The sequence below is a fragment of the Trichococcus sp. ES5 genome (assembly GCF_900067165.1).
In the GTDB taxonomy this organism is placed as follows: Bacteria; Bacillota; Bacilli; order Lactobacillales; family Aerococcaceae; genus Trichococcus; species Trichococcus flocculiformis.
On record NZ_FJND01000001.1, the window covers coordinates 1 to 115343 of the forward strand.

Consider the following 115343-nt stretch of genomic DNA (forward strand, 5'->3'; position numbering starts at 1 on the left):
GTGGTCTGGCATGATCTCCATTTCCTGAATTTCGACGGATAGACCGGTGCACGTTTCTACAATGAGCTCCTTTAAGCGTGCCGCTACTGGTCCGACAAGGACCTTTCGCCGATATTTTGGACACCAGACAACATGGTAGGTACAAGAATAAGTGATGTTATGATTTGATTTATATTTTTTATTTTCCATACATTGATTATACAGCGAATTCCCACATAACACAACTGAGTGCACGTCTTATATCCCCATAGCTAAAGCAAGGGGCTTTACGACGATCTTTCGGTAATTATCAAAAAGCCGGAAGGTCATCAAACGACTTTCCGGCTTCTTTTACTTTATCCAGTGGATTGACTCTTCAACCGCAACTTCCCCTTGCACTTCCCGCACACATACTTCTTCAGATCTATCCTTCTTTTCCGCGGATACATCTGTCCGCAGGCACTGCAACTGTACAACCATTTTGGCGGCGTAACTATTCCAGCCTGGCGCAGGTCCTTTACGAACCGGCTCCCCCCGCTCGCCTTCAGCAAGTTCCGGAAATCGGCATCCCGATGCTGGTAGCCCCGGCCTTCCAGATGCAAGTGGTAATGGCAGAGTTCATGCTTCACAACTTTTTCCAGTTCCTCTGCCCCATGAAGTTCCAACACTAATGGGTTGAAATCCAAATCGTGGCTTCCCAGGTGGTAGCGTCCGCCTGTCGTCTTGAGGCGGCGGTTAAAACTGGCGCGGTGGCGGAACGGTTTCCGGAAAACGGTACTCGAAATGTGCTCCACCAACCTTTGCAGTTCTTGTTCGTTCATCAATTGTTCCTCATTATTTTTGCGGCAGCATCGTCAAGGCAACCCGGCCTTTGTTCGTGTCGACATGATCGACCCAAACGGTCACGATATCGCCGACTGCGACCACATCGGAGGGGTGCTTGACGAAGCGGTTGCTGAGTTTGGAGATGTGGACCATGCCGTCCTGTTTGACCCCGATGTCGACAAAGGCGCCGAAGTCCACAACGTTGCGGACGGTCCCTTGCAGTTCCATCCCTGGCTTCAAGTCCTCCATTGAGAGCACATCTTGGCGCAGCAAAGGTTGGGCGATGTCGTCGCGCGGATCGCGGCCCGGTTTCGTTAGACCGGCGATGATATCCTGCAACGTTTCCTTACCGAGACCGGTTGCTTCGCGGGCTTTGGTGCGATCCAACGCTCCCAGCGCTTCACGGGCTTGTTCGGTTCCGATGTCCTTCAGGCTAAGCCCAGCCAGTACCAGCACTTCTTTGGCGGCCGGATAGGATTCGGGATGGATATCGGTGTTGTCAAGGATGTTCTTGCCCCCAGCGATGCGCATGAAGCCGACCGATTGTTCGAAAGCCTTCGGGCCGAGACGCGGCACTTTCTTCAATTGTTGGCGGCTGTCGAAGGCGCCATTTTCTTCACGGAAAGTGACAATGTTATTGGCAATCGTTTTGTTCAGGCCGGCAACGTGCTGCAGCAATGGCGCACTGGCCGTGTTCAGGTTGACGCCGACTTGGTTCACGGCGGTTTCGACGACGAAGTCCAAGCGTTCGCCCAACTGTTTTTGGGAAACGTCATGCTGATACTGGCCGACACCAACCGATTTCGGATCGATCTTCACCAATTCGGCAAGCGGATCCTGCAGACGGCGCGCGATGCTGACGGCACTGCGTTCTTCGACCTGGAAATCAGGGAATTCCTCACGAGCGATATCGCTGGCGGAATAAACCGAAGCGCCCGCTTCATTGACGATAGCGTAGTAGACCGTATTCAGCACTTGCTTAATCTGCTCGGATACGAATAGCTCGGACTCGCGGCTAGCGGTTCCGTTCCCGATGGCGACCATTTCGACTTTGTAGTCCTGAAGCATTTTGCGGAAAGCCGGACCGGCAGCAGCGCGTTTTTCCTGGTTGGCTGGTTTGTGCGGATAAATAACGCTCTTCGCCAATACTTTACCGGTCGCATCGACGATCGCCAACTTGCAGCCGGTACGGTAAGCCGGATCCAAACCAAGCACCACTTTGCCTTTCAAAGGCGGCTGCAGCAACAGGTTGCGCAGGTTGTCGCCGAAGACGTCGATCGCTTGCGCATCGGCGGCTTCGGTCAATTCGTTGCGCAGTTCGCGTTCGATGGCCGGTCCAATGAAACGGCGGTAGCTGTCTTCATAGGCGGCCTTCACGTACGGCGCAGCGATACTGTTCGGATTCTTCAGAACTTTCTTCGACAAATACGCGAAGATTTTCTCCTCATCGACCGCGATCGCAACCTTCAGGATGCCGGTTTTTTCGCCGCGGTTCATAGCCAGGATGCGGTGCGGTACGGCCGTGGCCACACCTTGGGAAAAATCGTAGTACATCTCGAAGACGCCCTTTTCGTCGCTCTCGGCATCCTTCACCGTGCTGACGACCTGGCCGTTTTTGCGCGTGAACTCGCGGATATGTTCGCGGTAAGCCGGTTCATCGCTGACGATTTCGGCTATGATTTCATGGGCCCCAGCCAAAACGTCTTCTATAGTAGAAAGTTCCATTTCCTCATTCAGGAATTCCTTGGCCTTCGCCTCTACTGATAAGGATCCGCTCGTCGGTCCGTTCATCAGCCACTCGGCAAACGGAGCCAAGCCTTTTTCGCGGGCGATTGCGGCTTTCGTGCGGCGTTTTTGTTTGTAGGGACGGTATAGGTCTTCAACGCGTTGCATCTTTTCGGCGCGTTCGATATCCGCTTTGAGCTTTGGCGTCAGTTTGCCTTGCTCTTCGATGATGCGGATGACTTCTTCCTTGCGCTTGTACAGGTTCGTCGCGTATTGGTGGCGCTCTTCTATTTCGCGGATCTCGACCTCATCAAGCGATCCGGTCGCTTCCTTCCGGTAGCGCGCGATGAAAGGGACGGTATTACCCTCTTCCAATAGCTGCAGTACTTTTTCGATTTGTGCGGGTTTGAATTGGCTTAGCTCTGCTTTCACCAAGTCCATAACGATTTGTTGAGCTGTTTCTGTCATAGTGTTATTTATTCCTGCCTTTCAAAACAAAAATGCCGTTTCGGCACCTTCATCATTTCTGTATTATATGGTCCGCTTTCAGACCGGTTTTGTCAAATACGACGCCGTGCAGCGATCCGCCGTAGACGGCTCCGCCATCGATACCGATCTTATCGTCCGAGATCCAAAGGTCCGATCGATCGTTGTCGCCGTGGAGATAAAAAGTTGGAGTATGCCCGAACACGATTGTTTTGCCGCTGCGGTTCTTCTTTTTGTGGAACGGTTCGCGGATCCAGAGGAAGTCCTCTTCGGAGCTGTCGTGCCAATCTTTCTTCCCCAAATCTACACCGGCATGGACGAACACGTATTGTTCCCATTCATAGTACAAAGGAAGCTCAGCCAAAAAAGCGAGCAGATCCTTGTAGTAATGTTTCATCATCAGGGCGATTTCAGTAGGCGAATACTCTTCATCGATGCGCTCATGCAGAAAACTTTCCAAGGAACCCAAACCGCCGTTCAGAAAATAATTGCCTGCGTATTCCTCCGGCTTCGCGATGAAATTCATCAGGATAGCCTCGTGGTTGCCCTTCAGATAAATAGCACCGTACTTCTCCACCAGTTCCTTCGCCAGCAGAAAACAGGCTTTCGAGTTTTCGCCGCGGTCCCCTAGATCGCCGATAAAAATCAGCTGCTGCTTCTCGCGGTCCCACTTTTCCAATAATTTCTTCAGTAAGGTGATTTCCCCATGGACATCGCCCACCACAAATACTTCTTCTTTCATGCTCTGCACCTTCTTTCGTCCAGACTGCTTCGGTACTTCTCATTTTAGCATATCACCCGCTTTCCTGCTCAGGCATATTTACCGAAAAGATCCTATTTTCCTGAAATGCCAACGTTAAGAAGTAATAGCAGCGCTTTTGAACCGCTTTCATTACTGGGTCAGGCAAATCACGAACATTAAACTAACAAATTGATTAAATCATTCACTTATTTATTGCAAGCCTTAGGGTGATTGGTTATAATAGTCGAGTGGCAAGCAAGGAATGCATTTGAAATCATTTATTGTATCTGTTTCCTGTCGCTGCCGAAAAAAATTCAGATGGGAGATCTTTTCAAAATGGAAAATTTCTTTAAACTCAAAGAGCACGGAACAACAGTTTCCAAAGAAGTCGTTGCAGGGATCACAACTTTCTTCGCAATGTCTTATATCATCTTCGTCAATCCAGCAATCCTTTCTTTATCTGGGATGCCTAGCCAAGCAGTCTTCTTGGCAACAATCATTTCCGCTGCAGTCAGCACTTTGGTGATGGGCCTTTTCGCCAACGTACCTTATGCTTTGGCACCGGGTATGGGCTTGAACGCCTTCTTCACTTTCACTGTCGTCTTCTCACTTGGTTTCACTTGGCAACAAGCTTTGGCCATGGTATTCATCTGTGGGATGGTCAACGTTCTGATCACTGTAACCAAAATCAGAAAAATGATCATCAAATCGATCCCTGAAAGCCTGCAGCACGCAATCAGCGGCGGGATCGGCATCTTCATCGCTTATATCGGAATCAAAAACGCCGGCTTCCTTGAATTCACTTCCGATGCTGGCTCCATCACAGCGATCAATGGCGCTCCTTACGACGCAACGGCTGAGACTTTCACTGGCGGAGTAGGATCAGTCGTAACTGGCGGCGGCATCGTCCCTGCTTTAGTTAATTTCACACAAATGCCTGCTTTATTGGCTTTGATTGGTTTGGTCATTACGGCTGTACTGATGGTCAAAAATGTCCGCGGCGCAATCCTTATCGGTATCGTTGCGACCACTTTGTTGGGTATCCCGATGGGTGTTGTTGATATTTCAACAGCAAGCCTGCAAGCAAACTCGCTTGCAACAGCTATTTCCGAATTAGATGTGACATTCGGTGCTGCATTCGGTTCAGAAGGTCTTTTGTCCTTGTTCTCCGATGTTTCCCAACTGCCTTTAGTCTTGATGACCATCTTCGCATTCAGCCTTTCCGATACTTTCGACACAATCGGTACATTCATCGGAACTGGCCGTCGTACTGGTATCTTCTCTGCAGAAGATGAAAAAGCGCTTGAGGAAGGATCCGGATTCAGTTCGAAGATGGATAAAGCTTTGTTCGCCGATTCAGTCGGTACGGTAATCGGTTCGATCTTCGGCACTTCAAATACGACTACTTACGTTGAAAGTGCTGCCGGTATCGGTGCTGGCGGACGTACTGGTTTGACTGCAGTTGTAGTTGCCGGCATGTTCATCATCAGTGCATTCTTCGCACCGCTGATTGGTGTTGTTCCCGCAGCTGCAACAGCTCCTGCTTTGATCCTTGTCGGTATTTTGATGATGGGATCATTCACGGAAATCAACTGGCATGATCTGGAAGATGCAATCCCTGCTTTCTTCGCATCCATCTTCATGGGTCTTTCTTACAGCATTTCCTACGGTATCGCAGCCGGCTTCTTCTTCTACTGCATCGTGAAAGTCGTAAAAGGAAAATCGTACGAAATCCACCCGATCGTGTGGTTCTCTTCGGCTTTGTTCTTGGCCAACTTCATCATTTTGGCATTGCTTTAATATGACTGGGCGCATTTCCGATTGATCGGAAATGTGTCCATTTTTTTAATTGTTTTCGTTTTCGGTAATAAATTGTTGCGATTCCTTGCTTTTGTCGATATAATTAATCCGAGTGTTAAACTGAATATCTCCATAGGGGAGTAACTAGCAGTACAAGGCTGTGGTAATGTCAACAATAAGTAGAGTAATCCTATCTTCTGGTGTTACCTTAAATAGTGAGACTTATGCATACAGTGTTGTCTGATGGACAATTTTATGCATAGGTCTCTTTTCATTTTAACACTACTACATTCAGGTTAAGAGAGGGGAAATACTGTGTCAAAAGAACAACTGAATAAAGCGTTCTTCGCGCAAACGGAAGAGGAAGTCTTAGCTGAACTTAACTCGACTAGAGATGGCCTTACCAAAGAGGAAGCCGCGAAGAGATTGGCTGAGTATGGAGAGAACGTACTAGAAGCAGGTGAAAAACGCACCACTTTGCAAAAATTCTTGGATCAATTCAAGGATTTCATGATTCTCGTTCTATTAGCTGCAGCGATCATTTCTGGTACTATCGGTCATGAAATCGCTGATGCCATCATCATCTTAGCTGTTGTTATCATAAACGCATTCTTAGGTGTATTCCAAGAGAACAAAGCCGAAGAAGCAATCGAAGCTTTGAAGAAAATGGCTTCACCGCTTGCCAACGTAAAACGTGACGGAGAAGTTGTCCAAGTCAAGTCAGAATTGCTTGTGCCTGGTGACATCATCATTTTGGAAGCCGGAGATGTTGTTCCTGCAGATATCCGCCTTTACGATGTCAATTCCCTTAAAGTCGAAGAAGCTGCTTTGACTGGTGAGTCTGTACCGGTCGAAAAAGACTTGCGTGACGTTGAAACCGACGCTGCTTTAGGTGACCGCAAGAACATGGCGTTCTCAAGCACAAACGTTACTTATGGCCGTGCGGAAGGTGTCGTCGTCCTTACAGGGATGAACACCGAAGTTGGACATATCGCGAACATGCTGCAGAACGCTGAAGAGAAGAAAACACCATTACAGATCAACCAAGATCAAATGGGTAAATCTTTGACTGTTCTGATTCTGGTAATCGCTGTATTGATGTTCATCATCGGATTCGGATTCAACGGCCGTCCTTGGTTGGATATGTTGATGGTTTCGATTTCCGTAGCTGTTGCGGCTATTCCTGAAGGTTTGCCTGCCATCACGACAATCATCTTGGCATTGGGTACGCAAAAAATGGCGAGCAGAAATGCGCTTGTCCGCAAATTGCCTGCTGTTGAAACATTGGGTGGTACTGAAGTTATCTGTTCCGACAAAACCGGTACATTGACTCAAAACAAAATGACGATCGAAAAGGTATACTACGATGGCCAAGTCCACGATGCTAACGAAAATATCGATTTGGAATTGCCTGTTATGAAGATCATGAACTTGGCAAATGACACAAAAATCGCCAACGATAAATCGTTGATCGGTGACCCTACCGAAACAGCAATGGTGCAATACGGTTTGGAAAAAGGTTTTGACCTTTCCGCTAAATTGGTTGACATGCCGCGTGTTGGTGAAGTTCCTTTTGAATCGGACCGCAAATTGATGTCCACGATCCACCCGGAAGGCAACCAATTCTTGGTCGCTACCAAAGGGGCTCCTGATGAGTTGTTGAAACGCTGCACGCACATCATCAAAGCTGGCGTCATTTCACCGATCACAGATGCTGACAGAAACGCAATCCTGGACACAAATCACAGCTTGGCTATCCAAGCATTGCGTGTATTGGCGATGGCATTCAAAAACGTCGCTGCTGTACCTGCTAAAATGACGACTGAAGCAGTCGAAACGGAATTGGTGTTTGCAGGTCTGATCGGTATGATCGACCCTGAGCGTCCGGAAGCGAAACAAGCGATCGCTCAAGCACAAAAAGCTGGTATCCGTACGGTCATGATCACGGGTGACCATAGAGATACTGCTTCTGCAATCGCAACGCGTTTAGGTATTTTGGATGAAAACACTTCTGCTGGCTCAGTCATTACCGGAGCTGAATTGAATGATATCTCTGATGATGATTTCTTGCGCACGGTTCAGAACTACTCAGTCTATGCCCGTGTTTCTCCTGAACATAAAGTACGTATCGTTAAAGCTTGGCAAGATAACGGCAAAGTGGTCGCCATGACTGGTGACGGCGTGAACGATGCCCCTTCATTGAAACAAGCTGACATCGGTATCGGTATGGGTATCACAGGTACGGAAGTTTCTAAAGGTGCTTCCGACATGGTATTGGCTGATGATAACTTTGCAACAATCGTTCATGCGGTTGAAGAAGGACGTAAGGTTTTCGCAAACATTCAAAAAGCGGTTCAATACTTGCTTTCTGCTAACTTGGGTGAAGTATTGACCTTGTTCATCGCTACTGTTTTGGGATGGCAGATCCTTGAACCAATCCACTTGCTGTGGATCAACTTGGTTACGGACGTATTCCCTGCTATTGCTTTAGGTTTGGAAGAAGCTGAGAAAGATGTTATGGAACAAGCGCCTCGTGGTCGTTCTTCCAACTTCTTCTCTAACGGCGTATTCCCTAGCATGATTTACCAAGGTATCTACGAAGGTGGAATCACCCTGTTCGTATTCTGGTTGGCGACTATCTACTACGGATATGAACTGCACATTGGTGAAGCAATGGCCTTCTTAACATTAGGATTTATCCAGTTGTCGCATGCCTTCAACTGTAAATCCGTCTTCAAATCATTGTTCTCTGTCAACCCGTTCGGCAACAAAATGTTCAACTACGCAGTCTTGCTGTCGTTGTCATTGATGCTGATGGTGGCATTCGTTCCAGGATTAAACACAATTTTCGGAATCTATGACATGACTGGTCAACAATGGATGATCGTTATTGCAGCTGCTTTGTCGGTAATCCCATTCGTAGAGATCATGAAAGCTATCTTGCGCGGTATCGGATACGACAAAAAAGTGAACCAGATCAAAGAATAATACATGAATATTTAAAAACCCCATCGCGACTTATGGTCGTGATGGGGTTTTCTTTTGCGGTTTGGGTTGAAGGCCTGGATTTTGGATTGAGATTCCCCGCCAAAACCATTTTGGCGGGGAATCTCGCGGTGTCAGCGGGAGATTTAGCCCGCCGAAGTAGTTTTGGCGGGTTTTCGTGTAGTATTCGTGACTGATTTTCCCCGCCAACTTTATTTTGGCGGGTTATTTTTGAACCCAAACTCAATTCCTAGACAGAATTAATGCAAGGATTTGCCCATAAAGTAGTTATATGAATCACGTTATCCCCTCTATATAAATTTTGCCCGCAATATTATTCGTAATAGCGCGCATTCCCGCTTCCTTTAGAAGTATATTCCTCCCTCAAAACCCGAAAAATTCGGTCCCTTCTTCCTATTCCGCACCAATCCGTCATATGAGCTGAGGTCACTGGTTCATTCGGGAACAACAAGCGGAAGTCCTCAATGCTGTTTTTGATTGCCTTTTTGACATTTACTTTCTTTCCGCAGTTCCCGCATGTTTGACGATGGCCGCTGAATGTTCCTAAAAGAGCGCCACAGGCAGTGCAAGGGATTCCTTTTCTTAACTGGTTGTAACGATATTTCGGCATTTTGCTTGGATAATCAGGCTTGTGGAGTTTTACAAGTGCATCCGCCAATTTTTTCTGTTCAGCAGTCGGTTTAGCGCCTGTATGCAGATTTTCAAAATATCCAGAAATCTGGCTCGGCAGTAACAACTGCTCATCAGCAGGCGCACCCAGAAGAGTAAACTCAGGATTAACGTAGACGACAAAGGCATCTACTTCCATCTTGCAGCCCAACTCCAGAAGAAGCAATTCCAGCCGAACTCGTGTCTTCTGCAATTGCAAATCAGGATTCTCCATAATGACTCCGTTGAGTTTGGTGAATTTATCTTTTCCCCAATAATGTACTCCTTCATAGTTTTTTATTTCGCATATTATTATTTTGCCGAAAAAAATCAGCACGGTATCGATTTGGAAAGAAGATCGCCTGATTTCCAATTGTAGATCATTAAGAATCAAGCAATACTCTTTCAGTTTTTCGATTAATTCATCGAAGCGCATCTCCCCTTCGAATCCTTTTATTAAATTGAGATAATAATAGTAGTCATCGCTTGATAAATGCATGCGTGAAGACAATATTTGATAAATGTTCAAAAGCTTCGACTTTTTCCGTTCCTTATACGCGATAGTGATCACCCCTATATTTGTTGTCAAATACAGTATGCGCGGAGTCTATGGGATTGCTCTTCACATTTTTGCATTTTTATCGAATCATGAGATGGTTCGCATTATCCGTTTGGTCGAATTATCACGTCATTTACCCCGCCAAAATTGATTTGGCGGGGTAAAAAACCTCGGCATCGTCTGAAATAGCCCGCCAAAACGCGTTTGGCGGGCTATTTCACGGTGAAGTCTATTCAGTTTGCCCGCCAAAAAGGTTTTGAAGGGTTATCTCGCACGCTTGGTCGCTTGCGACCAAGCGTGCATCTCGTTCTACCGCATAGTCACAAACTCTTCCGCGCCAGTGGGATGGATGGCTACGGTATTATCGAAGTCGGCTTTGGTGGCGCCCATTTTGATGGCTACTGCGAAGCCTTGTATCATTTCATCGACACCGTAGCCGATGCCGTGGAGACCAACGACTTGCTCGTTCTCTCCTGCGCAGACCAGTTTCATTTTGACTAGCTGTCGATGAGCCGTAACGGCTGTGTACATCGACGCAAAGCTAGACTTGTACACTTTTACCTGATCCGCGCCAAACTTCGCTACGGCGTCTTTTTCGCTCAATCCGATGCTGCCGATTGGCGGGTGACTGAAGATTACAGTCGGGATGTTGTCGTAGTCCAGTTTTTCATTCGGTTTGTTGTTAAACAGGCGTTCCGACAATCTGCGCCCGGCTGCAATCGCAACAGGCGTCAGCATGTTCTTGCCGGTTACGTCTCCGACTGCGTAGATGCCGTCGACGGAACTGTTCTCGTATTCGTCGACGATGATGAATTTTTTGTCGCTGACTTTCACATCGGTCGCTTCGATGTTTAGACCGTCAATGTTGGCGGTCCGTCCGATCGCCCAGATGATTTTGTCGAAGACTTCCGATCTGCCGTCCTCTAGGTGCAGCGTCAAAGTGCCGTCTGCATTCTTTTCGACAGCTTTCGATACGGCATGCGTATGTAATGTCGGACCATCCTTTTCGATTTCCTCCATCAGTCCTTCGATGATGCTGTCATCGTATTTGCGCAACGGCTTATCATAGCGGACATAAAGATGCGTATCCACTCCCAAATTGTGCAGCACGCCGGCCAATTCGATGGCGATGTAGCCGGCTCCCACGACTGCGACTTTCTCGGGCAGTTCGGTCCATTCGAAGAATGTATCGGAAACGTCGCCTAGCTTTGCGCCAGGAATCCGTGGACGGATCGGTTTTGCACCAGTCGCAATCAAGATATGTTTGGAACAGATCAGCTCGCCGTTCACCTCAACAGTATGGTTATCGACGAATTTGGCAAAGCCTTCAATCACATCGACATTGCGGCGTTCGAAGCCCGCTTGATAGGAGTTGCGGGAACGCTCTACATAGGCGTCCCGGTTCTTCAGCAAGGTCGGAAAGTCGATTTTGTGTGCACCTGTATCAAACCCATAATCTGGTCCGTATTTGTGGATTGCTTCCGATATTTGGGATGCATACCACATGATTTTTTTCGGTACGCACCCGATGTTCACGCACGTTCCACCCAATAAATTTCCTTCGATAACAGCAGTTTTAGCACCGTATTCTGACGCACGGTTCATCGTCGCAATGCCGCCGCTGCCACCTCCGATGGCGATAAAATCATATTGCCTCATTTTGTTCCTCCGTTACTATCTATAGTATTCTCAATTATTTTTTCTTTCTTCCAACCAAACACAACCAATCGTCTGCGATGCCGGCAAAATGGCCTGGTAGCGGCCGTGGTTATCATACGCTTTATAGAAAAGCTTGCCGTCCTCGTTGTAGCCATAAGCATAGACGACTACCCAATGGTTTTTGTACTTGCTGTTGAAAAGTCGCGTCGTTCCGACGATGACCGGTACCGGATTCGGACGGTCCAACAAGGCCGGCACGATTTTTTCCGTGATGAGTCCCGATTTTACGGACCAATCCGGAATGTCCATAAGCAAAGCCTTCAGTCCGTGCTGCACGTCCCAGAAGAAAGTTCCCTTGTAGGGCAGAAATTCATCAACGACCGTCAGCAAGCCCGCCAACAGTGTATCTTTATCCAACGACTTCTTGTATTTCTGCAGAACCGCATCATGCACCAGCACAGCGCTGCAATAAGTGCCACAGATGCCTGGGGTGCCGCTGTTGATCCAGCTGCGGTATTTCGCGAATCGCGCAGGCTTCAACCCCTGCCACTTTTTCGGCATATTCTTTTTTGCTTGAATCTCTTTAGCTGCCTGATTTGACATCATGACAAGTTCCTTTCTTGACGAAGTGAATGTGCTATTCTTTTATTATACACCCGATCAGCTGATTAAATGGAAAAGGATGCTTACGGCACCAGAAACAAGTATCAGCCAAATAGAGTCGATTTTTGTAGTCCGGAGCGCATACAATGCCGCAATAAAGATTCCAACCGCAAGGAAATTGACGGTGATTCCGCCGATTAGCGTTCCGCCGGATTGGAACAGAGCAGCCACAAAAAGCGCCAATCCTGCCGCGGCAATCAGAGCTACGACTGCCGGTCGCAGCCCACCAAGGATGCCTTGCATGATTTTGATATCGCGGTACTTATAGTAAGCCCATGCCAAAATCAATGAGAGGATGATTGAAGGCGTGACTGTACCAAGAGTCGCAACAATTGCCCCTGCAAAACCGCCCACTTTGGTTCCGACGAAGGTAGCCGAATTGATGGCGATCGGTCCCGGCGTGATCTGCGAAATCGTGATGATGTCCGTGTATTCCTGCATTGTTAGCCAGCCATGATTCACGACGATTTCATTCCGGATCAGCGGTAAGGACGCGTAGCCACCGCCAATCGTGAACAGACCGATTTGGAAGAAGGACCAGAATAATTGCAAATAAATCATTTGATCGCCCCTTTCTTCTCTTGATAGCTCAGATTGACAAAACCGATCAATCCCGCCAAGAAAATGATCAGGACGACGTGAACATCAAAGAAATAGGAAGCGATGAACGCCACCAACAGTAATAGAATATTCACAATGTCGCGCTGCTTGACGACCCCGCTGACCATGCCGATGACGACATTGACGATGACTGCAGCCACACCCGCTTGCATCCCGATCATCAAAGCATCCACAATCGGATTTTCACGAAAATTCATGTAAAAATAGGAAACAATCGTGATGATGATAAGCGGGGGCGCAACCGTACCGAATACAGTCACCAAAGCTCCCAGAAAACCCGCCACACGATAGCCGACCAGAATGGATGTATTGACGGCAATCGCACCAGGCGCGGACTGCCCCAAAGCAACCAAATCCAACATTTCATCTGAATCAATCCATTTCAGTTGTTCCACGAATTTTTTTTGCATCAACGGTACGATCACATAGCCTCCACCAAAAGTGAATGCACTCAGCACAAAAGTTGATTTGAACAATAGCCAAAACAACCGAACTGACTTTTCTTGATTTGCCAAAGAATCTCCCCACCTCTTCATTATTTTAAACTCATATATCTTTGATTCTACCAAAGTTGGTTAGTGATGTAAAAAGAACGATCTACCAGAGGGCAGTAGCAAAAGATTGCAGAAGTGTTATTGACATTTTTCCAGTTATAGGATTTTCTTAAGAATGTTCAAAATAAATCGAAAATCTTCTTCCACCGATCCCTTCTGAAGTCATCCTGACTTTCGGCGGAAGATGGCTTTTCTTGTTTTTTGATGGATATATCGTATACTTATAGTAAGAAAGCAAAGTTGGATAGGCAGTTTCCCCGCCTGGTCATTTGCAGTTACTTTGTATGGAAAGAAAGGGATTAAATCATGAAACTCACTTTTACCGATTCCGCCATTACGGAAATCCAAAAACGTTACGAACTCAAGGACATCAGCCTCTTCTATGCGGTCGGCGATGATTGCGGCTGCCCGAGCACCGGCATCTTCATGTTGAAGGCGCATGATGCCGGAATGGCTGAATACGATACCATAATCGAAACGAACATCGGACCTGTACCTGCTCAAAAATGGGCTCTGGTTTTTCTCGACAGCGACAACGTCATCGATTTCAATGCCGGTCAGCATGCCTTCCAATTGAAAAGCGAACGCGGTTTCCTGAACATGAACCTGTTGCTGGAGCAGACTGTCGCACAGTAAAGTCAAATACACAAAAAGAACAGCCCCCACTTTTCCATTAAAACGGATTGTCGGGAGCTTTTCTTTTTTTGGCATCAAATCAGTATTTCACTTTGATCACTCTGGCGGCGCGCACTTCATCCAGTCGTCTGACCGATGTATGAAGCGGTGCTTGTGTGACGGTTTCCGGCGTTTCTGCTGCTTCGCGGGCGATTGCGATCAGCGCGTCCGCAAAGTCGTCGAGCGTTTCCTTGCTTTCGGTTTCCGTCGGTTCGATCATCAAAGCTTCCTCGACAATCAACGGAAAATAGACAGTCGGCGCGTAATAGCCGTAATCCAGCAAGCGCTTGGCCATGTCCAAAGTCCGCACACCGCCCTTCTTCTGACGGTTGCCGGAAAGGACGAATTCGTGCTTGCAGATGACCGGATACGGCGTGTCGAAATCATTTTCGAGAAGCTTACGCAGATAATTGGCATGCAGCACGGCGCTCTCCGATACTTTGCGCAAACCGACTGGTCCCATTGTGCGGATGTAGGTGTAGGCCCGGACAAGGACGCCGAAGTTCCCGTAATAACCTTTGACCGGACCGATTGAAGCGGGATGATCGCTGTTCAGCACATAGCCTTCTTCTGTCTTCTCCACTCGCGGAATCGGCAGAAACCCTTTCAGATTTGCCTTTACGCCTACTGGACCGGCTCCCGGTCCGCCGCCGCCATGCGGCGTACTGAATGTCTTGTGCAGGTTCAAATGAACGATATCGAAGCCCATCGTGCCTGGCGTCGTTTTGCTGAGGATGGCGTTCAGGTTCGCACCGTCGTAATAAAGCAATCCGCCGGCACCGTGGATGATTTCGGCAATCTGCACGATGTCGCGCTCAAACAGCCCCAGCGTATTCGGATTCGTCAGCATCAAAGCGGCAGTCTTGTCATCGACTGCCTTGCGCAAAGCTTCGAGATCGACCAAACCTTCAGCGGTCGACGGGATGCTTACGACATCGAAGCCCGCGATATGGGCACTCGATGGATTGGTTCCATGGGCGCTGTCCGGCACGAAAACCTTCGTGCGCTGGAGATCGCCATTCTTTTCATGGTAGGCTCGTACCATCATCAAACCGGTCCATTCGCCGTGCGCTCCGGCTGCCGGCTGCAAAGAAACACCGTCCATGCCGGTGATGACTTCCAAGTCTTCCTGCAGTTCATGCATCAACTGCAGCGCGCCTTGGACGGTTTCCACTGGTTGATAAGGGTGGATATTGGCGAAGCCGTCCAAACGGGCGGTCACCTCGTTGATTTTCGGGTTGTATTTCATTGTGCAGGACCCCAGCGGATAAAAGCCGTTTTCTATGCCAAAGTTGTCCTGGGAAAGGTTGGTGTAATGGCGCATCAACTGCAGCTCGCTGATTTCCGGCAATTCGGCCGGCTGTTTGCGGACAAGATGCTCCGGCAGTTTGGCTTTGAAATCCGCTTTTGGGACATCACTCTTCGGCAGGCTGTAGCCGACGCGCCCTGGACGGCTTAATTCAAAAATCACATTTTTTGTTTTACGCATGCTTCATCCCCTCCAATACCGCAATGAATCGGTCGATTTCTTCCTTCGTGCGTTTTTCGGTGGCACAAACCAGCAACTGATTCGGTTTTTTATAGGTTTTGGCCAAGCTGTAGCCACCGATGATGCCCGCCTCCAGCAAAGCCTTATTCGCTTCTTCAGCAGGGAAAGGCAGATCGATAACGAACTCGTTGAAGAACGGCGACTGATTCAGGATCGCGAAGCCTTTATCCTGCAAAGCTTGGGCAAAATAAGCTGCTTTGTCGACGTTCAGCTGCGCCATTTCCTGGACGCCATGTTTGCCGAGGGCCGCCATGCAGACCGCTGAAGCCAACGCGTTCAAGGCTTGGTTCGAACTCATGTAGGAAGTCGCTTTTTCGCGGCGGATATGCTGCTCTCGGCTTTGAAGCGTCAGCACAAAAGCGCGTTCTCCCTCGGCATCAACAGTTTCCCCGACAATCCGTCCGGGAACTTTACGGATATGCTTTTGATTCACGGAGAAGTAACCGCAATGCGGACCGCCGAATGACATCGGCAAACCGAACGGCTGCGTATCTCCGACAACGATATCCGCCCCCAACTTACCGGGCGCTTCCAATATTCCAAGCGCCAACGGATTGGCCATCACGATCAACAGCGCCCCTTTATCTTCCGCAATCTTTTTGACGACAGCCAAATCTTCGACCGAGCCGAAGAAATTCGGGTACTGGACTACGATTGCGGCGGTATCCGGTGTGGTCAGGCATCGCGTGACACCGAAGTTGGTGACGTCTTTTTCCATCAACACTTCGATGACTTCGAGGCCACGACCTTTTGCGGCAGTGTGGACGACGGCACGAGCATTCGGATGGACCGCTTGTGAAAGAACGATTTCCTTGCGTTTCGTAACGGCCGCTGCCAAACCAACAGCTTCGCTCAAGGAAGCAAAACCATCATATAAGGAAGAGTTTGTGGCTTCCATCCCGGTCAATTCGCTGATCATCGATTGAAACTCAAAAATCGCCTGCAGCTCTCCTTGACTGGCTTCCGCCTGATAAGGGGTATAGGCCGTATAAAATTCAGAGCGCGAAATCACTGCATCCACAACGCTTGGAATATAATGATCATACGTACCGGCGCCCATGAAAATCGGCATCTGTCCGGCACTGACGTTTTTCTCGGCCAAATCTTTCATTTGTTTCAATAGTTCCGATTCGGAAACGGCAGCCGGAATCGCCAACGCTTCCTTCAAACGGATTTCGTCAGGGATATCCGTGAACAGGTCCTCCATGCTTTCGACCCCGATGACAGCCAATATTTCTTTTTCGTCTTCGGCCGTATCCGGTAAATAACGGAATCTCTCCTCAGTCATTTTACGCTTCCTCCTCGGCCACGAATGCTGCATATTCATCGTAGCTCAACAATTCATCCAATTCATTGATATCGCTCAGGCTCATTTCGTACATCCAGCCGCCTGCAAACGGTTCTGCATTGACGATTTCAGGGGAATCAGCTAAAGCTTCGTTTTGTTTCGTCACTGTTCCAGAGACAGGCGCATACACTTCCGAGACGGATTTTACGGATTCTACCGTCACAGACTCGTCCCCCTTTGCCAATTCAGCATCCATATCAGCCACGAAATCCACGAACACGATATCGCCAAGTTGTTCTGCTGCATGCTCTGTGATGCCGATGCGTACTATTTCATCCGTAATCTTTTCTACCCATTCGTGCTCTTTTGTGTAATAAAAATTTTTGTAGTCTGCCATTTTGATCATCCTTTCGCGCACGGCGCTGGTTTATTTTTGTTTTTCATTAGTATACGTGCCTAAAATTATTTTTTTCTTTTGTAGAATGGTTTCGGAACAATCCGAGCTTGGATACGTTTGTTGCGTATTTCAATTTGGATTTCTGTTCCGAGGGCGGCTGCTTCCGACTTCACTAAGGCCATTCCGATACTTTTCTTCAAAGTCGGCGACTGCGTACCGGATGTGACGACCCCGACCTCCGCTCCGTCCGAGGAAAAGACTTTATAGCCTTCGCGTGGAATCCCTCTTTCGATGGCTTCGAAACCGACGATCTTTTCTTTTGGTCCGTCTTCGCGAATTGCCGTCAAGGATGCTTTACCGATAAAATCACTCGCTTTTTTCGTCTTGACTGCAAATCCCAACCCAGCAGCCAGTGGGGTGATTTCCTCAGATAATTCATGTCCATACAGTGGCATCCCGGACTCCAATCGAAGCGTGTCCCGCGAACCGAGTCCACAAGGCAAAGCACCATAGGCTTCTCCGACTGCCAGCAGTTTTTCCCACAGCAACGCGGTCTGCTCACCCGCCAGATATAATTCAACCCCGTCTTCACCGGTATAACCCGTCCTCGAAATCAAGACATGCGGAATGCCCGCCACTTCCTGTTCCGCGATGAAATGGTAATTTCCGATGGCATCCAGATCAGCGTCCGTCAGTTCCTTCAGAATTTTGATGGCGGCCGGTCCTTGCAGAGCGAGCAGACCGATACTGTCGGAAATATTGCTGATACTCGCTTCTGACTTGTTGTTCTCCTGCATCCATGCAAATACTTTATCCGTGTTGGATGCATTGCAGACCAGCAGGTAGCGCGCTTCGTCCATTTTGAAAAGGATGACGTCATCGACTGCCCCGCCATCCGGGTAACACATAATATTGTATTGAGCCTGGCCGATTGTCATCACGCTGATATCATTCGTCAGCAGTCCATTCAGGTAGTCTTTTGCTTTATCGCCGGATATTTCGATCTCTCCCATATGCGAACAATCGAACAATCCCGCGCGCTCACGAACGGCCTCATGTTCGGAAAGAATGCCGGAAAATTGGATCGGCATCTCCCAACCCCCGAAATCAATCAGCTTCACGTCATTCGCTTTATAATATTCAAATAATGGCGTGTGTTTGCCTGTTGTTGGTTCACTCACGTTTAAATCCCCCTTTTCTTTACTGGATTCCCCATTTTTGCGACTATTTTTCGATTACCGTCGCATTAACGTGTAACCGCTTCACTTCCCTTTGTTATCTATTTTAGCACAGAAAATGAGCAAAAACCTCTCATGAAAGATTGTTCGTATTAAGCGCGAAATCAATCTCATAATAGCAAGTAATAATTTTAATTAAGAAAAATACACTTATCTTATTGATGTTATTTTGAATAATCGTTCGTGTTTTGTCCAAAAACAGCATTTCCGCCAATTATTAATGGATTCTTAAAAAGGTAGTTGTAAACAAGCTAAATAATGTGTAAAATGAATAATTAAAAAGATATAATTGATTTCTCTCGCCAAATTTTCATATTCGGCAGAAATCACGAATCATTTTTAATCATTGTATAAGAAATTTTCCTGAATTTTAATAAATTAGCGAGGTGGAAATATTGAAAAAAGTTTTAGTTGCAAATCGTGGCGAAATCGCGATACGTGTATTTCGTGCACTGACTGAACTGGGAATCCCTACTGTGGGCGTATATGCGCAAGAGGATGAAGGTTCTGTGCACCGTTTTAAAGCAGATGAAGCCTATTTGGTCGGAAAAGGCAAAAAGCCTATCGACGCCTATCTGGACATCGAAGACCTGATCCGCATCGCTAAAGATTCCGGTGCAGACGGCATTCATCCTGGATATGGTTTCTTATCTGAAAATATCGACTTCGCTAGACGCTGCCAAGAAGAAGGCATCAAATTCATCGGTCCTTCTTTGGAGCATTTGGACATTTTTGGCGATAAAATCAAAGCAAAAGTTGCCGCTGTGGAAGCTGGCATTCAATCAATCCCTGGTTCGGACGGTCCTGTCGCGAACGTCGATGAAGTTATTGCGTTTGCGGAAGCCTACAACTACCCGATCATGATCAAAGCGGCTTTAGGCGGCGGCGGACGCGGTATGCGGATGGCCTTCAACGAACAAGAAGCTCGCGAAGGTTTCGAAAGAGCCCGCAGTGAAGCTTTGTCCGCGTTCGGCAACGATGAAATTTATGTCGAAAAGTACATCCAAGATCCTAAACATATCGAAATTCAAATTTTAGGGGATGAGCACGGTAACATTGTTCACCTCTACGAGCGTGACTGCTCTGTGCAACGTCGTCACCAAAAAGTAGTCGAAGTGGCACCTTGCGTTTCCATGTCGGATGAGGTCCGTCACGAAATCTGTAACGCTGCTCTTCAATTGATGAAACACGTTGGCTATGTAAATGCCGGAACCGTTGAATTCCTATTGGAAGGCGATCAATTCTACTTCATCGAAGTGAATCCGCGTGTCCAAGTGGAGCACACAATCACAGAATTGATTACAGGAATCGATGTCGTCCAATCACAGATCCTGATCGCTCAAGGACAAGATCTGCATAAAGAAATCGGTATCCCGCAACAGGAAAATATCCCGTTGATCGGTGCTGCTATCCAATGCCGGATCACGACGGAAGATCCGTTGAATAACTTCTTCCCTGATACCGGAAAAATCAATACGTACCGTTCTCCAGGCGGTTTCGGTATCCGATTGGATGCTGGTAACGGATTCCAAGGTACGGTCGTAACACCGTTCTTTGACTCTTTACTAGTTAAATTATGCGTTCATGCTTCGACATTCGATCAAGCTGTCCGCAAAACGGAGCGTTCGCTGATCGAATTCCGAATCCGTGGCGTAAAAACGAACATTCCATTCATGTTCAACGTCATCACGCACCCGATCTTTGTATCAGGCGATGCGAAAACGACATTCATCGATACGACGCCGGAATTGTTCGAATTCCCTAAAACGCGTGACCGTGGTAACAAAACGATGCAGTACATCGGAAACATTACCGTTAATGGCTTCCCGGGCATCCAAAAAGGCCACAAGAAGTTCTACGATAAGCCTCGGATTCCGACTGACATCGTTGTTCCGGAACAAAAAATCATTACCGCCAAAAATATCTTGGATGAAAAAGGCCCTACAGCAGTGAGCGAATGGATCAAAGACCAAAACCGCGTTCTCTTGACGGATACAACTTTCCGTGATGCGCACCAAAGTTTGCTGGCTACCCGTATCCGCACAAATGAGATGCAAGCCATCGCAGCCGAAACGCGAGCGGCCATTCCGCAATTTTTCTCTTCGGAAATGTGGGGAGGAGCTACCTTCGATGTTGCCTACCGCTTCTTGAGCGAAGATCCTTGGAAACGATTGAAGAAACTGCGCTCGCAAATGCCGGATACTTTATTGCAGATGCTTTTCCGTGGATCCAATGCCGTCGGATACCAAAACTATCCGGACAACGGTTTAGAAGAGTTCATCAGACTTGCCGCTAAAAACGGAATCGATGTTTTCCGTATCTTCGACAGTTTGAACTGGACGAAACAAATGGAGAAGAGCATCCAGTATGTGCGCGACAATGATAAGATTGCTGAAGCAGCCATCTGCTACACTGGCGATATCAATGATCCGACACAAACAAAATACACCATCCAATACTACAAAGAGATGGCCAAAGAGCTTGAATCACTGGGTGCACACATCATCGCAATCAAGGATATGGCTGGCCTTTTGAAACCGCAAGCGGCTTACCGTCTGATCAGCGAATTGAAAGATACCGTCAATCTGCCGATCCATCTGCATACACATGACACAAGCGGTAACGGCATCTACACATACTCAGAAGCAATCAAAGCTGGCGTAGACATCGTAGATGTGGCCATGAGTGCCATGAGCGGCACGACCAGCCAACCAAGCATCAGCAGCTTGTACTATGCCCTGGAAGGTTCTGAACACGCGCCGGAAATCAATATCCATAACGTACACAAAATCAACCGTTATTGGGAAGATATCCGTGATTACTATGAAGAATTCGAAGGCGGCATCCAGACGACTTCAACAGAAGTCTACAATCACCAAATGCCGGGCGGACAATACACGAACCTGCAACAACAGGCGAATGCGGTCGGCTTGAACGACGAGTGGGATAAAGTCAAAGAAATGTATGCTGACGTGAATAAAATGTTCGGCGATATCGTTAAAGTGACCCCTTCCTCAAAAGTTGTCGGCGACATGGCTCTCTTCATGGTCCAAAACAAATTGAATGAAGAAGATATCTACGCTAAAGGCGATACCATCGACTTCCCTGAATCCGTCATCAGCTTCTTCAAAGGTGACTTGGGCCAACCGACAGGCGGATTCCCCGAGAGATTGCAGGAAATCATCCTGAAAGGCAAAAAAGCCATCACAGAACGACCAGGCAGCCTGCGTGAGCCAATCGACTTCGTGGCTTTGAAAGCCGAACTGGAGGAAAAAATCCAGCGTCCAGCCAGCGATGAGGATGTCATCAGCTACCTGATGTACCCGCAAATCTTCCTGGATTACGTGGCCGTCTACGATAAGTTCGGCGATGTCACAAAACTTGACACCCCTACTTTCTTCCACGGCATGCGTATGGGCGAACAGATCGAAGTTCAGATCGAAAAAGGTAAAACTTTGATCATTAAATTGAACTCGATCGGTGAACCTGATTCGGACGGAATGCGTATCCTCTACTTCGACCTGAATGGCCAAGGCCGTGAGATTGAAGTCAAAGATATGTCCATCACCAGCACGAAAGCGATCCGCAAAAAAGCGGAACCTACCAACAAAGAACACGTCGGCGCAACAATGCCGGGTTCTGTATTGGAAGTTCTCGTCAAACGCGGCGACCGCGTTTCTCAAGGCGATCCAGTCGTGATCACTGAAGCGATGAAGATGGAAACGATGATCCGTTCAACAATCAGCGGTGTCGTCGATCAGATCTATGTTATCGACGGCGATCAGATCGAAGCCGGAGATCTGCTAATCGAGATCGAAGCAAAATAAAAATATAGAAAAGCGGAGCGGGTTCGTTCAGCCCTGAAAGAATTTTAGGAAATCTTACCGACTGAGCATCGTAGAGCGCAACAGGTACGATTTATCTAAATTCCGAAGGGCTTACCCGTGTAGCTGGACAACTTATTATAAGCACAAGAAGGGGAGGCTCCAAAGGAGACCTCCCTTTCTTGCCGCTTTCCCTAGAGCTACATCTGTAAATGTCCGATAACTGCGCTGTATCGGACAACCAGTAACCTACCAGCAAGAAAAAAGGCAGTTCATTAGGGATAAGTCTTTCATATTCCTAATGAACTGCCGCAAGGAGGAACTTTTTTGAAAAATGAATTGAAACCCTATATCCACGTCGCCCAATACTATGAAACAGATCAGATGAAAATCATCCACCATTCGAATTACATCCGTTGGTTCGAGGAAGCCCGCATCGACTTCCTTGATCAGGTCGGTGCAAATTACGCGAAACTCGAAGCGAACGGCATCGTCAGCCCAGTACTGACAGTCGAGGCCCAATATAAGTCGATGGTCCGCTATGGCGATTCCGTCTACGTCCTGCCTGAAATCGAGTCGTACAACGGCGTCAAATTGAGTCTTGCCTATCGCGTCATCGATGTCGCGACCGGCCAGCTGCGCACGACCGGAAAAAGCCAGCATTGCTTCCTGAACGAGGCTGGACGCCCTGTTTCGTTGAAGAAAGTCCAACCAAGCGTGCATGAAAGCTTCGAAAAATATCGCGCGCATATTTTCAGCATCTGAGGTGCCCCTGCTTATTTATTCCCAAATCAATATCTTACTTTCGGCTTTAAGAACGTCCAATAATGCCGAAAAGTCGACAGTTCGGACCACTTTGGGTGATTGGTATACTGTCCTGGGCGTTCACCCGACAGAGGAGCATTCTGTCGGGTGTTTTGCGGTTTTCGGTGATCATTCTGTCGAGAGATTTGCGCACTCTCGGTTCTTCGGTATACCGTTCTGGACTGATGCCCGACAAACGGGCGATCCTTCCGGTATTTAGTAGTTTCCGGTAGTTATTCACCTGACAGAAGTTTTAACTCTCGACTATCCGCACCGGCAGAGCACCGAGAAGGCAGATAACTGCGAATTATGCGCCAATAAGCATGAAGAGGCCGGCTCTTAGCGAGCCGGCCTCTTCATGCTTATTTTGATGATTGCTTGTTTTGTTCCAGTATGCTGACGAAGCGGTCGGTGAGGTTCGCGGTATATCCCCACAGTCGATGATGCTCAAGATGGTAGAAAGGCACACAGTGGACACCGACCTTAAATTTGTAGTCTTTCCCGTTTGGAATCAGTTCAAACGGAAAATCATCGGGATGCTCCAGCCGGACCGTCGAAGAATAATAGGTAGGCCGATTGTCCATGAAATACTGAAGCGGCACCGTGAAGATTTCCTGTACCTCTTTATTGAAATGGATATCATCCTTTTCAACACCGGTGATTTCCCCGACGAAGCAATGAATGATTGCGCGATCATTCATGATATAGTCCATCTCCCCCAAAATTTTTATGTTTTCGCTCTTTAGGTTCAACTCTTCCATGGTTTCCCGGATTGCCGCCGCTTCAAAGCTTTCTCCCGGCTCCACTGCACCACCCGGGAAGGAAGTATCCCCAGGTTGGGATATATGCGCTCCCCGTACTTCATAAAGAACATGAAGCGCTCCGTCCACTCTTATCAAAGGGATCAGAACGGAAAAATTGCGCTGTTCCCCGATCGGCTCCGGCTTATGTTCCGCAATTATTTTTTTGATATCCTCCAGCATTGTGCATTCACCTACCGCTTGTTTTAATTTCATTATACAGGTTTTTATCTCGAATTCGAAACAACATGCTCAAGCTGCACATCAAACATTTATCCAGCGATGATCTTCACGTGAAATTTACGGTTACGCGGTCCATCATAGTCCCAGAAATAGATGCTTTGCCAAGTCCCCAACAGCATCCGTCCTTCCGTCACAATGATCGTTTCGCTGACACCCGTCAGAGAGGATTTGATGTGGGCGTCGGAGTTGCCTTCGCTATGTCTGTAGCTTCCCTTATTCGGAAAGGTGTCCGTATAGCCCCAATTCATGTCCTTCTGCACATCCGGATCCGCGTTCTCGTTGATCGTGATGGCAGCTGTCGTATGCGGACAGAAGACAACCAAGATGCCGTCCTTCACGCCGCTTTTTGTCAATGCGTCCTCGAGATAGACATCAATGTTCGTCAATGATTGCTTTCCGCTCGTCTGGATACGGTAAGTGAACAAATTTTGACTCATTTCCTTTCCCTCCCACTCTTTCAAATGTTCAACGTACTACTTCGATGCCGGAAACATTTCCGACATCGTGGTAAATTTTTCCAGTTTTCTGATCGGTGAAATCGACTGTAACGATGCCGGAAAGCCCTTCTTTGATCAACTTGTCCATACCCTGCCTGGTCGGCGCCATCAACGCCCCGCCGTGGAGCACCTCCGCACAAATGGTGAGGGATGCGGATGCATGTGAAACTTCGATCTCGATGCGATCATCGGTCAACAAACCTAAAGTGAATTTGCTGCGGTTATAGGTCGCAAAACGATATTCGATCCCATCCACGATAAAGTTGCAAATGAACCCTTCAAACGAGGATCCCCGATAAGGAATTTTCGCCACCGAGAAGAAGAGGCTCGTCCCCTCATCCCGGAAATGGTTGCACTGGATCCAGACATACTCCTCCGGAAAAGACGTTCCCCAGTCCTTTTCAAGGTAGCCTTTTCCGCCTGTAAAATCACAAGCTTTGGTTCCGAAAGCCACTGTTCCGTCAACGGCATGATTCATGCTGATAACGCCGTGATAGCATTCCATGTTCGGGATATAGGCAAAGAAACCCATAATGGATGGCGATAGCGGTGTCCGTTTGATTGCCTGGAACGGCCCTAATTTCAGGATGCCTTCCATCCGGAAATCGTCCTCTTCCAGATGGACGCTGACGAGCGTTTCCGAAAAGACGCTATTTCCAACTTTAAGCACAAATGGCGTTTGGTTGTATTGAAACGCAGACAAGAGGTAGCGGATGTAGCCGGTCCGCAACTCTTTTCCGGGCGCTTCTCCGACGTGGACATAGGAATATTGGATGAAACAATGTGGATCTTCAGCGGTAAGGGATATTCCCGGAATCAGACTGAGGACGGTTTTTTCATCAGCCGAAACACTCTTGAAATACCACCCTTCAAAATAGGGTACTTGCTTTTTCAGATCGCCTTGAAACAGTATTGGATGGGTCACTTTGTTTGCCATAGCGCAGCGCTTCCTTTCGCATGCATTCTTATCTTTACTATGCAACAACAGCCCTTGTTCCGTCAATTTTTTGCATTTCCGGTACAACAAAAAAGAGCCCACCTTCAAACGAGGCAGACCCTTCTTCCAATTTGTTATTGTTTGATGATGGATACGACGCGGGCGCCGTCTACTTCTATTGTCACGCTGTCGCCGGCTTTGATGAACGGCAACTGCTTGTCGATGGATACTTTAGCTATATAGATGGTTTCTGCATCGCCCTCCAGCGTGAAGTAATAGGTCGTTTCGCCGTCGATGACGACTGATTCCATTGCAGTGATGGCACCGCTGATGGTTTCCGTCTCGACGACCTCTTCCGATTCCTCATCCGCGTCGTCCGTTGCGCTCACGACGCCACCGGTATAGGCGCTCCATGCGGCAGCCAACGAATTACCGGTCCCGACTTTCTGGTAGTTGGTCGCATTCACAAAGGCGTACATTTTGATCAAGCCGGCATCATCTTTCAAGGATAACTGATAGACTGGCTTGTTTTCCATATTGAACAAAAGCGGGAATGTGCTGATGTAGCCTTTTTCCTGCACGGATCCCTGGGCGCTCTCCATGGCACTCCATTCGGTCGCTGTGCTGATGTTGTAGCGTTTCGATTCCTTGGTCCTGGAATTGACCAGCACAAAGCCGATATTTGATTCATCCGCCGCCACGGAAGTCAACCCCGTGTACAGGTACAGATCGTCATTGAGCACGATGTAGTTGTAGCCATTCGCATTTTGGATGACACCCTTCTTGCTGATGACGCTGTTCAGGAAACCGCCTTGGTATTGCCCGTTGTAATTGATCTGCGTCATCACCATATTCGCCGGGAACACGCGATCTACCCAATCCGGCACATCTGCGACGCTGTAGCGCGTGATGTCACCAGAGGAAGCATCCACGACGAACACGCCGACGACTTCTTTGGGTCCCATGAAGCTGAATTTCTTTTCAACGATGGGCGCGATGTAATACGGGTTGCCCTCTTCATCCAATTCAAAGACCGGGTTTTCGAACATCACGGTCGGATAGTTGAAAAAGATATGTCGGGTGATGTCATCCCCGAAAAAGCCGGAATGGGAATAATGGATGGTCTTTTCCAGATCCACCAAATCAGAATCTCCCGTCACCATATCGACGGTCACATAATGTGGAATGCCGTCTGCGCGGTTGTTCAACCAACGGAAAAAACTGACATATTCCAATGGCGAAACACGGACCGAATCGCCTTTATAAGCGATCTGTGTGTATTCCGTGCTGACGTCGAATTGCGAAACCAAGTTGAGGACTTCGCCAAGCTTACGGCTTCCCAGACGCTCCGCCATATCGCGGTCGATCGTCGGGATCTGCGAAGGATCCGTGATGGTCAGGTCCTCCTCAAAATTGCCATCCGTATGCGTAATCAGGCTGGCGTAATCTTTGGCCCTGAAAATTTGGGAACCAAAAAGCATCCCGCCAATGATGAAAACAACGCTGATTCCGATGATGGCTCCAGAAATTTTATTGACTTTATCGGCTTTCGACCGATCCAAGACGTTCATCAATGCTGCACTTGCGACCAAATACAAAAACATATTCGTCCAAAACTCCGGCGACTGGATCGACACCGGGGTCAACGCCGAATACCAATATCCTAGAAGAACGACTGCGGGTAGGCCATAGGCAATCGCCACACTTTTCCAATTTTTCACAACTTGACACCCTTTCTTTTCCTGCAAATTTTTCCCTCTTAGATTACTTAAGGATTTGTTGTTATTATACCATTTTTTTGAGTTATATTTCGGAATTCAATATATGGAATTATGCGGGCCGCCCCAACAGTTTTAGGCTCCTGTTCGAGTTTGCGTTCGAATGTGGCTTCGCCGGAGGACAGCACTCCGGGAAGGCGTCAACTCCTGCAAGCGTTGGCTGGCCGGAGTTGACGGCATTATTCTTGGTCTTTCTCCGGCGAAGGCGGGTTCGCCGGAGTTGGCAACTATTTTTCTTTTTTCATCTCCGGGTACAGCACCCTCGCCGGAGCAAGGCACACAACTCTCCCGCTGTACCAAATCCGCAAAAAAACCGAAGCAACGATTCCCCGTTGCTTCGGTTTTTCCAACTAATATCAATAGATGGCTGTGTCGCCTGACAAGAAACGGTCCACTTCGCCTGCGGCTAGTTTCCCTTCTTGCAAAGCCCAGACAACTAAGCTTTGTCCTCGGCGCATGTCACCACATGTAAAGACTTTTTCCACGTTCGTTTTGTAGTCGGTCTCTGCTGCTTGGATATTGCTGCGCAGATCGCGTTTCAAAGTCAACTCATCCGGAATCGTATCTTCAGGACCGGTGAAGCCCATCGCCAACAAGACTAAGTCCGCTTTCCAGACTTTTTCTGTTCCTTCGACGGGTACTGGATTCATTCTGCCTAAAGCATCACGTTTCCATTCGATCTGGACAGTATGGACAGCCGTAACTTCGCCGGCTTCATTCTTTTCGATTTTGGTCGTATTGATCTCATAGTTGCGCGGATCGGAGCCGGTCAAATAGATTGCTTCTTCTTGGCCGTAATCTGTTTTCAGCTTTTTAGGCCATTCTGGCCATGGGTTCGTGTTTGCATCACGTTTGTCCGGAGCTTGCGGCATAATTTCGAATTGATGCACGCTCTTCGCGCCGTGACGGATGGACGTACCGACACAGTCGGTCCCGGTATCCCCGCCACCGATAACGATGACGTGTTTGTCTTTGGCGGTGATTTTGCTTTCCTGCGGTTCGCCTGCAAGGATATTTTGTGTGTTCGCGGTCAGGAAGTCCATGGCCATGTGTACGCCTTTTGCATCATTGCCTTCGACATTGATGCCGCGCGCGCGGGTTGCACCGCCGCAAAGAACGACTGCATCATAGGTATCAACCAATTCCTGAGCTGCGATGTCTTTGCCGATTTCAGTGTTGCAGACAAACGTAACGCCAGCTTCTTCCAGGATGTCCAATCTTCTTTGGATGATATCCTTGTCCAATTTCATGTTCGGGATACCGTACATCAACAAACCACCCGGACGGTCGCTTCTTTCGAAGACAGTGACCGCATGGCCGACTGAAGTCAAGTAGTGCGCAGTCGCAAGGCCGGCAGGACCTGAGCCGACAACCGCAACGCGTTTGCCGGTAGCCGGAGCTTTAGCCGGTTTTACCCAACCATTCTGGAAAGCATGTTCGATGATTTCGTATTCGATGCTGCTGATCGTGACGGGTTCACCGATTAGCCCGACTGTACAAGATCCTTCGCAAGGAGCAGGACAGACACGTCCTGTAAATTCCGGAAATGGATTGGTCAAGGATAAACGTTCGTAAGCTTCTTGCCATTGACCGCGATACACCATGTCATTCCACTCGGGGATGAGATTGTGCAGCGGGCAACCGGAAGCACCGTTCGGCAGCATGATGCCTGCCGAACAGAAGGGAATGCCACAACTCATACAACGGGCCGCTTGTGTGCGAATTTTTTCTTCGGATGTTTCTTCACGCATTTCGCCCCAATTTTTGATACGGACTTCCGGAGAAATCTTTTCATAATTGGAACGGCTATATTCCTTAAATCCAGTAATTTTTCCCATCTTATCCCTCCTCCTTAGTTTGTCGTCACTGGTTTATAGCGCTCATCAAAGGCATAACGCATTGCGTCTTCACCGGTGATGCCCCTCTGGTTGGCTATTTCGATGTTCTCCAGGATGAACTTGTAGTCGTTGGAGATGACCTTCGTGAAGCGGGATTTCATTTGATCCCAGTTAGCCAAAATATTTTGGGCTTTAGGACTTCCCGTAAAGATCATATGCTCCTGCAGCATGCGCTTGATTGTGTCATGCTCTGTATCATTCAAATCTGTCGTTGCGCTGACCATTTCCATATTCAGGTTGTTTTCATCGAAATCAAGGATATAAGCTACCCCGCCGGACATTCCGGCAGCGAAGTTGCGTCCGGTTTTACCGATGATCAGAACCGTTCCGCCGGTCATGTATTCACACCCGTGGTCGCCGATCCCTTCAACGACTGCATCCACTCCGCTGTTCCGGACACAGAACCGTTCTCCAGCAATGCCGTTGATGAATGCTTTACCGCTGGTTGCGCCATAGAAAGCAACGTTACCAGTGATGATGTTCTCTTCAGGTGCGTAGGTAGCCTCATTCGGTACGCGTACGATGATTTTACCACCGGATAAGCCTTTACCGATATAGTCGTTCGAATCGCCTTCCAGCGTCAATGTCATCCCTTTCGGAATGAATGCGCCGAAACTTTGTCCTGCCGATCCCACGAATGTCAATTGGATCGTATCTTCCGGTAAGCCTTCAGCACCGTATTTTTTCGATATTTCGCTGCCGATGATGGTTCCGACAACACGGTCGATGTTTTTGATGGCTGATTTCGCAACGATGCGTTTCTTAGCATCAATTGCCGGTTTCACGATTCTCAACAGGCGGCGCATATCCAGTGTTTTCTCCAGCTCATGGTCTTGCTCCGTCATGTTGTATCTGCCGACATTCGGTGCTGCATAGGGTTGGTACAATATGCTGGACAGATCGACTGTTTTCGCTTTCCAATGCTTGACATTTTCTTTCATCTTCAGCTTATCGCTGCGTCCAACCATTTCATTGATCGTACGGAAGCCTAATTTCGCCATGATTTCACGCAATTCTTCGGCAACGAACATCATGAAATTCACGACGTATTCCGGTTTGCCTTGGAAGTTTTTGCGCAATGTTTCATCCTGCGTTGCGATACCCACTGGACATGTATTCAGGTGGCAGACGCGCATCATGATGCAGCCGATAGCCACTAGCGGTGTCGTCGCAAAGCCGAATTCTTCGGCACCCAACATACACGCGATAGCAACATCGCGACCAGTCAATAATTTACCATCCGTTTCGACGCGGACACGGTCACGCAACTTGTTCAACACCAATGTTTGGTGCGCTTCAGCCAAGCCCAGTTCCCACGGCAAGCCGGTATTACGGATGCTGGTTCTTGGTGCTGCACCTGTACCGCCATCATACCCGCTGATCAGGATCGTATCGGCATTTGCTTTCGCAACACCGGCAGCGATCGTACCGACGCCGGCTTCAGAAACCAATTTCACGTTGATGCGCGCATCACGATTGGCATTTTTCAAGTCAAAAATCAATTCTTTCAAGTCTTCGATAGAGTAGATATCATGATGCGGAGGCGGTGAAATCAAGCCTACACCTGCGATGGAACCACGTGTTTTGGCGATTTCAGGATAAACTTTCGGTCCTGGCAATTGTCCACCTTCACCCGGTTTTGCACCTTGGGCCATCTTGATCTGAATTTCCTTCGCATTCACCAAGTAGTGGCTCGTAACGCCGAAACGTCCGGAAGCAACTTGCTTGATGGCACTGTTGCGGGAATCTCCGTTTTCATCCAATTCGAAACGGCGCGGATCTTCTCCACCCTCACCAGAATTGCTCATCCCGCCGAGACGGTTCATAGCGATCGCTAAGGTTTGGTGCGCTTCGATACTGATCGAACCGTAAGACATCGCTCCGGTCTTGAAGCGTTTCACGATGCTTTCAGCCGATTCGACTTCTTCGATCGGAATCGCATCTTGAGCATTCGGCTTGAATTGCATCAGTTGACGCAGCGTGTAGGCGTTCGTGTCCGCATTGATTTCGCGGGAGAACTCTTTGTATTGCTCATAGTCTCCTTGACGAGTCGCCTGCTGCAGACGGTAGATTGTGCTCGGATTGTACAAGTGTTCTTCACCCATGGCCGAGTATTGGAAATGACCGCCCACTCCCAACGTTTCGCTGTAAGGCGCTGTAGCTTTATAAGCACTGCCATGACGCATTCTGTTTTCAGTGGCGATTTCCTGCAGTCCGATACCTTCAATACGGGTCGGCGTGCCTGTGAAATATTTAGCGACAACTTCGCTGTTGACTCCCAGTGCTTCAAAAATTTGTGCACCGTGATAACTGCGCATTGTTGAAATACCCATTTTCGTCAGTACTTTGGACATACCATGGACAGCCGCGTGGATGTAATTCGCTTCCGCTGCTTCAGCATCCAGTCCGTCCAGCAGATCTTCTTCAGCAAGATCGCGGATGGTCGCGTAAGTCAAGTATGGATTGACCGCATTACAGCCGTATCCGACCAATGTACAGAAGTGATGCACTTCTCTTGGTTCTCCGGATTCCAGCACAAGGCCGACGTTCGTGCGTGTCTCTTCGCGGACCAAATGATGATGCAGGCCGGAAACAGCCAATAAAGCCGGAATGGCAGCCCATTCAGCGTTCACACCACGGTCGGAAAGGACCAGAATGTTGGCGCCGGAAGCAATGGCTTTGTCCGCTGCACTGAACAGACGTTCCAAAGCTTTTTCCATCCCCTTCGCATCGTCTTCGACACGATATAAAAGAGAAAGCGTGACAGTTTTGAATTTATCGTCCTGCAGCGCTTTGATTTTCGCCAGTTCGGAGTCCGTCAAAATCGGGCTATCCAAGTAGATGGCATGCGTGTCTGCATTATCCGGATCCAATAAATTCCCGCAATTTCCGACAAGCATGGTATCGGAAGTAACGATTTCCTCGCGGATACCGTCAATCGGAGGATTCGTAACTTGCGCAAATAACTGTTTGAAGTATAGATACAGCATCTGCGGTCTGTCTGATAAGACTGCCAACGGAGAATCGATCCCCATGGCGCCGACTGAATCAGTTCCCGTAACAGCCATCGGTTTGATCAATAATTGGATATCCTCAAACGTATAACCGAAAGCTTTCTGCTGGTGCAGCAATTCTTCAGGCTCGACAATTTCGTTCAATGGAGCAGGCGCAAGGTCCTTCATTTTGGAAATGTGCTTTTCAGCCCATTCTCCATAAGGTTGTTTAGCCGCGACCGTTTCTTTGATTTCCTCATCCGAGATGATGCGTTTCTGCTTCGTATCGATCAACAGCATCTTACCTGGTTCCAGACGGCCCTTATAGGCGACATCTTCCGGACGCACATCTACGACACCCACTTCGGATGAAAGGATGACGCGATCATCTTTCGTCACATAGTAACGGGACGGACGCAAACCGTTTCTGTCCAATACCGCTCCGACGATTTCCCCATCCGTGAAGCCCATTGCTGCAGGTCCATCCCATGGTTCCATCAAAAAGTTGTTGAATTTATAAAAATCTTTTTTGGATTTAGACATTGTTTTGTTCTTTTCCCAAGGCTCAGGAACCATCATCATGACGGCTTCCGGCAATGAGCGGCCGTTCAGATACAAGAATTCCAGATTGTTGTCGAATTGGGAAGAATCACTCCCTGTTTCATCAACGATCGGGTAGATTTTTTCACTGGCATCCAGCAAATCCTGGGACATGCTGCCTTGACGGGCACGCATCCAGTTTATGTTGCCGCGGATTGTGTTGATTTCGCCATTATGGATCAAGTACCGGTTGGGATGGGCTCTTTCCCAGCTCGGAAAGGTATTCGTACTGAAACGGGAATGGACCATCGCCAAAGCGGATGTGAAGTCCAGATCCGTAAGATCAAGATAGAAACTGCGTAATTGTTCTGCAGTCAACATCCCTTTGTAGACGATCGTTTTCGAAGATAAACTGGCAAAATAGAACGATCCGCCTCTTTTTTCGCTCATCGGAACGATTTGTTTTTCGGATAGTTTGCGGATGATGAATAATTTGCGTTCGAAATCCATTTCCGTCATTTGAGGTTCTCCTTTACCGATGAAGACCTGGATAAACCTCGGAATGGCAGCTTTAGCAGTCGCACCGATTTCCGAACTGTCGATCGGAACCTCACGCCAGCCCAGCACTTTTTGGCCTTCGGAAGTAATGATCTCTTCCACCATTCTCATTTGTTCGTGACGCAAATCTTCATACTTATGGGCAAAGAGCATCCCTACACCATAGTCGCCTTTTTTAGGCAAATGGATTCCGAGGACGTCGCACTCCCTGCTGAAAAAATGATGTGGAATCTGCACCATGATACCTGCTCCGTCACCTGTTTTGGCATCAGCGCCGGAAGCACCTCTATGCTCCATGTTTTCCAATAAATCCAACGCGTCAGAGACTAATTTATAAGAACCCTTACCATTGATGTCAACGACAAATCCCATACCGCATGCATCATGCTCGTAGGCGGGATCATACATTCCTTGCTTTTTTGGAGGAGTGTAACTATTCATTTCGGCGTCCCTACTTTCTATTTTGTTATTCTGATATTATAATCAAACTCTCATTTAATTACAATCCATTTTCATTCATTTTTTCACAATTAGTTGCATATTTTTTTTGATAGTAACAATATTAACTTCTAGAAAAACATTCGCTATAACAGGATTTCACTAGCATAAGGATATGAAAAGTTAGTGATACTTTTCCTTACATACCTACGTGAGATTCGGGAATTTTCATTACAATTTAATGTAAATATTTTCATTCGGAAATCAGGGCAAATAAAAGACCTTGGTTATGTCCAAGGTCCAATAATCGATTCTTTTATTTAGTAAGCGTCAAAAGCATTTCTCTGACAGTCTTGCAGGCCATAGCAGTAGAAGCGCCTGAAGGATCGTATTGCGGTGAAAGTTCGACGACGTCGGCTGCAACGATCTGATTCAAGTCCTGCAAAGCAGCGATACCCGCCAACAATTCCTTGTAGGTGATGCCGCCTGGCTCAGGTGTGCCGGTTCCCGGGAAAGTACCAGGATCCAAAACGTCCAGATCGATTGTCACATAAACGGGAACATCCTTCAATTGCTGCACGATCTGCGGCAACGTATCGATGGTGAATTTCTCCATATAAGTATGCTCTTTCGCCCATTCGAACTCTTCCTTCAAACCGGAGCGGATACCGAATTGGAAAATGCGGCCGTCTCCCAGGAAATCGAAGCAACGGCGGATGACCGAAGCATGCGAAAACGGTTCGCCCATGTAGTCTTCACGCAGATCTGTATGGGCATCGATATGGATGACATGCAGATCCGGATATTTTTCATAAGCAGCCTCGATGGTGGGCAGGCTGACGAGGTGCTCGCCGCCGACCATCAAAAATTTCTTGCCATTATCCAATACTTCTTTTGTGTAGGTTGCGATATCACTCAAGACGCGCTCTGTGTTGCCGAAAGGTAGATCCAGATCTCCGCCATCATGGATGGCCTCTTCTTCAAGATCGCGATCCAAATAAGGAGAATAACTTTCCAAGCCAAATGAATCTTGGCGGATCGCCTGCATCGCAAAGCGCGTGCCTGGCCTGAAACTGGTCGTTCCGTCGAATGGAATCCCGAATAATACGGTGGATGCTTCTTCAAAAGAAGATTCGCAGCCGATAAAAGTCTGGATGTTCATATTATTTCTCACTGTCTGCCGTCCTCCAACTGTATGCTATTTGATGGTTGATTTGATTGTTTAATCTTTCAGGACTTTGATCTGATGAGGCATTTTTTCCTCGGTCAGAACGTTGCCCAGTGTCTCATTATAGTAGTGGTAGTGTTGCACGACCGCTTCGGAGATCACTTCACCAGGGATGATCAACGGAATTCCTGGCGGGTAGATCATGATCGAGTCGGCACTGATGCGGCCGATCGCGTCGTCGATGCCGACCACTTCATTGTCGGCATAAAAGGCATCACGCGGACTGCATGCCAATGCGTTGATACTGCACGTCATCACGTGTGCATCGAAATGTTGACTCGCTTTTTTGTAGCGCCTGCGGATGTCCATCAAGGCATCAACCAGACGTCCGATTGATTCCCGCGTATCGGCCGTGCTGATGACAGCCATCACGACATAGCCTTCAGCCAACTCCATTTGGATGCCGTACTCTTGCTTCAAGATCGTGTAGACTTCAAAGCCTGTCAGTCCGATGTCATTGACACGGATCACCAATTTGGTCCAGTCATACGTTTGGTCGAATTTGTCTTTGATGTAGTCGGATTTCAATACTTCATAGTCGCCGAATGCTTCGATTGCTTCAATCGCTTCACTGACGATCGGACGCAGTTTTTTGTAGCGGTCTTTTCCGTACATCGCCAATTCGCTGCGTGCGGCATCGATGGAACTCATCAACAAGTAGTTCGCGCTGGTCGATTGCAGCATGTTCAGCACTTTTTGTAATTTTGTTGCGGAAATGCGGTCCCCTTGCATCACCATTAAGGAACTCTGCGTCAAGGATCCGCCAGTTTTATGCATGGAATACGTCACCGCATCGGCTCCGGCTTTCATTGGATCCTTCATTTTTCCGGGCATGAACGGCAAATGCGCGCCGTGCGCGCTGTCGACGATGACCACAACACCGCGTTCATGTGCGATATCACAGATCGTCTCCAGATCGTTCAAAGATCCGAAATAAGTCGGATAAGTGACCAAAAGAGCTTTCGCTTTAGGATTTTCATCCAAGCCTTTGATGATGCGTTCCACGGAGATACCGTGTGAAATTCCGAAGGCCAAATCCATTTCGGGCTGGATGAAGATTGGCTTTGCGCCGCTCAAAATCAACCCGCTCATCACTGACTTATGGCAGTTGCGGGGAACCAAGATCGAATCGTTCGGCCCCACTACGCTCATGATCATCGCTTGGATGCCTACAGTCGTACCGTTAACCAAGAAAAAGGCCTGATCGGCATTGTATGCTTTTGCAGCCAATTCCTGTGCTTCTTTTATGACGGATTGCGGATGGCTCAACAAGTCCAATTCTTTCATGGAGTTGACATCCATCTGCATTGTCATATCACCGACCGCCATTTTGAATGGTGTCATCTGCGCACCCATTTTATGTCCAGGGACATCGAAAGGTGTAACGTCCTGTTTCGCATATTTAACAAGCGCTTCGAAAAGCGGCATTTTGATATGTGTAATATTTTTTGCTTTAACGTTAGAAATTTGGTAAGTAATTTTGTCGGAATGACCGTCCAAATAAGTGTCTGAATTGAATAAAACCTTTTCAGCCAAATAGATTTCCCCCTTTGATATAAAAAATGGGCATAAAAAAAGCTCTCCAACCAAAGGAAAGCTTCGATATCTATCAGCTGCTTTTCCTCTTATTGCTCATAGGACTTGGATAATCCTACGCTCAGGTTGGGCACCCAATATCAATCCTTGAAAATAAAATTAGATTGATTGGTTTGCCACCGTATCTTCGACCCCTCGTCTCAACGGCTATTAATAAGAGATATTCAATTTATGCAAGCTAAATTCTATACAAATACAACGTATATGTCAATGATTTTGGAAAGAAAACTAAAATTTTTTTCAGTTGGTATTTCCGAACAATGATTTGACAGTTGTTCACGATCATCCACAAAAAAGCTGAAATTCTTCAGATCCAGAGTTTAGTTTATTCGGATAGGTTGAAATTAAGATTACATCCCCTTCTCCGGTGAACGGGTGCTTAGTCGGAGTTCAGGATGAATTTGCCGTCACGCTCCGGCGAGGGCCAGCTTGCCGGAGTTGCGTTAACATTTCGCGCTGTCCTCCGCTGAACATCCGGTTCACCGGAGGACAGGCTTGAATATTGGGTCATGCCTTCGCCCGATAGTCAAGCGCATCAAAAAAAACAATCCAAAATGGATTGTTTTTTTTGCTTAGCATGTGTGTTAGGCTTTCGACTGGCTTTTCACCATTTCGAACTCCTCTTCCATCGCAGCGGACGGTTTTTCACCGATCAAGGAGAAAATCACGATCGCCACACAAGAAAGGATGAATGCCGGCAACAGTTCGTAGATGCCGAATACGCCGCCGATTGGTTTAATCAGAAGTTTCCAGATGAAAACAGCGATTCCGCCTGTTAACATCCCAGCGATAGCGCCTTGACGTGTTGTTTTTTTCCAGAACAAGGAGAACAGCATCAACGGTCCGAATGTCGCACCGAAGCCCGCCCAGGCGAAGGATACGATTGTGAAGATGACAGAGTTCTCATCCAAAGCGATGATGATTCCGACGATCGCCAATACGATCAAAATCATCCGCGTCATCGCCATGATTTGCTGATCGGAAGCATCCTTGCGCAGAACGCCTTTGTAGATATTTTTCGAAAAAGCACTTGCGGCAATCAGCAGATAAGAATCCGCGGAACTGATCGTCGCAGCCAAAATGCCAGACATGACGATTCCGGCCAATAGCGGCGGGAATAACAGTGTCGCCATTTCGATAAAAATCGTTTCCGAAGTTGATGCTGTCGTCAACGCCATCGGGAACATCGCGCGCCCGATCAGACCGATCAGGACCGCAGCTGTTAATGAAAGGGTCGACCAAATGATACCAATGCGGCGTGATTGTTTGATATCTTCAGCAGAACGGATAGCCATAAAGCGCAACAGCACTTGCGGCATACCAAAATAGCCGAGACCCCAAGCCATGCTGGATGCGATTGTGATCAGCCCATATTTCCCGGCCGGACCAAAGTCAGCCATCGCGCCGTCAGCCTGTTGCACGCCATCGACCAGTGTCGGTGTAGCGATACCGAAGAAATCCAAAAACCCGGGGATGCCTCTCAGATTATCGATGACCGCTCCTGGACCCCCGGCATGCACGACGCCTCCGACCAAAACAACAGCCAAAGCCGCAATCATGATGATGCCCTGCATGAAGTCGGAAACACTCTCCGCCAAAAATCCGCCGATGAACGTGTAGAACACGACGAACACCGCTCCGGCAATCATCACAGGGATGTAAGGCACTTCGAACAAGGTTGCGAAGAGCCTGCCTACCGTCACAAAACAGCTGGCTGCATAGACGGAAAAGAAGACGAAAATGAACGTCGATGATACCGTCAAAATAACGCGCTTGTCCTCATGGAATCGATTGCTGAAGAATTCCGGCAGCGTGATTGCCCGCGCTGATTCGGAATAGTGCCGCAAACGTTTCGAGACGATGATCCAGTTCAACGCTGTCCCAGCCGCCAAACCGATGGCTGTCCAGAATGCATCGGACAAACCTGACCAATAAGCCACACCCGGAAGCCCCATCAAGAGCCAACCGCTCATGTCCGAAGCTCCCGCACTGATTGCGGCGACCCAAGGACCCAGACTGCGTCCCCCCAGGAAGAAATTATCCGAGCTTTCGTTCGATCGCTTGTAGTAATAGAAGCCGATGCCGATGATGATCGACATGTAGCCGGCCATCGCCATAAAAATTAATGCTTTATCCATAAGTTACCTCCAAAAATAAATAATGACATGTTTCATCATTCTAATTTAATTAAAATTTAATGAATTCACTACGCCATCATAGCACACGAACAAAATTGTAAGCAACCTTATTTTCAGGATAAGTAGGTAAGCTTCATTCATTTTGCGCAAGTCACACAGCTTGCAGGCGAGCACTAATCCACTCGATTATGTCTTGCGCTACTTCATCTTTGTTCATCTCGTTCAGCAGTTCATGGCGGGCACCCTCATATAGTTTGCAGCTTACATTCAGAAGGCCGGCTTGTTGATAGGTCTTGCATATTTGGACGATGCCTTTTCCGGCCTTGCCTCCAACCGGATCAGCGGTGCCTGAAATGAAGTGCAGCGGCAGGTTCTTCGGTATCGATTGAACATTCGCAGCATCATTCATGGCCAGTAATCCGCTGAAGAAATCATGGAAATAACCGGCCGAACCGATCTTTCCGCGCAAAGGATCCGCCAGAAATTTATCCACTTCTGCCTCGTCCCGGCTGAGCCAGTCCAAATCCGTCCGGGCGGGTTTGAAGCCCCGATTGAAGTTTTGGAAAACCAGTTTATCCAGCAACTGACTTGGATGAGCACGACCGTTCCTTTTGATTTCCAATGCTGCCACGATTGTCCCCAGCTTCAGCACCCCCTTCGAAAACACTCCAGAACCTGACAGAACTGCGCCGGCAAGATCGTCCCCGTACAGCTGGATATAGCGTCTGGTCAACATCGAACCCATGCTGTGACCGAAAAGGAACAGCGGAATGTCGGGGTTTTCTGATTGGATGTTTTCAGTCAGCGCGCGCATATCCGCGACGACCTTATCGAATCCAGCCTCATCCGCAAAACAGATCGCTTCACCAATATTCCCGTTCGTTTTGCCATGGCCGCGGTGATCGTTTCCGTAGACGACGATCCCTGCTTCCGCCAGTTTGCTTGCAAAAACATCATAGCGTCCGATATGTTCTGCGTAACCATGCGCAAGTTGGACGGCGGCTTTCGGTTTCTGAAGAACTTCCGGCGACCATTTCATCGCGAAGATTTCCGTTCCGTCTATTGATTGGAAAGTGAATGATGTTGCTGTCATGAGTGGACCCCTCTTCTGGTATCAAGTTATACAGATGGTTCATAAGCATGGATACCGCTATACTTTTCTCCAATTTAGCGATACCGGTTCAAAATGTCAAGCATCACAACAGCAGGGTAACGAATCGCTTTTATTGGCTCAATCCTTCATGGATCTTTTCTACATTCCATTTCATCATCTCGTAATAGCTGTCGCCGTCTTCTCCTTCTTCCGCAACGGAATCCGTGAACAGATTGCTGTAAACGGGAAGATCCACCTCATTTGCTAATCGTTCCATGCTTCGGGGATCTACGCTCGTCTCCACAAAGAGAACCGGAACTTCAGAATCCCGGACTTTTTCAATGATTTGCTTCATCTGATCAGGCGTCCCTTGACTCTCTGTATTGATTTCCCAAATATAGGCAGCTTGCAGTCCGTAAGCTTTAGAGAAATACTTGAAAGCTCCTTCGCTCGTCACCAACAGTTTCTTTTTCTCGGGGATATCCGCGAATTTTTTTTTCGCTTTGCTGTCCAGTTCCGTCAAATCGGCAATGTAAGCATCCGCGTTTTTTTCATAGGCTGTTTTATTTTCAGGATCTTTCTCGCTCATGACGCGCGTGATTTCGGTGATGTACCGAATGCCATTTGAAATATCCAGCCAGGCATGCGGATCTTGTTGCGAACTGTTTCCCGCCAGATACAGCGGTTCGACATTTTTACTGACAACGAAGTAATCCTCATCTTCCGCCTTGCCAGCGGTTTCCATCAATTTGTCAAACCAGCCATTGCCGGTTTCCAAATTCAATCCGTTGTAGAACACGACATCGGCTTCGCTGGCTTTTCGAATGTCTTCCGGTAAGGGTTCGTATTCGTGCGGATCGGTCCCGACAGGCACGATACTGTGTGCATCGATCAAATTCCCTCCAATTTTTTCTACCATGTCGCCGATAATGGAATTGGTGGAGACCACTTTAAGCTTGGCTTCTGATGTGTCTGTTGCATCCGCACTGCCTTTATCATCATCCGGAAAATTTCCGCATCCTCCCAACATACCTACAAAAAGCACTGCAGCAAGCAGCAATAGTTTATTCTTCATATTATAAATTCTCCTTTCTTAATTGAGCGATAAGGCCTTTTTTTGGTGCAAAAATAAATGCCACAATGAAAAATACAGCTGCTGCCATGACGATCGTCGCCCCGGACGGCAAGTTGTAACTGTAGCTGAAGTAAAGCCCCACGATCGAACTGAGGGTTCCAAATACTGTCGAGAGGACAATCATAACGAGCAATTTATCGGTCAGTTGGTAGGCTGTCGCAGCCGGTGTGATCAGCATTGCGATCACCAGAATCGTCCCGACTGTCTGCAGCGAAGTCACCGCCACAAGTGTCAGCAAAAACATCAACCCATAGTTGATGGCACTGATGTTCCAACCATATGATTTTGCAATCGTCGGCGCAAAAGAAGTCAGTTTGAGTTGTTTATAGAATAGCGGCACTGCTATCAAGACGATGACAAGCACGGCTGCTGTCAACAACATATCCGAATCCCGAACTGCCAGCACATTCCCGAAGAGGATGTGATACAAATCCGTGGAGCTTCTGGCGAAGGAAATCAAGATGATCCCTAGAGCAAAAAAGGCGCTGAATACGATTCCGATTGCCGTATCGTTTTTTAAACGACTGTGTTTCGTGACAAAACCAATGAGAGCAGCTGACGCCATCCCAAAAATCGTGGCCCCGATGATATAGCTGCTCCCCAGCATGTAAGATAGCGCCACTCCCGGTAATACTGCGTGCGAGATGGCGTCCCCCATCAAAGACATTCCCCGCAGGATGATGAAGGAACCGATGATTCCGGCAGATATCCCGACCATGACGGAAGTAATCAAAGCGTTCTGCAGGAATTGGAAATCCAAGAGTCCTTGAATGAATTCATTTAACATTTGTTCCACCTCCTAGACTGATCATTTCGGAAATCGCTTCCCCATAAGCCCTTCCCATATTATTGGCAGTAAATACCTCGGAAACTGTACCAAAGGCAACCACTTCTTTATTGATCAGGACAATATCATCAAAATACGACTGTACTTTATGCAAATCATGATGCACGATCACGATTGATTTGCCTTCATCGCGAAGTTGTTTCAACAGCTCAATGATGATTTTCTCACTGGTGGCATCAATCCCGGCAAAAGGTTCATCAAGCAGCAACCATTCAGCTTCCTGCGCCAACGCTCGCGCAATGAACACGCGCTGCAGCTGTCCACCGGATAATTCACTGATGTGCCGATCTTTAAAAGCTGCCATACCGACTTTCTCTAAAGCCTTCAATGCCAAATCCTTTTCTTTTTGTTTTGGTCTCTGGAAAAAACCTAATTTGGCGTAGGTGCCAAATAGCACGGTTCCGAAAACATCTATCGGAAATGAGAGGTCGATTTCTTGTCTTTGTTCGACATAAGCTATCTTGTTTATCATGTCTTTCAGCGGTTTGCCGTAAAGACTTACGGCTCCAGTATTTAAAGGCGTCAAGCCCATGATCCCTTTCAATAAGGTTGATTTCCCGGCTCCATTTGGTCCTACAATCCCTGTTAATTTGTTCGGCTCAAACGCAAGCGTTGCATTCTTGATTGCAGATTGCCCTTGATAGGCTATGTTCATATTTTGGATTGTTAAATTTTCCATGATGTGTTGTTCCTTTCTCGTTTCATTACTTTATGGTTTCTGAATTTGTGCTGAGCATCCCACAACACATAAGGTTTATTTAAACATATTATTAGGCATGCCTAACTTTTGGTTTAAGTTTAGCTTATTTAATCCAAGTAATCAAGTATTTCTCATTTCCCACATGCCTGTTCTTAAGCTGCTTTCGTATAAATGCAAAAAAAATCACCTTTTTAGGTCATATACATGAATGAAGTTCATTCATATAACAACTTAAAAAGATGATTTGTGTTTTATTACACCATACAGCCCGTCAAATTAATATTTTCAGAGTTCTATATGTGAAAGTTTATTCCCACTCGATGGTCGATGGTGGCTTGCTCGTAATGTCGTACACTATGCGGTTGACGTGCTTCACTTCATTTACGATGCGTCGGGAAATTTTGTCCAGAACATCGTAAGGGATGCGTGCCCAGTCGGACGTCATGCCATCGATGGATGTCACGGCGCGGATACCGATTGTGTAGTCATACGTACGGCCATCGCCCATTACGCCTACGCTGCGGAAGCCTGGCAGGACTGTAAAATATTGCCATACATCGCGGTCCAAACCAGCATTCGCGATTTCTTCGCGCAGGATGTAGTCAGATTCGCGGACGATTTCTAATTTTTCTTCGGTGATTTCGCCGATGACGCGGATACCCAAACCAGGGCCTGGGAAAGGTTGGCGCCAAACGATGCTGTCAGGCATGCCAAGCTGTGTTCCCAATTCGCGGACTTCATCTTTGAACAATGTGTTCAATGGTTCGATCAATTTGAATTGCATATCTTCAGGCAGTCCGCCTACGTTGTGGTGGGACTTGATTGTTTGGGCAGTCTCGGTTCCACTTTCGATCACGTCGGTGTAAAGCGTTCCTTGCGCCAAGAAGTCGATGCCTTGCAATTTCGTCGCTTCATCGTCGAAGACGTAAACGAATTCGTTACCGATGATTTTACGTTTTTGTTCCGGATCGCTGACGCCTGCCAGTTTGTCCATGAAACGTTTTTTCGCATCAACGCGGATGATGTTCAAGCCGAATTTGCCTACAAGGCTTTCCATAACTTGATCGCCTTCGCCTTTGCGCAACAATCCGTGGTCAACAAAAATACAAGTCAATTGCGAGCCGATTGCTTTGTGCAGCAATACGCCGACTACGCTTGAATCAACCCCGCCGGAAAGTCCCAACAAAACTTTTTTGTCGCCGACAGTTTCTCTGATTTTTTTTGTTTCGATTTCGATGAAGTTGGCGATCGACCAGTCTCCTGAGCAACCGCAGACTCCGAAGGCGAAGTTCTTCAACATTTCGTTTCCGTGTACAGAGTGCTGTACTTCCGGGTGAAATTGAACGCCATAGAATTTTTCTGCTGCATTAGCGAAAGCTGCGACCGGACAAGTGTCGTTTTTGGCAATCACTTTGAATCCGGCAGGGATTTCCGTGATTTTGTCACCATGACTCATCCAGACAGACTCGATATCTGCAAGGCCTTTGAACATCGGCGAATCCAAATCAAGGATTTGGATGTCGGAACGTCCGTATTCTCTTTCATCAGCAGGAATGACTTTTCCACCGAAATGATCGGTCATCAGTTGCATGCCGTAGCAAATGCCTAATACCGGAATGCCCATGTCGAAAATGGCTGGATCGACTTTGAAAGCATCGTCTTCATAGACGCTGTTTGGGCCGCCGGAGAAAATGACCCCCTTGACGTTCCCCATCGCTTTGATATCTTCAGCAGTTGTGCGGTGTGAAACCAACTCTGAGAATACGCCGAATTCACGGATGCGTCGTGTAATCAATTGGTTGTATTGACTGCCGAAATCCAGTACGACGATTTTTTCCAACTCGGTAAATTGCTCTATCATCTAATAATCGCTCCAATTTCCTTAATATTTTTTTATGTACAATTCATCAATAAAGTGATTAGTTGTTTTATGAATCACTAAATTTGCCCGTGTGATTGTGGGATAGATATACTCCCGAAGGTTCTTGAGGTTGACTCTTTTCCAGACGCCTCTGGCCATCTCGATTGCGTCTTCCCTTTTGCCGATCGCATAGTTGTAATAATAATTGTCCGGCTGATCGATCGCCAGGTCCATCAGCATTTCGAAACGTTCGATGTACCATTTTTCGATCATTTCTTCTTCAGCATCCACATAAATGGAGAAGTCAAAGAAGTCACTGACATAAATCTGTTGATTGCTGGGCAGCTGCAGCACGTTGATCCCTTCCACAATCAGGATGTCCGGATGATTCACTTCTTCATACTCACCAGCAACAATGTCATAAATACGGTGGGAATAGACTGGAAACCGGACATTCGGCTTGCCTGTCTTCACATCCAACAGGAATTGCACCAAATTCTCCATATCGTAGCTTTCCGGAAATCCTTTGCGATCCATGATGTTGCGTTCCCTCAGTATCCGGTTCGGATACAGAAAACCGTCTGTTGTCATCAATTCGACAGCTTTTGTGGGATAAGCCCGCTTCAAAAGGTTCTGCAGAACACGCGCTGTCGTGCTTTTACCGACTGCAACGCTGCCCGTTACGCCGATAATAAGCGGGGACGGTTCATAGGATCTGCCAAGAAATCTGCTTTTATCCCGCTGAAGATTCCGGTACTGTTGCAAGTAAATATCGAACATATGCACCAATGGCACATAGACATCCTTAACATCTTCCAATGAGAGCCTATCATTCAATGATGTCAATTCCTTCAGTTCCTCTTCCGTGATTGTCGGAATGGAATCTTGATGAAAAGTTTGCCATTCTTCACGATGGATTTCGTAGTAGTTTCTATCTTCTATCATAGCTTTTCCCTTCTGGAAATAATCAAACTTTTGGTAATTGTATCACACTTTTCTGAAAATTTAACCCCCATCAAATACGAACATTTAATTTTAATCGAAACCTAATCTTTGTATTCTGCAATGCGATAGCTTTTTAAGTTTCCATAAAATCCCGAATAATTGATTTACTTTATAATTTTGCTCCGATACAATGAAAACGATAATAGAAAATAGCGGAAAATATGTGCTGAATTTGTCGTCGTTACACATGCGGCACCTTCACAAATCCAAAAGTTTCGACTGAATAATGGCGATTTGCCAAATTCATGTACAGCAAGCATAATAGAAGATGCGTAAGAATCAGTAAAGGACGATACTCTATGACAAACACACGTTGCTCAACCGGAACATCGCACGGCAAAATTATCCTGATGGGTGAACACGCTGTCGTACACGGAGAGCCCTCCATCGCACTACCCTTTCCGGCAGTCGAAATGACCGCGACCGTATGCGAAGCGGAAGGTCCCTTGACCATTGATTGTTCCTATTATAACGGCATCGCTGCAGAAATGCCCGAAATCTTGGAAAGCATGCGGACAGCGATCCAATCGGCATTGGCCGAACTGCATGTTTCGGATGAAAACCTGGCGATTTCGCTCGCGAGCACCATCCCGGCTGAAAGAGGCATGGGTTCCAGCGCTGCCGTGTCAGTGGCCTTGACCCGCGCCCTTTTCGCCTACTTCGATAAGCCGTTGGACGAAGCTACCCTGCTCCGGCTCGTCAATATATCCGAAAAAGTTGCACACGGAAACCCCAGCGGTCTGGATGCCGCCACGGCAAGCGGCGACGCACCGCTCTATTACATAAAAGGTCAGCCTTTCGAAGCTTTCCCTTTGAACCTGAAGGCTTATTTGATAGTCGGCGATACCGGTGTGACCGGCCAAACAAAGGAAGCAGTATCCAGCATCGCAGCGAAACTGAATGGAAAAAATCCGCAACCATACCGGGACGCCATCTCCCGATTGGGCACTTTTGCTCTAACAGCAAAATCCGCGATCGAGGCAAATGATCCGTCACAATTGGGGGAATTGATGAACCAGGCCCATGCAGTCTTGTCTTTTCTGGACGTATCCAGCCCTGATCTGGACAGGCTCGTTTCAGCAGCCCGGTCTTCAGGAGCGCTGGGCGCCAAATTAACAGGCGGCGGCCGCGGCGGTTGCATGATTGCTTTGGCCAGAACGCGCTCAGAAGCGGAAAAAATTGAAGATGCTATCCGTCAAGCCGGTGCGATCCGGACTTGGATCTATCAAATGGGAGGAACTGAAGATGCCTAATCAAGCTTATGTCCGAGCGCACACTAACATCGCGCTGATCAAATATTGGGGGAAGCGGGACGAAACCGACTTTCTGCCTATGAACAGCAGCCTTTCCATGACCTTGGACAAACTATACACGGATACAATGGTCGTCTTCGATGATTCGTTCGCACAGGATTCCTTCTATCTGAACGGCGAGAAGCAAGGCGAAAAAGAAACCAAAAAAATCTCCAAATTCCTTGATCTGTTCCGGCAAGAAAAAAAGACAGCCATGCGTGCGCGCGTTGAAAGCATCAATCACGTCCCTACCGCAGCCGGCTTGGCTTCATCAGCCTCCGCGTTCGCCGCTTTGGCAGGAGCTGCCAACCTGGCACTGGGTCTTGATCTGGTTCCGCAGCGATTGTCGACTTTCGCAAGACGCGGCAGCGGCAGTGCGACCCGCAGCATATTCGGAGGATTTGTGGAGTGGGATATGGGGACTTGTTCCGACGATTCCTTCGCAGTCCCGGTCGACGATGCCAGCTGGGATATCGGCATGGTCATTGTGGCGGTCAACCAGAAAGCGAAAGAAGTCTCCAGCCGCATCGGCATGAAACATACGGTCGAAACTTCGCCCTTCTATCCTGCTTGGGTGGAATCGGCAAAAAAAGATATCCAAGACATCAAAGCAGCCATCGCCGCGAAGGATTTCATCCGCTTGGGCGAAATCACCGAAGCGAACGGCATGAAAATGCATGGAACCATGTTAGGAGCCGAACCGCCATTTTCCTATTGGGAACCTGACAGCATTGTCGCCATCAAGACAGCACAAACTTTGCGCAAACAAGGCATTCCTTGCTATGTCACGATGGATGCCGGTCCGAATGTGAAGGTTCTTTGCCGCCTTTCGCAAGCCGAAACGATAAAAGAAGCGTTGTTGGAACATTTCACAGAGGATAAATTGATCATCACCAAGCCCGGAAAGGGAATCCGGGAATTGACTGCAACCGAACGCGCTGTCTACAATTGGAACGACTAACAGGAACAGAGAGGGTTGAATTCATGACTGTAACAGAAGCAAGTGCTCCGGGTAAATTGTTCATTGCCGGAGAATATGCGGTAGTGACGCCGGGCCACCCATCGATTTTGGTCGCTTTGGATCAGTTCATTACGGTTTCTTTGGAGGAGGCCGATACGACCGGGACGATCAGGTCGGCACAGTACGGCGGATTGCCGATACCTTGGACCCGTGAAGAAGATCAGTTGGTCATCGACCAGCGCGAAAATCCTTTCCTCTACATTACCGAGGCGGTTAAGGTGACGGAACGCTTTATCAAAGAATCCGGAATTCCGTTATCTTACTTCCATCTCTCTGTGAAGAGCGAATTGGACAACGCCAGTGGGAAAAAATACGGGCTTGGATCGAGCGGCGCAGTGACGGTCGCGACCATCAAAGCATTGCTGAAATTTTATGCGATCGATCCGGAATTCGAATTGGTCTACAAGCTGGCATCCTTGGCGCATTTGTCCGTCAAAAGCAACGGTTCCTTCGGCGACATCGCGGCAAGTACCTACGGCGGATGGATTGCCTATGCCTGTTTCGACAGGGAATGTGTAATGCAGAAGGCAAACGAGCTGACGCTCACCGAGTTGTTGAAGACTGAATGGCCGCAGTTGATGATCCGGCCATTGACACCACCAGCCAATCTGCGGTTGGTGATCGGCTGGACCGGCTCGCCGGCTTCCACCACCCACCTTGTCGATCGCGTCAACGATGTCCGTGGCGGCATCGACGATTATTACAAAACTTTCCTGGGAGCCAGCAAAACGTGCGTGAATGCTATGATAGTAGCTTTCGAACAGGGCGATCTGCAGGCGATTCAGGCAGGCATCCGGGAGAACCGCCTGCTGCTGAAGCAGTTGACTGCGCACACCGGCGTCGTCATTGAGACACCCCCATTGACGCAATTATGCGATTTGGCCGAGAAAAACCTAGGTGCGGCAAAATCATCCGGTGCCGGTGGCGGAGACTGCGGCATCGTCATCATCGACAGACAATCGGGCATCATCCCTTTGATTTCGGAATGGGAAAAAGTCGGAATCATGAACTTGCCGCTGCATGTATTCAAGTACGGACGCGCCGCCGCACCCCTCGAATGGAAAGGAGCATTAGAATGACGCTTGATTCAAACAGAAAAGACCAACACGTCGATCTGGCCGAAAAACAATATCAACCAGCCGATCTTTCCGATTTCGGGAAGATGCGCTTCGTTCATCACTCTCTGCCCAATCTGAAAGTGGCGGATATCTCCCTTCAGACTGAGATGGCCGGCATGAGTCTGGCTGCGCCCTTCTACATCAACGGCATGACCGGCGGCAGCGAACGAACAAAACAGATCAATGCCGATCTGGCCGCGGTCGCAAAAATGACCGGCTTGGCGATGGCTTCCGGGTCCGTCAGCGCAGCCTTGAAGGATCCCAGCGTAAGCGACAGCTTTTCGGTCATCCGCAAGGTAAATCCGAACGGACAGATATTCGCGAATATCGGCGCCCACCATTCGCTCGAAAATGCCAAGCGCGCCGTCGATATTCTGGAAGCCGATGCTTTGCAGATCCACATCAATGTACCGCAGGAAATGATCATGCCGGAAGGCGACCGCGATTTCACGATGTGGCTGCGCCAGATCGAGGAAATCAGCGCCCATATCGGTGTCCCCGTCATCGTGAAGGAAGTCGGTTTCGGTATGAGCCGGGAAACGATCGGACAGCTGATTGACGTTGGTGTCCATACCATTGATGTCTCCGGCAAAGGCGGCACGAACTTTGCAGCGATTGAAAACGCAAGACGTACAGCGATTACCTATGACGATTTGGAAAATTGGGGCCAGTCGACTGTTATTTCGTTGCTGGAAGCCTCTTCGCATCGAGGGAAAGCGGAATTTATCGCATCCGGCGGCATCAAAACACCGTTGGATATCGTCAAAGCGCTGAGCTTGGGTGCAAAAGCAGCTGGACTTTCCGGTCAATTCCTGCATATGGTCCTGAACGATGGACCGGAAAAGACGGCCGAAACGATTGCAGCCTGGAAGCAACAGATCACGACAGTGATGGCCATGCTGGGCAAAACGTCGGTTGCCGATCTGGCTCGGACAGACCTTATTTTCCAACGGGACATCCTCGACTGGTGCGACATGCGCGGGATCGACTACCGACAGTACGCCAATCGTTCAGTGCAAAGTTGAATATAATACGAATGCGCCAGCGACCGGTAGAGTGACACCGTTTGCTGGCGCGTTTTTATTTTATTTGTATAGCCGATTTTCTGGACAGAATCCTTATGATGTCAGGTGTTACGTAAGCATTGGGGAACGTTAAGTCGACAGTTTGACCACCCGTCAGGTGTACGACCTGCATTTCAGTTCCGAAACCCGACAGATGGCACTTCTGTCGGGCGTACGCCCGGGATGGGTTTCCAAACTATCGAGAGATTCCGCATCTGTCGACAAAATGATTACCAGAAATCACAAAAAACCCGACTGATAAGGCCCATCCGCAGTTGGATGAGCCTTTTCCCTAAACAATTATTATTCAGCCAATTCCACAAACACCGCATCGGCCTTGATTTCTTCCGGAATCGTCAAGCCCAGTTCGTCGACTTTAGCCTGGTTGATGTAAACGGAATTCTCTTTGACCAGTTGGACCGGATAAGTCGCCGGATCCGCGCCTTTCAGGATGTCGATCGCGATTTGGCCGATTTGCGTACCCATGCCGTATTGGCTAGGTGCAAAGGTTGCAACGCCGCCATCTTTCACCATCGTGTCAGCCGCCGGGAAAACCGGGATACCGAACGCATCGGCCGCGTCCACCAAGGTCGCCATTCCACTCGCGATAACATTATCATTCGGTACATAGATTGCGTCCACTTCTTTGGCCAGACTTTCCGCCGCTTGGGCGATATCGTTCGAAGTAGTGATCGTTCTTGTGACGACCTCGAAGCCTAATTCCGCTGCCGCTTGCTCGGCGCGTTGGCCTGAGATGATCGCATTGTCTTCGGCAGTCGTATACATGACGCCGATTGTTGTGGCATCCGGCAGGAATTGCTTGATCAATGCCATCTGTTCGTTGGATGGTGTCCGGTTCGATAGCCCTGTTGCATTGCTGCCGGGAACTTCCAACGATTCAACCAATCCGGCGCCGACCGGATCCTGTACTGCGCCAAGGATCACCGGAATCTCATCTGATGCGTTCTTCAATGCTTGCGCGGCAGGTGTCGCAACACCGATCATGATATCCGCGTCATGGCTGACGAAGCTTTCAGCGATCGATTTCATGTTCGCTTGATCGCCTTGCGCATTCTGGAAATCGATGGTGGCATTTTCACCATCGACATAGCCGGCCGCCGCCAACTCATCCAGGATGCCTTCCGTAATCTGATCCAAGGCTGGATGCGTCGTCAACTGCAGGATGCCGATATAGACCTGTTCCTGTTCGCTTTCATTTGCAGCCGCTGAAGAATCATTTTCCGACACTGTGTTTCCGCAAGCAGCCAACAACCCGATCGCCATTACCGAGCTCAATCGCAACATGTTTTTTATCCCATTTCTCATCATCAAAACTCCTCCATTTTTTGAAATTTGATTTTCCGCACACATCCCAATCTGGATCGGCAACGCGTTTTTGGATACAAAAAAACCGCAGAGACCCTAATAGTCTTTGCGGTGTTGGTTTCCTGAATAAGTAAAAGAAGGAAAAATCCGCATAGACGCTAATCCAGACTGAATCTGAGGTTGCATCTATGGACAGCCCTGTCACACGATCAACCTACACTATGCGGCTTTGCCAGCTTATTCCGTTCGTTGCGGTAACTCGCGTGATCGTTTGCATTGCGACTGCCTCCTTTTCCCTTGGGTATGCACCTATCATAATCAACAAACAAAAGTATGTCAACATAATAATGAGAAAACGATGGCGAATACATTAAAAATAAACAATAACAATCAGAGTACCCACACCATCAGGCTGATGCCCACGATGCCGACAATGACGGAGAGAATCATATTTTTCGAATAATAAGCCACCACCGCAGTCACAAGCGACGGCAACAGTTTGGCATTATCCAATATATTCAAGGAAACATTGCCCTCCCAGAAAAAGATATCCGAAGCGATCAATGCCGAAAAGATGGAAACCGGCAGAAGGCTCATCCATTTCTGGAACCAGATCGGAATCCGCGCGTTCTTCAAAGCAACGATAGGGAGCCATCTGGGCAAAAAAGTCACCAATCCGCCACCCAAAATGAGCCAAAATGTTTGGTCATCCACGCAAAATCCCCTCCTTATCGTCTTTTTTGTTCTGCAGATAGAGCCCGAACCCAGAAGCCAATATCGAAGTCAGGACGATGGCGATGTTATGGCGCAGCAAGTTCATCAGCACGACCGCCGTGATGCCGGAAAATACCGCCGTCCAGAACACGATGCGGTTCTCGATTTGGGAAATGAGCAGAAAAATGAACATCGCAATCAGGATGTAGTTCATCACAACCGGCGACAAAGCGATGCTCTTTCCGGCCATCGCGCCTATTCCCGTGCTAATAATCCAAGTTGAATAGGCCGTCACATTCGCGGCTATTGCTTTCGTCGGATTCCACATGCCATCGGTTTTGAAATACAACGTGTTGACGGCGAACGATTCATCAGTGATCGTCTGCGCAAAGAATATGCTGAAAGCCGTGCTCTTCTCGCGGATCCGGTGAGCCAGGCTGGAACTCATCAACAAGTGCCTCAGATTGATGAAAAAGATCATGATCACCATTTCCAGTAGCCCTGCCCCCGCCACTGTCATCGAAGCGATCATGAACTGGGAAGCGCCCCCGTAGATGAGCAGGCTCATCAGCATGACCGCCAGCCAATGATAGCCGGCTTGCTGCAGCAAAACTCCGCAAGCCAGGCCCATCGGAATGTAGCCGAAACAAACCGGATAGATGGCTTTCATGCCAGCCAACCATTCTTTTTTCGACATATTGTTCCTCCTCTAATCAAAAATTCATGTTATGTTTCATTTTATCACATGATGAAGCAATATTCGGCGTGATTCTGCACATTTTCAGAAAATCGTCATTTCCTTTTACAGAATACACCGCATCCTTTAAAATGGAGGAAATATACTATTTTGAAAGGAGGAATTACGGTGTACACAATCAGCACATTGGAAATCACATTGCGCTTGCTTGCGGCGGTCTTTGTCGGCGGCGTCATCGGCTATGAACGCGAAGAGAACCGCCAAGCTGCAGGTCTGCGGACGAACATCATCGTGTCCGTGTCCGCCTGCCTCATCACTTTGATCCAGCTCGAAATTGGTTATTACAGCCTGAACTTGGCTATCGCCAATCCGGATATCGCATCCAGCATCACCGTCGACTTCACCCGCATCATCGCCCAGATTGTCAGCGGAATCGGGTTTCTCGGCGCCGGAACGATCCTCATCACCAAACGGGATACGGTTACCGGCCTTACTTCAGCGGCAACCATCTGGACGGTCGCGGGACTCGGAATTGCTGTCGGAATGGGCTACTATTTTCTTTCTGTCATAGGCTGTCTGATACTGTATATAGTCCTGCACATCATCAAGAAAATCAGGACTTCCATAGGCGGGCTCCACGTGGAGGTTCATTACCGGCACCAGGATTTGAAAAAAGTGATTGAATTGTTCCTTTCCGAAAATAATATTGAGACTTCGGACATGAAGTTTCTGATTGAGAATCCGGAGTCCGAGCACCCGAACTACATCGTCATCTATGGGATTGATTTGCCGCATTACTACAAGAAGAAGGATCTGGTGAATGATCTGATGAATATGAGTAAAGACATCACAAACGTGACTTTCGATCAATAGTGAATGGCAAGTATCATGCGGCATCTCAGCTGGAACAGCAAAAGAAGCAACCGGAGCGCGAGTTTCGGTTGCTTCTTTTCATTTATGTTGAAACTTTTTATGGAACTGCCCTGCTCCGGTTAACGCAGGTTTCGCCGGATTTCACCCCACATTCTGCTTGTGTCCTCCGGTGGGGCAGGCTTTGTCGAAGCTGAAGCTGAACATTACCAACTAATTCCGGCGGATGGCCCGTTCGCCGGAGCTGGACACGGTCACAGGCGCCCTCCTCCGTCCAGTCAGAAGACAAAAAGAAGGCCATCCCTTGTTTTGGGACAGCCCTCTCATCAGTCTGTGATGATGCCGTGGATCAAAGTGATTTCTTTTCTTTCGGAGCCGATGGAATAAGCTTCCTGAATCAGCTTTTCGGCCGGGCCAAAATCTGCTTTATTGGCGAACATTCTGACGATTGCTTCACCTTTTTGGACCGGATCGCCGACTTTCTTCAGGATCTTCAACCCGGCTGCCAGATCGATCATGCTTTCTTTCGTGGCACGCCCTGCGCCCAGCAGCATCGCTGCCACGCCGATATCATCCGCAACAATCTCCGTCACATATCCGGATGCTTCGGCCAAAACATCCTGCTGGCGCGAGGCTTGCGGCATCAAGGAATAATCATCCACTACTGCTGGATTCCCTCCTTGAGAGGCGACAAAAACTTTGAATTTCTCCAACGCTTTGCCGTTGCGGAGGTTCTCGGTTACCAATTCGCGGGCTTCAGCCAAATCAGCTGATTTTCCGCCCAGATAGACCATCTGGCTTCCCAATTCGATGCAGAGCGCCTCCAAATCTTTCGGCCCGTTGCCCTTCAATGTTTCGATAGCCACTTCGACTTCCAAGGCGTTCCCGACCGCTACACCCAGCGGCTGGCTCATGTCGGAAATGATCGCCATCGTTTTGCGACCGGCCAAATTGCCGATTTTGACCATGGCGTGGGCAAGTGCCTTAGCATCTTCTTCCGTCTTCATGAACGCGCCGGCTCCCGTTTTCACATCCAGCACAATCGCATCCGCCCCGGCTGCGATTTTTTTGCACATGATCGAACTTGCAATGAGCGGTAACGAGTTAACGGTTCCGGTCACATCCCGGAGCGCATACAATTTCTTGTCCGCTGGGCAAAGATTGCCGGATTGTCCGATAACGGCGACCTTATTTTCATTCACGATGGCAGCAAATTCCTTTTCATCAATTTCAATGTGGAAACCGGGGATCGATTCGAGTTTATCCAGCGTTCCGCCTGTATGCCCGAGTCCGCGTCCGCTCATTTTCGCTACCGGCACACCGCAACTGGCCACCAATGGAGCCAAAACCAGCGTTGTCGTATCGCCGACACCGCCCGTTGAATGCTTATCGACTTTGATGCCTTCAATAGCGGAAAGATCGATATGGTCTCCGGATTCAGCCATAGCCATCGTCAATTCCATCCGTTCCTCATCCGTCATATCCTGAAAAAAGACAGCCATCGCCCATGCGCTCATCTGATAATCAGGGATCGATCCATCTGTGTAGCCAGCGATGATGAAACGGATTTCTTCTTTCGTCAAGGCTTTGCCTTCTTGTTTCTTGATAATTAAATCTACCATTCTCATAGACTTTTCCTCCATCTGAATCTGACTTTTCGAATATCAAACGCAACGCAAATCGTTTTTTTATAGCCTTAAACTGAAGCTTATCTATTTGCCTCGATGACTTTCACGCCGTCTTTTGTCCCGACCAAAACGGTATCCACACAGTCAAGGAACAACCCATGTTCCACGACACCGGTAAGATGGATCAAGTCTTCGGCAAGCGCTCTCGGATCCAGAATTTCGCCCAGATGGAGATCAATGATATTGTTTTTCTCATCAGTCAAATAATTCTCCCCGGTTGCAGTCTTGCGGAATTCCGGATTGTAGCCCTTCTCAGTGAATTTATTGAACAGTTGGACCGATCCGTAGCGGACGACTTCCACCGGCAGGGGAAATGCGCCAAGATGTTTCACCATTTTGCTTTCATCGACGATCCAAATGACTTCTTTTGAATTGTCGGCAACGATTTTTTCGAATAATAAGGCTCCGCCGCCACCCTTGATCCCTTGGAAATCTTCGCTGATTTCATCAGCTCCGTCCACTGTGATGTCGATGTGGGTCACTTCATCCACACTTTTTAATGGAATCCCTAACGATTCAGCCAATTCCTTCGTTTGGATTGAAGTCGTCACCCCGGTGATTGCCAGTCCTTCATCGTTTACACGTCTACCGATTTCTTTGACAAAATAATAAGCAGTCGAGCCCGTTCCCAGACCTACTGTCATACCGTCTTTGATGTATTCTGCAGCTTTTAATCCAACCAGTTCTTTTAGTTCCATTTTCTCACGCGTTCCTTTCAGGATGATGCCATCATTATATCATACGGAAAGGAAGCGTTACTATCTTAGCCAGCGGAAACTCCGTTAGAAAGCCATTAGAATCCGCTAAAAAAGCGAAGCGGTGTTCTGTCATTCCGACAGCCTTTTCGATATAATGAGAAGCAAGCTTTTATCAACCGATAACGAGGAGGAGATCGTCATGAGCCATACATTCAGAAGCATTTTCGATATCATCGGTCCGGTCATGGTCGGTCCTTCCAGTTCGCATACTGCAGGTGCCCTGGCCTTGGGAAAAGCGGCAGCGCAACTGTTCGAGGTCAAACCGAAAAAAGTCACGATCCATTATTACGAATCGTTTGCGGATACCCATCTCGGTCACGGCACTGATTTTGCGATCCTCGGCGGTATTCTTGGTTTTGCGGCAGATGATCCGATGATTCCGCAATCCCTGAAGATGGCCGAATCCCAAAAGATAGCCGTGACCTTCATCGAAGAAATCGGTGACTCTCCTGTTGGCCACCCGAACACAGCCACAATGGTGTTGGAGCGGGACAAGAAAAAAATTTCCGTCACGGGCAGTTCCATCGGAGGCGGCTCGATCGTTCTGATCCATGTCGCGATGAATAACTTTTCGATGCGTCTGGATGCGCATCTGCCTATCTATTTCATCCATCAGAATACGCTCCAATATCATCTTTACAGCGAAGCGGAATGGCAGAATTATTTCGCATTCAAAGGCTATCCACTGAACGATATCCGCATCTTCAGGGAGAGTGATACCGAATGGGTCGTCCTCTATCTGGATACGATCCCCACCAAAGAAATGATCTACGAAATCAACGAACTGCCTTTCATCGAAAAGGCGATACTGATCAGTTAGGAAAGAAGGAATAGCGCTTTGTACAATAAGATTGCAGAATTGGTGAAGGCCGCAGAGGAAAGCGGTAAGCCGATTTCCGAATTGATGCTGCTGCAGGAAATGGCCAAGAGCCACCGGACGCGCGAGGATATTTGGGAACAGATGCGCAACAATTACCACGTCATGAAAGCCGCAGTCGAAAAAGGTTTGGCTGGTGATGGCGTATTTTCCCCCACTGGGTTGACAGGCGGCGAAGCCGTAAAGCTGCGGAACTACCGTCAACGCGGCAACACGCTTTCAGGAGATGACCTGCTGATTGCAGTAGAAAGCGCCATCGCCACCAACGAAGTCAATGCTTCATTGGGAATCATCTGCGCCACCCCTACCGCTGGTTCATCAGGGACTTTGCCCGGTGTGATGTTCGCCATCAAGGACAAACTGGGTCTGACGGAAGAGCAGATGGTCCAGATGCTGTTCTGTGCCAGCGGTTTTGGCATGGTGATCGCAAACAATGCCATGATTGCCGGTGCTGCCGGAGGGTGCCAGGCCGAAGTCGGGAGCGCATCCGGGATGGCTGCCGCTGCGGCCGTCGAAATCGCAGGTGGCACGCCGGAGCAGGCATCGGAAGCGATGGCGATGGCTATCAGCAATCTGCTCGGCCTCGTCTGCGATCCGGTTGCCGGACTGGTCGAGATTCCCTGCGTCAAGCGCAATGCAATCGGTGCGGTCAATGCCCTGATCAGCGCCGATATGGCCTTGGCCGGACTGACGAACAAAATCCCGGCTGACGATGTCATCGAAGCGATGCGCAAAGTCGGAAAAAACCTTCCCGCCTCCCTGCGCGAAACCGGCTTGGGCGGCCTCGCAGCCACCCGCGAAGGCGTCCGCCTCAAAATGATGATCTTCGGCCAGCAACTGGAAATCAAGCCGGAATGGGTCGATGACCAGCCACCGATCAAGGCCAATCCGTTTGAATAGCAGACGTTTCTTTTCTAATTGATTGAGCTGCGATTAACTGTGCTGTATCCGCATAAAAACCAGGAATGTCCAATAACATGAAAGAATCGGACATTCAGAACACAATCCTATCAAATAAAAGAAGAACGGCTATCTCACTCGGAGATAGCCGTTCTTCTTTATTAGTGTTAGTCTTTTGCTGCGATGGCTTCGATTTCGATGACGGCATCTTTCGGTAATGCGGCAACCTGCACCAAAGAACGGGCTGGTTTATGTTCGCCGAAAAATGCAGTGTACGCACCGTTGATGGCGTCGAAATCATTAATGTCCTTCACGAACACATTCACTTTCACGATCGATTCCAACGAGCCACCACCCGCTTTGACGATCGTCAATACATTGTTCAAACTAGCTGTTGTCGCTGCGGCAGGGTCGGTTACAAGTTCTTTCGTTTCCATATCGATCGGCAATTGTCCGGATGAAAAAATAAAGCCATTTTTTCTGGTTCCTTGCGAATAAGGTCCGATCGCTGCGGGCGCTTTATCGGTACTGATGAATTTAGTCAAGAGATTCCCTTCTTTCTTTTAATCTTATTTTAATGATAGCACAACCTTGCGCAGATTGTGAAGCGGAATTTCTTCAACTGACAGTTTGAAAATCGTCTGAGTACGACTACCAAATCAATACATACATACTTATTTCAATCAGAAATTTTGGTAACAGATATTTCCCCTGTCAATTCTTTGATATGTTCTCCTCCTGACATAGCGGTTCCCAAATCATACAATCCCCGATAACGCCCAAAGCTGCCATAATACATGACGATATTCCCCCATGGTTCGAAATAGGCAAGTGTGCCAGCAGGCCCTTCTGCACTTGGAGTGTTACTGATATTCAGTTTTGTTGGCGGATAAAATATTTTTTCGTTGTTCCCATAATTCTCCACCATTATTTCCAAGGGAAGCTGATTATAGAGCGATGCTGCCGCTACACTATTATTTAGCATAAATACAACAGTATGCGCGTTATCTTGAACTTGTATCTGCATTTTAACCCCTCCTGTCTCTGTTACTTTATAACCTTACCTCTTAACCTTAAGATGAAGTCAACCGTTTTCTCCAATAAGGGGCTGCATCAAACTAGAAAATACCACGCTAATTTTGATGCAGCCCCTTTCATTTGGATTTGAATTTAAGCTCAAAAATACCCCGCCAAACCCATTTTTGGCGGGGTGAATCAGTTCAAGTCACAATCAAATACTCCGTCGTGAATTCATGTTATTTCCACTATTGTATACAAAAGTGTATGTATCATTTCCGAAACATTTTGACTTCCAGAAACAAATCGTTATACGTCCCTAGGGTTTTGGCTCCCAGATTTTCGTAGACTTCGAGTTTGTCCATGATTTCGTCGGACGGGTAGAATTGCTCGTCGCTGGTAATTTCGGGATCCATCAGCTCGATGGCATTTTGGTTCGGTGTGGCGTAGCCGACATATTCCGCGTTGATGGCCGCATTTTCAGGTTCCAGCATGAAATTGATGAAAGCGTACGCCCCTTCGATATTTTTGGCGGTCTTGGGGATGACGATGTTGTCGAACCAGAGATTGGAGCCTTCCTCAGGGATTACGTAATGAAGATTTTCATTTTCCCAAAGCATCTCGCTGGCCTCACCAGAGAAAGTCACGGCGATGGCCGCTTCCTCCTGGATCATATACATTTTTATTTCATCGGCAACGATCGCTTTGACATTCGGGGTGATACCTTTTAGTTTCTCAGCGATTTCTCCCAAAATGATCGGGTCTGTCTCGTTCAATGAGTAGCCTTCACTTTGGAGGCCCAGCCCCATCACTTCTCGCGCTCCATCGATCAAAAGCAGACTGTTCGCATAGCCCGGATCCCAAAGATCCGACCAGGTAGTGATTTCTTCCGTCACCATTTTGTCATTATAGATGATGCCCAAGGTTCCCCAGAAATAAGGGATGGAGTACTTATTGCCTTCATCGAACGGCAAATCCAGGAAACGCGGGTCAATGTTTTCCAGACCTTCGATCTTCGCGTGGTCCAGCGCAATCAGAAGGTCTTCTTCAGCCATCTTGTCGATCATGTACTCTGAAGGGATACTCAGATCGTAGGCCGTTCCACCTTGTTTTACTTTTGTGTACATCGCCTCGTTCGAATCGAACGTTTCATAAGAAACTTTATAACCTGTCTCCTCCTCGAATTTCGTGATCAGTTCCGGTTCGATATAATCACCCCAGTTGTAGATCGTCAGCGTATTCCCGTCCGAAAAGCCTTGCGCTCTGTTCAAAGCGTTTATCCCGAAAGCGATTGCCGCACAAGCAAACAAGATAACAGCCGCCATTCCCATTAATTTTTTCATCCTCTTTTCACCATCCGTTCCGAATCGGCGCTTTTTCCGATCGCCTTCATTTGCTGCGCATGCTTATTGTGCCCGTACTGTTGAATGAAATAGTAGCCCAGGACCAAAAGCAGCGTAAACAGGAACATCAGCGCACTGAGGGCATTGATTTCCAAGCTGACTCCACGGCGCGCCCGCGAATAGATTTCCACAGCTAAAGTGGTGAAGCCATTCCCCGTCACGAAAAAAGTCACCGCAAAATCATCCAAGGAATAGGTAAAGGCCATAAAGAAGCCACTCAGGATCCCCGGAGTGATACTAGGGATCAGGATTCTGCTGAAAACCTGACCGCTGCTGGCACCCAGATCCTGAGCCGCGCTGATCATCGAATCATTCATCTCATAAAGTTTCGGCAGTACCATCAGCACGACGATCGGGATCGAAAACGCGATATGCGAGAGCAGTACAGAAGAAAATCCCAACGAAAAGCCGAGCATCGTGAACAAGATCAGTAGGCTGGCACCGATGATGACGTCCGGAGAAACCATCAGCACGTTGTTCAGACTCAAGAGCGTATTCTTTATATTACGCTTTTTCGTGTAGTATATGAAGATTGCACCCATCGTACCGATTGCAGTCGCGATAAGGGCCGACAGCAAGGCCACTAAAAAGGTATTCAAAACGATGCCGATCAAACGCGTATCCTCAAATACGGCCTGGTAATGTTCCCAGGTGAAGCCCGTGAAATCGTTCATGGTCCCGCCGGCATTGAACGAATAAAAAATCAGATAAAAGATCGGCAGATACAGAATCGTAAAAACGAGTCCAAGAAAAGCATTGTTCCACTTCGTGTTGGCTGTTCCCTTCATTTAGATCCCCTGCCCTTCTTCTTTTTGTCGCTCGTCAGGGACATGATGGCGATCATGCTGATGATCAGGATGACGCCGATTGTGGAGCCCATCCCCCAGTTCTGGGTAACCAGGAAATGCTGTTCCACAGCTGTTCCCAGCGTAATTACCCTGTTTCCCCCGATCAGCCGCGTCAGCATGAACAACGACAGCGACGGAATGAAGACGGCCTGAAAGCCGCTGCGCACACCGCTCAGCGTCAACGGAAAGATGACGCGCGTCAAAGTCTGCATCCTTGTCGCACCCAAGTCTTCGCTGGCTACGATAAGTGACGGCTTCAGTTCTTCGATCGAATTGAAGATCGGCAGGATCATGAACGGCAGCTCGATATAAGCCGCCACAAAAATGAAACTGAAGTCTGTGAACAGGATCTGTTGCGGACTTATCCCCATGAAGCCAAGGAATTGATTGACCGTCCCGCTCTGACTGAACAAACCTATGAAGGCATAGGCCTTAAGCAGCAGATTGATCCAGGTAGGCAGAATGATCAGGGACAGCCAAAGTTGCTTGTGCTTCGTCCGACTCAGGAACAACGCGGTCGGATAACTGACCAGGAACGTAACGAGTGTGATGATAAACGCATAAAGGAACGAATTCAAGGTCATCCGCAGATAATTTCCCGAAGTGAAATAATTTGCGTAGTTGGAAAAAGTGAAGGCCCCGGTGATATCGAAAAAGGACTGGTACAGGATCAACAACATCGGTGAAATGACAAACAGCCCCAACCAAAGTACGTAAGGAACAGAATAGAACGCTCTAGAATTTTTCGTCATGTCTCTTCCCCCTACTCTTCATAGCTTTCGAGACGGGCATCGAACTCTTCTTCGGATTCGCCCAGTCGCATGACGTGGATGTCTTGTGGCCCGAAATGAAGCCCGACATCTTTGCCGATTTCTGCGCTCTTGGTGGAATGGATCATCCACTCGTTTCCATCCTTGTCATAACCGATAATCTCGTAGTGGACGCCGCGGAACAATTGTGTATCAATATTCACGACCAGTTTACCATTTTCGACAGTCGTCAGTTCCAGATCTTCCGGACGTATGACAATTTCGATTTTTTCGCCCGGCGTGATGCCGGCGTCGGAACATTCGAACTCTTTGCCCACGAAGCGGACTTTATAATCCTCAACCATCGTACCCGGAACGATATTGCTTTCCCCTATGAAATCTGCCACGAATCGGTCGATCGGCTCGTCGTAAATGTCGACAGGCGTTCCGCTCTGGACAATTGCGCCTTTGTTCATGACAAATATCCAATCGCTCATGGCCAACGCTTCTTCCTGATCATGCGTAACAAAAATAAAAGTGATGCCAAGACGCTGCTGCAATTCCCTCAGTTCGTACTGCATGTCCGTGCGCAGCTTCAAGTCCAACGCCGACAAGGGTTCATCCAGGAGCAACACATCCGGTTCGTTGACTATAGCTCTGGCGATTGCAACCCGCTGTTGTTGGCCACCCGACATTTCACTGATTTCACGATTTTCATAGCCTTCAAGTTGGACCATTTTCAATGCTTCTTTCACCTTTTGTATGATTTGGTCCTTAGGCATTTTCTTGATCGTCAATCCGAATGCAATGTTATCGAAAACATTCATGTGGGGAAACAAGGCATAGTCCTGGAAAACGGTATTGACTTTACGTCGGTTCGCTGGAATGTCATTTACGGTTTCGCCATTTATTTTTATGACGCCTTCGGTAGCATCCGCGAATCCGGCTATCAAACGCAGGATTGTTGTTTTTCCACAGCCGGAGGGGCCCAATAAGGTATAGAATTTGCCCTTTTCAAGTTCAAAGTTAATATCGTGCAACACAGTTTCATCATCGTACACTTTTTTTACATTCTCCAAAGTGATGATCGGTTTATCAGTCATTCTCTCACACCTTTTCCATTTAATTTAAGGAAGCTTAAAACGGCAGCCTTCCAGTGTCTTCTCGCACTTTCCAACGGCATTCAGTGCTTTCATGTTAACATATAACACTATCATTATATAAGAAGTAGGCTCATTTACAATGAAACCTGAACAAAAAACGCCAGAAATGATCATTCTGACGTTTGGGACTAATATGAATTTTATTAGAACAGACGCGCAGCCCGATCGTAGTAGACGAATTTTTCCGTAAAGGAGTAAGGATCCGTCATACCGATTTGATTCGCGAAGGTGAACAATGTGGTCTCTTTCAGTGAAGCTACTTGAATCAGCCTTGGATTGATGAGGACAAAAGCGGAACTCGTATCAGCCACAATTTTCCCTTTGGCCATAACGACCGCTCTGCGGGTGTATTCGAGCATCAGATGCATATCATGCGTTACAATGACGACGGTCACGCCGTTCTGGTGGATCTGTTGGAGGAAGTGCATGATGTCTTTATAGTGACTGAAATCTTGTCCGGCGGTCGGCTCATCCAGGATGATCAGCTCAGGGTCAAGCGCCAATACGGCTGCAATCGACACCCGTTTCAGTTGGCCGAAACTCAGCATGGATAACGGTAAGTCTTTTATGTATTGCAATCCGCAGACTTTCGCAACTTCATCAACTTTCTTTTCGATCGCTTCCTCGTCCATGTTGCGCTGTCTCAGTTTTAAGGCAATTTCTGCATATACGGTTTCCTGTGACAAACTGTCTTTCGGATTCTGCGGGACATAACCTACGTAATTTTCAGCCTCATCCGCATCAATGTCGCTGATTTCATGGCCTTTCCAATAGATCCGGCCACTTTGTGGTTTTTCTTCTCCGGTCATCAAACGGGAAAGCGTCGATTTTCCGGCGCCGTTCGCACCGACAAGGCTGAGCATTTCCCCTTTGTAAATTCGGAGGAAGGCTCCATCGACGATGTCCTCGTCATTCCAAGGATATTTGAACGATAAACCATCCAGTTCCAAAAGCACTTCATCATAGTCGGCATAACGGAATTGCGGCAAATAATTCAGCCAACTCTCCATCTGTTCCTTTAATTGCGGTCCGTTCACTTTCTTTACATTCGCCAGCTCCCTGACATTGTCCAGATCGACTCCGGCATAGCGCATCGCCGTGATGTACAGCGGCTCCCTGATGCCGATATCGCTCAAAATTTCGGTACGGAGTATCTCTTCCGGCGTTGCGTCAGCGATGATCCGTCCACCGGAAAACAACAGGATGCGGTCGATTGGTTGTGCCAAAACATCTTCAAGCCTATGTTCGATGATCAGGACCGTCGTATCGCTGACGCGATGCAGATCGTCGATGAATTTCATGGCCAAATCCCCGGAACTCGGGTCCAGATTCGCTAATGGCTCATCAAATAAAATCAATGGTTTGCCATCCAAGGAGATACCCGCCATTGTGATGTCACCCAATTGCTGTTCCGACAATTTCATGAAACTGCGCTTCAGATAAGGCCGTTTCTGCAAAAATTCGTGCCAATTCTCCAGTTTTTTCAAATCTTCAGCGGAACGGAATGGAATTTGTTGTTTCACTCCAAATTTTCCCATCTGATCTGCGTGGGGAATCATGCTATTCTTTATCAGCTTCATTTCATTCGGAAGAAAATCTTCAAAAGGGGCTACTGTTTGGTCAACCTGATGGTGAAAGAGGATATTTCCACTCACATCGCCGTTCTCTTCACTCGGCAATACGCCTGTAAGGCAGCGGGCAAAGGTCGTTTTCCCCGATCCGCTAGGGCCGAGCACAAGTATTTTTTCCCCTTCGTAGATAGTGACATTCAGTTCTTCCAAAGTCGGTTCGTTTTGATCTGAATAAGTGAAACTAAAGTTCTGAAAAGATATCAGTGGTCTTCGCATGGCTATCCTCCTTCATTAGTATATTCAAAAAATAATTAAGTGCTATCCAAAAAAGAGCTGAATGTTCACACCCAGCCTTCTTTTAACCTATACGCTTCCCACTTTATCTTCTCCGATGATCCGGACTTCCGTTTCCAATGGCACGCCATAATGCTCCATTATGACTTTTTTGATATGCGCTATCAGTTCAATGTAGTCGGTTGCTGTAGCTTGATTGATGTTCACGATGAAACCTGCATGCTTCATCGAAACCTGCGCCCCGCCCCACGTCAATCCCTGAAGACCCGCTTCTTGAATCAATTTACCTGTGAAATATCCGGTTGGCCGTTTGAAGACACTCCCACATGAGGGATATTCCAACGGCTGCTTCGACTCGCGCAAGGCAGTCAATTCATCCATTCGGGCTTTGATCGCTTCGTGCTTGCCTTTTTCCAGATCGAAGACAACTTCGAGAACGATTTCGTTCGTTTCCTGAAGTTTACTATGGCGATAGGAAAACTCAAGTTCATCCTTCGAGTAGGTTTTTATTTTGCCTTCGCGGGTGGTCACCACGACGGATTCGATGACTTCTTCAACTTCACCATCGTATGCTCCAGCATTCATATAGACCGCTCCGCCGACGCTACCAGGAATGCCGCATGCGAATTCCAAGCCGCTCAACCGCTCCGCTAAAGCCATTCGGGAAGCATCGATCAAACGTGCGCCGCTCTGGACAGTCAACCGATGGCGTTTCACTTCCATGTGGTCCATTTCCGTCAGGATCATAACGATACCGCGGACGCCGCCATCCTTGATGATGACATTACTGGAGTTGCCCAATACCGTCAAAGGAACTTGTTTCTCGTTCACCCAAGAGACAACAGCCGCAACCTCATCTTTGGACTTTGGAAAGACAAGCACATCTGCTGGGCCGCCTGTTTTTGTATATGTATAGTGTGACAATTTTTCATTCTCTTTAACGATCATTTCAGGAAACTGTTGTTTTATTTCCTTTCCCAACATTCATTTCACCCACTAAATTTATTTATGTAGTCCATTTTAACATCACTTGATACCGATTTGTATCAAATTAGTAAGCGGCAGCAATTAATTATAGGCTTTTAACCTTTAATTAACCTAATTTTAATAAAAATCAATTATGCACCTATTCATGCTATTCTAACACAAGTTTATGAAATAATTTACAATTTAATCAATTTGAAACAGCATTGTTAGATAACGGGAATCCATTTTCGTCTTTGAACGTTTCTTTCAGCCCTCTTCTTTGCGATTAGAACGTGCAGGTATGGTAAAATAGGATAGATAATAGATAAAGGAGGCTGCTCTATGCAACCGAAACAAATCAGAAACGGGATCACTTTTACACTCTTGTCGATCCTATATCCGCTTTACCTTTTTACCACCAAAGATCCTGATTCAGTATCCACTACATCATTAGTGTTGGCGCTGTTTTTGCCGCTAGTTGGAACGATTTTTGCGCTGAACATCCCGGAACCGAAAATGAAATGGTCTTTGGCTGTCCTCAACCTGATCATTTTCATCCTGTTCCTTTATTATACGTTTGCGTTACGTTAAGGCAGGTGGACAAAATGGAACTGAAATTTGTCTCATGGAACGTCAATGGCTTGCGGGCAATCGTAAACAAGAACTTTGCGGATATTTTTTCGGACTTCGATGCTGATTTCTTCTGTCTGCAGGAAACAAAACTGCAGGAAGGACAGATCGAGCTAGCATTTCCCGGATATGAATCCTACTGGAATTATGCCGATCGCAAAGGCTATTCAGGAACCGCGATATACACGAAACACACCCCGCTCTCTGTCCGATTAGGCATCAGCGTTGCCGAACATGATTCGGAAGGACGCGTCATCACCTTGGAGTATGGCGATTTCTTCCTGGTCAACGTCTACACCCCGAATTCACAGGAGCAGCTGAAGCGGTTGGACTACCGGATGCATTGGGAAACGGCCTTTCTGGCTTATCTGAAGGGCCTAGAGACAGAAAAACCGGTCATTGTCTGCGGTGACCTCAACGTTGCCCACGAAAACATCGATCTGAAGAATTGGAAAACGAACCGCAAAAACGCGGGCTTTTCGGACGAGGAACGCGCCAAGTTCAGCGATGTGGTCGCGAACGGATTCATCGATACTTTCCGCTACTTCCATCCGGATGCGGAAGGCAGATATTCCTGGTGGAGTTACCGCTTCAACGCCCGCAAAAACAATGCAGGTTGGCGGATCGACTACTTCCTGGTATCGGAAGCTTTGAAGGATGCTCTGGTCGACGCGGATATCCATGAAAATATCTTCGGAAGCGACCATTGCCCGGTATCGCTGAAGCTTTCGCTGTAGCAACGAAATATCAGAAGCATCAATCAGTCGGGAGGAATGGAATATGGATTTTCAAAATCGTGTAGTCGTGGTGACCGGCGGAGCAAACGGCATCGGCCGAGCCACGGTGGAATCATTTTTGGCTGCGGGTGCCGCTGTCGCATTCGTGGACACGGATAAGGAAGCCGGCCAAAAGATCGTTTCCCGTTTCGCAACGAACGATGTCTATTTCCATCACGGAGACATCGCGGAGGAGGCTGCCCTTCACGCTTTTGCGGAAGCCGTCAAGCAACGCTTCGGCAAAGTCGATTATCTGGTGAACAACGCCTGCATCAGCAAAAAAGGAATCCTGTCGGCGTGTTCCTTTCAGGACTTCAATTATGTCCTGGCTTTGGGCGTCACAGCTCCGTACCTGTTAACGAGCTTGTTTTTGCCGGTGTTCACAGCTGGCGCCTCGGTCGTGAACATCGCATCAAGCCGCGGTTTCATGTCGCAAAAGGACACCGAAAGTTACTCGGCGGCTAAAGGCGGCATCCTCGCGTTGACGCACGCCCTCAGTATCTCATTGGCCGGGAAAGCCCGGGTCAATTCCATCAGCCCAGGTTGGATCGACACGGGTTCCTTCCATAAAGAGGAAGACTATCAACCGGACTATGAAGCCGCGGATCTCCTGCAGCATCCCGTCGGCCGTGTCGGTGTGCCGGATGATATCGTACAGATGATCCGTTTCCTCTGCAGCGACGCAGCCGGCTTCATCACCGGGCAGAATTTCACTGTCGATGGCGGGATGTCCAAGCTCATGATCTACCACAACGACCATGGCTGGACCTATAATCCCGAAGCCGAATGATCGGCCGTGTTGGGTGAACGCGCATGCTGAACTACCCACAAAAATAAGCAGGACGACCTTCATATGAAAGGTATCCTGCTTATTTTTGTTATCCGGCCCGAATCAATTCGGTCGGCCTTATTTTCCCGGAAATTGCTTCACGAACCATTGTGCAGCCAACTCGGCAACCTGTTCCAGTGTCCCGGCTTCTTCGAACAGGTGGGTGGCTCCCGGAATAAGGGTCATTTCTTTTTCGCAGTTCAGTAATGCGTGGGCCTGCTCATTCAGCTCGATTACGCCGTCATCATAGCCACCCACCAACAACAACGTCGGGGCTGTGACTTTGGCCAAATATGCTTTCGCCAAATCAGGACGTCCGCCTCGCGAAACAACGGCCTTGATTTCATCGCCTAACGCAGCTGTCGATTGCAGAGCAGCTACCGCTACCGTGGGCAAAAATGACAAGGCCTTTCGGGTCTCTGTGCAGGACCAAATCACCCATCAAGGTGACGCCCGCACCGGTTATCCTGACTGCCGTTTCTGGATCACTCATCTGCCTTCTCCTCCTTCACATGCATACTTCGGAGTAAGGCGACGACCTCATTGTCGTCAAGCTGATCGAAGCGGACATAGTAGGCCCCCTCGAGGCAAAGCAAATACGACGATATCTTCTCCGCGGTACTTCCCAAAGCTTCCGCCAGCAGCATGCCGGCCTCTTTGCGATCGTTAAAAAGCATAACGTTCCCTCCTTGTCCGACAATATCTTCCCATTGACTGAAACAAGTGCATGTTGTTCGACTGTTTTCCGATTTTCACTGCAATTTTTTTCTGCAGTCTTTTCTCAACCAAATCATAGCACGCAAAGGTCCCAAGGAGGAGCAATAACACTTCTGGATCAGTTGATACTTTTCTTCAATGCCTCAAGATTATCCAGCATGACCGAAATATAATCCGAACCCTTTTTCTGGTCCTCTTCGGTGATCCCTTCGAGAGGACTCAATACCGCCAGTTCGACGCCGACCTCTTCCGCAAGCGTTTCCGCGGTCTGTGAAGAAGCATTGTTCTCAAAATAAATATGCGAAATATTGTTGGCTTTCACGTAATCGGAAAGTGTGGCCAAAGCTGCCGCGCTCGGTTCAACCTCGGCATTCAGACCCGTTACGGAAATCTGATTAAGATCATAGCGGGCCGCCAAATAAGCGAAAGCCGCATGCTGCGTCACGAAAGTACGGTTTTCTGTTCCTTCAAATGCAGCTCGGTAGGCTTCATCCAATTCATTCAGTTTCCCGTTATAAATTCCGGCATTTTCCAGATAATCCTCAGCATTGTCTGGATCCGCTTCAGCTAATCCTTCCGCAATCGTCGATACCTCTGTCTGCGCAAGCACAGGGTCCAACCAAACATGCGGATCGACAGTATGCGAATGACCAGCATTCGCCCCTTCCTCCTCAGACTCATGATCGTGCGCGTGAGCCTCGCCTTCATACTCCAACAGCGTGATTGCGTCGCTCGCACAAATGACCACCATATCCGAAGTATCGATGGACGCCAGCACATCCGGCACCCATGTCTCCATCTCGGGACTGTTGTAGATGAAAACATCGGCATCTTGGATTTCGGCGATCATCTGGCTCGAAGGTTCAAAGGAATGCACCTCCATTCCGGCTTCCAAAAGCATGCTCACCTCGGCATCGTCCTGCGCAACCTGTTTCGTAAAATCGTACATCGGATAAAAGGTCGTGACAACCTGCAGCTTGTCCGACTCCGTATTTTCTGTTGTGCTCCCGGCTGCTCCGCAACCAGCCAATAGTGCAGTTGCCCCTACTAGCGACAAAGCCCACTTCATGCTCTTTTTTTGTTTCATTTTGCTCTTCCTCCGTCTTCTCTTTATGGACTATCCAAAATCGGATAATGATTCTCACTCACTAAATCGTAACGATTACGTTTTAAAGGATAACTGAAAGATTATGCAGATGCAAGCATTTTGTATCAAATAATTTATTCCTTCATATGTATAAATTTTTATACTTATCGAAAGCAACCCACTCCTGTCCCTACTACAACGCAAAAAAAGGAAGTGCTCCAACTTTCGGAACACTTCCTCCTAAATCAGTAGTCTCATCCTCGCTTCATTGATTATTCAATCTTAATGATCTACGAACTTTTCAATACTGGTTACGCTTGGTTTTCAGGCAAGTCATCTAAGCTTTCGCTTCCAGTTGCTTGAATGAAATCTACTGTTTATTGATCTTAGAATGAATCAAGTTTTCATGGCTTAGAAAATTATCTAGGACACAAATTCCGAAGCATCTAAGATTTTGCATTAACAGCTTGACTGAAAAGCTGTTAACCGGAAAATCTTTTTGAAGGATTTCCCTGAAAGAGTGGCATACTCTTTTTTGTTTCTTAGTCTTACTTAGTATGTCTCTCTTTGTATAGTTATAATAACATGTAAGCGTTATCAAGTCAAGCAGAAAATGACGATTTAAATAAGAAAAGCTGAACGGGTTCGTTCAGCCCTGAAAGAAATTTAGGAAATCTGTCCGACTGAGCATCGAAGAGCGCAATAGGACAGATTTATCTAATTTCCGAAGGGCTAACCCGTGAAGCTGGACATCATTTTAGATGCATGAAACATTTTGCAAACTTGTGAAACACCTACGGTGATGCACTTTTGAGTTAAAAAAATTTTATATATTCCTATCCGATAAAAAAATTTCCAAAATTTTTCACCTAAACCGTCACGCTGCTTTTGTATATCAATCGATCATCAGACTCATCATGACGCCATCGATAAATTCCCCGTCAATCAACATGGCACGCGGCATCACCGCTTCTCGTTGGTACCCCATTTTTTCATAAAGATGGATGGCGCGTTCGTTTTCGCCATGGACTGTCAGCTCCAAGCGGCGGATCACGCCGCTCTCGATTGCCCAAGTCTCGATTTCTTCCATAAGGACCGATCCGATTCCGAATCCCCAATACTCCTTCTCGACCGTAATGCCGACTTCACCGACATGTCTAAGTTTGGGTTTATCCGTTGCCCCGACAGACGCCAAACCAATCAATTGCTTGTTATTTATCGTCGCGATCAGCATGACATTGTTGTCTTTCTCCATCAAGTCTTCCAGATAAAGTTCCTCGAAAGCTTCGGACAATTCCAACCCTTCAGCTCCATATGCCAAATACGGTGTCTCAGCGCCAGTCTTTTTGCTGAAAGCGATGATGTCTTTTGCATCGGCCGGAATGGCTTCCCGGATCATGATTTCGACTTTTTCTCTCTTGCGCATATTATTGTCCTTCTTTCTTGAGTATTCCCTGTAGTGTTTCGACCATAGCATCATAGCGTTCGCCGGTCGGGATAAATGTGACTTCCCGGTTTTCATAAAATTCCCCGGTAGGGACCAATTGGATCGTCAAATATGCATCCGGCAATTCCTCTTCGATGAAGGTAGCCCATTCAATCACCGAAACCCCATTCCCATACAGATATTCCTCCAAGCCCATATCATCGCCTCCGACATCCTCCAGACGATAAACATCCATATGGTACAGCGGCAACCTGCCTTTCGTGTACTCTCTGATCAAAGTATACGTGGGGCTCTTTATGACAGTATCAATACCTAAGCCCTTCGCCAACCCTTTTGTAAAGGTTGTTTTCCCGGCACCTAGATCTCCCTCAAGGAGTATGACGTCTTTCGGTTCCAATAATTGCGCCAATTGCGCAGCTATCCACTTTGTTTCTTCTTCATTCTTTGCTGTTAAGGTGAACATTCTGTTTCTGCCCCCATCTTCACCAATTTATTTTGTTCCATTCCTTATTATAGAAATATTCACTCCGGAATGCACCTTTTTTCTGAGCATAGTCCAATTTGGCTTGCAACAAAAAAATGGAAAGCCGGATTTGATCCATGCTTTCCATTCTCTTATTAATCAAGTAATGTTTGGTTTGCTGTGATGATGGCTGTTTTATAGACATCTTCTTCGTTACATCCGCGCGACAAATCGGAGATCGGTTTGTTCAAACCTTGCAGGATTGGGCCTACTGCTTCGAAACCACCGAAACGTTGTGCAATTTTGTAGCCGATATTTCCTGATTGGATTTCAGGGAATATAAAGACTTTGGCTTGACCGGCTACAGTTGAGCCAGGTGCTTTTTGTTTAGCGACTACTTCAGAGAAAGCTGCATCGAATTGCAGTTCACCGTCAATGTTGTATTGAGGAGCCAATTCTTTTGCGATTCTTGTAGCTTCCACGACTTTGTCAACTTCTGGTGATGCCGCTGAACCTTTTGTTGAGAAGCTCATCAAAGCAACATTTGGTTGGATTTCGAACATTTCAGCTGTCTTAGCACTTTCAACAGCGATTTCAGCCAATTCTTGAGCGCCAGGATTGATGTTGATTGCACAGTCAGCGAAAAGGAATCTTTCAGTACCACGGATCATGATGAAAGCACCACTTGTGCGGCTTACGCCTGGTTTTGTTTTGATGATTTGAAGTGCTGGACGGACAGTATCACCTGTAGAGTGAACGGCACCGCTCACTAAGCCATCTGCCAAACCCATGTGTACTAGCATTGTTCCGAAATAATTCTCATCCAACAATAATTTTTTTGCTTGTTCTACAGTGACTTTTCCGTTACGGCGAGCGACAAATGACGCAACCATTTCATCGAGTTCAGCATAATCAGTTGGATCGATGATTTGGATACCATTTAGTCTGAATCCGCGGCCTTTTGCAGCTTCTTTAACTGCATCCACATTTCCGATAACGATTGGTTCCACTAAGTCTTCCGCTTTAAGACGTACGACTGCACCTAAGATTCTTGGTTCTAAGCCTTCCGGGAAAACGATTTTTATTTTTTTTCCTACGATTTTTTGGCTTAAGCCTTCAAACATGTCCAAAAAAAATCCCTCCAGATTCGATTTATAATACTCAACTATCATACAGCAAATACGAAAAAAAAAACAGACATTTATGGAATTTACTGTTACAATTTCATCATTTCTCATGAAACTGTCATATCTCCTTCACTTTTTTGCGGGTCTTATCTTTTGCAATCCTTTACATTGTTGTTTATACTATGTTTTAGCATTTAAAAGTAGCATAATAAAAGGAGTCCTTCAATATGTCCATTTATGAATATTCAGCAACTAAAACAGATCAGTCATCTGTATCATTGGAACAGTATAAAGGAAAAGTCATCTGCATCGTCAACACAGCTTCAAAGTGCGGTTTGGTGGGGCAATTGGATGAACTGGAGGAGCTTTACGAAAAATACAAAGACAAGGATTTCATCATTTTGGGATTTCCATCGAATCAGTTCAATAACCAAGAACCTTTGAATGGAGTCGAAGCTGCTGAATTCTGCCGACTCAATTATGGCGTCACTTTTCCGATTTTCGATAAAATCGAAGTGAACGGTGAGAATGCAGATCCTCTTTACAAATATCTGGTCGAACAGACCGGAGGCGGTGCGATCAAGTGGAATTTCACGAAATTTCTCATCGGCCGCGACGGCGAAATCATCAAGCGTTTTGCCCCGATCACGGCACCGAAGAAAATGACGAAGCTGATCGAAAGCGCACTGGAACAACCAAACCCTCTTTGAGTGCACAAAAAGGCAAGGCCACTGAGTTTCACTCAGTGGCCTTGCCTTTGTTTATTGGTTCTATTTCATTGTTCTGTATAAAATTCCTGCAAGAGCCTGCTCATCTGCTGGTAACGCGGGAACATCGCCGCATAGACGGACTTGCTGTCTTCGTTCGGTTGATGTTCGATTGAAGCACCCATCAACTTTTCTGCGTCATCCACGGATTCCACCAAGCCCAAGCTCTTCAGCGTGATCAAAGCGGCACCCGTACAGGAACTTTCAAAAGTTTCCGGGAATTCGATCGGCATACCGATGATATCCGTCAAGATTTGGCGCCAAGCCAGCGAGCGCGAAAAGCCCCCGCTGGCCATAATTTTTGTTGGTTCGCCGTTCATAGAGATGACCGTTGCCAGCACATCCTTCAGATTCAGGCAGATCCCCTCCAAAACGGAGCGCAAAAAATGTTCTTTCGTATGCAGCATGTTGATGCCGCTGAAATTCCCTCTGGCATCCGCATTCCACAAAGGCGCCCGTTCTCCGTTCAGATAGGGATGAAAAACCAACCCATCAGCGCCAGGTGCGACGTTCGCAATCATCTCCATCGCTTTGTCGTAGAGATCCTCATCAGCAACATTGGCCGGCAAAAATTGTTTGATGGCCCAATCAAAGATGTTTCCGCCATTGTTGACGGCGCCGCCGTTCACATAATGGTTTTCATCCAGGATATAACTGAATGTACGTCCTTCCGGGCTTACATAAGGTTTTTCACTCGTCATCCGGACCGCACCACTCGTACCGATCGTGATGGTTGCCGTACCGGCGCGAATCGCTCCCATACCCAAGTTGGCTAAGCAGCCGTCATTCCCTCCAACTATGAAGGGCGTATCCGCAGCCAGCCCCAGCAACTCAGCCACTTCCTCCGAGAGGCCGCTCAGTTGTTTACCAGGATTTACCGGCAACGGCAGCATTTGACTCGTGATGCCACAGAATTCCAGAATTTCCTCATCCCAGCGGAATTCCCGGATATTGAACAATCCGGTAGCCGAGGCAACGGAATAGTCCACGACGAATTCACCGAACAGCCGCCAGAGAATGTATTCCTTGATGCCGATGAACCAACGCGCTGCTTGGAACACTTCGGGCTTTTCTGCTTTCAGCCAAAGAATCTTGCTTATCGGGGACATCGGATGCAGCGGTGTGCCTGTTTTTTCGTAAAAACGCTGGCCCATTCCGGAATGCTTCAGCATGCTTGCGTATTTTTTTGAACGATTATCGGCCCAGGTGATGCTCCGAGTCAACGGCGTTCCTTCCGCGTCCATGAGGATCAAGCTGTGCATGGCGCTCGAAAAGCCGATCCCGGCAATATCCGTCGGGCCCAGTTCAGCTTTCTGTATGACTGCTTTTATTGTTTTCAATACGGCTGAAAAGATCTCATCCAAGTCTTGTTCCGCCATTTCGGGATTCTCTTTAATTAATGGATAATGTGCGTACGCTGATTCATAAGCTGAGCCGTCCGTTTCGTACAGTACGGCTTTTGTGCTTGTGGTACCGACATCCACTCCCATGACATATCGTGCTGCCAAATAAAAAACCACCAATCCAAAAAATTTATCTTATTTTTCCACGACCTTAATCATTATAGCAAAATTCCACAAGCATTGGCGCAAATTTTTTGATAATGTTTAATATTCTGGCTTCGATGGTTTACATTTTCTTAACGGAATCTTTTCTGGAAATCCATCGCTGTCTGCTATACTGGTGACATCCATGCACAAGGAGGAATGATTTTGGGTTACTACGATCAACATATGCATACGCATTTTTCGCCCGATTCTGCGGAATCATTTGAAAATTATCTCGAGCAAACAGACGGACTGCTCGTCACAACGGAGCACCTGGATTTCCACGATGCCTACAACGGCGGTGTGGATACCGTCTTGGATTATGCTGCCTACAGGGATAAAATAGACGCACTGAACACAATCCACGATGGACGCATCCGCTGTGGCATCGAAGTCGGCTATACGCCTGAGTCCCACGCGCAAATTACAGCTTATCTGGAAGGCAAAGCCTTTGATGTCATCCTGCTGAGTGTTCACCAAAACGGGCGCTATGATTACTTGCAGCCAATCATCGATGAGATGGACCCCAAAGCGGTCATGAAGGAATATTTCGAGCTCTGTACGCAAGCTGTCCGGCAAGTCGATGGCGCAAATGTTTTCGCGCACTTTGATTACGGAATCCGTCGCTTGCCCGTCACGGTAGACGATCTTCGGGAATTCGAGCCTTTGCTGAAGGGGCTGCTCAATGCAATCATGGCGAAAGAAATGGCGCTTGAATTGAACACGCGCAGCATGTATGAATACAACAATGCAGACTTGTACCGCTATATGATCGGTCTTTATCTGGAAATGGGCGGATCCCGCTTCAGTCTCGGTTCAGATGCGCACAGCATCCAAAAGTACCGTTACCATTTCGACGATGCCATCGCCTTGTTGCACGAGTTGAGCGTGACCGAATTGACCCTTTTCAAAAATAAGATGGCATATACCGAAAAAATCTGATCCGCTTTAGAGCAGAATTTTTTTATTCAATGGAGGGATTCCGTGACTTATTCTAAAGAAATCTACAAGGAAATCTGCCTTGTTTTTGCCAAGCTGGGGCTGTTTGCCTTCGGAGGCCCGGCCGCGCACATCGCCATGATGGAGGACGAATTGGTGACGAAGCGCAAATGGCTCACCAAATCGGATTTCATGGATCTACTCGGATTCACGAATCTGATCCCCGGTCCAAATTCAACGGAGTTGGCTATTGCTTTGGGCTATAAACGTGGTGGAAAGCTTGGGCTTTTCTTGGCGGGCATCTGCTTCATCTTCCCTGCCATGGCGATTGTGTTACTGCTGGCCATGTTCTATAAAGCGTACGGCGAAGTGCCGCTCATCGAAGCGATTTTCACCGGCATCAAACCGGTCATCCTTGCAGTCATCATCCAGGCCCTTTTCCGTCTGGGGCAGACGACCATCAAGGACACCAAATCGCTGCTTTTGTTCTTGGCGGCCTATCTGCTGTCGCTGATGGGCGTCGGCGAAATCACGATCCTGATCCTGACCGGATTAACGATGCTGCTGATTCAACAGTCAGCCAAATGGCGGTCGCGTCATCTGGCGATCGAACCTATGTCGCTGACGCTGTTATTCCTGACTTTCTTGAAGATCGGCTCGGTCCTTTACGGGAGCGGTTATGTTCTGTTGGCTTTTCTGCAGGCTGAATTCATCGACCGCTATGCGGCGCTGACCAGCACCCAGTTGCTGGATGCTGTCGCAATCGGCCAGTTCACGCCTGGCCCGGTCTTCACGACGGCAACTTTCGTGGGCTATCTGATCCAAGGAGTCCCGGGTGCCGTATTGGCGACTGTCGGCATCTTCTTGCCTTCCTTCCTGCTGATTCTTTTGTTGCACCCGTTGTTCAACAAACTGCGTTCATCCAAAATCTTCGCCGGTATTTTGGACGGAATCACGGTTGCTTCGCTGGCGTTGATGGCAGCTGTATCCTGGCAATTGGGGACAGCAACCTTCGTTTCGTGGTTCAGCGTCCTCATCTTCGCATTCAGTTTCATCGGCCTTATCAGATTCAAAGTGAACTCCTCCTATCTGATCATCATGGGCGGATTCATCGGTTGGCTAGTTACAATGTTATGAATGCAGAACCCACACAAAAAGACCCTCTCCACTGCCTTTTCGGCTGTGGGGAGGGTCTTTTCAAAATTCCAGAATATTTCGCTTCTCTACTTTCAGAAAGACTTGCTCGCCTTTATCAAGCAGATTGAAGGTACGGTACAGATGATCCGCGCGCAAAGCGACACCTTGATCCGTTTCGATCACATAGGACAGGATATTCCCGCTGATCGTTTCATCGATGACTTTCCCTTTGAAATACATGTGTTCATCCGTCTCAGGCTGAGGCTCTTTGAAATACTCGATGGCCTCCGGACGGATGGCGATTTGACTTGCCTGCGTTTTTCGCTGGGTCAATTTCTCAAAATCCGTGTTGTCCAAGAGATTGTAATTGCCGATGAACGAAGCCACGAAATGCGTTTTAGGATGCGTATATATTTCGGTTGGTGTACCCGACTGCTCGATTTTTCCGGAAGCCATGACATGAATCACATCCGACATCAGCATCGCTTCATCCTGATCATGCGTCACAAAAATCGTCGTGATATGCAAAGCCTTCTGGATACGGCGGATCTGCTTTTGGAGATTCTTCCGCAACAAGGCATCAATAGCAGACAGAGGCTCATCCAACAACAACACTTTTGGCTCGGTCACGATGGCGCGTGCCAGGGCAACCCGTTGTTTTTGCCCGCCGGACAATTGCGCAGGATAATGGTTCTCTTTCCCCGATAGGTCAACGAGCTCGATGATGCTGGCAACTTTTTCTTTGATCAGATTCGGATTCATTTTCTGCATCTTCAAGCCGAATGCGATGTTCTCCGCTACATTCATATTGGGGAACAACGAGTATTGTTGAAAAACCATCCCTATGTTCCGTTTTCCCGGCGGCAAATCCGTCACATCCTGGCCGTTTATGTGAATGCTTCCCCCGTCAATGCTTTCAAAACCGGCAAGCGAACGCAACAAAGTTGATTTTCCGCAACCGGATGGGCCCAACAACGTGACCAAGTCGCCTTCATTCACCTGCAGATTAAGATCTTTCAACACTAAATTTTCACCGTCGTATGATTTTCTGATGTTTCTGAATTCTATGTATGCCATTGTGTCTCCTCTATACTTTATGAAAAATGTGAATCACTTACTCGCTATTTGCGTTTATTTTGCTTTTTTGATCTCTTTCGATCCCAGATAACCCGACAAGTTCGTCAAAATCAGCATGATGCAGAAGATGACCACGGAAATTGCGCTAGCCGCATGCCCCGACACACTTCTGGTTTTATCAAGGAAAATGCTGGTCGTTTCATAATAACTGCCTGCAATGATATTCACCAAGACGAAATCGCTGAACAGAATGCCTATCGAGAGCAGAATCGTCGCAACCAAACCTTTCAATACGCTGGGTACGATGATCCGGAAAAAGGCATAGAGCTTACTGGCACCCAACGTTTCAGCAGCCTCCAAAATCGGCATGACCTCCAGTGTGGTCAAAGCGTTTTTGATGCCTTGGTACATGTATGGCAAAATGACGATTCCGTAGGCACAACTCAACAAAAAAATGCGGTTCGACAAAAAAGTGCTGGAAGAGGCGTACAGCGAAATGATCGAGACCGCAAGTATGACGCCTTGAATGCCGTAGGGGATTTTTGACAACAGGTCCAAATATTTATCTCCTTTCGGATAATGGATCTGCACGACATACATCGCCAACAAAAGGAGCAGCAACAGCACAAGCGTCGGTATGATCGCAATCAGTAAAGACCTGCCTATAGCGCCCGCCATCCCGCCTGAACCAGCAAAAATACCGCTATAGAATTCAAACGTGAACCCTTCTGGGATAATATTGCTCAAATCCCTGAACAAAGAATTCAGCAGCGTCACAAACAGAGGCAGAAGCAAAATCGCGGAAAGGATAACGATGATGAATGAAGAAAAGGCATTGCTTCGTTTCTTCATTTTTTACACACCCTTTCTGAATTTCTTTAACAGGCTGTTGCTTAAAACCGTCATCGTGCTCATCAATACGAGCATCACGATCGACAAGGCACTTCCCAACTCCACCTGTTGGACGACATCACCTGTGAACATGGATGAAATCCGGATCGGCAATAAGGCATAATTGTTCCCGAGCAGAGCATACGGTGTCGCATAGGCTGCCAGCGCATTGGAGAAGAGGACGGAAAAGGTTCCGAAAATGCTGGGGAGCACCAACGGGAGGCCGATTTTTGTCCAGAATTGCCATGCCGTCGCATTCATCAGGCTCGCCGCTTCCTTGTATTCGGTTTTGATGCCGTCAAACGAAGGATACAGCAACAAGGTCGCCAAAGGAATCTGGAAATAAATGAAGGTGATGAGGATCCCTGAGGTTGTGTACAGGTCGTAGTTGTTCAATACAGCCAAGTTCCATTGGTCAGCCAACGTTGTCAGGATGCCTGAATTCCCCAACAACAGGATGAAGGCAAACGCCAATACGATTCCCTGGAAGTTTGAAGTCATGTTCAAAGTGGTGATGTAGAACTTTTTCATCCTGTCGCCCGCTGTATGGATGGCATAGGCACCCAGGAGCGCCAACGCGATCCCGATGAATGCGGAAAGCAAGGAAACGAACAGGCTGTTCTTGATCGACAGCAAGTAGTATTCGCTCGTAAACAAGGTCGTGAAATTGGCGAACGTAACGCTGCCTGTTGCCGGATTCCTGAAGCTGTTGATGAAGATGTTGGCTAACGGCATCAATTCGAACAGGAGGATGAGCAGCGCGAACGGCAGCAGCAATATGAGATACTTGCGTTTTTCATTCTGCAGCATCGCCAGACCCTCTTTTCATAAAGATTCCCTGAACCGCCTGCATGCGATCTCCGGCCGGAATGCCCAGCAAATTGCATAAAAATGGCGCAATCTCGAGCTGCGGGACGACTGCCTCTTCTTTGCGGAAGTCTTTGACGATTACCTTGTCCGAAAACAAATAGAGCGGAACCAACCGATCTTCGTCAGAAATACCGTTATGTGTATGGTAGTCATTCATGCCATGATCGGAAGTGACCACGATCTGATAGCCTTCGCTCATCCATCTCCAGATGTACTGAGAAAGTTCAGCATCAACGCGGACGGCCGCCTGTACATATTCCTTGCTGTCGGCGCCGAATTTATGGCCGGCATCATCGATGTTCATCGAATGGATCAGCGTATAATCCGTCGCTTTCTTCCGGATCAAGTAATCGCCATCCGCAATCAGATGACTGTCCGGGTAATGATCTTCATGATAAAAAATGCCATGCTCGATGAGAGCATTCGTATCCAGTTGAATGCGATCCTCCATCATTTGAAAGGGTGCCCGGTTATACAGCTCGCTTACCCAGAAGTAAGCGGCCGCCCCCGTCTTGAGTCCGTTGTCCTTGGCGATTTCAAAAACACTCTGTTCTTTGGAACGACGGACTGTGCGATTCGAGGTGATGCCGTTTTCGGCAGCCGGCACACCAGTCTGCAGAACTTCATACAAGGGTCTTGATTGTGCGGGCATTTCTGATTTGATGGTGTAAGCCGCCATGATTCCTTTTTCGACCAGATGTTCCAAGAAGCCCATATGGTTATGGGCTGTCTTGGCATTCAATCCGTCCAACACTACAAAAATTACTTTATCCACTCTATTCAACCTCGATTATTTTACTTTTGTCAGTACTTCTTCTTGCCATCTTTGGCCCAGGCCGGCTGCAGCCTCTTCCCATGCATCAAAGTCAGAGACCGGTTGCGCCTTCACGTATTGCTCTTCCGGAAGCAAGATATCCTGCACCTCTTGCGGCAATTCAACATTATCGCGGATAGGACGCGCATAGCCTTTAGCCAAGTTGATCTGGCCTTCATCAGAAAGGATATATTCACGGGCTAACGCTGCCGCATGCGGATTAGGCGCCGTCGCGTTGATGACTGTTGCATATCCGCTTTGGATCGTTCCATCCAGCGGAATAGTCACTTCAAAACTTGCATTCGGGTTCGTTTCTGCAACTTGATTCGCATAATTCAGTGCGTTAAAGTCCCAGAACAAGCCAACTTCGATTTCGCCTGATTCCAAACGGGCCAACGAAGTATCGCCCAAGTCCAATCTGCCTTGTTCAGCCAGCTGTGCGAAGAAGGCAATGCCCGGATCCAAGTTGGTTTCGTCCCCGCCATTTGCGATGGCTGCAGCCAATACCGCATTTTGTGCTTGGGTAGCGGCATTTACGTCACCAATCGTGACTTTATAATCGCCTGCCAGGATATCGGCAAAACTGGTCGGTGCATCCGTTACTTTTTCAGAATTGGTGATCAAAGCCAATGTCCCGTAATAACCGACGATCCAATCGCCATCATCGTCTTTCGCCCACTCCGGTATATCATCCCAATACGATGTTTTGTAAGCTAGAGTCAACCCATCCGCTTCTGCAACAGGCCCGAATGATTGGCCGACATCGCCGATATCTTTCGTTGGATTGTTCTGTTCTGCTTTGAATAAAGCCAATTCTTCAGCTGAACTCATGTCTGTGTCTGCATGCGTCAAGCTATAAGTCGTTTCGAGTTCTTCCCAAGTCTCTCCCCAGTTCGCCCATGTATCCGGCATCCCTACTGATTCCACATGGCCCTCTTCTTTGGCTTGCGTTTCAATTTCACTCAAAGACAATGCGTTCAGATCGACTTCCGCCTCAGCAGTTGTCGCTGCTCCCGTTCCACATGCGCTCAAAACAAGCATGCTGCTCAATGCCAAACCGGCAAACAATCTTTTGTTGGACAATCTCATTTTATTCTCTCCTTATTTATGAATGAATTTTTCATTCTTTTTCGTTACGTATTTGACTACAAATAAATACTAACAGTCGGATGTAAAGAACAGTTGGATTCGTTGTTAACCTTTTGTAAACGGCAATGAAACCATGCGGTTGCAGCATTCCTTTCGAAAAAATTGGATAGCACTAGCTTCTGTTCATTCAGACGCAATGACGAGCTAAAACATGAATAATAGAAAGTTATCCATGGTTCCGGAACCTGCCTCAGCAAGCAACACTAAAATTGTCGAGGCACATATGCAAAAAAAGCAAGGAGAGCGGCGAATCGATCCGCTGCTCTCCTTGCTTTTCAGTTTAGTCTATCCATTTGACGTAATCTTCGTCTTCCATCGCCTCGACGGCACCCAACAGGTAGCCATTCCCGACTTGCGAGAAGAAGTCGTGGTTGCTGGTGCCGGTCGAGATACCGTTCATGACGATCGGATTCACATCGTCGGCCGTGTCCGGGAACAACGGATCGAAGCCCAGGTTCTGCAGGGCTTTGTTTGCATTGTAGCGAATGAAAACTTTGACGCGCTCCGTCCAGCCCAACTCGTCGTAGATGTATTGCGTGTATTTCACTTCATTATTGTAGAGTTCATACGTCAGCATATAGACCCAGTTCTTGACTTCTTCCTGCTCCGTTTCGGACAGTTGGTTGTAAGCGATCTGGAATTTATAGCCGATATACGTGCCGTGGACCGATTCGTCGCGCAAGATCAGTTTGATGATCTCCGCGACGTTCGGCAATTTGTTGTTGCCGAGGTACCAAAGCGGTGCATAAAATCCGGAATAGAACAAGAAAGATTCCAACAGCACGCTGGCAGCTTTCTTTTCCAACTGATTGCCGGATTTGTAGATATCGTTGATCAGACTGGCTTTGCGTTGGATAAATTCGTTGCTGTTGGTCCAGTTGAAGATGTCCTCGATTTCAGCCTTCGTATTCAAGGTGCTGAAGATCGAGGAATAACTTTTCGCGTGTACCGATTCCATGAATTGGATATTGTTCAATACCGCTTCCTCGTGTTGCGTGCGCATATCTTCCTTCATAGCGGCGATGCCGTCCTGCGATTGCAGCGTGTCCAAAAGCGTCAATCCTCCAAACACTTTCCCCAACATATCCTGCTCCGCTTTGCTGAGCGTGCGCCAGTCGTCCAAATCATTGGACAACGGGATCCGCGTATCCAGCCAAAATTGTTCCGTCAGTTTTTCCCATGTCAACTTGTCCAGCATATCTTCGATGCTGTTCCAGTTGATTGCTATATAAGGCTTGTTTGCCATCCTTCATTCCTCCGTTAGACTTTTGCGATTATTGCATGACGGGTGATCAAATACAGTGCGTTGTATCATCAGATGGTGCATGATTCACAAGCGTTCGCTCCGATTTCGTCATTGTTTTCCGTAAAAGTACGCACATAGTAAATCGATTTTGCGCCTTTTTTCCAGGCATAATTGCGCAGGATGTTCAGGTCGCGAGTCGTCATTTTGTTTGTGCGCCCTTCTTTCCATTCATACATACCTTCCGGCAATTCTGAGCGCATGAACAACGTCAGGCTCATGCCTTGGTCGATGTGCTTTTGAGCAGCGACATAAATATCGATGACACGGCGCATATCGATATCGTAGGCCGAACGATAATACGGCATTGTTTCGTTGGAAAGCTGCGGAGCCGGATAATAAGTCTTACCGGTTTTCTTCTCTTGACGTTCTTCAATCAGACGCGTGATCGGGTGCAGACTTGCACTCGTTTCATTTACATAGCTGATTGATCCGGTCGGCGCGATCGCCAAACGGTTTTGGTGATACAAGCCGGATTCATGGATTGCTTGTTTCAACTGCAACCAGTCTTCTTTCGTCGGAACCTTAATCCCTTCAAAGATTTGTTTGACTTTTTCGGATTGGAAAACGACATCAGTATCAGTATAGGCATCAAAATATTCGCCCGTATAATATTTGGACTTCTCGAAATTGACGAATGATTGTCCGCGTTCCTTAGCAATCTTGTTGCTGGCTGCCAAAGTGTAATAGTTCAAAAGCATAAAGTAGATATCCGTGAATTCGATGGATTCCGGCGAACCGTAATGCATCTGATTCGTTGCGAACATCGTATGCAAGCCCATGCCGCCCAAACCGATCGTGTGCGCTAGGTCGTTCCCGTTCTTGACTGTCGGGACCGCATCGATGCTCGAGTGGTCGGTTACATAAGTCAGGGCACGGACCATCGTTTCGACCGATTTTCCGAAATCAGGCGATTGCATCAGGTTAGGGATGTTCGTCGAACCCAAGTTACAGCTGATATCGGTTCCAAGCACTTCATACTCCTGCATGTCATTCAGCAAGGAAGGTTGTTGCACCTGCAGAATCTCGGAGCACAGATTGCTCATGACGATCGTTCCGTCCACTGGATTGCTGCGGTTGGCCGTATCGATGTTGATGATGTACGGATAGCCGGATTCCTGCTGCAGTTTGCTGATCTCATTCTCAAGGTCGCGGGCACGGATCTTCGATTTTGAAATTTCCGGATTGTTGACCAGATTTTCGTATTCCGCGGTGATATCGACATAGGAGAACGGTTTGCCGTAGATCCGCTCCACATCATACGGGCTGAACAGATACATCTGATCGTCCTTCGCCGCCAATTCGTAGAATTTGTCCGGAATGACCAAGCCCAGCGAAAGTGTCTTCACGCGGATTTTTTCATCCGCATTCTCTTTTTTAGTGGAAAGAAAGGCCACGATATCCGGGTGGAATACGCTCAGGTACACCGCACCGGCTCCATTGCGCTGACCCAACTGGTTGGAGTAGCTGAAGCTGTCCTCGAGAAGTTTCATGATCGGCACGACGCCGCTCGATGCGTTCTCGATTTTTTTGATCGGATCCCCAGCTGCCCGGACGTTCGACAGGTTGACCCCGACGCCTCCGCCGATGCGGGATAACTGCAGCGCGCTGTTGATCGTGCGGCCGATGCTGTTCATGTCATCCGTCGTTTGGATCAGGAAGCACGACACCAATTCTCCGCGGCGTTTTCTGCCTGCATTCAAAAAGGTAGGCGTCGCTGGTTGGTAGCGTTGATGGATCATCTCTTCCGCCAGATCGACAGCCAATTGCTGATCCCCGTTAGCCAAAAAGAGTGCATTGAAGACGATCCGGTCTTCATAACGCTCCAAATAACGTTTGCCGTCGTTCGTCTTCAGCGCGTACTGGGTATAGAACTTGTAGGCCGCCATGAAAGACTTGAAACGGAATTTTTTGTTGTACGTATCCTGCATCAACTTTTTGATGAAATCAAGCGGGTATTTCTCCAGGAATTCTTTTTCGATGTAATCGTGCTCGATCAAATAATTCAGTTTTTCATCCAACGTATAGAAGAATACCGTGTTCGGATTCACATGCTCCAGGAAATAAGCTCGTACGGCTTCCTTATCCTTATGCAAAGGGATGGCATTATCAATCGGACGATTGATTTCATTGTTCAATTTATAATAGGTTACATCATCTGTTTTGGTTACTAATTTTGGACTATCCAAGTTCCGTCACCTTCTCTTTCAAAATCTGAATATCTTTCTCATTGCCTTGAAACTCAAACAAGTGCAGCAGCGGGACGCCATAATCGTGTGCCAAATCTTTCGCGGTAAAGCCGAAAAGCTTGCCGAAATTCAGGTTTCCACCACCTGCCACACCCTTGAAGTAAGCACGGTTTTGATCCGTCTCAATGAAATCGGTCAAAATATCCGTCACTTCTTTATCATAGGTCGGGGTAACGATGATGAATGGCTCCTCCATTTTTTGGAACGGATTACCGGCTGTTAATTCCATCGTTTCAAAGCCCAGTTTATTCACGAACTTCCTTGTTTGGCCGGTCAACGACATAAATACTACTTTCATTTTGCATCACCCTTTTCCAAACGTTCTTCATCCATTATACGTTTGTAAGAAGCGAATTACAACAAAAAGACACAACATGTAGTGTGCGCACACGGAAATCACACAACATATCGTGCCTTTGTTTGTATTTTCACTATAATTGGCCAAAACTGGCACCGCACTGAATGGTTGCCACCGGCGACATTTCAGAGTTTCATTCTAACATAATTCTCCGGGTGCACCTCGTGATACGCTCCAAAATTCACAAATTTGAATAGAATTTTTTCGCGAGCTGTTCCAGCACTTTCGGATCATCCACGAAAAAGCTATGACTGCCTCCAGGCACGATGTATTTCTGTGACCCGGGAATCAAGCGGTGCATCGCCTCTGTTTGGTCGTCGCGGATCAGATCGTATTCACCCGCCAGCAGCAAGGTTGGTGCTTGAATACGGCTCAGGTCTGCGGCAGAAAGATCCAATTCCTCCAGCATCAGCTTATGGACGCACAGTAGCTGCGTTTTTTCCGGGTCGGAATCCGGCAAAGCCAACAGTTCCTCGTAGCGTCCTAAGGTTTCTTCATAGCAATCATCGGTCAGGCCATCCGCTTCATAATTAGCACCCATAGCAATCAAAGAAGCGATCCGTTCTGGATGATGGGCCGCTAAATATAAACCCAAATTGCCGCCATCACTGAACCCGAGCACATGGATCCGTTGAATCCCTTCCTTGTCGAGCAACGCCAGGATATCCTGTGCAATCTGCTTGAAGGTCAAGCGCTTCACGCCAAGCTCTGATCGGCCATGACCGCGTGTATCGAGTGCATAGACTGTGAAGTATTTCGTAAAAAAAGGAAACTGCTGAGCGAAGATGTCTGAGCTCTCTCCGTTGCCATGCAACAGCAGCAAGGCATCACCGGAACCCCCTTCCTGATAGAAGAGTTTTGCTTTTCCGTTCTTCATTGTCTTTCCTCTCATAGGCGACATTCCTTTCTTTTTTTATTCCGGCAAGCGCCAGTCGATCGGCTCCACGCCGAAAGATTTTAGTGCTTCGTTCGTTTTTGAAAAAGGCTTCGATCCGAAGAAACCTCTATAGGATGATAACGGACTTGGATGCGGCGATGTGATCACGACATGCTTGGTTGTGTCGATGAACACTTTTTTTGCTATCGATGCATTTCCCCAAAGAATGAAGACGACTGGTTCTTGCCGCTCGTTCAACGCTCGGATGACAGCGTCGGTCAATAATTCCCATCCTTTTCCGCGATGGGAGTTGGCTTCTCCGTCGCGCACCGTAAGGACTGTGTTCAGCAAGAAAACTCCTTGCTCCGCCCAGGCTGTCAAATTGCCATGTCTCGCTGGTTCTATTCCCAGATCATCCTGTAGTTCCTTGTAGATATTGACCAAGGAAGGCGGTAACTTGATACCTCTTTGGACCGAAAAACTCAATCCATGCGCTTGATTGGGGCCGTGATAAGGATCTTGCCCGAGTATGACCACTTTCACCTTGTTGTAAGGCGTCAATTCGAAGGCTTCCCAGATATGCTGCATTCCGGGATAGACCGTCTCGTTCAGATACTCCTCCTTCAGGAAGGCGCGCAACTGTTGGTAATACGGCGCTTGGAACTCCTTTTCCAGCTTTTCTTGCCACTCGTTATGGATAATTGCTTTCATGTTTTCACACCACTATCTGTCATATTTTTCGATTCCGATTGCAACTATCTTACCATATTAGGCGGACCTTTTTCAGTCATTCCGCCTACTGGCATATTGTTTATGCAGTTCTTGAAACTAATTTTTAACCAAAAGTGAAAAGCGTGGTAGAATATAAGTGTGAATATACTGCAATTACCGAACAGGAGGATGAATATATGATTGAACTGATCGTCTCGGATATGGACGGCACCTTATTGAACGATAAGATGGAGGTCTCCGCATCGAACGTGAGCGCCATCAACGAAGCAAATAGATTAGGCATCAAATTTATGGTCGCTACCGGCAGAGGATATGCTGAAGCTGTTCCGGCCCTCAAGGAAGTTGGCATCGACTGCCCTATGATCACGCTTAACGGCGGGCAAGTTTTTGATGAAGATGGACAGTTGGTCGAAAATTTGGGAATCGATAAAACAACCACACGCCGTATTTTGGAAGATGTTAAAAAATATGGTCTTTACTGCGAAATCATGACATCAAAAGGGATCTTTTCGGATGACAAAGTGCGCCGGATTGAGTCAATGACTTCCTTGCTGCACGAGACAAACCCTGACACAACATTCAAAATGGCGCTTGTCTTGGCGGTCGCCCGTTTGGAAGTGATGCACGTCAACTATGTCGACGACTTCAAAGACGTTCTGGATGACAATACCCAACAAGTATTGAAAATCCTTGTATTCAGCGATTCCGGACAAAGCGAATTGGAGCCGATCCGGACAAAGTTGGCAGAGGACAGCCGGTTGGTTGTGACCTCCTCCTTCCGAAACAACATCGAAATCAACCATGTGGAAGCACAAAAAGGGATTGCTTTGGAAAAGTTCGCCAAAAAAAGAGGGATTCCCTTGGAGAATGTCATGGCAATCGGAGACAACTTCAATGATGTCTCAATGCTGAAAGTAGCCGGTGCCAGCTTCGCAGTGGCCAATGCTGAAGATGGCGTCAAGGTATTTGCAAAGCACCTCACTTCCAAAAACTCAGAAAACGGCGTTGCCGAAGCCATCATGCGCTGCATCAACGAAAATCTGTGATACCGAAAACGGAACACTGACAGTTACACTTCCCTCCTCACCTTCGTCTTTATGGATGTAGGAAAGGAGGGAACAGGAATGGATGCGAACGTGGATGTGTTGGCATATATGGAACTGATCAGCAACACCGGGTTTCCGATCGTAATCGCGATGTACCTATTGCACCGGATGGAAAAAAAGCTCGATGCACTTGTCGGCGCGATTGAAGAACTGAGTCGGGCTTTCAAATGATCACAACAATGCCTCAAAAAGTATAGAAAGAGCCCTGACATGACAGCTTTTATGCCATCATGCCAGAGCTTCTTGCTGCGTTTTTTACGAACGTTCCCAAATAAGCCGAACCGTTTGACACTCCTATGTCAGCGTTTTTATGTCATCTGGTTTTCATGTCACATTTCCTAACATGTTCACGTCGCTATAAGATTGTGCTTTCTGTGAATTTAAAATATAATCTCGATGTGGTATTATATGAATATTCAAGCAGAGGCTTCATCGTAATCTCATGGTTATTCGGAAGAAATGCTGTTTTATAAGGAGGAAAAAATATGTTAAGCAAGAAACTGCGACTCAAGTTGCCGATGCTCTTCATGGCTTTGGGCTTTTTTATTTTTGGATCAGCCCAGCATCAAGTAGTGGAGGCAACAGAAACACAAAAGTTTGTCATCGCGACAGACACCACATTTGCACCATTTGAATTCCAGGATGCGAACGGCGATTTTGTCGGCATCGATATGGAACTCATCCAAGCGATTGCGGAAGATCAAGGGTTTGAAGTGGAGATTCGTCCACTGGGCTTCAATGCAGCGCTGCAGGCCTTGGAGACTAAGCAAGTTGACGGCGTCATCGCCGGCATGAGCATCACGGACGAACGGAAACAAACCTTCGACTTTTCGGAGCCGTACTTTGAAAGTGGCGTGGTCATGGCAGTTGCCGATGACAGCGACATCTCAAGCTACGAAGATCTGAAAGGACAGAACGTAGCCGTCAAAACCGGAACGGAAGGCGCAACCTTCGCCGAATCCATCAAGGATGAATATGGCTTCACGACCACTGTTTTCGAAGATTCCGCCAATATGTACCAGGACGTCCTGTCCGGCAATTCCGTTGCGGCATTCGAGGACTACCCGGTAATGGCCTACGCCATTGAGGACCAAGGTTTGGCTCTGAAATTGGCTACTGAAAAAGAAGCCGGCAGTTCATACGGTTTTGCAGTAGCTAAGGATTCAAATCCTGAATTGTTGGCAATGTTCAACGCGGGCTTGGCTAATCTGAAAGAGAATGGCACTTATCAAACCATCCAAGAAAAATACCTCGGTGCTTCCGTTGATACGAGCCTGGATGTCCCGGCACAGAACGGAAAAACATACATCATCGCAACCGACACAACTTTCGCCCCATTCGAATTCCAGGACGCTAACGGTAACTATGTCGGTATCGACATGGATCTGATCCGTGCAATCGCGAAAGATCAAGGTTTCGGAATCGAAATCCGGCCATTGGGATTCAATGCGGCTCTTCAAGCGTTGGAAGCTAAACAAGTGGATGCTGTCATCGCCGGCATGAGCATCACCGATGAACGCAAACAGACCTTTGATTTCTCGGAACCGTACTTCGAAAGTGGTGTGGTTATGGCTGTTGCCGCCGATAGCGATATCGACAGCTATGAAGACTTGGAAGGCCTGACCGTGGCCGTCAAAACCGGAACGGAAGGCGCAACCTTCGCCGAATCGATCAAAGATGAATATGGCTTCACATTATCGACCTTCGATGATTCAGCAAACATGTACCAAGACGTCATCGCCGGCAATTCCGTTGCGGCGTTCGAAGATTATCCGGTTATGGCCTATGCCATCGAAGGTCAAGGCATCGCCTTGAAATTGGCTACTGAAAAAGAAGCAGGCGGTTCTTATGGGATCGCAGTTGCGAAAGATACGAATGCCGAACTGTTGAACATGATCAACACAGGCTTAGCGAACTTACAGTCCAACGGAACCTATGAAGAAATTCTCAACGACTATCTCGGCTCCGACACAGAAGCAAGCAACACTTCCTTCTTCGGACTGATCCAGGAAAACTGGAAAACATTATTGCAAGGATTGGGCAGAACGATCCTGATCACTTTTGCATCCATCGTGATCGCATTGGCATTGGGTATCTTCATCGGCTTGTTCAGCGTCTCCCCTAACAAAGCACTGAACTGGATCGCAACCATCTACGTCGACATCATGCGCGGTGTGCCGTTGATCGTCTTGGCATTCTTCGTCTACTTCTCGGTTCCACAATTGATGGGGATCCGGATGAGTTCGACGGTTGCAGGGATCATCACCTTGAGCTTGAATGCGGCAGCTTATCTAGCAGAGATCTTCCGTGGCGGTATCAAAGCGGTTGATGTCGGGCAGATGGAAGCAGGACGCAGTTTAGGTCTGACTTATCAAACGACAATGAACAAAATCATTTTGCCGCAAGCAATCCGCATCATGATTCCTTCATTCATCAATCAATTCGTCATTACTTTGAAAGACACTTCCATTTTATCTATCATCGGCCTTGTCGAGTTGACACAGACCGGTAAAATCATCATCGCCAGAACTTACGCTTCCGGTAACATGTGGTTGATCATCGGCTTGATGTACATCATCGTCATCACGATCCTTACGAAGATTTCGAAAAACCTTGAAGGGAGATTAAAGAATGGCTAACGCAAAAATAAATGTCTCGAACCTGAAGAAAAGCTTCGGCAGCAATGAGGTTTTGAAAGGGATCAATCTTGAAGTCGCTGAAGGAGAAGTTGTCTGCATCATCGGCCCATCCGGTTCAGGAAAAAGCACCCTGTTGCGCTGTCTGAACAAACTTGAAGAAGTCACTGACGGACACGTGCTGATCGACGGACAGGACATCACCGAAAAAACGACGGACATCAATAAAGTCCGCGAAGAAATCGGGATGGTTTTCCAACACTTCAACCTTTTTCCGCACCTTTCGGTCATGGACAATATCACACTGGCTCCGGTTGAACTGAAACGGGAAAATAAGGAAACCGCAAAAGCAAGAGCACTCGAATTGCTGGAAACAGTCGGTCTATCCGAAAAAGCTGACGCTTTCCCTAGTTCCTTATCCGGCGGTCAAAAGCAAAGGGTTGCCATCGCACGTGCGTTGGCAATGAATCCGGAAATCATGCTTTTCGATGAACCAACATCCGCGCTTGATCCCGAAATGGTCGGCGACGTTCTTGAAGTCATGAAAAAACTGGCAAAACAAGGAATGACCATGGTTGTTGTTACGCATGAAATGGGCTTTGCAAGAGAAGTCGGACATCGCGTCATCTTTATGGATGGCGGATATATCGTTGAAGAAGGCACGCCTACCGAAGTATTCGGTAACCCTCAAAACCCACGTACGCAGGATTTCCTTAACAAAGTATTGTAATCACGTCAAACAAAGGTTGCCACCTAAGAAAGTGGCAACCTTTGTTTTTTTTGAAATGCGGAAAATGAGAAGCGGTTGTCTGTGGGAGTCTGCCCCCGAACAGCCCGCAGCTCCGGGGAGCTTTGGCTTTGCCGGAGCTGACAGGATAACGGTGACGCTACCTCCGGCGAAGACAGTCTCACCGGAGGAGCGCTTGCTAACCTCCCCTCACCTTCGGCCGAGCATCGCTTTATCGGATTTCGGGAAATTATTGACAGGCTGGTGACGCGCTGCCCACTCAAAAACAAAAAGAATCGGACCCTTTCGCATAATTGAAAAGGATCCGATTCTTTATTTTTATTGCAGGATGGTGATCGTCAACGTCTGTCTGCCGAAGGCAAGCGCAGCGTTCAAGTCTTCCATGTGCAAGTCGATTTTGTTGCCGACGATCGCTCCACCGGTGTCTCCGGCGATCGCAATGCCATAGCCCGGCACGCTGACGATACTTCCCAATGGAATCACGGAAGGATCCACCGCGATGACCATCGGATTGATCGAAAGGTCGATGCCTGTGGCGGTAAAGTTGGATAATCCAGCTTCGTGGCGCGAGTAGGCTGTTGCTGAAACAGTCACTGTTTTGCCTTGGGAAGCAGATGGCTCTGTCACAGTCGGCGCGGTTACGACCGGCGCTGTTTCAACAGCGGCAACCGAACTGTCGGTAATTTGGCTTTCGGGTTCTTGTGTGGCAACTGTTCCCTCTTGCAGGGAAGGCGCTGTAGATTCAGCAACCGTAACGTGTTCCTCCGCCGCGTTCGCTGCAGCTTGGGCCGCTTCGGCATCGGCTTTGGCTTGAGCAGCTTCGGCAGCCAAACGGTCTGCTTCAGTTGCATACTCAGTTTGCACTTGCGACAGCACTATTTGGTTTTCGGACAGGATGTCCTTCAATGTGCTTAATTCTTCCGCCAGCGCAGAGGATTCAGATTTCAGACGGCCTTCAGCAACCTTGACTGTTTCGATTTCATCAGCCAACTGTTCTTCCAATGCCATCAGTTTCTCTTCTTCCGAAATGGCAGATTCGATCTGTTCATTATCGGCAGCCTGCAATTGACCGACGACATAGGCTCTGCTGATGAAATCGGCAAAATTTTCGGAATCCAGCAACATCAAAATCTGATTCGTCATTGCATCAGAAGTCTGCAAAGCAACGAGCCGTGTTTTCAGTTGTTCTTTGCGTGAAGTGATTACTTCTTTTTGAGCTTCGATTGCAGTTTTTGTCTCGCTTTGACTTTCTTCTGCAGCAACAATCTGCGCCTCCAGGTCATCAATCTCCATTTGCTTCAGGTTGATCGAGGCCAGTGTTTCGCCGATTGTAACTTCTACTGAAGCGATTCGAGCTTCTGTCTGTTTTTCTTCTTGAGTTAAAGTATCTAAGGTGGAACCTTGAACAGGTGTAATGGAAAGGGTCAGACTTGCTGCCAAGCCGGCCAACATCAATTTCCCCATACGCTTTTTGTGATTCAAAATCTCACGCCTCTCTTTTGAAAATGCTCCTTCATTATATCGAAATTCTCTTATGGGAGGGTTGCATTCATTTTACTGTTTCGTATCAAATGATTCACCTGGTGCTCTCATTGCCTTATTAGGAACCTTTTCGTAATCCATTCGTAACATAAGATTCTTTCCCGTAACATTTCTCCCCTGTTTCACTAGCTCACTAAGAGAAAACTATGACAAAAACGATAAATTCCAGTAAAATGGAAAGTGAGGAATCTTGGAAGACCCGGGATTCAGAAGGAGACGCTCATGCTACTAGAGAGAATAGGTTTGATCGATATTGGATCCAATACCATCCGTTTGGTAATCTTTGAAATCGATGAACACTTTACAATGTTTCAAGTCCAGAACATCAAGACCCCTGCACGTCTTTTTCAGTATTTGGACAAGAAGAAAAAGATGTCCCAAGCAGGTATCGATGTACTCATCAAAGTTCTGAAAAGTTTCAAATCTGTTGCTGATCAGTATCAAGTCAGCGTTTTAATGCCGGTAGCGACGGCTGCTATCCGTCAGTCCACCAACCGCGACGATATCATCAAACAAGTACGCAAAGCTACCAAAATCGAAATGATGCTGTTGCCGGAAGAGAAGGAAGCTTTTTATGGGAATTATGCTGTTCTGCATACGACCCAATTCCTAAACGGCGTCACGATCGACATCGGTGGTGGCAGTACGGAAGTCACCTACTATGAAAATAAAGAACTTCAGCAATACCACAGTTTTCCTTTTGGAGTCGTGACCTTAAAACAGATGTTCTTTGACGGCAAAGAGCACAATGACCCAAAGGCGATCAAGAAGATGCAGGAATTTGTGAAGGACCAGTTCAAATCGATCAAGTGGCTGAGCAAGAAGCAAGTGCCCATCGTTGCAATGGGCGGTTCTGCCCGAAGCATCGCGAATGTCCACCAACGTAAAATCGATTATCGGTTAGCGGGCGTGCATGGTTACCGTATGTACAAAAATGATCTCCAAATGACCTTGGATTTGTTCCAGTCATTGAGCATCCCGCAGTTGCAGAATCTGGATGGGCTTAGCCGGGACCGGACCGATCTGATCATACCGGCTAATGTGGTATTCAATACCCTCTTCGATGAAGTGAAAGCCCCCGTGTTTTTGTTCAGCAATAAAGGGTTGCGTGAAGGTATCGTGATGGAATTCCTGAACGATAAATATGAGAATAAAGCCTTCAGGGTTTACAACATCGCTGCCCAATCGGTCAGCAGGCTTGCCGCCAGCTACCACACGTTGGCGCATGTTGCGCAGCAAAGGGTGAAGCTGGTCGATATGCTGTATGAAGAGTTGTGTCGACTGGGTATCTTTGACAAAAATCCGGAAATGGAGAAACTCTTGCATTTCGGAAGTTACCTTTATTACCTTGGCCAATTCGTCGAAACCGGCGCCAGTTCGCAGCATACCTTCTACATCATCTCCAATAGCGACCTTGATGGCATCAGCCATAAGGAACGGGTAAGCATCGCTTTATTGGCCAGCTTCAAAAACCGTTCACTCTTCAACCAATACTTAACCGGATTTACGGACTGGTACACAGTGACCCTAATCGATCAGCTGCAGTCATTCGGAGGCATCATCAAATTCGCTGACGCCCTTAACGATTCTCATATGGAAGTTATCCGGGACATCAAAATCATTAAGATAAAAAATGGGTACGATCTGGTACTTTCTTATAAAGGTGACATCCTTGCGGAAGAATATCGCGCAGAACGTCAACGCAAACATATCGAGCGTCTGCTGAGCGGTAAACTTAACATTATTTTTACAGAATGTTAACGAAATTATGCTATAAATAAACCTTATAAATCGAATGAATGGATGTGTCGTATGATGGAATCAGATAGTAAACCCAATCTTGCTCATGCGGATTATTATTTCAATCGAGAACTGAGTTGGTTGGACTTCAACAAACGCGTCATTGAGGAGGCGCAAGATCCTCAGAATCCTTTGCTTGAACAGCTGAACTTTTTATCCATAGCAAGTTCCAATCTTGACGAGTTCTATATGGTTCGGGTAGCCGGTTTGCAGGATCAGTTCAAACTCGGCTACCATATCACGGACAGCAAAACCGATAGGACCCCCGTTGAACAGTTGTCTGCCATCTCCAAGAAAAATAGCGAAAATATCGCGCTGCAATACAAGTCCTATTATGAACTTTTGAACCAATTGGCCGAAAAAAATATTCGCATCAAAAAAATCAGCGCTCTTTCAAAAAGTGAATTTTCAATCATTGAAGAAACTTTCCATGAACAAATTTTTCCCGCGTTGACACCATTAGGGATCGATGCTTACCGTCCTTTCCCGAACTTGAACAATAAACTGATCCATATTTTCGTTAACTTGCAAAAGGAGGACACGACCCGCGTTGCGATCGTGCCGGTTCCTGCCCCGCTACAACGGTTCATTTTGTTGGACGAGAACAAAAATGACATCGGCATCGTTCTACTCGAAGACGTCGTGCGCCATTTCATCCACACCTTATTCAAAGGCTTCACTGTCACGAATAGTTTCAGTTGTCGCATCACCCGCAATGCGGATTTGGAATTGCATGAAGATGGTGCGGATGATTTGCTGGTGGTCATCCAGGATTACCTGAAGAAGCGCAAAAATGGTATGGCTGTCCGCCTTGAAATTGACACGCGCGATACGATTGAGTCCCTACACGGAGACGTGCGCTTTTTGCAGACCGAACTGGATCTCGAGGATCGTGATGTTTGTATGATCGATGGACCATTGGATCTTACTTTCCTCAGTAAATTGACCCGCTATCTGGCGATTGCTTCTCCAGAAGACGTATACCCTAGCTTTTCTCCGGTAACGCCAAGCGATCTGTCCGGAAAAAATATTTTTGACGTGGTCGAAAAGAAGGATGTTTTTTTGCATCATCCCTATGACTCCTTCGATCCGGTCGTCGATTTCATCAAGAGTGCCGCTGAGGATGAAGACACAATCGCCATCAAGCAGACTCTTTACCGGGTCAGCAAAGATTCACCGATCATCGAAGGGTTGAAGGCTGCATCAGAATCGGGCAAACAAGTCACTGTACTGGTCGAGCTGAAAGCCCGTTTCGACGAAGAGAACAATGTGCAATGGGCGAAGGAATTGGAAGAAGCCGGTGCGCATGTGCTCTATGGCATGACCCACTTGAAGACTCACAGCAAAATCACGATGGTGGTCAAAAAGCAAAACAACAGCATCGTCCGTTATGTCCATCTGGCTACCGGCAATTACAATGATAAGACTGCCAGACTTTATACGGACATGGCCATCTTCACGGCTAACAAGGAAATCGGCGAGGATGCGACAAACTTCTTCAACTATTTGAGCGGCTATTCCGATCAGCCTGAGTACAATCACTTGCATGTGTCACCTTTCGAAATCCGTGATTCATTCATTGAATATATCGACGACGAAATCGCGGCGCATAAACAATCCGGGAATGGGCATATCATCGCAAAAATGAATTCCTTGACGGACAAACGCGTCATCATGAAACTATACGAAGCCAGTCAAGCAGGCATACGGGTGGATTTGATCATCCGCGGCATCTGCTGCCTGAAGCCTCAAGTTCCTGGCGTCAGTGATAATATCCATGTCCGCAGCATTGTAGGCCGTTTCTTGGAGCATAGCCGGATCTACTATTTCCATCATAACGGCGATGAGAATCTTTTCCTTTCTTCCGCAGACATGATGACCCGTAACATGATCAAACGGATCGAAATAGAATTTCCGATTCTGGACAAAGCCATCAAGAAAGAGATCCTTTCGTTGATGGACGTCTATCTTGCCGACAACACGAAAGCACGCGAACTGCATCCGGACGGCACTTACCGCCATGTCCGAAATGATAGGCCTGCGGTGGATGCACAAAAGTATTTCATGGAACTGGCGAATAAGGAAAAAGAGATTCCCATTCTTGCCGAAAAGGATTCCTGGTTCAAAAAAATCCAACGAAGACTCAAAAAATAACGAAAAATGCGGAAAAGAACGAGGCTGTCTCAATCTGAGACAGCCCCGTTCTTTCATTTTAAGTTAATTGATTGTTTATTTTTTGAAATCGTCAAGCCAATCGCAAAACCGAGCAGCGACGGAATCAGCCAACCCATTCCGATGTCGGATAACGGGATCGCTGCATCTGTCCAAGAGATGAAACCATCCAGGCCGACAGCATCCTTGATTCCTTGCGGCAAAGCTTTCAGAAAATCAACAATTGCGAATGGCAAGGTGAACAAGGTCGTCATTTGGTAGACAATCGTCCGGTCATTGAACAGGCTGCTTGTGATCGACAGGAAGATCAAGGTAATTGCCAAGGGGTACAGGAACATCAATACCGGAATCGAGAAGGCGATAATCTGACTCAAACCCAGATTCGCCAAACCAAAGGAAATAGCAGTGAAAAGATAGACGTATTGTTTATAGTCTAACGAATTCGGAAACATGTGCACAAACGTTTCACTGATGGCAGTTATCAGCCCGATTGCCGTTTTCAGACAGGCAACGGTGATGATGACAGCAAACAGAACCGCTCCGAAGATGCCGAAGTACTCGTTCGAGATTTGTGCCAAGGCGATGCCGCCGTTGTCGCTGATTTCAAATATGCCGCGACTCGTTGCACCCAAATAAACCAAGGAACCATAAATGACAGCCATCAACAACATGCTGATCGCTCCGGATTTTATCGTGTCCTTCGCGATGGTTGTTGTTTTGGTGACGCCCAAACCTTGGATCGTCGTGACGACGATGATACCGAAAGCCAGGGAGGCCAGTGCGTCCATTGTGTTGTACCCTTCCAAAAAGCCTTTGAAGAATGCACCAGTCTGGTAGCTTGCGTCTACTGGTATTTCACTCGCTGCGCCCATCGGAGCGAAAAATCCGAAGAGAATCAAAACCGAAAGAAACACCAGAAAAATCGGATTCAGAACCTTACCTACCCATTTCAATATTTCCGAGGGCTTCAGGGAGAACCATAAGACAGCTATGAAGAAAAGCAACGAGAACAGAAACAGCGCCATTTTTGTCATTGAGGGTTCCAAGTACGGAGCAAAAGCTGCCTCGAAGGAGACGGTAGCGGTACGCGGCGTCGCAAAGAACGGGCCAATCGTAAGGTAGAGTGCTGCGGTAAAAAAAACACCGTATTTAGGATTGATTTTGCTCGCCATCTCCAGCAGGCTTTCTTTACCGGACAGCCCCATCGCCACGATGCCCAAAAACGGCAACCCCACTGCAGTCATGATAAACCCTAATATTGCCGGCAATAAATTTTGCCCAGCCAATTGTCCCATATGAACCGGAAAAATCAGGTTGCCAGCACCAAAAAATAAGCCGAAGAGCATGGAGCCAATGTATATATATTCTTTATTCGATAATTTCTTATCCATTCATTTTCAGCCAACTTTCTTTTTCAATTTTTTTAATTCTATCATGGCGTTTCTCCTGTTACTAGAATGGGGAGCGTTAATCAAATAAAACTTATCATTTTCTCATTTGCGCGGCTTTTCCTTACTCCACGTCCGCACCTAAAAATGATGGCAACATTACGACAAAACCGAACAAACGATTGCCATAAAAGAAACGGTCCTACTCGTTTTTTGTAAACACTGTGTTAAAATCCTTTTATTTTTTCTGGAATATGCTAGAATTAATTGACTATAAACAAGAATTGAGGAATGTAAAAAAATGATTACCGTATCAAATGTCAGCTTACAATTTTCCGATCGCAAGTTGTTTGACAATGTTAACTTAAAGTTCACCCCTGGTAACTGCTATGGCGTCATCGGTGCAAACGGAGCTGGAAAATCCACTTTCCTGAAGATTTTATCAGGTGTTATCCAACCCACAACCGGCGACATCATTTTGGATCCAAATGAACGTCTGGCTGTACTGAACCAGAACCACTATGGTTTCGAAGAACATCAAGTATTGGACACTGTCATCATGGGGCATAAACGCCTTTATGAAATTATGGCCGAGAAGAACGCTATCTATGCAAAAACTGACTTCACTGAAGAAGACGGCATCAGAGCCGGCGAACTTGAAGGCGAATTTGCTGAATTGGACGGTTGGGAAGCCGAATCCGATGCTGCAAGTCTTTTGCAAGGTTTAGGAATCGGCGAAGATTTGCACTACAAGCAGATGAGCGACCTATTGGAGCCACAAAAAGTTAAAGTTTTGCTGGCGCAAGCCCTATTCGGCAAACCGGACGTACTGCTTTTGGACGAGCCGACAAACGGTTTGGACAAAGAATCAATCGAGTGGTTGTCCGAGTTCCTGATCAACTTCCCGAATACCGTCATCGTTGTTTCCCATGACCGTCACTTCCTGAATACGGTTTGTACGCACATGTGTGACGTTGACTTCGGAAAAATCAAATTGTATGTCGGAAACTACGACTTCTGGATGCAATCCAGTCAATTAGCTGCTAAATTGGCCGCTGATTCCAATGCGAAAAAAGAAGAACAAATCAAAGAGTTGCAGGACTTCATTGCGCGCTTCAGTGCAAATGCATCGAAATCCAAACAAGCGACATCCCGTAAAAAGACATTGGATAAAATCACCTTGGATGATATTCAACCATCATCCCGTAAATATCCTTTCGTCGGCTTCACTCCGGAACGCGAAATCGGAAATGACTTGTTGATGGTTTCAAACATCTCCAAAACAATCGATGGCGTCAAAATTTTGGACAACATCAGCTTTGCTTTGAACAAAAACGATAAAGTCGCTTTCACAAGCCGCAAAGACATCGCTACTTCTACCCTCTTCAAGATTTTGATGGGCGAAATGGAAGCTGATGGCGGTACTTTCAAATGGGGCGTCACAACTTCAAGAAGCTATTTGCCGAAGGATCACACGAACGAATTCCCGGTTGCCGATATCACCATTTTGGAATGGTTGCGCCAGTTTGCAGGCAAAGAAGAGGACGACAACACTTTCTTGCGCAGCTTCTTGGGCCGCATGCTGTTCTCAGGTGAAGATGTCATGAAGAAAGTTTCTGTCCTATCCGGGGGAGAAAAAGTACGTATCATCCTATCGAAAATGATGCTTTCAAAAGCAAACGTTTTGGTGCTGGATGACCCGACAAATCACTTGGATCTTGAATCCATCACGGCGTTGAATGACGGCATGATCGCTTTCAAAGGCGCATTGTTGTTCACTTCACACGATTACGAGTTCATCAACACTACTGCGAACCGTATCATCGAATTGACTCCAAACGGCGTTGTTGACAGAATGGAAACAACCTACGAAGACTTCTTGGCAGATAAAGACGTGCAAGCAAGAATCAACGCACTTTATAAAGAACAAGCATAAAACCAGCATGAAAAAGAGGAACAACCCAAGCGTTCGGGTTGTTCCTCTTTCTTTCTAAACTTTTTTCCAGATCATGTGGGCTTCGCAGGCTAGGTCTTCGCCGTTCATGATGCGGTGCGCGGTGATGATTTCGCCGTTCTCAGCTTCTTTTGTCGACATGACGCTGGTGATGCTGTTGCCGTATTCGACTTCTTTTTCATACTTGATCGTAACGGCAGCCATCTGATGATCCATGATGAATTTCGGGTCGATTGTGTTGATGATCCAATCGAAATATTTCGCGTTGTTGACATGGCGATTGTAGTCGATATCCAGGTATCTGACGCGGAAATCCTGCTCCTTACGGTTTTCCGGTTCCAGCTGGATCGGTTTCTGCATGCGCACCATCGTCCGGATTTCATCAGCCTGGTAAACGGTCAGCAAGTCTTTTTGGATCTTGACCATCTTACGGGTTTCGATGTCCATCATGACGAAGTTCGTCATCACTTCCACACACAATTGTTCCCTTTCATCATAAGCCCGGAAGCGGCGATAGGTGAAGAAGCGGTTATAACTCATCGCTTCCGTTTCCAGGATGATTTCTTCGCCTTGGTGCGGCATGCGTTCGATCTGCATGTCGTACTGCACGATGATCCAACTGAGTCCTCTTTCGGACATCTGGTCATTCGTGTTCCCGAGTGAATCGCTTTGTTGTCCCGACAAGTCCATCATCAGGTTTACGAGCGCTGGCAAGGTGATTTCACCGGTGATGTCGCATTCATAGCCTTTGATGCGATGGGTTCTGCGATAGATTAATCCACTCAATGTTTTCCCTCCAAAATCAATTTTATAATAGAAAGGATACCATACTTTTCAGCACGGACCAACCGAAATACCATTCAAAATCAGACCCGCAATTGCTGTCTGTCGTTGTAGAATTCGCGGTATGCCAGGAAAGAGGCGATATAAGACGAGATGCTTGTCGCCGCCACCAGCATGAAAGTCACCATGATCTGATACATGATCGCCGTCATCGGTACGGTGCCGGCAAACATCAAACCCGACATCATGCCCGGCAAGGAAACGATACCCACTGTTTTGGCGGAATCCAAAGATGGCTGCATGCCTGATTTGATCGTTTCCCGCAAGATTGTGCGCGAAGCTTGATTCGGATTCGCACCGAGAGACAGTTTTTCCAGAATCTGTTGGCGCTGATCGCGGAACAAGGAATTCAGGTTACGATAGCACAAGCCGATGGTCGTCATCGCATTCCCGGCTATCATTCCAGTGATCGGCACAATCTGTGAAGGGATGAATTTAACGGACCCGGACAGGACCAAAATGGCTAACGTCAAAATCGCTGAAGCGGAGATGGCGATGAGCGAAATCTTCAAAGAATTCGGGATACTGCTGCTGCGTTTGTGGGCATTCCATGACGCATTGAAGACGATGACCGCAACCATGACCAAAGTGACGATTGTGTTGTTCACATTGAACAGATAGGTCAATACGTATCCGACCGCGATCAACTGTACAATGGCTCTGGCAATGCTGTACAAGATATCTTTGGCCGTTCCTAATTTTTCCTTGTACGAGATGTAGACTCCCACCATTACCAACGAAAAGCTCAACATGAGCGTGATTGGACTGACTTGTAGATCCATATTATTTTGCCTCCTCTTTCACGATTTTCCCTGCAACGATATGGATGTTCTTATCCGCCAAGCTGGACTCTTCCTCGTTATGACTGACCATAATGATCGTCATATCGGAATGATTCCGCATTTCCTGGAGCCATTTCCAGATGATCTGGCGATTCGCTTCATCCAAGGCGCTCGTCACTTCATCGAGCAAGAGGATTTTTGGTTGGAAAAGGACGTTGCGTATCAAGGCGACACGCTGTTTTTCTCCACCCGACAAGGTGTTGATCTCTTTATTCAGATATTCCTTCGGCAGCCCGACCGATTCCAAATATGCGACTGCTTTCTTTTCATCGAATTCCTTTTTGCGGATTTCGTAAGGAAAAGCCAAATTGTCGCGGACGGTTTTTCCGAACAAAACAGGTGTCTGGAATGTGTAGGAAACCTCCTTGCGGTATTCGGTAGGTTCATATTCATCCAGCGATTTCCCTTGGTAGCGTATTTCCCCTTCGGTACGCGAAAGGATCGTCGCAATGATCTTCAAAAGTGTGCTCTTGCCGCTTCCGGACGGGCCGGTTATCGAGAGAAACTCGCCCTCTTCCAGCGAATAGCTGATGTCATCCAGAATGACTTTGCCGTCCGACACAAAACTCAGATGTTCCATTTCCAATAATGCCATTTTTTAGATTGCTCCTTTATCATTCAAATTGCATCCAAACCCGATGCAAACTCCAAAAACCGCTGTTCAGGTTGGTAATGCTTCATTCTTCTATTCTATCACTGATTCCCTATTTTTTGTTAATGATAATGATTATAATTTAGCAACAAATACAAAATGATACTATTGGACTAAAATATGCTGATCAGAGGAGCAACCCAGTTTACTCAGTTTCTTCCTGTAGCTCCGGTGAGGCCGGTCTCATCGGAGCACAAAAGCCCGAATGCAGTCTGAACTCCGGCCAAGCCTTCATTCGCCGGAGAACGGCAAAGGCTGCCTTGAAAAACGAGACAGCCTTTGTTATTTCTTATCGTATTACTCTTCCAATTCCGCATACGAAATCAACTGGATTGCCTCATCTTCACGGATGCGATCCGCAAAATCTGAATGCATCAAGAATTCGGCCATATAGGCTCGGTCCTTCTGCAGGCTACTGACGCGTTCCAGACTGGCATCGACATAACCCGGATGGACGATCAATTCGACCGAGGTGTCCGGCTTTTCCAGCACGGCCATAATATCATCCAACTTCTCCATCACACTCATTCCCAATTCGGCCTGCGGTTTTTCAGCAGCGAAGCCGAGGTCGAATTGGCGGTCCGTATGCAGCACCCCATGGCTACCCTCGAAGTGATCCCGGATCGGCAGCTCGTACTGGATCGCCAACGACAGGATGACTTTGTTGAGCGGCTCCAACATATGCACATGGTGGTGCGAATCCAAATGCGTTGGTTTGATGCCCGCCTTGCGAACTTTTTCGATTTGTGCATGCCACTCCGCATAGACTTCATCCAAATCCAGTGAAGCCGCATGCTGCTGCACGTATTCTCTGGTGTGGAAACGCCCATCTGCACTGATGGTGGATGCGTCAGGCAATAGGGGCTTTGCGAGCGTCAGATTCAGATGAACTCCGATTTCCAGCTCCGGATGATCGGATGCCAAAGCCACAGCATGATCGAATGCCGCTCCGTTCGCGAGCAGGGTCGTCGAGGTGGTGATGCCGTACAAAAAACTATCGATGATACCGTAGTTCACGCCATTTGTGAGACCAAAATCGTCTGCGTTGATGATTACTTGTCCCATATTTCATTCTCCTGTCTGTTTCGGATGGCGGTTCGGCTTCAAATCGCTTTGACTGCCCCACCATCCACATATAGTGTACTGCCGGTGATGTATGTATTCGCTTCGGAAAGAAGGAAAACAACAGCTTTTGCGAATTCTTCCGGCGTACCGTAACGTCCTAAGGGAATGCCTGCGATAGCAGCCTTATCGACTTCCGCAACTGTCAGTTCTCTCGCTTTAGCGTTCGCCTCATTCAGATATTTCATGCGATCGGTTTCGATTTTTCCCGGCGCAACGACGTTCACGAGGATGTTGTCAGGCGCCAATTCATCGGCCAGCGTTTTGCTTAGGCCGACGATGCCGTTCCGGAACGTATTGGAAAGCACCAGATTCGGTAAAGGTGTCTTCACCGAAATCGAGGCGATGTTGACGATGCGTCCGCCCTCTTTGCGCAGATCAGGCAGCACTTCTCGGATGATCCGGATATAGCTCAGCAAGTTCAATTCGAAGGCCTGCTGCCATACTTCATCGGAAAAAGAATCGAATTTCCCGCTTGGCGGACCACCTGCGTTGTTCAGCAAGATATCGATTTTCCCGAATACTGTGTGGGTCCGTGCCACCAGTTTCTGGATGTCCTCAACTTTAGTGATGTCGCAAGGGAAATACGCGACCTTTCCGGCATGCATGGCTTCCAGCTCTTCTTTCACCTCAGCCAATTTGTCCTCGCTTCTGCTGGTGAGCATAACGTGCGCGCCTTCTTTGACGAGTTCCTTCGCCACCGCTTTGCCCAAACCTTGACTCGAAGCAACGACCAATGCCACTTTATTCTTTAGCCCCAGATCCATTTTGGTTCCTCCTTCAACTGCTTAATTCGTCCGACCTCTTATACATACTATAGCTCAAAAGCGTACACATCACTAGCATTTCACTCGGTCGGCCATAATTGCCTCTGCTGGCTTCCGGTGTAGTCTGGTATAATGGAAAATGAATGATTTACTTAAAAAATACTACAATGGACAGGAGCCTTTCTCATGAGAATACTGCATACAGCTGATTGGCATCTCGGTAAAATCGTCAATGATTTTTCCATGCTGGAAGATCAGCGTTATTACTTGACGAACCTGATCGAGCTACTCAAAGATAAAGAAATCGATGCGATCATTATGGCCGGAGACCTCTACGACCGTGCGTTGCCTCCGAAAGAAGCGGTAGCGTTGGCCAATCGGACACTGACTCGGATGGTGAAGGAATTGGGCGTGCCTGTGTTCGTCATCGCCGGCAACCACGATAGCAACGAGCGAATCGAATATGCTGCCGATCTGTTGGCCGACAGCCGTCTGTATATAGAAGGAACCCTGAAAGATACCATCCGTAAAGTTGCCTTCCAAGGAACCAATTTCTATCTGCTGCCTTTTGCGGATCATGTCTATGTCCGGGAGAAGCTTCAGGACGACACAATCAAAAATATGGAGGATGCCATTCGTGCGCAGTTGGCGACCGTAAAAGCAACCATGAACCCAAATGAAGTCAACATCCTGATTGCGCACGGCTATGTGATCCAGACCGGAAACGACACGAGCGAACCATCCGATTCCGAACGTCCGCTCAGTATCGGTACTTCCGAATACGTGGATGTGTCGCTGTTTGAGGACTTTGATTATGTCGCTCTGGGCCATCTGCACAAGGCCCAGAAAGTCAAAGACGACAAAGTCCGCTATAGTGGCTCAATCCTGAAGTATTCCAAATCAGAAACCCCGCATCAAAAGCAGACAAGCATCGTGACGATAGAAAAAGACAAACTGGAGATCGAACCGCTCCGGATCAAGCCTTTGCGCGATATGCGCACAATCCGGAGTACATTCTCAGAACTGATGAAGGGGCAATCCGAGGACTACCTGTTCTTCGAACTGGAGGATACGGAATACGTACTGGATGCGATGAACCAACTGCGCCGTCGCTATCCACACGCAATGGGGCTCGAATACGTCAGCCGAAGAGAAACCGAATCGGTGGCCTTGCAGCATAACCGGGAGGATCTCCAACAGTTGTCCTATCCGGATTTGTTCAAGGATTTTTATGAGCAATACCGCGCCATTGAAATGGAAGAATCCGGTCAAAAAATCGTTGCGGATATCTTTTCCGCTTTGGGAAGGAAAGATTAGATGAGACCCTTAAAATTAGAGATGAATGCCTTTGGTCCCTACAAAGAAAAGATCGTATTGGACTTCACGCAATTCCAGAACCAAACATTGTTCCTGGTTAGCGGGCCTACCGGTGCCGGCAAAACCACAATTTTTGATGCCATCGCCTATGCCCTTTACGATGTCGCCAGCGGCAGCAGCCGGGAAAAGGACACCTTCAAGTCGCAGTTCGCAACGGAAGAGTCGATCTGTTACGTCGATCTGACGTTCGAATACAACGGGAAATCTTACCGCGTCAGACGCTCCCCTGCCCAGACAGGTCCTGGGAAAAGCGGAAAAATCATCGATTTGAAAGCTGATGTCGCCTTTTATCACGACGACACCGTGACGACGAAAGCGCGCGACGCCAATGCGGAAATAGAGCAACTGCTTTCTTTGAACTACGAGCAGTTCAAACAGATCGTCATGCTGCCGCAAGGTGAATTCAAAAAACTACTGGAATCGAACAGCAATGACAAAGAGACTATTTTCCGGAACATCTTCGGGACCGAGATTTTGAAAAGATTCCAGGAGGAACTGAAGGAGCGGGCCAAATCATTACAGAGCCAGGCGACTTCCGCCCATGATTCGCTACAGACCGCTTATTCCTTTGCCTCGGGAATCAAAGATGAAGCCTTGCAAGAAGCGCTCCGCTTGCAGGACACCGAGCAGATCCTGGTTCGGATCGCAGAACTGTTGGCGGCGCTCGAAGAAGAACGTGAAGTCAAAGAACTGCAGCTAACTTCTTTGCGTTCACAAAGTCAAGCCGTTTCCGATACCATCAAATTGCTGGAAGATATCGCACAGTTGGAGGGACGGCTGAAAGTTCTGGAGGAAGAAGAAGCTCAAGTCTTAGGATGGAAGCAGCAATTGGAGCGCCATGAACAAGCCGTTAAAGCCGAGGAAAAAAGGTCGCTGTACATTGCAGCATCCACAAACAGGGCTGCAAAACAGGAACAATCCAAACAAAATGACGCTCTCTTGGACCAATTGAATCAGGCTTCACGCCATAAGCAATCGGCATTCGAGGTGGCTGAACTTGCCTTTTCCCTGATCCCAGGCTTGCGTGAAAAGATCGGCACCGTGAAGGAACAGGAAAAACAGCTTATCGCCTTGGCGAAGAAGCAGAAAGAACTGGCAGGTTACCAGAAAGCAGGCAACGATGCCACGAAAGAACTGCAGAAACATGCAAATCTTAAACAAGCGCAAAAAGAAAAACAGGAGCAGTGCCAGCAGAGGCTTGCGGGGCTGAAACAAGCCCAAAAAGAAGCTGCCAGTATCAAAGACAAATTGAGTGCTTGCCGAATGAACGTGCAGCAATCCGATCAGATCCACAAGAGGATTGTCCAAACCGAAAAATTGTTGGCTGAAAAACTTGCAAAAGGTGCACGATTCCTGATTCTGGAAAAAGAATTCATGGCAATCGATCAACAGTTCAAGGACGAAATCCTGCTCTACAACCGCAACATCGCAGGCATTTTAGCAGAACAGCTGATCAGCGGAGAAGCTTGTCTTGTCTGCGGTTCAACAGACCATCCCGCACCCGCTCAAAAAACGGCAGAGACCCTCTCCGATCAGGACCGGGAGCAGCTGGAGAAAAAACGGAATCAGGCATATGCGGATTACCAGCAGGGGACTGCCGAACTTTCCGGAATCCGAAAACAACTGGCCGATCTCTTCGATGAGTTCGCTATCCCGGCTGAAACTTTCGAAACTTACAAACAGGAACAGAAAGCAAAACGCGATAGCGAAATCGTGTCAGAAAAAACGCTGCTGTCGGAGATGATAGCTCTGCAGAAGATTCTTGACGAAGAAGAGACCCTCGTCAAGCAGCAAAACAACATCGAAACAAATCTGCAGGAGATCGACCAGAGCTGTCTTACGCTTCAGAAAACATTGCACTTGAACGAAACTCTTTCCAGGGACCTGCTGGCCGATATCGAACAGGAACAGCAAATTTTGGGCGGCAAAGACCTCGCAACCGTGCAAAAAGAAATCCTGCAGCTCAACGAAACCATTGAGACCAGCACAAATGACTACAACAGGCTGAACAGCGAGCTGACGGATCTCGAGAAACGGATTGCGGTCTGTCATGCCAACAGGACCACCTACGCGGCTCAAGTTGAGGAAGCAACACATGCTTTGTTGGATGCGGAAACAACCTACAAAACCGTACTGGCTGATACAGGACTGGAAGAACCTTTCGACCATCTAATATTGGATAAGTCATTGTCTCTGGAAATCCAGAAACGAATCCGCAGTCATGAAGACGACCTGAATGTCACCGTGACCCGTTTGCAAGATTTAAGAAAAAGCGCTGCAGTATTGGATCAGGATCAAACCGTCGTCTCCTGCACCAATCAAAAAGTACTTCTGGACAATACAATCCGCTCGTCGCAAGAGCAAAAAGATCAGCTTGCAGGCGATATCCAAATGCTAAAAAAAGCAGCACAAGAAATCGCTCTGATCTACAAAAAGCAACAGCAGATCATTTCCGATTACCAAAAATACAGGACTTTGTCGGACATCGCCAACGGAACCAAAGAAACTGACTACATCTCCTTCGAACGCTATGTGCTAGCGATCTATTATGAAGAAATCATCGAAGCCGCCAATCTTCGCTTCCAACAGATGACGAACAACCGCTATCTGTTGTTGCGCAAGGAAGACAAAGGCAAAGGTGCCGGAGCTAAGGGACTGGATCTCGATGTATTCGACCATTATACCGGCCAAACCCGCAGCGTCAAAACGTTATCGGGCGGTGAAGGCTTCAAGGCTTCCCTTGCGCTTGCCCTTGGTCTAAGCGACGTGATTCAGAGCCGCAGCGGAGGGATCCAGATCGATACACTGTTCATTGATGAAGGCTTTGGATCGCTGGATCCAGAGTCTTTGGATACCGCAATCGAGGCGCTATTCTCCCTGAACAGTTGTGGCCGCTTAGTCGGTATCATTTCGCACGTTGAGGAATTGAAGACGCGCATACCCGTCCATATCAAAGTCGACCGCACCACCGAAGGAAGTACCGCAACAATTATCCTCTAGATAAGAAAAGCTGAACGGGTTCGTTCAGCCATGAAAGAAATTTAGGAAATCTGTCCGACTGAGCATCGAAGAGCGCAATAGGACAGATTTATCTAATTTCCGAAGGGCTAACCCGTGAAGCTGGCCATTATTTTAGGGGCATGAAACATTTTGCAAACTTGTGAAACACCTACGGTGATGCACTTTTCACTCTGGAAATTTTTATAAATTCCTATGTATTTGAGAAAAGCTGAACGGGTTCATTCAGCCCTGAGTAAGGAAACACTGTGACCTAATCGGTCAAGTACTCTGATGTCACAGTGCGACATCAGAGGGCCTCACTACGAGACCAGTTGGATGGCCTGATGACAGGACTAAGCGATTGAAATCGCAAGAGTCATGACAATTTAGGAAATCTGGCCTCGCAACGTTCCCTACGGTCACCTTATACTGGTGCTCTAAGGGATGAATCCCTATGAGTCCCATGCAAATGAGCATCGTAGAGCGCAATTGCTGAGAGACTTCCTGCGTCAGCAGGTTAGTCGAATAGTATCCTTGGCTCGGTAGAGACAAGGGGTTCCTTTATCCCTTTCCGAAGGGCTAACCCGTGAAGCTGGCCATCAAATTTGATGGCATGAAACAATTTGAAAATCTGTGAAACAGCTATGGTGATGCACATTTCAACAAAAATTTATACTGTCCTACGATATAAAGGAAAGTCCAGCTACATTTAAGTAACTGGACTTTTTTTGCGTCTCCTGATTCGTTGGTTCAAAAGCGTCTGATCAATTTTTCCTTACGATTAATACATCACATGGCGCATGTTTGATGACATGATTCGTCACCGATCCGACCACCAGTTTTGCGATAGTGCCCTTACCTGTAGCACCCATTACAATTAAATCACAATTCCATTCTTCCACAAGCGTCTTCGCAATCATTTCCTTTGCGTTGCCAGAGCGCATTTCCTTATGCACTGCGACTCCATTTGCTCGCGCATACCTGTCCAATTCATCGAATAAAGAATCCTTATCATGCTGCAGCTGTTCAGCTTCTTCGGCATTATCTTTTTTATCCAGAATCGCAACAAGATAAAGCGCAGCATTGTTCCTTTCAGCGATATGTACCGCCTGCTTGAACGCCTTGATTGAAGCCTCCGATCCGTCCACTGGAATCAAGATGTTTTTATACTGAACCATTCAAACCCACTCCTTTGGAATAATCAACCAGAAAACGCTTTCCTTACTCTTATTTTACTATACTTACGAAATAAACAAAAGATTAGTCGTCCTACGGTTGATAAATTTACAAACCAAAAAGAGCCTGGATGACAGGCTCTTTTTGGTAACTGCGCTACTCAGATCAGAATAGTAGTGGACTGTTTATTTTTTGAATGTAACGGGCTTTAGCCAGCTAAATTTCTCTGCTTTCCAATTTGCCGATTTCTTTGACATCCTTGCGCAACACCGCCTGGGATAGGTTCGGGCGAACTTTGTAGGCTGATTTTGATGACATGACTGCATTCGCTAAGCCAGTCTGGATCATTTCTGAAATCTCATCAGTCCTCAAATAGGAGTAGACGATTCCGGCGCAAAGCGCTTCATTCGTTCCCCAGATATAGGTTTCGCTGTTTTCGTCGCTGTTCTTCAGATCATAGACATGCATGCCGTAATTTTCACTGGCATAGCCGACGCTCTGGCTGTTTTTGGTGATGATGACATGCTGTACCCCTTTGTCAAGCCACATCTGTAGGGCTTCCCGCATAGAAGCATCATCATTGATTGTGATGCCGAAGTGCTTTTCGGTTTCGTCATGCTTCGTGATCAGCAACTTCAAGCCCTTCAAGTTTTCGGGAATATTATACAATTTAAGGACGGATGCGCAAATCAGGACGGTTGGAATATTGTATTTCGCTCCGATTTCAAGTAAGTGTTCCACGCTTTCTTTCGGGCAATTCGAATCGATGATGATAGTTTTGGCTCGCTTCAGTGTCGCCAGGTGCTTCAACAACCATTTTGGCTGCATATACTCATAGATATCCATTTCCGCCAATCCGATGATCATTTTACCCGATTCATCGATGACTTCCATAAAGGTGCCTGTCGAAAAGCCAGGAATCATTTCCACTTCGGAGGTCTTCATCAATGGGCGCATAGATTCTTCGATCGTATGCCATTCCGCATCATCCCCGACCAAAGATAACATAACGACGTCTTCCTGCAGTCTACCCAGATTCTCAGCGATACTGAGAGCAACCCCGCCGATTGACGTCTGGGAGGTAACATTGTTCGATTGTCCATGAATAAGACCGCCTTCCACAAAATAGCGGCGATCAATACAGGCCGCACCGATACAGACAATCGGTCGCGTATCATTAATGACATAGGCTTTCCCCAAAAGGTATCCCCGTCTCACCAAGCCGGAAATGATGTTCGCCACTGCGGGACGTGACAGACCAATCTTTGTAGCTAAATCTTGCTGCGAAATGAAAGGATTTTCCTTAATGTAGCTCAGTATTTTTGATTCTTTCTCGTTTAAAGCCATGTTTCAATTCCCCTTACTCTATAAAAACTCGGCAATGCCGAACTTATTCTTTTAGCAACATTTTCTGCTCCTAAATGTATAGTATATATCCAATGACTGCTGTTGCCAAACAAACACGGTATATTGTAACCTTTTCTTAATTCCGTTGCATCATTCAGGGGGATTTTGTTACTAAACATTACTATGCTATAATAACAAGAAATATTTCAAGGGAGTTGCGCATATGATTCATACATTTATTTTTGATGTCGACGGTACAATCGTTGATACTGAAGATTCCATTTTCAGAGGTCTGGACGATATCCTTCAGGAACACGCCGGCAGACCTGCCACACAAGAAGACATGCGGAAAATTTTCGGCATACCGGGGATGGAAGGTTTGCAGTATTTGGGATTCACACCTGAAGAAGCTGCCGCCCTGCATCCGAAGTGGAGTATGCAATCGAAAGGTTATGCGGATAGCGTAAGTATCTTTTCCGGAATGGAAGATACGCTGCGCTATTTAAAGGAAAACAATCATCTCCTGGGCATTGTCACTTCAAAGACAAAAGAGAGTTACGAGCTGAACATCACACCATACGGTTTGGATGACTATTTTGACGTCATCATCACATCAAGCGATACTGAAGAACACAAGCCTTCCGGACAACCTTTGACGGAATGTTTGCGCAGATTAGGCGTTTCCGAAAATGAAGCCATCTACATCGGGGATTCCATTTACGACAACCAATGCGCACGCAATGCCGCTGTTGCATTCGGATTGGCAGAATGGGGATCGCATACGGCAGAAGGATTCGATGCCGATCACATCTTCAAGACACCTTCAGATATTTTATCGATTTTATAGAAAATCAAAGCAACCTGAGAAAAACGGGTTGCTTTTTTCGTTTTAAGAATGGATCTCTGCGGTTCAAAGTCGTATATTAAGGTGCTCACTCTGCGCCCTCAACGCGCTTCAGCCTTGCCAACAATTCATCTGCCGCTTCTTCATTTTTATTTTTCATGTATAAGGCATGGCTTTCTAGATAGGAATCCCGGGCTCTTTCCAATTCATTGAGGGTAAAATGATAATCACCCAGTCCGCGCATGATGCCAGCTTGACATTCCTCGTCTTCGGATTTATCAGCGTACTGTTTCGCCTTATCAAGATTCATTTTGCCTTTCATCGGATTCCGCTGCAACAAAGACAGCATAGCCGCCTCATAGTAACTGCGGGCCAACCCACTGTAATCATCGGGAAAATGCGTCAATCGGAAAGTGATTTCTTCTTCACACATCAATGCTGCCAAATCGTATTCTTTCATGCACCGGGTATTCACCGCCAAGGCATGCAGATACTCTGATTCTTTCTTCAGATCTTTATTTTTTTTAGCGTAAAACAATAGCTCTTCAAGACACTCTTTGGCTCCAGCAAAATTTTTCTGGGCGGCATAGCACTTCGCCAGCTTGTTTACGACTTTTTGATATTCTTCCGATTTAGGATTATCCATTAAATATAAGGCGTTGATGTACTTTTTTTCAGCATGAGCATAATCGTTCGCCTCCATCGCAAATTCAGCGATTTCAATCAGTTGATTAATTTTCTTGTCCATCGCGCATCCCCCTTGCTTCACGAAAAAATGTTATCGTTTTCATCACCATCTTAACACCATTTTGGTGGTTTCACAAAGGATAACGATAGCAACACTATTAGATGTGCCTCCCTTCAGAAATACGCATCACCTGACTCAGTGAATGAAAATGGCGCCCTATTCCAGAGCGCCATCATCAATACCTCAAAAGTTTTTTAAATTCTTTCATGCGTTACATTCGTTCGAAAAATATGCTTCATTATCCTTTCCTCTTATTTTTCACAATCAATCCGATACTGACAGCAATACTCAATAAGCCTGCAATGATAATCAAACGATTGATCCATTTATGATTGCGGGCGGTTGTTGAAATGTCTGTTTCGGACTGTAAAAGTTGAACAGAAATATTTTCTGATGAAGACACGGAAGTCTCCTCGTTACTTGGCTGTGTTTCATCCTTGTCCCCTGTTAAAACAGTGTTCTCTTCAATGGCTTCATCGCTATCCCGGTTTTCTACAATCTCCGTATTGTCCTCGGCATAGGATGTTTGTTCATCTAAAACTTGCCCCTGCGCATCAGGGTACGCCGAGCCAATTTCCGCATCTTCCGTATTGGTTTTACCGATTAGTGGGTCTTCTGAGGCGCTTGCATACTCAACAGTTCCTCCCTCATCATATACCCTCGATCCATAGATAAGCAGTCTATATCGGTCTGTCGGATAAGGCGTGCATGTCAGTAAAGTTACTAAGTCCTCTGTTTCGACAATACCTAGCGAAGAGGTATCGTCAGGTTCGATTATAGCCTGTCCTGTCACTTCGTATGCTAGTACCTTATTCAATACATGTATATAAAACAAATCCCCAATTTCCATTTGATCGATATATCTGAAAAATGTTGCACCATAATATCCTCGATGACCGGCAATGACCGAGTGCGTGCCGGATCCGCCCGTCGGCAACGATGACTCTGTTACTTGAGCAACGCCTTTTGCAAGATTTTTAGGAGTGGCTCCTAGAAAAATAGGCAACATCTCACCAATTTTTGGTATTTCGATGAAAGCAAAAACATCATCTTCAGCAATCAAACTAGGTTGATTCCCGCCGGAAGTCATCTGGTTGGTAAATGGATCGCTCAGCGTATCATGATTACTCACGGTTTTGGTGCTGTCTGCAGAAATTTCCAGGAGTTCGGAATCATTTTCATTATCCAGATTATCAGCAATGGTGTTGTTGTTGATCGAGGCTGCCTCACTAAAAAACTGTTGTATCTGCTCTTCATTCAAGTCAGTGATTGTTTCTTGGTATAGATCTATTTGATGTTGTTGGCCTAAATTATTGTAAAAGATGACTATTTGCGGTACCAAAATGATGGATACGCCCAAAATGAAGAGCAGTAGGTATCTGTTCTTCTTTTTATTTTTCATTTTGATCACCTTCTTTTATGCGCCTTCTTCTGTATAGGATAATGCAAATAAGGAGAAGAACGGAAGCTAACACTGCAATCAGGTAAATGTTGTTGTATTCATCTTGTGTCTTCAAGACTTTGGAAGAATCCGCTTCTTGGGGTTCATCCACAATTTCTTGAACCGCTTCATAAGCAACCCTATGGCCCGACACTAACAGACGATGTGTATTAATCATGTAAGGCGTACAGGTAATCAAAGTGACCAGATCCTCACCCTCAACAATCTTCAATGACTCGGTTTCGTCCGGCAATACCGTATTGATTGTATCCACTTCGTAGGCGAGGGTACCGTTGATGGAGTGAATAAAAAAAATATCTCCAACAGCTAATTTGTGCAGATCTGTAAATAATTTTGCACTCGGCAGTCCATTGTGTCCTGTCAAGATC

The 115343-nt window shown here is 47.4% G+C and carries 98 protein-coding genes (1 of these 98 running past the window's edge); 28 read left to right on the top strand and 70 right to left on the bottom strand.

Annotated features, from left to right (window positions below):
• The 4 genes from tnpA to TES5_RS00015 all read right to left on the bottom strand — a co-directional run.
• Window positions 1-189: IS200/IS605 family transposase (gene tnpA / locus TES5_RS14855; RefSeq protein ID WP_157080379.1), on the bottom strand; the 189-nt coding region annotated here is incomplete at its 3' end.
• A 146-nt stretch (window positions 190-335) separates the two neighbouring features.
• Window positions 336-800, bottom strand: a complete 465-nt coding sequence (locus tag TES5_RS00005) for a SprT family protein (protein ID WP_068558421.1) — start codon at window positions 798-800, stop codon at window positions 336-338.
• 13 nt (window positions 801-813) lie between these two features.
• Window positions 814-2997, bottom strand: coding sequence for a Tex family protein (locus TES5_RS00010; protein WP_068558425.1), 2184 nt, complete (start codon window positions 2995-2997; stop codon window positions 814-816).
• Between the two features lie 52 nt (window positions 2998-3049).
• Complete coding sequence (locus tag TES5_RS00015) at window positions 3050-3757, bottom strand: metallophosphoesterase family protein (RefSeq protein ID WP_068558428.1); 708 nt, start codon at window positions 3755-3757, stop codon at window positions 3050-3052.
• Window positions 3758-4093: 336 nt separating this feature from the next.
• Here TES5_RS00015 and TES5_RS00020 point away from each other — a divergent pair, with 336 nt between their 5' ends.
• On the top strand, window positions 4094-5557 hold the full coding sequence (locus tag TES5_RS00020; protein WP_068558431.1) for an NCS2 family permease: 1464 nt from the start codon (window positions 4094-4096) through the stop codon (window positions 5555-5557).
• Window positions 5558-5872: 315 nt separating this feature from the next.
• A complete protein-coding gene (locus TES5_RS00025) occupies window positions 5873-8545 on the top strand; it encodes a cation-translocating P-type ATPase (RefSeq protein ID WP_068558433.1) in 2673 nt (890 codons plus the stop codon).
• A 331-nt stretch (window positions 8546-8876) separates the two neighbouring features.
• Here the strand turns inward: TES5_RS00025 and TES5_RS00030 are convergent, their stop codons facing one another.
• From TES5_RS00030 to TES5_RS00050, 5 genes are all read right to left on the bottom strand, one after another.
• Window positions 8877-9740: a nuclease-related domain-containing protein gene (locus TES5_RS00030; protein ID WP_143071466.1), complete on the bottom strand. Its 864-nt coding sequence runs from the start codon at window positions 9738-9740 to the stop codon at window positions 8877-8879.
• A 339-nt stretch (window positions 9741-10079) separates the two neighbouring features.
• Entirely contained in the window at window positions 10080-11429 is a 1350-nt protein-coding gene (gene gorA / locus TES5_RS00035) for a glutathione-disulfide reductase (RefSeq protein ID WP_068558435.1), read from the bottom strand.
• 30 nt (window positions 11430-11459) lie between these two features.
• A complete protein-coding gene (locus TES5_RS00040) occupies window positions 11460-12035 on the bottom strand; it encodes a dihydrolipoamide dehydrogenase (protein ID WP_232309243.1) in 576 nt (191 codons plus the stop codon).
• Window positions 12036-12089: 54 nt separating this feature from the next.
• Complete coding sequence (locus TES5_RS00045) at window positions 12090-12653, bottom strand: chromate transporter (RefSeq protein WP_068558438.1); 564 nt, start codon at window positions 12651-12653, stop codon at window positions 12090-12092.
• Window positions 12650-13228 carry a chromate transporter gene (locus TES5_RS00050; RefSeq protein ID WP_232309244.1) on the bottom strand — a complete coding sequence of 193 codons (579 nt, stop codon included), beginning with the start codon at window positions 13226-13228 and terminating at the stop codon, window positions 12650-12652. Before TES5_RS00050 ends, TES5_RS00045 begins: the two co-directional genes overlap by 4 nt.
• A gap of 345 nt (window positions 13229-13573) precedes the next feature.
• Here TES5_RS00050 and TES5_RS00055 point away from each other — a divergent pair, with 345 nt between their 5' ends.
• Window positions 13574-13903 carry an iron-sulfur cluster biosynthesis family protein gene (locus TES5_RS00055; RefSeq protein WP_068558444.1) on the top strand — a complete coding sequence of 110 codons (330 nt, stop codon included), beginning with the start codon at window positions 13574-13576 and terminating at the stop codon, window positions 13901-13903.
• Window positions 13904-13982: 79 nt separating this feature from the next.
• Here the strand turns inward: TES5_RS00055 and gcvPB are convergent, their stop codons facing one another.
• From gcvPB to gcvT, 4 genes are all read right to left on the bottom strand, one after another.
• Window positions 13983-15431 carry an aminomethyl-transferring glycine dehydrogenase subunit GcvPB gene (gene gcvPB / locus TES5_RS00060; RefSeq protein ID WP_068558447.1) on the bottom strand — a complete coding sequence of 483 codons (1449 nt, stop codon included), beginning with the start codon at window positions 15429-15431 and terminating at the stop codon, window positions 13983-13985.
• Complete coding sequence (gene gcvPA / locus TES5_RS00065) at window positions 15424-16779, bottom strand: aminomethyl-transferring glycine dehydrogenase subunit GcvPA (protein WP_068558450.1); 1356 nt, start codon at window positions 16777-16779, stop codon at window positions 15424-15426. Before gcvPA ends, gcvPB begins: the two co-directional genes overlap by 8 nt.
• A 1-nt stretch (window position 16780) precedes the next feature.
• Window positions 16781-17176, bottom strand: a complete 396-nt coding sequence (gene gcvH / locus TES5_RS00070; protein ID WP_068558453.1) for a glycine cleavage system protein GcvH — start codon at window positions 17174-17176, stop codon at window positions 16781-16783.
• A gap of 65 nt (window positions 17177-17241) precedes the next feature.
• Window positions 17242-18357 carry a glycine cleavage system aminomethyltransferase GcvT gene (gcvT, locus tag TES5_RS00075; RefSeq protein ID WP_068558456.1) on the bottom strand — a complete coding sequence of 372 codons (1116 nt, stop codon included), beginning with the start codon at window positions 18355-18357 and terminating at the stop codon, window positions 17242-17244.
• A 452-nt stretch (window positions 18358-18809) separates the two neighbouring features.
• Between gcvT and TES5_RS00080 the strand changes: the two genes are divergently transcribed.
• The gene (locus tag TES5_RS00080; protein ID WP_068558457.1) at window positions 18810-22241 is read left to right on the top strand and encodes a pyruvate carboxylase; all 3432 of its coding nucleotides are present in this window, start codon (window positions 18810-18812) and stop codon (window positions 22239-22241) included.
• A gap of 324 nt (window positions 22242-22565) precedes the next feature.
• Window positions 22566-23003, top strand: coding sequence for an acyl-CoA thioesterase (locus TES5_RS00085; protein WP_083546398.1), 438 nt, complete (start codon window positions 22566-22568; stop codon window positions 23001-23003).
• A 401-nt stretch (window positions 23004-23404) separates the two neighbouring features.
• Here TES5_RS00085 and TES5_RS00090 read toward each other — a convergent pair whose 3' ends face one another.
• The 15 genes from TES5_RS00090 to coaA all read right to left on the bottom strand — a co-directional run bounded on the left by TES5_RS00090 (window position 23405) and on the right by coaA (window position 45267).
• The gene (locus tag TES5_RS00090) at window positions 23405-24058 is read right to left on the bottom strand and encodes an NUDIX hydrolase (protein WP_232309245.1); all 654 of its coding nucleotides are present in this window, start codon (window positions 24056-24058) and stop codon (window positions 23405-23407) included.
• A gap of 56 nt (window positions 24059-24114) precedes the next feature.
• The gene (locus TES5_RS00095; RefSeq protein WP_068558460.1) at window positions 24115-24522 is read right to left on the bottom strand and encodes a secondary thiamine-phosphate synthase enzyme YjbQ; all 408 of its coding nucleotides are present in this window, start codon (window positions 24520-24522) and stop codon (window positions 24115-24117) included.
• A gap of 28 nt (window positions 24523-24550) precedes the next feature.
• A complete protein-coding gene (locus TES5_RS00100) occupies window positions 24551-25519 on the bottom strand; it encodes a tocopherol cyclase family protein (protein ID WP_068559289.1) in 969 nt (322 codons plus the stop codon).
• A gap of 134 nt (window positions 25520-25653) precedes the next feature.
• On the bottom strand, window positions 25654-27240 hold the full coding sequence (locus TES5_RS00105; protein WP_068559291.1) for a hypothetical protein: 1587 nt from the start codon (window positions 27238-27240) through the stop codon (window positions 25654-25656).
• Window positions 27241-27653: 413 nt separating this feature from the next.
• Entirely contained in the window at window positions 27654-29135 is a 1482-nt protein-coding gene (locus TES5_RS00110) for a glutamate synthase subunit beta (protein ID WP_068558461.1), read from the bottom strand.
• Window positions 29136-29149: 14 nt separating this feature from the next.
• Entirely contained in the window at window positions 29150-33727 is a 4578-nt protein-coding gene (gene gltB, locus TES5_RS00115; protein WP_068558462.1) for a glutamate synthase large subunit, read from the bottom strand.
• Between the two features lie 313 nt (window positions 33728-34040).
• Complete coding sequence (gene speB, locus TES5_RS00120) at window positions 34041-34898, bottom strand: agmatinase (protein WP_232309246.1); 858 nt, start codon at window positions 34896-34898, stop codon at window positions 34041-34043.
• A 48-nt stretch (window positions 34899-34946) separates the two neighbouring features.
• Window positions 34947-36488 (bottom strand): aminotransferase class I/II-fold pyridoxal phosphate-dependent enzyme, encoded by a 1542-nt coding sequence (locus TES5_RS00125; RefSeq protein ID WP_198143269.1) that lies wholly within the window; start codon window positions 36486-36488, stop codon window positions 34947-34949.
• Between the two features lie 644 nt (window positions 36489-37132).
• Entirely contained in the window at window positions 37133-38686 is a 1554-nt protein-coding gene (locus tag TES5_RS00130; RefSeq protein ID WP_068558466.1) for a sodium/proline symporter, read from the bottom strand.
• A 151-nt stretch (window positions 38687-38837) separates the two neighbouring features.
• Entirely contained in the window at window positions 38838-39779 is a 942-nt protein-coding gene (locus TES5_RS00135; RefSeq protein ID WP_068558469.1) for an alpha/beta hydrolase, read from the bottom strand.
• Window positions 39780-39909: 130 nt separating this feature from the next.
• On the bottom strand, window positions 39910-40854 hold the full coding sequence (locus tag TES5_RS00140) for a metal ABC transporter substrate-binding protein (RefSeq protein ID WP_068558472.1): 945 nt from the start codon (window positions 40852-40854) through the stop codon (window positions 39910-39912).
• Between the two features lies 1 nt (window position 40855).
• Window positions 40856-41701, bottom strand: coding sequence for a metal ABC transporter permease (locus TES5_RS00145; RefSeq protein ID WP_068558473.1), 846 nt, complete (start codon window positions 41699-41701; stop codon window positions 40856-40858).
• Complete coding sequence (locus tag TES5_RS00150) at window positions 41691-42440, bottom strand: metal ABC transporter ATP-binding protein (protein WP_068558474.1); 750 nt, start codon at window positions 42438-42440, stop codon at window positions 41691-41693. The genes TES5_RS00145 and TES5_RS00150 overlap by 11 nt, the downstream gene beginning before the upstream one ends.
• 328 nt (window positions 42441-42768) lie before the next feature.
• On the bottom strand, window positions 42769-44322 hold the full coding sequence (gene guaA / locus TES5_RS00155; protein ID WP_068558475.1) for a glutamine-hydrolyzing GMP synthase: 1554 nt from the start codon (window positions 44320-44322) through the stop codon (window positions 42769-42771).
• A gap of 21 nt (window positions 44323-44343) precedes the next feature.
• Window positions 44344-45267, bottom strand: a complete 924-nt coding sequence (gene coaA, locus TES5_RS00160) for a type I pantothenate kinase (RefSeq protein ID WP_068558478.1) — start codon at window positions 45265-45267, stop codon at window positions 44344-44346.
• Between the two features lie 359 nt (window positions 45268-45626).
• On the opposite strand from coaA, the gene mvk reads away from it, so the two are divergent.
• Genes mvk through fni form a run of 4 tightly spaced genes read left to right on the top strand, consistent with a single transcriptional unit; the run spans window position 45627 to window position 49783 of the window.
• A complete protein-coding gene (mvk, locus tag TES5_RS00165; RefSeq protein WP_068558480.1) occupies window positions 45627-46580 on the top strand; it encodes a mevalonate kinase in 954 nt (317 codons plus the stop codon).
• The gene (mvaD, locus tag TES5_RS00170) at window positions 46573-47580 is read left to right on the top strand and encodes a diphosphomevalonate decarboxylase (protein WP_068558481.1); all 1008 of its coding nucleotides are present in this window, start codon (window positions 46573-46575) and stop codon (window positions 47578-47580) included. The genes mvk and mvaD overlap by 8 nt, the downstream gene beginning before the upstream one ends.
• A gap of 23 nt (window positions 47581-47603) precedes the next feature.
• Entirely contained in the window at window positions 47604-48719 is a 1116-nt protein-coding gene (locus TES5_RS00175) for a phosphomevalonate kinase (RefSeq protein ID WP_068558483.1), read from the top strand.
• Entirely contained in the window at window positions 48716-49783 is a 1068-nt protein-coding gene (gene fni / locus TES5_RS00180; RefSeq protein WP_068558484.1) for a type 2 isopentenyl-diphosphate Delta-isomerase, read from the top strand. Before TES5_RS00175 ends, fni begins: the two co-directional genes overlap by 4 nt.
• A 342-nt stretch (window positions 49784-50125) precedes the next feature.
• Here fni and trpX read toward each other — a convergent pair whose 3' ends face one another.
• From trpX to TES5_RS00195, 3 genes are all read right to left on the bottom strand, one after another.
• Complete coding sequence (gene trpX / locus TES5_RS00185) at window positions 50126-51148, bottom strand: tryptophan ABC transporter substrate-binding protein (RefSeq protein WP_178137779.1); 1023 nt, start codon at window positions 51146-51148, stop codon at window positions 50126-50128.
• A gap of 390 nt (window positions 51149-51538) precedes the next feature.
• Window positions 51539-51862, bottom strand: coding sequence for an AzlD domain-containing protein (locus tag TES5_RS00190; RefSeq protein ID WP_068558489.1), 324 nt, complete (start codon window positions 51860-51862; stop codon window positions 51539-51541).
• Entirely contained in the window at window positions 51855-52559 is a 705-nt protein-coding gene (locus TES5_RS00195) for an AzlC family ABC transporter permease (RefSeq protein ID WP_068558492.1), read from the bottom strand. The genes TES5_RS00190 and TES5_RS00195 overlap by 8 nt, the downstream gene beginning before the upstream one ends.
• Before the next feature lie 168 nt (window positions 52560-52727).
• Between TES5_RS00195 and TES5_RS00200 the strand changes: the two genes are divergently transcribed.
• Window positions 52728-53432: an MgtC/SapB family protein gene (locus TES5_RS00200; protein ID WP_068558496.1), complete on the top strand. Its 705-nt coding sequence runs from the start codon at window positions 52728-52730 to the stop codon at window positions 53430-53432.
• Between the two features lie 323 nt (window positions 53433-53755).
• On the opposite strand, the gene TES5_RS00205 is transcribed toward TES5_RS00200, so the two are convergent.
• A complete protein-coding gene (locus TES5_RS00205) occupies window positions 53756-55057 on the bottom strand; it encodes a pyrimidine-nucleoside phosphorylase (RefSeq protein ID WP_068558498.1) in 1302 nt (433 codons plus the stop codon).
• Window positions 55058-55137: 80 nt separating this feature from the next.
• Window positions 55138-55815: a ribose-5-phosphate isomerase RpiA gene (rpiA, locus tag TES5_RS00210; protein WP_068558501.1), complete on the bottom strand. Its 678-nt coding sequence runs from the start codon at window positions 55813-55815 to the stop codon at window positions 55138-55140.
• Window positions 55816-56014: 199 nt separating this feature from the next.
• On the opposite strand from rpiA, the gene TES5_RS00215 reads away from it, so the two are divergent.
• Together TES5_RS00215 and sdaAA are read left to right on the top strand one after the other, a co-directional pair.
• Complete coding sequence (locus TES5_RS00215; protein ID WP_068558504.1) at window positions 56015-56695, top strand: serine dehydratase beta chain; 681 nt, start codon at window positions 56015-56017, stop codon at window positions 56693-56695.
• 18 nt (window positions 56696-56713) lie between these two features.
• Window positions 56714-57652 carry an L-serine ammonia-lyase, iron-sulfur-dependent, subunit alpha gene (sdaAA, locus tag TES5_RS00220; RefSeq protein ID WP_068558507.1) on the top strand — a complete coding sequence of 313 codons (939 nt, stop codon included), beginning with the start codon at window positions 56714-56716 and terminating at the stop codon, window positions 57650-57652.
• A gap of 167 nt (window positions 57653-57819) precedes the next feature.
• Here sdaAA and TES5_RS00225 read toward each other — a convergent pair whose 3' ends face one another.
• The 8 genes from TES5_RS00225 to murB all read right to left on the bottom strand — a co-directional run bounded on the left by TES5_RS00225 (window position 57820) and on the right by murB (window position 65681).
• On the bottom strand, window positions 57820-58197 hold the full coding sequence (locus tag TES5_RS00225; protein ID WP_068558514.1) for a Rid family detoxifying hydrolase: 378 nt from the start codon (window positions 58195-58197) through the stop codon (window positions 57820-57822).
• 134 nt (window positions 58198-58331) lie between these two features.
• Window positions 58332-58679 (bottom strand): cyclophilin-like fold protein, encoded by a 348-nt coding sequence (locus TES5_RS00230; protein ID WP_068558516.1) that lies wholly within the window; start codon window positions 58677-58679, stop codon window positions 58332-58334.
• A 262-nt stretch (window positions 58680-58941) separates the two neighbouring features.
• On the bottom strand, window positions 58942-60012 hold the full coding sequence (locus tag TES5_RS00235; protein ID WP_068558518.1) for an ABC transporter substrate-binding protein: 1071 nt from the start codon (window positions 60010-60012) through the stop codon (window positions 58942-58944).
• The gene (locus tag TES5_RS00240) at window positions 60009-60860 is read right to left on the bottom strand and encodes an ABC transporter permease (protein WP_068558521.1); all 852 of its coding nucleotides are present in this window, start codon (window positions 60858-60860) and stop codon (window positions 60009-60011) included. Before TES5_RS00240 ends, TES5_RS00235 begins: the two co-directional genes overlap by 4 nt.
• Entirely contained in the window at window positions 60857-61672 is an 816-nt protein-coding gene (locus tag TES5_RS00245; protein WP_068558524.1) for an ABC transporter permease, read from the bottom strand. The genes TES5_RS00240 and TES5_RS00245 overlap by 4 nt, the downstream gene beginning before the upstream one ends.
• Before the next feature lie 11 nt (window positions 61673-61683).
• Window positions 61684-62772: an ABC transporter ATP-binding protein gene (locus TES5_RS00250; RefSeq protein WP_068558528.1), complete on the bottom strand. Its 1089-nt coding sequence runs from the start codon at window positions 62770-62772 to the stop codon at window positions 61684-61686.
• A 203-nt stretch (window positions 62773-62975) separates the two neighbouring features.
• Complete coding sequence (locus TES5_RS00255) at window positions 62976-64679, bottom strand: ABC transporter ATP-binding protein (RefSeq protein WP_068558531.1); 1704 nt, start codon at window positions 64677-64679, stop codon at window positions 62976-62978.
• 87 nt (window positions 64680-64766) lie between these two features.
• Window positions 64767-65681 (bottom strand): UDP-N-acetylmuramate dehydrogenase, encoded by a 915-nt coding sequence (murB, locus tag TES5_RS00260; protein WP_068558532.1) that lies wholly within the window; start codon window positions 65679-65681, stop codon window positions 64767-64769.
• A gap of 324 nt (window positions 65682-66005) precedes the next feature.
• Between murB and TES5_RS00265 the strand changes: the two genes are divergently transcribed.
• Genes TES5_RS00265 through TES5_RS00275 form a run of 3 tightly spaced genes read left to right on the top strand, consistent with a single transcriptional unit; the run spans window position 66006 to window position 67859 of the window.
• Window positions 66006-66254: a hypothetical protein gene (locus TES5_RS00265; protein ID WP_068558535.1), complete on the top strand. Its 249-nt coding sequence runs from the start codon at window positions 66006-66008 to the stop codon at window positions 66252-66254.
• Between the two features lie 20 nt (window positions 66255-66274).
• Window positions 66275-67030: an exodeoxyribonuclease III gene (locus TES5_RS00270; protein WP_068559295.1), complete on the top strand. Its 756-nt coding sequence runs from the start codon at window positions 66275-66277 to the stop codon at window positions 67028-67030.
• Window positions 67031-67073: 43 nt separating this feature from the next.
• On the top strand, window positions 67074-67859 hold the full coding sequence (locus tag TES5_RS00275; RefSeq protein ID WP_068558538.1) for an SDR family oxidoreductase: 786 nt from the start codon (window positions 67074-67076) through the stop codon (window positions 67857-67859).
• 117 nt (window positions 67860-67976) lie between these two features.
• Here the strand turns inward: TES5_RS00275 and TES5_RS00280 are convergent, their stop codons facing one another.
• The 6 genes from TES5_RS00280 to pta form a co-directional block, all read right to left on the bottom strand.
• On the bottom strand, window positions 67977-68303 hold the full coding sequence (locus TES5_RS00280) for a dienelactone hydrolase family protein (RefSeq protein ID WP_198143270.1): 327 nt from the start codon (window positions 68301-68303) through the stop codon (window positions 67977-67979).
• Window positions 68304-68383: 80 nt separating this feature from the next.
• Complete coding sequence (locus TES5_RS00285) at window positions 68384-68575, bottom strand: hypothetical protein (protein ID WP_068558545.1); 192 nt, start codon at window positions 68573-68575, stop codon at window positions 68384-68386.
• Window positions 68576-68733: 158 nt separating this feature from the next.
• Window positions 68734-69702 (bottom strand): metal ABC transporter substrate-binding protein, encoded by a 969-nt coding sequence (locus TES5_RS00290; RefSeq protein WP_198143271.1) that lies wholly within the window; start codon window positions 69700-69702, stop codon window positions 68734-68736.
• An 895-nt stretch (window positions 69703-70597) separates the two neighbouring features.
• Window positions 70598-71128: a GNAT family N-acetyltransferase gene (locus TES5_RS00295; protein WP_068558548.1), complete on the bottom strand. Its 531-nt coding sequence runs from the start codon at window positions 71126-71128 to the stop codon at window positions 70598-70600.
• Between the two features lies 1 nt (window position 71129).
• A complete protein-coding gene (gene tsaE, locus TES5_RS00300; protein ID WP_068558558.1) occupies window positions 71130-71612 on the bottom strand; it encodes a tRNA (adenosine(37)-N6)-threonylcarbamoyltransferase complex ATPase subunit type 1 TsaE in 483 nt (160 codons plus the stop codon).
• A gap of 155 nt (window positions 71613-71767) precedes the next feature.
• Window positions 71768-72742, bottom strand: coding sequence for a phosphate acetyltransferase (pta, locus tag TES5_RS00305; RefSeq protein ID WP_068558560.1), 975 nt, complete (start codon window positions 72740-72742; stop codon window positions 71768-71770).
• Window positions 72743-72966: 224 nt separating this feature from the next.
• Between pta and TES5_RS00310 the strand changes: the two genes are divergently transcribed.
• Window positions 72967-73449 (top strand): glutathione peroxidase, encoded by a 483-nt coding sequence (locus TES5_RS00310; RefSeq protein ID WP_068558564.1) that lies wholly within the window; start codon window positions 72967-72969, stop codon window positions 73447-73449.
• Window positions 73450-73514: 65 nt separating this feature from the next.
• On the opposite strand, the gene TES5_RS00315 is transcribed toward TES5_RS00310, so the two are convergent.
• Window positions 73515-75014 (bottom strand): gluconokinase, encoded by a 1500-nt coding sequence (locus TES5_RS00315; RefSeq protein WP_068558567.1) that lies wholly within the window; start codon window positions 75012-75014, stop codon window positions 73515-73517.
• A gap of 204 nt (window positions 75015-75218) precedes the next feature.
• Here TES5_RS00315 and TES5_RS00320 point away from each other — a divergent pair, with 204 nt between their 5' ends.
• Both TES5_RS00320 and TES5_RS00325 read left to right on the top strand, forming a co-directional pair.
• The gene (locus TES5_RS00320; RefSeq protein ID WP_083546393.1) at window positions 75219-75995 is read left to right on the top strand and encodes a histidinol-phosphatase HisJ family protein; all 777 of its coding nucleotides are present in this window, start codon (window positions 75219-75221) and stop codon (window positions 75993-75995) included.
• 42 nt (window positions 75996-76037) lie between these two features.
• Entirely contained in the window at window positions 76038-77129 is a 1092-nt protein-coding gene (locus TES5_RS00325; RefSeq protein WP_232309248.1) for a chromate transporter, read from the top strand.
• Window positions 77130-77189: 60 nt separating this feature from the next.
• Here TES5_RS00325 and TES5_RS00330 read toward each other — a convergent pair whose 3' ends face one another.
• The 10 genes from TES5_RS00330 to TES5_RS00375 all read right to left on the bottom strand — a co-directional run bounded on the left by TES5_RS00330 (window position 77190) and on the right by TES5_RS00375 (window position 87428).
• Window positions 77190-78206, bottom strand: coding sequence for an ABC transporter ATP-binding protein (locus TES5_RS00330; RefSeq protein ID WP_068558575.1), 1017 nt, complete (start codon window positions 78204-78206; stop codon window positions 77190-77192).
• Window positions 78207-78260: 54 nt separating this feature from the next.
• The gene (locus TES5_RS00335; protein WP_068558578.1) at window positions 78261-79058 is read right to left on the bottom strand and encodes an ABC transporter permease; all 798 of its coding nucleotides are present in this window, start codon (window positions 79056-79058) and stop codon (window positions 78261-78263) included.
• A gap of 3 nt (window positions 79059-79061) precedes the next feature.
• Window positions 79062-79907 (bottom strand): ABC transporter permease, encoded by an 846-nt coding sequence (locus TES5_RS00340; protein WP_083546392.1) that lies wholly within the window; start codon window positions 79905-79907, stop codon window positions 79062-79064.
• Window positions 79894-80751 carry an alkaline phosphatase family protein gene (locus TES5_RS00345; RefSeq protein ID WP_068558581.1) on the bottom strand — a complete coding sequence of 286 codons (858 nt, stop codon included), beginning with the start codon at window positions 80749-80751 and terminating at the stop codon, window positions 79894-79896. Before TES5_RS00345 ends, TES5_RS00340 begins: the two co-directional genes overlap by 14 nt.
• A gap of 6 nt (window positions 80752-80757) precedes the next feature.
• Window positions 80758-81870: an ABC transporter substrate-binding protein gene (locus TES5_RS00350; RefSeq protein ID WP_068558588.1), complete on the bottom strand. Its 1113-nt coding sequence runs from the start codon at window positions 81868-81870 to the stop codon at window positions 80758-80760.
• Between the two features lie 340 nt (window positions 81871-82210).
• The gene (gene nrdF, locus TES5_RS00355; RefSeq protein ID WP_068558591.1) at window positions 82211-83176 is read right to left on the bottom strand and encodes a class 1b ribonucleoside-diphosphate reductase subunit beta; all 966 of its coding nucleotides are present in this window, start codon (window positions 83174-83176) and stop codon (window positions 82211-82213) included.
• Between the two features lie 68 nt (window positions 83177-83244).
• Window positions 83245-85422: a class 1b ribonucleoside-diphosphate reductase subunit alpha gene (nrdE, locus tag TES5_RS00360; RefSeq protein ID WP_068558593.1), complete on the bottom strand. Its 2178-nt coding sequence runs from the start codon at window positions 85420-85422 to the stop codon at window positions 83245-83247.
• Window positions 85415-85780, bottom strand: a complete 366-nt coding sequence (nrdI, locus tag TES5_RS00365; protein ID WP_068558596.1) for a class Ib ribonucleoside-diphosphate reductase assembly flavoprotein NrdI — start codon at window positions 85778-85780, stop codon at window positions 85415-85417. Before nrdI ends, nrdE begins: the two co-directional genes overlap by 8 nt.
• Window positions 85781-86021: 241 nt before the next feature.
• Complete coding sequence (locus TES5_RS00370) at window positions 86022-86732, bottom strand: alpha/beta fold hydrolase (RefSeq protein ID WP_068558599.1); 711 nt, start codon at window positions 86730-86732, stop codon at window positions 86022-86024.
• A gap of 21 nt (window positions 86733-86753) precedes the next feature.
• Window positions 86754-87428: a uracil-DNA glycosylase gene (locus TES5_RS00375; RefSeq protein WP_068558601.1), complete on the bottom strand. Its 675-nt coding sequence runs from the start codon at window positions 87426-87428 to the stop codon at window positions 86754-86756.
• Between the two features lie 197 nt (window positions 87429-87625).
• On the opposite strand from TES5_RS00375, the gene TES5_RS00380 reads away from it, so the two are divergent.
• From TES5_RS00380 to TES5_RS00390, 4 genes are all read left to right on the top strand, one after another.
• Entirely contained in the window at window positions 87626-88495 is an 870-nt protein-coding gene (locus TES5_RS00380; RefSeq protein WP_068558602.1) for a Cof-type HAD-IIB family hydrolase, read from the top strand.
• Window positions 88496-88573: 78 nt separating this feature from the next.
• A complete protein-coding gene (locus TES5_RS14860; protein ID WP_072763691.1) occupies window positions 88574-88726 on the top strand; it encodes a YvrJ family protein in 153 nt (50 codons plus the stop codon).
• A gap of 314 nt (window positions 88727-89040) precedes the next feature.
• Complete coding sequence (locus tag TES5_RS00385) at window positions 89041-91194, top strand: amino acid ABC transporter substrate-binding protein/permease (RefSeq protein WP_068558605.1); 2154 nt, start codon at window positions 89041-89043, stop codon at window positions 91192-91194.
• Entirely contained in the window at window positions 91187-91921 is a 735-nt protein-coding gene (locus TES5_RS00390; RefSeq protein ID WP_068558607.1) for an amino acid ABC transporter ATP-binding protein, read from the top strand. Before TES5_RS00385 ends, TES5_RS00390 begins: the two co-directional genes overlap by 8 nt.
• 336 nt (window positions 91922-92257) lie before the next feature.
• Here the strand turns inward: TES5_RS00390 and TES5_RS00395 are convergent, their stop codons facing one another.
• Window positions 92258-93421 (bottom strand): 3D domain-containing protein, encoded by a 1164-nt coding sequence (locus tag TES5_RS00395; RefSeq protein ID WP_068558609.1) that lies wholly within the window; start codon window positions 93419-93421, stop codon window positions 92258-92260.
• 282 nt (window positions 93422-93703) lie between these two features.
• Here TES5_RS00395 and TES5_RS00400 point away from each other — a divergent pair, with 282 nt between their 5' ends.
• Entirely contained in the window at window positions 93704-95242 is a 1539-nt protein-coding gene (locus tag TES5_RS00400; protein ID WP_068558634.1) for a Ppx/GppA family phosphatase, read from the top strand.
• Between the two features lie 51 nt (window positions 95243-95293).
• The gene (locus TES5_RS00405; protein ID WP_232309249.1) at window positions 95294-97435 is read left to right on the top strand and encodes an RNA degradosome polyphosphate kinase; all 2142 of its coding nucleotides are present in this window, start codon (window positions 95294-95296) and stop codon (window positions 97433-97435) included.
• A gap of 53 nt (window positions 97436-97488) precedes the next feature.
• On the opposite strand, the gene brnQ is transcribed toward TES5_RS00405, so the two are convergent.
• Window positions 97489-98844: a branched-chain amino acid transport system II carrier protein gene (gene brnQ / locus TES5_RS00410; protein WP_068558636.1), complete on the bottom strand. Its 1356-nt coding sequence runs from the start codon at window positions 98842-98844 to the stop codon at window positions 97489-97491.
• Between the two features lie 298 nt (window positions 98845-99142).
• On the opposite strand from brnQ, the gene TES5_RS00415 reads away from it, so the two are divergent.
• Window positions 99143-100777, top strand: a complete 1635-nt coding sequence (locus tag TES5_RS00415; protein ID WP_068558638.1) for an ABC-F family ATP-binding cassette domain-containing protein — start codon at window positions 99143-99145, stop codon at window positions 100775-100777.
• 54 nt (window positions 100778-100831) lie between these two features.
• Here TES5_RS00415 and TES5_RS00420 read toward each other — a convergent pair whose 3' ends face one another.
• The 5 genes from TES5_RS00420 to TES5_RS00440 form a co-directional block, all read right to left on the bottom strand.
• The gene (locus TES5_RS00420; protein WP_068558640.1) at window positions 100832-101581 is read right to left on the bottom strand and encodes an acyl-[acyl-carrier-protein] thioesterase; all 750 of its coding nucleotides are present in this window, start codon (window positions 101579-101581) and stop codon (window positions 100832-100834) included.
• An 80-nt stretch (window positions 101582-101661) separates the two neighbouring features.
• Complete coding sequence (gene fetB / locus TES5_RS00425) at window positions 101662-102420, bottom strand: ABC transporter permease (RefSeq protein WP_068558642.1); 759 nt, start codon at window positions 102418-102420, stop codon at window positions 101662-101664.
• 1 nt (window position 102421) lies between these two features.
• A complete protein-coding gene (locus TES5_RS00430) occupies window positions 102422-103075 on the bottom strand; it encodes an ABC transporter ATP-binding protein (RefSeq protein WP_068558644.1) in 654 nt (217 codons plus the stop codon).
• Between the two features lie 354 nt (window positions 103076-103429).
• Window positions 103430-104197 (bottom strand): ChbG/HpnK family deacetylase, encoded by a 768-nt coding sequence (locus TES5_RS00435; protein ID WP_068558645.1) that lies wholly within the window; start codon window positions 104195-104197, stop codon window positions 103430-103432.
• 38 nt (window positions 104198-104235) lie between these two features.
• Window positions 104236-105021, bottom strand: coding sequence for an SDR family oxidoreductase (locus TES5_RS00440; RefSeq protein WP_068558647.1), 786 nt, complete (start codon window positions 105019-105021; stop codon window positions 104236-104238).
• A 186-nt stretch (window positions 105022-105207) separates the two neighbouring features.
• On the opposite strand from TES5_RS00440, the gene TES5_RS00445 reads away from it, so the two are divergent.
• Complete coding sequence (locus tag TES5_RS00445; protein WP_068558648.1) at window positions 105208-106338, top strand: exonuclease SbcCD subunit D; 1131 nt, start codon at window positions 105208-105210, stop codon at window positions 106336-106338.
• Window positions 106339-109398: an AAA family ATPase gene (locus TES5_RS00450; protein WP_068558650.1), complete on the top strand. Its 3060-nt coding sequence runs from the start codon at window positions 106339-106341 to the stop codon at window positions 109396-109398.
• 764 nt (window positions 109399-110162) lie between these two features.
• Here TES5_RS00450 and TES5_RS00455 read toward each other — a convergent pair.
• Both TES5_RS00455 and TES5_RS00460 read right to left on the bottom strand, forming a co-directional pair.
• Window positions 110163-110576 carry a universal stress protein gene (locus tag TES5_RS00455; protein ID WP_068558652.1) on the bottom strand — a complete coding sequence of 138 codons (414 nt, stop codon included), beginning with the start codon at window positions 110574-110576 and terminating at the stop codon, window positions 110163-110165.
• A gap of 214 nt (window positions 110577-110790) precedes the next feature.
• Window positions 110791-111921: a carbohydrate kinase gene (locus tag TES5_RS00460; RefSeq protein WP_068558654.1), complete on the bottom strand. Its 1131-nt coding sequence runs from the start codon at window positions 111919-111921 to the stop codon at window positions 110791-110793.
• Window positions 111922-112144: 223 nt separating this feature from the next.
• On the opposite strand from TES5_RS00460, the gene TES5_RS00465 reads away from it, so the two are divergent.
• Entirely contained in the window at window positions 112145-112768 is a 624-nt protein-coding gene (locus TES5_RS00465) for an HAD family hydrolase (RefSeq protein WP_068558656.1), read from the top strand.
• 85 nt (window positions 112769-112853) lie between these two features.
• Here TES5_RS00465 and TES5_RS00470 read toward each other — a convergent pair whose 3' ends face one another.
• The 3 genes from TES5_RS00470 to TES5_RS00480 all read right to left on the bottom strand — a co-directional run.
• On the bottom strand, window positions 112854-113513 hold the full coding sequence (locus tag TES5_RS00470) for a tetratricopeptide repeat protein (protein ID WP_068558658.1): 660 nt from the start codon (window positions 113511-113513) through the stop codon (window positions 112854-112856).
• A 238-nt stretch (window positions 113514-113751) separates the two neighbouring features.
• Window positions 113752-114915, bottom strand: coding sequence for a class C sortase (locus TES5_RS00475; RefSeq protein ID WP_068558660.1), 1164 nt, complete (start codon window positions 114913-114915; stop codon window positions 113752-113754).
• Window positions 114905-115343, bottom strand: partial view of a class C sortase gene (locus TES5_RS00480; protein WP_083546388.1) — the 3' end only. The gene runs 512 nt beyond the window's last position; the window shows 439 of its 951 coding nt (coding positions 513-951); the start codon falls outside the window, past its right edge; it ends in the stop codon at window positions 114905-114907. The genes TES5_RS00475 and TES5_RS00480 overlap by 11 nt, the downstream gene beginning before the upstream one ends.

What these genes read in the sequence shown, in the direction of transcription:
- TES5_RS00005 (WP_068558421.1), bottom strand. Translation starts at nt 800, where the DNA reads ATGAACGAACAAGAACTGCAAAGGTTGGTGGAGCACATTTCGAGTACC.
- TES5_RS00010 (WP_068558425.1), bottom strand. Translation starts at nt 2,997, where the DNA reads ATGACAGAAACAGCTCAACAAATCGTTATGGACTTGGTGAAAGCAGAG.
- TES5_RS00015 (WP_068558428.1), bottom strand. Translation starts at nt 3,757, where the DNA reads ATGAAAGAAGAAGTATTTGTGGTGGGCGATGTCCATGGGGAAATCACC.
- TES5_RS00020 (WP_068558431.1), top strand. Translation starts at nt 4,094, where the DNA reads ATGGAAAATTTCTTTAAACTCAAAGAGCACGGAACAACAGTTTCCAAA.
- gorA (WP_068558435.1), bottom strand. Translation starts at nt 11,429, where the DNA reads ATGAGGCAATATGATTTTATCGCCATCGGAGGTGGCAGCGGCGGCATT.
- TES5_RS00040 (WP_232309243.1), bottom strand. Translation starts at nt 12,035, where the DNA reads ATGATGTCAAATCAGGCAGCTAAAGAGATTCAAGCAAAAAAGAATATG.
- TES5_RS00045 (WP_068558438.1), bottom strand. Translation starts at nt 12,653, where the DNA reads ATGATTTATTTGCAATTATTCTGGTCCTTCTTCCAAATCGGTCTGTTC.
- TES5_RS00055 (WP_068558444.1), top strand. Translation starts at nt 13,574, where the DNA reads ATGAAACTCACTTTTACCGATTCCGCCATTACGGAAATCCAAAAACGT.
- gcvPB (WP_068558447.1), bottom strand. Translation starts at nt 15,431, where the DNA reads ATGCGTAAAACAAAAAATGTGATTTTTGAATTAAGCCGTCCAGGGCGC.
- gcvPA (WP_068558450.1), bottom strand. Translation starts at nt 16,779, where the DNA reads ATGACTGAGGAGAGATTCCGTTATTTACCGGATACGGCCGAAGACGAA.
- gcvH (WP_068558453.1), bottom strand. Translation starts at nt 17,176, where the DNA reads ATGGCAGACTACAAAAATTTTTATTACACAAAAGAGCACGAATGGGTA.
- TES5_RS00090 (WP_232309245.1), bottom strand. Translation starts at nt 24,058, where the DNA reads ATGAAATTAAAACAAGCGGTAGGTGAATGCACAATGCTGGAGGATATC.
- TES5_RS00095 (WP_068558460.1), bottom strand. Translation starts at nt 24,522, where the DNA reads ATGAGTCAAAATTTGTTCACTTACCGTATCCAGACGAGCGGAAAGCAA.
- TES5_RS00100 (WP_068559289.1), bottom strand. Translation starts at nt 25,519, where the DNA reads ATGGCAAACAAAGTGACCCATCCAATACTGTTTCAAGGCGATCTGAAA.
- TES5_RS00110 (WP_068558461.1), bottom strand. Translation starts at nt 29,135, where the DNA reads ATGGGAAAAATTACTGGATTTAAGGAATATAGCCGTTCCAATTATGAA.
- gltB (WP_068558462.1), bottom strand. Translation starts at nt 33,727, where the DNA reads ATGAATAGTTACACTCCTCCAAAAAAGCAAGGAATGTATGATCCCGCC.
- TES5_RS00130 (WP_068558466.1), bottom strand. Translation starts at nt 38,686, where the DNA reads ATGGATAAAGCATTAATTTTTATGGCGATGGCCGGCTACATGTCGATC.
- TES5_RS00135 (WP_068558469.1), bottom strand. Translation starts at nt 39,779, where the DNA reads ATGACAGCAACATCATTCACTTTCCAATCAATAGACGGAACGGAAATC.
- TES5_RS00140 (WP_068558472.1), bottom strand. Translation starts at nt 40,854, where the DNA reads ATGAAGAATAAACTATTGCTGCTTGCTGCAGTGCTTTTTGTAGGTATG.
- TES5_RS00145 (WP_068558473.1), bottom strand. Translation starts at nt 41,701, where the DNA reads ATGTTAAATGAATTCATTCAAGGACTCTTGGATTTCCAATTCCTGCAG.
- TES5_RS00150 (WP_068558474.1), bottom strand. Translation starts at nt 42,440, where the DNA reads ATGGAAAATTTAACAATCCAAAATATGAACATAGCCTATCAAGGGCAA.
- guaA (WP_068558475.1), bottom strand. Translation starts at nt 44,322, where the DNA reads ATGATAGAGCAATTTACCGAGTTGGAAAAAATCGTCGTACTGGATTTC.
- coaA (WP_068558478.1), bottom strand. Translation starts at nt 45,267, where the DNA reads ATGATAGAAGATAGAAACTACTACGAAATCCATCGTGAAGAATGGCAA.
- mvk (WP_068558480.1), top strand. Translation starts at nt 45,627, where the DNA reads ATGACAAACACACGTTGCTCAACCGGAACATCGCACGGCAAAATTATC.
- mvaD (WP_068558481.1), top strand. Translation starts at nt 46,573, where the DNA reads ATGCCTAATCAAGCTTATGTCCGAGCGCACACTAACATCGCGCTGATC.
- TES5_RS00175 (WP_068558483.1), top strand. Translation starts at nt 47,604, where the DNA reads ATGACTGTAACAGAAGCAAGTGCTCCGGGTAAATTGTTCATTGCCGGA.
- fni (WP_068558484.1), top strand. Translation starts at nt 48,716, where the DNA reads ATGACGCTTGATTCAAACAGAAAAGACCAACACGTCGATCTGGCCGAA.
- trpX (WP_178137779.1), bottom strand. Translation starts at nt 51,148, where the DNA reads ATGAGAAATGGGATAAAAAACATGTTGCGATTGAGCTCGGTAATGGCG.
- TES5_RS00195 (WP_068558492.1), bottom strand. Translation starts at nt 52,559, where the DNA reads ATGTCGAAAAAAGAATGGTTGGCTGGCATGAAAGCCATCTATCCGGTT.
- TES5_RS00205 (WP_068558498.1), bottom strand. Translation starts at nt 55,057, where the DNA reads ATGAGAATGGTAGATTTAATTATCAAGAAACAAGAAGGCAAAGCCTTG.
- rpiA (WP_068558501.1), bottom strand. Translation starts at nt 55,815, where the DNA reads ATGGAACTAAAAGAACTGGTTGGATTAAAAGCTGCAGAATACATCAAA.
- TES5_RS00215 (WP_068558504.1), top strand. Translation starts at nt 56,015, where the DNA reads ATGAGCCATACATTCAGAAGCATTTTCGATATCATCGGTCCGGTCATG.
- TES5_RS00230 (WP_068558516.1), bottom strand. Translation starts at nt 58,679, where the DNA reads ATGCAGATACAAGTTCAAGATAACGCGCATACTGTTGTATTTATGCTA.
- TES5_RS00235 (WP_068558518.1), bottom strand. Translation starts at nt 60,012, where the DNA reads ATGAAAAAATTAATGGGAATGGCGGCTGTTATCTTGTTTGCTTGTGCG.
- TES5_RS00240 (WP_068558521.1), bottom strand. Translation starts at nt 60,860, where the DNA reads ATGAAGGGAACAGCCAACACGAAGTGGAACAATGCTTTTCTTGGACTC.
- TES5_RS00245 (WP_068558524.1), bottom strand. Translation starts at nt 61,672, where the DNA reads ATGACGAAAAATTCTAGAGCGTTCTATTCTGTTCCTTACGTACTTTGG.
- TES5_RS00250 (WP_068558528.1), bottom strand. Translation starts at nt 62,772, where the DNA reads ATGACTGATAAACCGATCATCACTTTGGAGAATGTAAAAAAAGTGTAC.
- TES5_RS00255 (WP_068558531.1), bottom strand. Translation starts at nt 64,679, where the DNA reads ATGCGAAGACCACTGATATCTTTTCAGAACTTTAGTTTCACTTATTCA.
- murB (WP_068558532.1), bottom strand. Translation starts at nt 65,681, where the DNA reads ATGTTGGGAAAGGAAATAAAACAACAGTTTCCTGAAATGATCGTTAAA.
- TES5_RS00265 (WP_068558535.1), top strand. Translation starts at nt 66,006, where the DNA reads ATGCAACCGAAACAAATCAGAAACGGGATCACTTTTACACTCTTGTCG.
- TES5_RS00275 (WP_068558538.1), top strand. Translation starts at nt 67,074, where the DNA reads ATGGATTTTCAAAATCGTGTAGTCGTGGTGACCGGCGGAGCAAACGGC.
- TES5_RS00285 (WP_068558545.1), bottom strand. Translation starts at nt 68,575, where the DNA reads ATGCTTTTTAACGATCGCAAAGAGGCCGGCATGCTGCTGGCGGAAGCT.
- TES5_RS00290 (WP_198143271.1), bottom strand. Translation starts at nt 69,702, where the DNA reads ATGAAACAAAAAAAGAGCATGAAGTGGGCTTTGTCGCTAGTAGGGGCA.
- TES5_RS00295 (WP_068558548.1), bottom strand. Translation starts at nt 71,128, where the DNA reads ATGCGCAAGAGAGAAAAAGTCGAAATCATGATCCGGGAAGCCATTCCG.
- tsaE (WP_068558558.1), bottom strand. Translation starts at nt 71,612, where the DNA reads ATGTTCACCTTAACAGCAAAGAATGAAGAAGAAACAAAGTGGATAGCT.
- TES5_RS00310 (WP_068558564.1), top strand. Translation starts at nt 72,967, where the DNA reads ATGTCCATTTATGAATATTCAGCAACTAAAACAGATCAGTCATCTGTA.
- TES5_RS00330 (WP_068558575.1), bottom strand. Translation starts at nt 78,206, where the DNA reads ATGGCATACATAGAATTCAGAAACATCAGAAAATCATACGACGGTGAA.
- TES5_RS00335 (WP_068558578.1), bottom strand. Translation starts at nt 79,058, where the DNA reads ATGAAGAAACGAAGCAATGCCTTTTCTTCATTCATCATCGTTATCCTT.
- TES5_RS00340 (WP_083546392.1), bottom strand. Translation starts at nt 79,907, where the DNA reads ATGCTGCAGAATGAAAAACGCAAGTATCTCATATTGCTGCTGCCGTTC.
- TES5_RS00350 (WP_068558588.1), bottom strand. Translation starts at nt 81,870, where the DNA reads ATGAGATTGTCCAACAAAAGATTGTTTGCCGGTTTGGCATTGAGCAGC.
- nrdF (WP_068558591.1), bottom strand. Translation starts at nt 83,176, where the DNA reads ATGGCAAACAAGCCTTATATAGCAATCAACTGGAACAGCATCGAAGAT.
- nrdI (WP_068558596.1), bottom strand. Translation starts at nt 85,780, where the DNA reads ATGAAAGTAGTATTTATGTCGTTGACCGGCCAAACAAGGAAGTTCGTG.
- TES5_RS00370 (WP_068558599.1), bottom strand. Translation starts at nt 86,732, where the DNA reads ATGAGAGGAAAGACAATGAAGAACGGAAAAGCAAAACTCTTCTATCAG.
- TES5_RS00375 (WP_068558601.1), bottom strand. Translation starts at nt 87,428, where the DNA reads ATGAAAGCAATTATCCATAACGAGTGGCAAGAAAAGCTGGAAAAGGAG.
- TES5_RS00380 (WP_068558602.1), top strand. Translation starts at nt 87,626, where the DNA reads ATGATTGAACTGATCGTCTCGGATATGGACGGCACCTTATTGAACGAT.
- TES5_RS14860 (WP_072763691.1), top strand. Translation starts at nt 88,574, where the DNA reads ATGGATGCGAACGTGGATGTGTTGGCATATATGGAACTGATCAGCAAC.
- TES5_RS00385 (WP_068558605.1), top strand. Translation starts at nt 89,041, where the DNA reads ATGTTAAGCAAGAAACTGCGACTCAAGTTGCCGATGCTCTTCATGGCT.
- TES5_RS00390 (WP_068558607.1), top strand. Translation starts at nt 91,187, where the DNA reads ATGGCTAACGCAAAAATAAATGTCTCGAACCTGAAGAAAAGCTTCGGC.
- TES5_RS00400 (WP_068558634.1), top strand. Translation starts at nt 93,704, where the DNA reads ATGCTACTAGAGAGAATAGGTTTGATCGATATTGGATCCAATACCATC.
- TES5_RS00405 (WP_232309249.1), top strand. Translation starts at nt 95,294, where the DNA reads ATGATGGAATCAGATAGTAAACCCAATCTTGCTCATGCGGATTATTAT.
- brnQ (WP_068558636.1), bottom strand. Translation starts at nt 98,844, where the DNA reads ATGGATAAGAAATTATCGAATAAAGAATATATATACATTGGCTCCATG.
- TES5_RS00415 (WP_068558638.1), top strand. Translation starts at nt 99,143, where the DNA reads ATGATTACCGTATCAAATGTCAGCTTACAATTTTCCGATCGCAAGTTG.
- fetB (WP_068558642.1), bottom strand. Translation starts at nt 102,420, where the DNA reads ATGGATCTACAAGTCAGTCCAATCACGCTCATGTTGAGCTTTTCGTTG.
- TES5_RS00430 (WP_068558644.1), bottom strand. Translation starts at nt 103,075, where the DNA reads ATGGCATTATTGGAAATGGAACATCTGAGTTTTGTGTCGGACGGCAAA.
- TES5_RS00435 (WP_068558645.1), bottom strand. Translation starts at nt 104,197, where the DNA reads ATGGGACAAGTAATCATCAACGCAGACGATTTTGGTCTCACAAATGGC.
- TES5_RS00440 (WP_068558647.1), bottom strand. Translation starts at nt 105,021, where the DNA reads ATGGATCTGGGGCTAAAGAATAAAGTGGCATTGGTCGTTGCTTCGAGT.
- TES5_RS00445 (WP_068558648.1), top strand. Translation starts at nt 105,208, where the DNA reads ATGAGAATACTGCATACAGCTGATTGGCATCTCGGTAAAATCGTCAAT.
- TES5_RS00450 (WP_068558650.1), top strand. Translation starts at nt 106,339, where the DNA reads ATGAGACCCTTAAAATTAGAGATGAATGCCTTTGGTCCCTACAAAGAA.
- TES5_RS00455 (WP_068558652.1), bottom strand. Translation starts at nt 110,576, where the DNA reads ATGGTTCAGTATAAAAACATCTTGATTCCAGTGGACGGATCGGAGGCT.
- TES5_RS00460 (WP_068558654.1), bottom strand. Translation starts at nt 111,921, where the DNA reads ATGGCTTTAAACGAGAAAGAATCAAAAATACTGAGCTACATTAAGGAA.
- TES5_RS00465 (WP_068558656.1), top strand. Translation starts at nt 112,145, where the DNA reads ATGATTCATACATTTATTTTTGATGTCGACGGTACAATCGTTGATACT.
- TES5_RS00470 (WP_068558658.1), bottom strand. Translation starts at nt 113,513, where the DNA reads ATGGACAAGAAAATTAATCAACTGATTGAAATCGCTGAATTTGCGATG.
- TES5_RS00475 (WP_068558660.1), bottom strand. Translation starts at nt 114,915, where the DNA reads ATGAAAAATAAAAAGAAGAACAGATACCTACTGCTCTTCATTTTGGGC.